At 69.8% G+C, this 104,893-nt stretch carries 63 protein-coding genes, 2 tRNA genes, 3 pseudogenes and 1 riboswitch (1 of these 69 running past the window's edge); of the genes and pseudogenes, 25 read left to right on the top strand and 43 right to left on the bottom strand.

Annotated features, from left to right (window positions below):
* Nucleotides 1-577 precede the first annotated feature (577 nt).
* A tRNA-Ile gene (locus K8625_RS39730) sits at nucleotides 578-651 on the top strand.
* Between the two features lie 331 nt (nucleotides 652-982).
* Here K8625_RS39730 and K8625_RS39725 read toward each other — a convergent pair.
* Entirely contained in the window at nucleotides 983-2,305 is a 1,323-nt protein-coding gene (locus K8625_RS39725) for a hypothetical protein (RefSeq protein ID WP_223785642.1), read from the bottom strand.
* Between the two features lie 231 nt (nucleotides 2,306-2,536).
* Complete coding sequence (locus K8625_RS39720; RefSeq protein WP_223785641.1) at nucleotides 2,537-3,094, bottom strand: hypothetical protein; 558 nt, start codon at nucleotides 3,092-3,094, stop codon at nucleotides 2,537-2,539.
* Between the two features lie 179 nt (nucleotides 3,095-3,273).
* Here K8625_RS39720 and K8625_RS39715 point away from each other — a divergent pair, with 179 nt between their 5' ends.
* From K8625_RS39715 to K8625_RS39705, 3 genes are read left to right on the top strand one after another with little or no spacing between them, the layout of a single operon-like run.
* Nucleotides 3,274-3,531 carry a ribbon-helix-helix domain-containing protein gene (locus tag K8625_RS39715; protein ID WP_223785640.1) on the top strand — a complete coding sequence of 86 codons (258 nt, stop codon included), beginning with the start codon at nucleotides 3,274-3,276 and terminating at the stop codon, nucleotides 3,529-3,531.
* A complete protein-coding gene (locus K8625_RS39710) occupies nucleotides 3,528-3,698 on the top strand; it encodes a hypothetical protein (RefSeq protein ID WP_223752028.1) in 171 nt (56 codons plus the stop codon). Before K8625_RS39715 ends, K8625_RS39710 begins: the two co-directional genes overlap by 4 nt.
* Before the next feature lie 58 nt (nucleotides 3,699-3,756).
* Nucleotides 3,757-4,218, top strand: a complete 462-nt coding sequence (locus K8625_RS39705) for a hypothetical protein (RefSeq protein ID WP_223785639.1) — start codon at nucleotides 3,757-3,759, stop codon at nucleotides 4,216-4,218.
* 7 nt (nucleotides 4,219-4,225) lie between these two features.
* On the opposite strand, the gene K8625_RS39700 is transcribed toward K8625_RS39705, so the two are convergent.
* From K8625_RS39700 to K8625_RS39690, 3 genes are read right to left on the bottom strand one after another with little or no spacing between them, the layout of a single operon-like run.
* Nucleotides 4,226-5,290, bottom strand: a complete 1,065-nt coding sequence (locus K8625_RS39700; protein WP_223751995.1) for a lysylphosphatidylglycerol synthase transmembrane domain-containing protein — start codon at nucleotides 5,288-5,290, stop codon at nucleotides 4,226-4,228.
* A gap of 17 nt (nucleotides 5,291-5,307) precedes the next feature.
* Nucleotides 5,308-6,039 carry a tyrosine-protein phosphatase gene (locus tag K8625_RS39695; RefSeq protein ID WP_223785638.1) on the bottom strand — a complete coding sequence of 244 codons (732 nt, stop codon included), beginning with the start codon at nucleotides 6,037-6,039 and terminating at the stop codon, nucleotides 5,308-5,310.
* The gene (locus tag K8625_RS39690) at nucleotides 6,036-6,245 is read right to left on the bottom strand and encodes a DNA gyrase inhibitor YacG (RefSeq protein WP_141333120.1); all 210 of its coding nucleotides are present in this window, start codon (nucleotides 6,243-6,245) and stop codon (nucleotides 6,036-6,038) included. The genes K8625_RS39695 and K8625_RS39690 overlap by 4 nt, the downstream gene beginning before the upstream one ends.
* A gap of 85 nt (nucleotides 6,246-6,330) precedes the next feature.
* Between K8625_RS39690 and K8625_RS39685 the strand changes: the two genes are divergently transcribed.
* Complete coding sequence (locus tag K8625_RS39685) at nucleotides 6,331-7,320, top strand: NAD(P)H-quinone oxidoreductase (protein WP_223785637.1); 990 nt, start codon at nucleotides 6,331-6,333, stop codon at nucleotides 7,318-7,320.
* Here K8625_RS39685 and K8625_RS39680 read toward each other — a convergent pair.
* Nucleotides 7,317-7,850, bottom strand: a complete 534-nt coding sequence (locus tag K8625_RS39680; protein WP_223785636.1) for a hypothetical protein — start codon at nucleotides 7,848-7,850, stop codon at nucleotides 7,317-7,319. The two genes, K8625_RS39685 and K8625_RS39680, sit on opposite strands and share 4 nt — an antisense overlap.
* 452 nt (nucleotides 7,851-8,302) lie before the next feature.
* Here K8625_RS39680 and K8625_RS39675 point away from each other — a divergent pair, with 452 nt between their 5' ends.
* The 5 genes and pseudogenes from K8625_RS39675 to speB all read left to right on the top strand — a co-directional run bounded on the left by K8625_RS39675 (nucleotide 8,303) and on the right by speB (nucleotide 14,763).
* A complete protein-coding gene (locus K8625_RS39675; RefSeq protein WP_223751998.1) occupies nucleotides 8,303-11,134 on the top strand; it encodes a serine/threonine protein kinase in 2,832 nt (943 codons plus the stop codon).
* A 13-nt stretch (nucleotides 11,135-11,147) separates the two neighbouring features.
* Complete coding sequence (locus K8625_RS39670) at nucleotides 11,148-12,170, top strand: hypothetical protein (RefSeq protein WP_223785635.1); 1,023 nt, start codon at nucleotides 11,148-11,150, stop codon at nucleotides 12,168-12,170.
* A 141-nt stretch (nucleotides 12,171-12,311) separates the two neighbouring features.
* Nucleotides 12,312-13,112: pseudogene (locus tag K8625_RS44715) on the top strand (DUF4215 domain-containing protein); the annotation flags it as partial.
* 45 nt (nucleotides 13,113-13,157) lie between these two features.
* A complete protein-coding gene (locus K8625_RS39660) occupies nucleotides 13,158-13,682 on the top strand; it encodes a hypothetical protein (RefSeq protein ID WP_223752029.1) in 525 nt (174 codons plus the stop codon).
* 43 nt (nucleotides 13,683-13,725) lie between these two features.
* Nucleotides 13,726-14,763 (top strand): agmatinase, encoded by a 1,038-nt coding sequence (speB, locus tag K8625_RS39655; RefSeq protein ID WP_223752000.1) that lies wholly within the window; start codon nucleotides 13,726-13,728, stop codon nucleotides 14,761-14,763.
* Between the two features lie 3 nt (nucleotides 14,764-14,766).
* On the opposite strand, the gene K8625_RS39650 is transcribed toward speB, so the two are convergent.
* Nucleotides 14,767-15,381, bottom strand: a complete 615-nt coding sequence (locus K8625_RS39650; RefSeq protein ID WP_223752001.1) for a response regulator — start codon at nucleotides 15,379-15,381, stop codon at nucleotides 14,767-14,769.
* A 243-nt stretch (nucleotides 15,382-15,624) separates the two neighbouring features.
* Between K8625_RS39650 and K8625_RS39645 the strand changes: the two genes are divergently transcribed.
* Together K8625_RS39645 and K8625_RS39640 are read left to right on the top strand one after the other, a co-directional pair.
* Nucleotides 15,625-16,977 carry a trypsin-like peptidase domain-containing protein gene (locus tag K8625_RS39645; RefSeq protein WP_223752002.1) on the top strand — a complete coding sequence of 451 codons (1,353 nt, stop codon included), beginning with the start codon at nucleotides 15,625-15,627 and terminating at the stop codon, nucleotides 16,975-16,977.
* 78 nt (nucleotides 16,978-17,055) lie between these two features.
* On the top strand, nucleotides 17,056-19,164 hold the full coding sequence (locus K8625_RS39640; protein WP_223785634.1) for a protein kinase: 2,109 nt from the start codon (nucleotides 17,056-17,058) through the stop codon (nucleotides 19,162-19,164).
* 87 nt (nucleotides 19,165-19,251) lie between these two features.
* On the opposite strand, the gene K8625_RS39635 is transcribed toward K8625_RS39640, so the two are convergent.
* The 3 genes from K8625_RS39635 to K8625_RS39625 all read right to left on the bottom strand — a co-directional run bounded on the left by K8625_RS39635 (nucleotide 19,252) and on the right by K8625_RS39625 (nucleotide 23,078).
* A complete protein-coding gene (locus K8625_RS39635; protein ID WP_223785633.1) occupies nucleotides 19,252-21,144 on the bottom strand; it encodes a hybrid sensor histidine kinase/response regulator in 1,893 nt (630 codons plus the stop codon).
* Nucleotides 21,145-21,257: 113 nt separating this feature from the next.
* Nucleotides 21,258-22,637 (bottom strand): general secretion pathway protein GspE, encoded by a 1,380-nt coding sequence (locus K8625_RS39630; protein WP_223785632.1) that lies wholly within the window; start codon nucleotides 22,635-22,637, stop codon nucleotides 21,258-21,260.
* Between the two features lie 54 nt (nucleotides 22,638-22,691).
* Nucleotides 22,692-23,078: a VOC family protein gene (locus K8625_RS39625; RefSeq protein ID WP_141323825.1), complete on the bottom strand. Its 387-nt coding sequence runs from the start codon at nucleotides 23,076-23,078 to the stop codon at nucleotides 22,692-22,694.
* A gap of 13 nt (nucleotides 23,079-23,091) precedes the next feature.
* On the opposite strand from K8625_RS39625, the gene K8625_RS39620 reads away from it, so the two are divergent.
* Nucleotides 23,092-24,495, top strand: coding sequence for a response regulator (locus K8625_RS39620; protein WP_223752025.1), 1,404 nt, complete (start codon nucleotides 23,092-23,094; stop codon nucleotides 24,493-24,495).
* A 9-nt stretch (nucleotides 24,496-24,504) separates the two neighbouring features.
* On the opposite strand, the gene K8625_RS39615 is transcribed toward K8625_RS39620, so the two are convergent.
* The 7 genes from K8625_RS39615 to K8625_RS39585 all read right to left on the bottom strand — a co-directional run bounded on the left by K8625_RS39615 (nucleotide 24,505) and on the right by K8625_RS39585 (nucleotide 41,234).
* Complete coding sequence (locus tag K8625_RS39615) at nucleotides 24,505-27,567, bottom strand: hypothetical protein (RefSeq protein WP_223785631.1); 3,063 nt, start codon at nucleotides 27,565-27,567, stop codon at nucleotides 24,505-24,507.
* Nucleotides 27,568-27,576: 9 nt separating this feature from the next.
* Entirely contained in the window at nucleotides 27,577-31,116 is a 3,540-nt protein-coding gene (locus tag K8625_RS39610) for a flagellar motor protein (protein ID WP_223785646.1), read from the bottom strand.
* A gap of 68 nt (nucleotides 31,117-31,184) precedes the next feature.
* Nucleotides 31,185-33,083, bottom strand: coding sequence for a hypothetical protein (locus K8625_RS39605; protein ID WP_223785630.1), 1,899 nt, complete (start codon nucleotides 33,081-33,083; stop codon nucleotides 31,185-31,187).
* A 52-nt stretch (nucleotides 33,084-33,135) separates the two neighbouring features.
* A complete protein-coding gene (locus K8625_RS39600; RefSeq protein WP_223785629.1) occupies nucleotides 33,136-34,809 on the bottom strand; it encodes a hypothetical protein in 1,674 nt (557 codons plus the stop codon).
* Nucleotides 34,810-34,902: 93 nt separating this feature from the next.
* Nucleotides 34,903-34,983, bottom strand: a riboswitch (cyclic di-GMP riboswitch).
* A gap of 75 nt (nucleotides 34,984-35,058) precedes the next feature.
* Entirely contained in the window at nucleotides 35,059-36,027 is a 969-nt protein-coding gene (locus K8625_RS39595; RefSeq protein WP_223785628.1) for a FecR domain-containing protein, read from the bottom strand.
* A gap of 36 nt (nucleotides 36,028-36,063) precedes the next feature.
* Entirely contained in the window at nucleotides 36,064-37,911 is a 1,848-nt protein-coding gene (locus K8625_RS39590) for an ATP-binding protein (protein WP_223752010.1), read from the bottom strand.
* Nucleotides 37,908-41,234, bottom strand: coding sequence for a response regulator (locus K8625_RS39585; protein ID WP_223785627.1), 3,327 nt, complete (start codon nucleotides 41,232-41,234; stop codon nucleotides 37,908-37,910). The genes K8625_RS39590 and K8625_RS39585 overlap by 4 nt, the downstream gene beginning before the upstream one ends.
* Nucleotides 41,235-41,432: 198 nt before the next feature.
* Here K8625_RS39585 and lexA point away from each other — a divergent pair, with 198 nt between their 5' ends.
* On the top strand, nucleotides 41,433-42,098 hold the full coding sequence (lexA, locus tag K8625_RS39580; protein WP_046714584.1) for a transcriptional repressor LexA: 666 nt from the start codon (nucleotides 41,433-41,435) through the stop codon (nucleotides 42,096-42,098).
* Between the two features lie 33 nt (nucleotides 42,099-42,131).
* Here the strand turns inward: lexA and K8625_RS39575 are convergent, their stop codons facing one another.
* From K8625_RS39575 to surE, 4 genes are all read right to left on the bottom strand, one after another.
* Nucleotides 42,132-43,271, bottom strand: a complete 1,140-nt coding sequence (locus tag K8625_RS39575) for a lipopolysaccharide assembly protein LapB (protein WP_223785626.1) — start codon at nucleotides 43,269-43,271, stop codon at nucleotides 42,132-42,134.
* Between the two features lie 15 nt (nucleotides 43,272-43,286).
* Nucleotides 43,287-44,411 carry a hypothetical protein gene (locus tag K8625_RS39570; protein ID WP_223785625.1) on the bottom strand — a complete coding sequence of 375 codons (1,125 nt, stop codon included), beginning with the start codon at nucleotides 44,409-44,411 and terminating at the stop codon, nucleotides 43,287-43,289.
* Between the two features lie 124 nt (nucleotides 44,412-44,535).
* A complete protein-coding gene (locus K8625_RS39565) occupies nucleotides 44,536-45,492 on the bottom strand; it encodes a peptidoglycan DD-metalloendopeptidase family protein (protein WP_223752014.1) in 957 nt (318 codons plus the stop codon).
* 2 nt (nucleotides 45,493-45,494) lie between these two features.
* Nucleotides 45,495-46,277: a 5'/3'-nucleotidase SurE gene (surE, locus tag K8625_RS39560; protein WP_223752015.1), complete on the bottom strand. Its 783-nt coding sequence runs from the start codon at nucleotides 46,275-46,277 to the stop codon at nucleotides 45,495-45,497.
* A 79-nt stretch (nucleotides 46,278-46,356) separates the two neighbouring features.
* Here surE and K8625_RS39555 point away from each other — a divergent pair, with 79 nt between their 5' ends.
* On the top strand, nucleotides 46,357-47,424 hold the full coding sequence (locus tag K8625_RS39555; RefSeq protein WP_223752016.1) for an ADP-ribosylglycohydrolase family protein: 1,068 nt from the start codon (nucleotides 46,357-46,359) through the stop codon (nucleotides 47,422-47,424).
* 119 nt (nucleotides 47,425-47,543) lie between these two features.
* Here K8625_RS39555 and K8625_RS39550 read toward each other — a convergent pair whose 3' ends face one another.
* The 4 genes from K8625_RS39550 to K8625_RS39535 form a co-directional block, all read right to left on the bottom strand.
* The gene (locus tag K8625_RS39550; RefSeq protein ID WP_194869062.1) at nucleotides 47,544-47,720 is read right to left on the bottom strand and encodes a hypothetical protein; all 177 of its coding nucleotides are present in this window, start codon (nucleotides 47,718-47,720) and stop codon (nucleotides 47,544-47,546) included.
* Nucleotides 47,721-48,104: 384 nt separating this feature from the next.
* Nucleotides 48,105-48,530, bottom strand: a complete 426-nt coding sequence (locus tag K8625_RS39545; RefSeq protein ID WP_223752017.1) for a type II toxin-antitoxin system RatA family toxin — start codon at nucleotides 48,528-48,530, stop codon at nucleotides 48,105-48,107.
* A 33-nt stretch (nucleotides 48,531-48,563) separates the two neighbouring features.
* The gene (gene glpX, locus K8625_RS39540; RefSeq protein WP_223785624.1) at nucleotides 48,564-49,532 is read right to left on the bottom strand and encodes a class II fructose-bisphosphatase; all 969 of its coding nucleotides are present in this window, start codon (nucleotides 49,530-49,532) and stop codon (nucleotides 48,564-48,566) included.
* Between the two features lie 13 nt (nucleotides 49,533-49,545).
* Nucleotides 49,546-49,956 carry a thioesterase family protein gene (locus K8625_RS39535; protein WP_223752019.1) on the bottom strand — a complete coding sequence of 137 codons (411 nt, stop codon included), beginning with the start codon at nucleotides 49,954-49,956 and terminating at the stop codon, nucleotides 49,546-49,548.
* Nucleotides 49,957-50,056: 100 nt separating this feature from the next.
* Between K8625_RS39535 and K8625_RS39530 the strand changes: the two genes are divergently transcribed.
* Complete coding sequence (locus K8625_RS39530) at nucleotides 50,057-51,673, top strand: alkaline phosphatase family protein (RefSeq protein WP_223785623.1); 1,617 nt, start codon at nucleotides 50,057-50,059, stop codon at nucleotides 51,671-51,673.
* Between the two features lie 15 nt (nucleotides 51,674-51,688).
* Here the strand turns inward: K8625_RS39530 and K8625_RS39525 are convergent, their stop codons facing one another.
* On the bottom strand, nucleotides 51,689-52,159 hold the full coding sequence (locus K8625_RS39525; RefSeq protein WP_223785622.1) for a hypothetical protein: 471 nt from the start codon (nucleotides 52,157-52,159) through the stop codon (nucleotides 51,689-51,691).
* 151 nt (nucleotides 52,160-52,310) lie between these two features.
* The gene (locus K8625_RS39520) at nucleotides 52,311-53,072 is read right to left on the bottom strand and encodes an alpha/beta fold hydrolase (protein ID WP_223785621.1); all 762 of its coding nucleotides are present in this window, start codon (nucleotides 53,070-53,072) and stop codon (nucleotides 52,311-52,313) included.
* 104 nt (nucleotides 53,073-53,176) lie between these two features.
* Between K8625_RS39520 and K8625_RS39515 the strand changes: the two genes are divergently transcribed.
* Nucleotides 53,177-53,881 (top strand): YafY family protein, encoded by a 705-nt coding sequence (locus K8625_RS39515; protein ID WP_223785645.1) that lies wholly within the window; start codon nucleotides 53,177-53,179, stop codon nucleotides 53,879-53,881.
* A gap of 3 nt (nucleotides 53,882-53,884) precedes the next feature.
* Here the strand turns inward: K8625_RS39515 and nadC are convergent, their stop codons facing one another.
* The 4 genes from nadC to K8625_RS39495 all read right to left on the bottom strand — a co-directional run bounded on the left by nadC (nucleotide 53,885) and on the right by K8625_RS39495 (nucleotide 60,873).
* Nucleotides 53,885-54,766, bottom strand: coding sequence for a carboxylating nicotinate-nucleotide diphosphorylase (gene nadC / locus K8625_RS39510; protein WP_174816738.1), 882 nt, complete (start codon nucleotides 54,764-54,766; stop codon nucleotides 53,885-53,887).
* Nucleotides 54,767-54,777: 11 nt separating this feature from the next.
* Nucleotides 54,778-58,593: a valine--tRNA ligase gene (locus K8625_RS39505; protein WP_223785620.1), complete on the bottom strand. Its 3,816-nt coding sequence runs from the start codon at nucleotides 58,591-58,593 to the stop codon at nucleotides 54,778-54,780.
* Between the two features lie 63 nt (nucleotides 58,594-58,656).
* Nucleotides 58,657-59,940, bottom strand: a complete 1,284-nt coding sequence (locus tag K8625_RS39500; RefSeq protein ID WP_223785619.1) for a PleD family two-component system response regulator — start codon at nucleotides 59,938-59,940, stop codon at nucleotides 58,657-58,659.
* Between the two features lie 117 nt (nucleotides 59,941-60,057).
* Nucleotides 60,058-60,873: a chemotaxis protein CheW gene (locus tag K8625_RS39495; protein WP_141323844.1), complete on the bottom strand. Its 816-nt coding sequence runs from the start codon at nucleotides 60,871-60,873 to the stop codon at nucleotides 60,058-60,060.
* A gap of 50 nt (nucleotides 60,874-60,923) precedes the next feature.
* On the opposite strand from K8625_RS39495, the gene K8625_RS39490 reads away from it, so the two are divergent.
* Nucleotides 60,924-62,300, top strand: coding sequence for a diguanylate cyclase (locus tag K8625_RS39490; protein ID WP_223752112.1), 1,377 nt, complete (start codon nucleotides 60,924-60,926; stop codon nucleotides 62,298-62,300).
* A 14-nt stretch (nucleotides 62,301-62,314) separates the two neighbouring features.
* On the opposite strand, the gene K8625_RS39485 is transcribed toward K8625_RS39490, so the two are convergent.
* Nucleotides 62,315-62,710, bottom strand: a complete 396-nt coding sequence (locus K8625_RS39485) for a demethoxyubiquinone hydroxylase family protein (protein ID WP_046714599.1) — start codon at nucleotides 62,708-62,710, stop codon at nucleotides 62,315-62,317.
* Between the two features lie 153 nt (nucleotides 62,711-62,863).
* Between K8625_RS39485 and sinK the strand changes: the two genes are divergently transcribed.
* Both sinK and sinM read left to right on the top strand, forming a co-directional pair.
* A complete protein-coding gene (sinK, locus tag K8625_RS39480) occupies nucleotides 62,864-64,375 on the top strand; it encodes a hybrid histidine protein kinase/response regulator SinK (protein ID WP_170300461.1) in 1,512 nt (503 codons plus the stop codon).
* The gene (sinM, locus tag K8625_RS39475) at nucleotides 64,372-65,550 is read left to right on the top strand and encodes a signal integration modulator SinM (RefSeq protein WP_223785618.1); all 1,179 of its coding nucleotides are present in this window, start codon (nucleotides 64,372-64,374) and stop codon (nucleotides 65,548-65,550) included. Before sinK ends, sinM begins: the two co-directional genes overlap by 4 nt.
* Before the next feature lie 224 nt (nucleotides 65,551-65,774).
* On the opposite strand, the gene groL is transcribed toward sinM, so the two are convergent.
* Nucleotides 65,775-67,418 (bottom strand): chaperonin GroEL, encoded by a 1,644-nt coding sequence (gene groL, locus K8625_RS39470; protein ID WP_223785617.1) that lies wholly within the window; start codon nucleotides 67,416-67,418, stop codon nucleotides 65,775-65,777.
* A gap of 168 nt (nucleotides 67,419-67,586) precedes the next feature.
* Nucleotides 67,587-67,943, bottom strand: coding sequence for a response regulator (locus tag K8625_RS39465; RefSeq protein WP_074955215.1), 357 nt, complete (start codon nucleotides 67,941-67,943; stop codon nucleotides 67,587-67,589).
* Nucleotides 67,944-68,033: 90 nt separating this feature from the next.
* Between K8625_RS39465 and K8625_RS39460 the strand changes: the two genes are divergently transcribed.
* Complete coding sequence (locus K8625_RS39460) at nucleotides 68,034-69,107, top strand: metallopeptidase family protein (protein WP_223785616.1); 1,074 nt, start codon at nucleotides 68,034-68,036, stop codon at nucleotides 69,105-69,107.
* On the opposite strand, the gene K8625_RS39455 is transcribed toward K8625_RS39460, so the two are convergent.
* Nucleotides 69,061-70,065, bottom strand: coding sequence for an SDR family oxidoreductase (locus K8625_RS39455; protein ID WP_223785615.1), 1,005 nt, complete (start codon nucleotides 70,063-70,065; stop codon nucleotides 69,061-69,063). The two genes, K8625_RS39460 and K8625_RS39455, sit on opposite strands and share 47 nt — an antisense overlap.
* 99 nt (nucleotides 70,066-70,164) lie before the next feature.
* On the opposite strand from K8625_RS39455, the gene K8625_RS39450 reads away from it, so the two are divergent.
* From K8625_RS39450 to K8625_RS39440, 3 genes are all read left to right on the top strand, one after another.
* Entirely contained in the window at nucleotides 70,165-70,809 is a 645-nt protein-coding gene (locus tag K8625_RS39450; protein WP_223785614.1) for a TetR/AcrR family transcriptional regulator, read from the top strand.
* 33 nt (nucleotides 70,810-70,842) lie between these two features.
* Nucleotides 70,843-70,941: transfer RNA gene (locus K8625_RS39445), tRNA-Sec, on the top strand.
* 591 nt (nucleotides 70,942-71,532) lie between these two features.
* Entirely contained in the window at nucleotides 71,533-73,017 is a 1,485-nt protein-coding gene (locus tag K8625_RS39440) for a kelch repeat-containing protein (protein ID WP_223785613.1), read from the top strand.
* A 110-nt stretch (nucleotides 73,018-73,127) separates the two neighbouring features.
* Here the strand turns inward: K8625_RS39440 and K8625_RS44710 are convergent.
* From K8625_RS44710 to K8625_RS39425, 3 genes and pseudogenes are all read right to left on the bottom strand, one after another.
* Nucleotides 73,128-73,289: pseudogene (locus tag K8625_RS44710) on the bottom strand (nucleic acid/nucleotide deaminase domain-containing protein); the annotation flags it as partial.
* A 101-nt stretch (nucleotides 73,290-73,390) separates the two neighbouring features.
* Nucleotides 73,391-73,999 (bottom strand): SUKH-3 domain-containing protein, encoded by a 609-nt coding sequence (locus tag K8625_RS39430; protein WP_223785612.1) that lies wholly within the window; start codon nucleotides 73,997-73,999, stop codon nucleotides 73,391-73,393.
* A 149-nt stretch (nucleotides 74,000-74,148) separates the two neighbouring features.
* Nucleotides 74,149-74,649 (bottom strand): SUKH-3 domain-containing protein, encoded by a 501-nt coding sequence (locus K8625_RS39425; RefSeq protein WP_223785611.1) that lies wholly within the window; start codon nucleotides 74,647-74,649, stop codon nucleotides 74,149-74,151.
* Nucleotides 74,650-75,842: 1,193 nt separating this feature from the next.
* On the opposite strand from K8625_RS39425, the pseudogene K8625_RS39420 reads away from it, so the two are divergent.
* Nucleotides 75,843-75,995: pseudogene (locus tag K8625_RS39420) on the top strand (IS256 family transposase); the annotation flags it as partial.
* An 83-nt stretch (nucleotides 75,996-76,078) separates the two neighbouring features.
* Here K8625_RS39420 and K8625_RS39415 read toward each other — a convergent pair.
* From K8625_RS39415 to K8625_RS39390, 5 genes are all read right to left on the bottom strand, one after another.
* A complete protein-coding gene (locus tag K8625_RS39415) occupies nucleotides 76,079-76,576 on the bottom strand; it encodes an SUKH-3 domain-containing protein (protein ID WP_223785610.1) in 498 nt (165 codons plus the stop codon).
* Between the two features lie 93 nt (nucleotides 76,577-76,669).
* Entirely contained in the window at nucleotides 76,670-77,230 is a 561-nt protein-coding gene (locus tag K8625_RS39410) for a pentapeptide repeat-containing protein (RefSeq protein ID WP_223785609.1), read from the bottom strand.
* Nucleotides 77,203-92,028: an RHS repeat-associated core domain-containing protein gene (locus K8625_RS44330; protein WP_305070938.1), complete on the bottom strand. Its 14,826-nt coding sequence runs from the start codon at nucleotides 92,026-92,028 to the stop codon at nucleotides 77,203-77,205. Before K8625_RS44330 ends, K8625_RS39410 begins: the two co-directional genes overlap by 28 nt.
* A complete protein-coding gene (locus tag K8625_RS39395; protein ID WP_223785608.1) occupies nucleotides 92,025-92,969 on the bottom strand; it encodes a peptidylprolyl isomerase in 945 nt (314 codons plus the stop codon). The genes K8625_RS44330 and K8625_RS39395 overlap by 4 nt, the downstream gene beginning before the upstream one ends.
* Nucleotides 92,966-104,893: the end of an IPT/TIG domain-containing protein gene (locus K8625_RS39390; RefSeq protein ID WP_370642030.1), read on the bottom strand. It continues 20,151 nt past the right edge of the window; 11,928 of the gene's 32,079 nt are visible here — the last part of the coding sequence; the start codon falls outside the window, past its right edge; it ends in the stop codon at nucleotides 92,966-92,968. The genes K8625_RS39395 and K8625_RS39390 overlap by 4 nt, the downstream gene beginning before the upstream one ends.

Here is a 104,893-nt window from a genome sequence, read left to right as displayed (position 1 = left end):
ACCGCTGCGCTTCCTGGCGGAACTGCTCCAACTCCTTCTCCAACTCCACGGACCACCTCCTGGCGTGTGGCCAACGGAGGTCTCATGAGCGGCTCGGTCCGTCACGACGGGGCACGGCGAGGTCTTACGACATCCCGGGCTCCGTCCATCACATCTCGGGTGTCTACGGAACTGGGCTACCCCCAACGCTGCCGTCGCGCGGAAGCGCTTGAGAAGGTTGTGGGTGGCGCAGATGAGGCCCCACTCCTCCCGGGCGTCTACGTCTCGGCCCTCCCCTTTGGCCGCTTCTCAGGGGAACTTCATTGGCCGGTTCTGGGTGACCACTGAGAGTTGCCTCCCCCCAGGATGCGGCGCTCCACCTTGGAGAGTCGATTGGCGGGCGGTCCAGAGAACCGGTCTCACGCTCTCGCAGAGCCCAGGAGTCACGACCTGAAGCCCGGAGCGCGGGAGGCCCTGCTGCCAGCGCCATCCGCCATGAGCCAGGACCGACAGTCCGCCTCGGGCGCTCCTCCCGAGCCTCCCTGCGTCGAAGTCCTTGCGGCGGCGTCCTTGTCCCGCTATACGGGCGTCACTTTGTGGCCAGGTAGCTCACCTGGTTAGAGCGGCGGTCTCATAATCCGCAGGTAGTCGGTTCAAGTCCGACCCTGGCCACTGCCCCGGAATCACTTTCCCAAGTGATTCCGGGGCTTTTCTTTTCGTGGCACCGGGACTTCAGCGGACCTGGCATCCCCGCGCGGGCCAGCCTGCAAGGGCAGGACCCGGGTGGAGATTGGCCCCCCCTGCTCCCCCGGGAAGGCCACCACGAGCCTCCAACACTTCGGGGCCCTCCATCCCCCAGGACACGTCGCCGCGCAGGAGGGCCAGCGAGCCGCCGGGCCACTCGCCACGGCGGACCGAGCACTCGTGGAGGAACTCAACCAGGCGCCCCACCGCGCCAGCATGCGCGGCCAGGGGCACCGGCCCGAGTCACGACCTCAGCAACTCACGAGTCGTAACCGGTGTACCCGCGCAGCACCACGACCTTGCGGCTGGCCGGGTAGTACAGCACCGCGAACTGGTTGAACTCGTGGCAGTTCTGGCACGACACCTCCTGGGTGCCCAGCCACGCCTGCACCTCACCGCCTCCGGTGAACGCGTCGATGGCGGCCAGCAGCGCCGCGCCGTCCCCGTAGTAGTTCGTGCTCAAGAGGATGCTGTTCGCCAGGCCCGCGCGGTTGGTCACCGTGCCGGCCTCGAACGTCGGGATGTCCCGGTACCCCGGCCACTGGAGCGCGTCGTACGCGGCGCGCAGGCTCGCGGCCGGCTGCGAGCAGCGGGGCGTGGTGTACGCGGAGATGGAGTCCAGCCCGTGCCACGCGCCGTTGTTCGAGCCGTCGTTCCATGCATCCCGCGCCGCCTCCAGCGCCGAGGCGTCGATCTCCGTCAGCGCGAACGGCACGTTCGGCGTCTGGTCGCAGATGTTCGTCACGTACTGGCACCGCGACACCTGGCGGTACGAGCCGCACAGCCCGAAGTCCAGCGTCCCCGCCGGCTGCGCGTGGATGCAGTCATACACCGACAGCTCACAGGCGGGCGTCGGCCAGACCTCGTACGGGTCGCCCGTCGTCACCGCCAGGCTCGTCACCCTCGGCACCAGCCGCGCCGTCTTCTGCGACACCGCCTGCCCGCCCTGAATCACGTTGAAGGCGAGCGGAATCGTCGTCGGGTCCATCGCCTGCTCCACCGCGGAGTAGGACCAGTCCAGCTTGAAGGTGTCCGCGTCCACGCGTGACACCTGCGGAATCCCATCCGGCCCCGTCACCAGGAGCCCGTCCGCCAGCACGTCCGCGCGGCCCCGGTACACCAGGCTGCTGATGGGGTCCTTCACATAGACGGGGTCCACCTTCTCGTCGATCCACACCGGCGACGTGCCCCGGAAGTCGAAGAAGCGCGGGTACACCTCGATGCGCGCCGTGTACTGCGTGGGCGTGCCCGTGAAGGTGTTCACCGTGATGAACAGCGGCAGCCCGGAGAGGATGGAGTTCAGCTCGTGCCCCACCGGCAGCACCACCTCGAAGCGGCGCTCGCTGATGATGTTCGCCGTGCCGAAGGCGTCATCCGGCACGAAGCTGAACACGTACTGCAGATACCGGTTCGCCGTCGCCTTCAACACCAGCGAGCGCACCCCGTTGCGCGTCTCGAACGTGCCCATCGTCTCGAAGCTCAGCTCCAGCGACGCTTCGGACGCGTAGATGCGCGTCGCCGTCGCCTCCGCCTCGGAGACCGCCAGCGCCTGCTCGGGCGCCGGCTCCCCACCCGAATCCATACAGCCCGTCGCTCCAGACAACGCCAGACATGCAATCAATACCTTGCGAAGACGCATCATTCCGCTCCAGGTGGGCTACTCGGGGAAAATCAAAATAACGTGAACACCCGGCCGCACGACGTGTCAATCCCGTCACAGCGCCGCGGGCCCCGAGGAGACCTGGGTTGATACATGAAACGAAAAAGGCGCCGGCCCCAGCACAGGGGACCGGCGCCCGGGGACGACGAGACGTCAGGAGTCGTAGCCGGTGTAGCCCTGCAGCACGACGACCTTGCGGCTGGCCGGGTAGTACAGCACCGCGAACTGGTTGAACTCATGGCAGTTGTGGCACGGCACCTCCTGCGTCGACAGCCACGCCTGCACCTCGCCACCGCCCGCGAAGGCGTCGATGGCGGCCAGCAGCGCCAGCCCGTTGCCGTAGTAGTTCGACGTCAACAGGATGCTCTGCGACAGACCGGCCCGGTTGGTGAACGTCCCATCCTCGGCGGAGGGGAAGCCCTGGTTCTCCCACGCCAGCTCCTGCATCACCGCCTGGATGGTGGTGGGCGTGGTGGGACACTGGGGCGTGATGTACGCGGTAATCGGATGCAGGTAGTGCCACGCACCACCGTTGGAGCCCAGGTTCCACGTCGCGCGAGCGGGCTCCAGTGATGAGGCATTGATGGACGTCAGCGAGAACGGCACCGGCGTACACGCCTTGGCCGCCGTCGCGACTTCCCGACTCCCCTCCGCGAAGGCGGAGAAGGAAAACACAGCGACCACCGCAACCATCAGACGACGGAAGTTCATCAGTGTGCTCCAGGTGAGGAAGGCGCGGATTAGCACACCAATTTGAGAAACCGGCTAACAAAGGTGTCACTTCCACCCCTCGGGGGCCGGGCCGTTTTGTTGACGAGTCCCTGGACCACCCTCCTAATGCCCGGACACGTCAGTAGCGGCCTGTAGCAGTCCCCCCGGGAGGAACCCCCATGCAGGATGGAAGCGCCAGCCCCCTGAGCCCCGAGCTCGCCCCGTCATCGGGCGCCACGGAGACGCCCGTCGACGCGCGGGGCCCCGAGGCCGACATCGTCTCCACCCACGTCCTGGTCCCCGAGGAGCAGGTGCAGAAGCTGCGCGAGCTGGCGCGGCGCACCCGCATCCACCAGAGCGAGTACCTGCGCGAGGCGGTGGAGGACCTGCTCGGCAAGTACGGCCGCGGCGCCGCCAAGCCCGAGGGCCAGTCGTGAGCATGCTCGCCCAGCGAGGCGCCTCCCCGCGTCTGGGCGAGCCCCAGCCCGTCCTGCGACGCCGCGAGTGGGACGGCGCCTTCCGCCTGCCCCGCCCGCGCCCCTCCTCCGAGCGCCCCTCCTCCATCCGGGATGCCATCATCCGCTGGCTGGACCAGGAGCTGTAGGCGCGCCTCCCACGCGGCACCTGGAGGCGACCGACACGCGCGGGCTAGGCTTGCCGCCATGCGCACTGTCCTGCTCGTCGCCGCCCTCGCCGCCTCCGGCTGTGCCGGCCCCGGTGGCTTCCAGAAGCTCTACCCCGGCATGACGTCCCGGGAGGTCGTCGAGGCCATGGGCCAGGGCCCCACCCGCGCCCACGAGTTCCCCGACCGGTCCTCCGCCTGGTACTACGGCGACGACCAGTGCGTGCTGATGCGCGAGGACAAGCTCGTCGCCAAGTCGACCACGCGCGAGCGCACTGCCGTCGACACGCCCATCGTCTCCATCCGTGACACCGCGAAGGCCGTGTGCGCGCCGGAGGGCTACGCCATCGAGACGCGCGGCGAGCAGCGCATCGACACTCCCTTCGGCAGCTTCAAGGGCTCGCTCGGCTCGACGAAGGCGCCGAGGAAGTCGGCGCCTCCGGCCGAGAGCAGCGACAGCGCGCCGGGCGCCGACACGCAGCCCGACGACGCCCCGTACTGAGCCCGCGTCACGCGCTGGGGGCCGTAGCCTCGCCCTCCTTCTCCAGCTTGCCCGCGATGTCCTTGAAGGACATGTGGCCCAGCGACATGAGGATGAGGCCCAGGCCCACCGTCTGCGCCGTCTGCGCCATCCACAGCACGTTGGCGTACGCGAGCCCGCCGGCGTTCACCACGGTGGCCGGCAGGAAGAGGCTCAGGCCCACCTTGCACGCCGCCTGGAAGGTGCCGACCATGCCCGGCGCCGCCGGAATCATCACGCCCACCACGAGCACGCACAGCACCACGTACGCCTGGAAGAGCGACAGCTCCATGGGCTGGCACGCGGCGCCGGCCGCCACGCCCGAGCAGTCGAAGGCGTTGGCGAGCAGCATCATCCCGAAGCCGTTGAGGCCCCAGTAGCCCACGGTGAAGAGGAAGAAGAGCACCACCTGCCTGGCGTCCGGCAGCTGCCGCATGGCGCCCACGAAGGTGTCGACGATGTCGGCCACCTTGTCGGCGAGCCCCGGCGCGAAGCGGCCCACCGTCGCGCGCACCAGGCGCACGGTGCGCTCCTGCTGCCACAGGCCGAAGAGCAGGAAGAGCAGCCCGCCGCCGAACACCGCGAACATCAGCCACGAGCCCAGCTTGACGTAGCGCACCTCGGGCGTCTCGGTGGGCACGAAGAAGAGCAGCACCCGCATGGACGCGGCGACGAAGAGGCCGTCGACGATGCGCTCGAGCACCACGGACGTCATGGCGGCGCTGCGGCGGATGGAGCTGCGCTGGGCGATGAGGAAGGGCCGGGCGAACTCGCCCAGGCGGAAGGGCAGCACCAGCAGCATCATGAAGCCGATGGCGGAGGCCTCGTTGAGCTTGCGGAAGGGCACCCGCTCCAGGCCCGACAACAGGCTGCCCCAGCGCAGCGTGCGGAAGACGTGGATGCCCAGCAGGCAACCGAAGTACGGCAGCAACCAGATGTAGTTGGCCGACTTGAGGCTGTTGAGCTGCGTCCCCCAGTCCGTGTCCCGGAAGGCCCACCAGAGGAAGACGAGGGTAACGAGCAGGCTGGCTGCGAGCTTGACGGCGCGTTTCACGGCGGCCGGGTATACCGTCAGTCCTGGTCGGACTCCAGCGACTCTCCGGCCAGCAGTCGGGAGGGGTTGTCCCGCAGGAGCCGGACGGCCGTCTGTTCCCCCACCCGGCCGACGAGCTCCGCCAGGGAGCGCCCCAGCCAGTCCCGCGCCCCCACCGGCCCATGCAGGTCCGTGGCGGCGACGGCGTAGAGGCCCTCTTCCAGGAAGGCGCGCGCGAGCTTCTTCGGCGTGGGGCCGTAGCGGCCGATGAGCGCCCCCACGTCGAGCTGGAGCCGGGCGCCGGTGCGCACCGCCTCCGCGGCGCGCCCCTTGCGCTCGAACTCCACGCAGCGCTCCGGATGGGCGATGAGCGGCACCACGCCCTTAGTGCGGATGCGGAACAGGATGTCCGGCAGCGCGGGCACGGGCGCGGTGTAGGGCAGCTCCACCAGCGTCACCTTCCCCGCCCCCAGCATGCGCGCGGCGGGCGTGCCCAGGGCGCGCAGGAAGGCGTCGTCCAGCACGTTCTCCGCGTTGCGGCCGAGCGTCAGCGGGATGCGCTCGCGCGCCAGGGCGGCCGTCAGCTCGGCGAGGCGGGCCTCCACCACGTCCACGGGGGCGTACTCGGGCCGGGCGTGGGGGCTGGGGGCGACGGTGGAGAAGCCCAGGTCGACCAGCGCCCGCGCCATCTCCAGCGCGTCCTCCAGCGAGCGCGCGCCGTCATCCACTCCGGGCAGCAGGTGGCAGTGCAGGTCGACGTAGCCCTTCACGCATCCTCGCGCTGGCGGTCGGGATGGCTTCCGGGCGGCAGCTCGTCCTCCGTCTCATCGGACTGGCGGTCGGGCATGCGGTACTCCTCCCCCAACCACTTGCCCAGGTCCACCGCGCGGCAGCGGCGCGAGCAGAACGGGAACGAGGTGTTCTCGGGACGGGGAGGAACGGGCTTCTTGCAGATGGGACAGGAGGGCGTGCTCATGTGGGACCTGCCTTCCTAGATAAGCCTTGACGCTCTCGTGGGCCAGGACGTTTCGTGCCCGCCCGCCAGCAGGAGGAGGCCCGCCATGAAGGTCATCCGCATCACCACGCCCGGAGGCCCCGAGGTCCTCGCCGAGGACGAGCGCCCCGAGCCCATCCCCGGCCCTGGAGAGCTGCGCGTGCGCGTGCGCGCCACCGCCCTCAATCGCGCGGACCTGCTCCAGATTCGCGGGCTCTACCCCGCCCCGCCGGACGTGGCGCCGGACGTCCCCGGCCTGGAGTACGCGGGCGAGGTGGTGGCGGTGGGCCCGCGCACGCGCCGCTTCAAGGTGGGCGACCGCGTGATGGGGCTGGTGGGCGGCGGCGCGTGGTCCGACCAGCTGCTGGCCCACGAGCGGGAGACGCTGCCGATGCCGGAGGGCCTGGACTTCACGGACGCCGCGGCGCTGCCGGAGGCGTACCTCACCGCGTACGACGCGCTGGTGCTCCAGGGAGGCCTGAAGCCGGGCGAGACGGTGCTCGTGCACGCGGTGGCCAGCGGCGTGGGCTCGGCGGCGGCGCTCTTGTGTCAGGCCACGGGCGCGCGCGTGGTGGGCACCGGGCGCAGCGCGGCGAAGCTGTCCCGCGCCTCCGAGTGGGGCGTGAAGCACACGCTCGTGTGCGAGTCCTCGCCGCCGCGCTTCGCGGACCCGGTCCGTGAGCTCACACAAGGTCGGGGCGCGGACCTGTGCCTGGACCTGGTGGGCGGGGACTACGTGCCCGAGTCCATGCAGGCCCTGGCGCCCAAGGGCCGGATGCTGCTCGTGGGCCTGGTGGCCGGCGCGAGCACGGAGGTCAACCTGGGGCTGTGGCTCACCCGGCGCCTGAGCATCACCGGCACCGTGCTGCGCAGCCGGCCGCTCGAGGAGAAGATGGCCCTGGTCCAGAGCGCGGAGCGACACCTGCTGCCGCTGTTCCGCTCGGGCGCGCTGCGCCCCGTGGTGGACGCGGTGCTGCCCCGGGCCGAACTCGCCCAGGGCCTGGAGCGCATGGCGCGCAACGACTCGGTGGGCAAGCTGGTGGTGCGCTGGGACTAATCCCAGCCATACCAGAGCTTCTGGCGTGAGTCGTACGAGTACTTCCAGAAGACGATGGTGTAGCAGGTGATGCCGAACGAGCCGTCCTCCCGACGCTGATAGCCGATGTCCATGGCGAGCGTGGCGGCCGGGCCCTCGGGCTCGACCCCATCACACGTGGGCACCTGGGCGATCCACTCGGGCACCAGCTCCTTCGCGGACTCGGGATAGGCGCCCTTGCTCGAGTGATAGGACTCCAGCGCCGCGATGAGCGGAGCGAAGCGGACCTCCAGTTGGTCGAAGCGCCAGGAGGTGCCGCGCGTCAGCCCCAGGTAGGACAGCACGAGGCCCGCGAGCATCCAGGCCAGGGACAGGAAGTTCACCTTCCTGCGCACCGGGAGCACCGCCAGCACCAGCGCGACGAGCACCAACCCGGCCCCCGCCAGCATCAGGAGCGGCACCGCCAGCGCCGCCGTGAACGACAGATATCCCAATCCTGTCATCAACGCCGCCCCCAGCAGCGTCAGCAGGGGCACGAGCCATTTCGCCATGTCGTGACGATAGCAGACGGATGGCCCCCGAGCGTCCTCGAACCGACAGAGCCCCTGGACTCCTGACGCGGGGCGCGCTGACGAATTGCCGACTTCGCACGCGCTGAGCAGCGCCGGGGTGGTCCAGGACCGCACGCGCAAGTGTCTGCGTGGTTCCGGCCCGGCGCCCATCAAATGACAGACGCCTGCCCTCGCGTTCACATAGGCAAGCAGACGCGTCCGCTCAAGATTGGCAACGAGAGCTTTCTCCGGAAAGTCCGACTCCCGAGTCCCCCCACGCTCTCGCCCAGGCTGGCGTCAGTCACCCCCGCGACCAGGGACGGGCCCGAGGCCCCATCCCTGGCGCGCCAGCGCTCATTTCCGCGTCCCCGATGAACGGCCCGCACCCTTCGCGGTGGCGCGGGCCGCGCGTGCTTTCCAGAGGTGTCCCCTCGCCTCGTCGAGTGCAGACCATGAAGCCAGAACCCTCGCTGTCCGCCCGCAGTGCGCCCCACCCCAGCGCTCCGCTTCCGATGGGTCTTGGAGCCTTCGGCCCCGGAGCCCGCATCCAGCATTACGAGCTCATCCGGCAGCTCGGCAGCGGAGGCATGGGCACCGTCTTCCTGGCGCGGGACACGCGCCTGGGCCGCCGGGTGGCCATCAAGCTGCTGCACTCGAAGGACGCGCAGTTCAGCCAGCGCTTCATCCTGGAGGCCCGCACCACCGCGCGGTGCAGCCACGAGAACATCGTCATCATCTACGAGGTGGGCGAGGCCCATGGCAGCCCATACATGGTGCTGGAGTACCTGCAGGGGCAGCCGATGGACCGGCTGCTCAAGAGCAGTCCGCGCCTGCCGCCGTCGCGCGCCGTGGAGCTGATGTCCCCGGTGCTGCGGGCGCTGTCGTGCGCGCACGCGCACAAAATCGTCCACCGCGACTTGAAGCCGGAGAACATCATCGTGACGGACGCGGGCACCATCAAGGTGCTCGACTTCGGCATCGCGAAGGTGCTGCAGGGGGACGAGCACGGCGCGGAGACGGACCCGCGCGTCCTGCTGGAGGGCCTGCGGCTGCTCCCCCCGCCGGGCCGGATGGACCAGTCGGTCCACCTGACGCGCCAGGGGGCGCTCTTGGGGACGCTGGCGTACATGTCCCCGGAGCAGTGGGGCAACGGCGTGGGCGTGGACCACCGCACGGACATCTGGGCGGTGGGCATCATGTTGTTCCGGATGCTCTCGGGCAGACATCCGCTGGAGCCGCTGCGGGGTCCGCAGTTGATGGTGACGGCGATGATGGACGAGCCGATGCCGCAGCTGCGCGCGGTGCTGCCGGACATCCCGGGGGAGCTGGCCTCGGTGGTGGACCGCTGCCTGCTCAAGCCCAAGGAGCAGCGCTTCCCGGATGCGCTCGCGGTGCTGCGCGCGCTGGAGCCGTTCCTGCCCGGCCGGTTCATCCCCGACGTCGGCGTGGACGAGAGCCCCTATGCGGGGCTCGGCTCGTTCCAGGAGGAGGACTCGCCGCGGTTCTTCGGGCGGGCGCGGGAGACGGCGGCGCTGGTCAACCGGCTGCAGGACCGGCCGCTGCTCGCCGTCGTCGGGCCCTCGGGCGCGGGCAAGTCGTCCTTCGTGCGCGCCGGACTGGTGCCGGTGCTCAAGCGCTCGGGCATCCCCTGGGAGTCGCTCATCATCCGCCCGGGGAGGGACCCGCTGGCCGCGCTGGCCAGCATGGTGGCGCCGCTCGTCACGTCGTCCCCCACGCTGGAGGAGGACCTGCGCAAGCAGCAGCAGATCTCCGCCCATCTGCGCCGGGAGCCCGGCTACGTGGGCGCCGTGCTGCGGGCCCGCGCGCGGCGGGAGCGCCGGCGCATCGTGCTCTTCATCGACCAGTTCGAGGAGCTGTACACGCTGGTGCCGGACGCGGCCGAGCGCCGCGCCTTCACCGCCTGCCTGTCGGGCATCGCGGACGACGCGACGTCGCCCATCCGGGTGGTGCTCTCCTTGCGCTCGGACTTCCTGGACCGGGTGTCGGAGGACGAGCGGTTCATGGCGGAGCTGTCGCCGGGGCTGTTCTTCCTCACGGCGCCGCAGCAGGACGGGCTGAGGGATGCGCTCGTGCAGCCCGCGGAGCTGGCGGGCTATCGGTTCGAGTCCCCGGAGATGGTGGACCAGATGCTCCAGCACCTGGAGACGACGCCGGGCGCGCTGCCGTTGCTCCAGTTCGCGGCCACGCGGCTGTGGGAGGCGAGAGACCCGGGCCGGCGGCTGCTGACGGAGGGCGCGTACCAGCGGATGGGGGGAATCTCGGGTGCGCTGGCGACGCATGCGGACAGCGTGCTGGCGGGGTTGTCGTCCCAGGAGCGGGCGCTAGCGCGCGCGGTGTGCCTGAGGCTGGTCACCGCGGAGCGCACGCGGGCGATCGTGTCGATGGAGGAGCTGCGGGAGCTGACGCGGGACACCGACGCGCTCCAGCGGCTCATCGATGGGTGGGTGCAGGCGCGGCTGCTGGTCATCCAGACGGGCGGGAGCTCGGGCTCGTCGGTGGAGCTGGTGCACGAGTCGCTCATCGGGAGCTGGCCCACGCTGAAGCGGTGGTTGGACGAGGGGCAGGAGGATGCGGCGTTCCTGGAGCAGTTGCGCGCGGCGGCTCGGCAGTGGCAGGCGAAGGGGCGGGACGGCGGGTTGTTGTGGCGGGGGGAGATGGCGGACGAGGCGCGGCGCTTCCAGCGTCGTTACCGGGGGGAGCTGCCGCAGTCGCAGCGGGCGTTCCTGGACGCGGTGGGGGCGCAGGCGAAGCGGCTGGCGCGGGTGAAGCGGGCGTTCATCGTGGGGGCGGTGGCGCTGGTGTCGATGCTGTTCGCGGCGGCTGCGGTGGCGCTGGTGTTCATCCGGGAGGCGCAGCAGGAGGCCGAGCACCAGGCCATCATCGCGCTGCGCGCGGAGGCGACGGCGCGCAACGCGGAGTTCCTGGCGAAGCGCTCGGAGGCGGAGGCGCAGGAGCGGCTCGCGGAGGTGCGCGCCAAGGAGGAGGACCGACGGGCGGCGCAGTCTCGCGCGGAGGAGGCCAATGAGCGGGTCGAGGCGACCAACCAGACGCTGGTGCTGCGCAACGCCGAGCTCGTCACCGCGCTGAAGCGGGCGAAGTGGGCGCGCTTCCATGCGAACGTGGCGATGCGGCGGGCCGAGCAGAGCGCGTTGAGTGCGCGGCAGGCGCGCGCCGAGGCGGAGCGGCTGTTGCAGCGCGAGCAGGAGCGGACGCTGCGGATCCAGTCGACGCTCGGAAGTCCTTTCATCGAAACGTTGAAGTGACGTGAGGCACGCCATGTCGGTGATGCGAAGCTGGGGCTCGCGTGGGCGCGGGCTGGCCGTGGTGGTGGTGTCGTTGTGGGGGATGCTGGCGCAGGCGCAGCGGCTGGATTCGCCGCTGGAGGTCGGCGGGAATCGCCCGTGGGCGCAGGGGGTGCCTCGGGACGAGCAGCAGGCGGCACAGGCGCTCTTCCTGGAGGGGAACGAGCGGCTGCGGGAGTCGGTCTTCGTGGAGGCCAGCCGGAGCTATCGGCGGGCGCTGCGGCACTGGAACCATCCGGCGATTCATTACAACCTGGCGCTGGCGTTGATGAACCTGGACCAGCCCATCGAGGTGCACAAGCACCTGGAATCGGCGCTGAGTCATGGGGCGGACCCGCTGGATTCGAACCGGTACGAGCATGCGCGCTCGTACAAGGCGTTGCTCGAGAAGCAGTTGGCGTGGGTGGACGTCCGGTGTGACGAGCGGGGGGCCATCGTCACGCTGAATGGACAGCCGCTGTTCACGGGGCCGGGGAGATACCAGGGGCTCATCCGGCCCGGGATGCACAGCGTGATTGCCTTCAAGGACGGATATCTGCCGACGGAGAAGCGTCAGGCCTTGATGCCCGGGGAGCGGACGAAGCTCGCGCTGGATTTGTATACGGAGGAGGAGGTCATCCGGTACCGACGACGGTGGTCCGCGTGGGTGCCGTGGACCGTGCTGGGCGCGGGACTGGCGGCGGCGGGCGGAGGTGGCTGGATGCACTGGAAGGCGAATGAGTCCTTCGGGAAGTTCGATGCACGCATCGAGCGTCCCCAGGGAAGCACGCTCACGCCCGAGTTGAAGAGCCTTCACAAGAAGGGCGCGAGCTTCAGGGCGGCTGCCTACAGCGGCTATGCACTGGGAGGAGCCACCGCCATCACGGGAACCGTGCTGCTCTACCTGAACCGGCAGCGGTCCTATCGGCTGACGGCGGAGGACCTCGCGCCACCCGTGGTCATCGTCCCCGTCGTCGAATCCGAATCACAGAGCGTCGTGGCAACCATTCGCTTCTGAAGGAGGCGCTTCGTGTTCCCCAATGCTTCCCCGAGCTCAATCCCAAGCATCGTCGTGACATGCCTCGCAGTCCTCACGACCGCCGCATGCATCGAGTCCAAGAGCGTGACCTGCAAGAACGGGCTCGTATGTCCTGCTGGGATGGTCTGCGCCGCCGAGGAAGACCGCTGCATCCAGGGTCTTTGTGGCGATGCAACCACCCAGAAAGACGAAGGAGAACAATGCGACGACGGCAACTCCGTGGCTGGAGATGGATGCAGCCCCGACTGCATGTTCGAACGCTGTGGAAACGGGCTGGTGGACCTGCATGAAGAATGTGATTACAACGCCGACGGCGGCGTCGGATGCAATCAATACTGCGCAAAGAGGCGCTGCGGCGATGGAGTCCTCGACCCCGGAGAGGCTTGCGACGATGGCAACGAAGCCTCGAGTGATGGATGCAATGCGACCTGCACCTCCACCGAGAGCTGCGGGAACCGATTCCTCGACCCTGGCGAACTCTGTGATGACGGGAACAGGGCGAACGGAGACAAGTGCAGCAGTGACTGCAGGTCCATGGAGGCGTGCGGGAACGGGATTCGAGACATCGACGAGGAATGTGACGACGGAAACGAGTCCAACAGCGATGACTGCCTCACCACGTGCGTGAGCGCCCGCTGCGGTGACGGCTTCACCAACACCCAGGGAGCTGACCACGAAGCCTGTGATGACGGTCCCCTTCTCGACGGTCCCTGTCGCTCCGATTGCCGCTCGCTCAAGAAGTGTGGAAATGCCCTGGTGGACCCAGGCGAGGAATGCGACGACGGCAATGACGTCGACACCGATGCGTGCCCTCGCACCTGCAAGAACGCAACTTGCGGAGACGGCTTCGTCCTCGACACGAATGAACTTCGCGAGGAATGCGATGACGGCAATACAAGCGCATGTGGCTCATGCAGTGCGACCTGCACCCATCAGCAGGAGCCTGCCCACGCCCGAGGCGTCATCATGCTCGACCTGGTGGACGGGGGCGTCCGGGATGGCGAAATCCTCATCGTCAGCGACGGTGTCGGCCGCTGCATCTTCGAGTTCGACACCGATGGCGAGGTCCTCGACACGCATGCCCAGGTGAGACCCTCTGCCCCGGGCAGCGGGATGGACGTGGCCGACCACCTCTTCTCCGCGCTCGGTGACGCTACGACCCACGAGACCAAGCAGGGCTGCGACACTCCGGACGCAGGCAGCTTCGCGCCTCCTCCTGCCCTCCGACTGAACGTCCGCCGACCCGATGGAGGGACACGTCTGGAGTTGGAGCATCGTCATCCAGGGCCCCAGGGCAATCAGCCCATCATCGAGTCGGTGGTGAACCCCGGCTTCACCGTGACGTCCCTGGGCGGAGGAACTGGCATGGACTGCCCGGCCGGCACGGGGTGCACCGATGACCGCGACTGTGACCCGGTCGATGGCCGCCATGAGTGCCTGAAGGACGACGACCAACCCGTCGGCCGGTGTGGCGTCCGACGCAGTCCGTAACGGACAGTTGCGCCCCGTCCCGGGGTCCGTATCCTCCGCCGCCATGGCCACCCACTTCGACCCCAGCGCCGCGGCGCAGCCGGGCTCCGGCGTCTTCGGACTCCCCCACTCTCCCGACGAGGCGCACGTCGTCCTCATCCCCGTGCCCTTCGAGGCCACCACCAGCTACGGCGGCGGCACCTCCGAGGGCCCCGCCGCCGTCCTCGACGCCAGCCGCCAGGTGGACCTCTTCGACGTGGAGACCGGCCGCCCCTACGAGCGCGGCATCGCCATGCTCCCCGAGCCCCAGCAGCTGCGCGACTGGAACACCCGCGCCAAGGAGCGCGCCCAGGTCGTCATCGAGGCCGGCGGCATCCACTCCGGTGAAGCCGAGCTCCTCGCCGCCGCCAAGGACGTCAACGCCCTCTGCGACCAGATGAACGAGTGGGTCTACCGCACCACCCAGCACTGGCTCGACCAGGGCAAGCGCGTCGCCGCCGTCGGCGGAGACCACTCCATCTCCTACGGCATCATCCGCGCCCACGCCGAGAAGTACCCCGGCCTCGGCGTGCTCCACCTGGACGCCCACGCCGACCTGCGCGTCGCCTACGAGGGCTTCACCTGGTCCCACGCCTCCATCATGTACAACGTCGCCGAGCGCATCCCCGGCGTGAAGACGCTCGTCCAGGTCGGCCTGCGCGACATGAGCCAGGAGGAGCACCGCTACATCGAGGACTCCAACGGCCGCGTCCACGGCTTCTTCGACGCCGCCCTCCAGAACAAGCGCTTCGACGGCGTGCCCTGGAACCGCCAGGTCGATGAGATGGTCGCCCTGCTCCCCCAGCAGGTCTACCTGTCCTTCGACATCGACGGCCTGGACCCCGTCCTCTGCCCCCACACCGGCACCCCCGTCCCCGGCGGCCTGTCCTTCCCGGAGGCCGTGGCCCTCATCGCCGGCGTCGTCCGCTCCGGACGCACCATCGTCGGCTTCGACCTGACCGAGGTGGCCCCCGACCCCGAGGGCAGCGAGTGGGACGGCAACGTCGGCGCCCGCCTGCTCTACAAGATGATTGGCTGGATGCTGAAGTCCCAGAAGGCCTGAGCGTCAGCTCACCCCGCCCTTCGGCAATCGCACGCCGAAGGGCACGCTCCGCACCACCGAGGGCTCCACACCCTGCTGGCGCGCCAGCTCCGTCGCCACCGAGGCCATCGACTCGAGCTGCGCGTGCAGCACCTCCAGCGCCGCGGCGTCCACCGACGCCCCCGCCTCCAGCCGCCGCAGCTGCCGCCGCGCCTCGTCCAGCGGCCCCTGCAGCGCCCGGGCCGCCCACGCCCCCAACGGCAGCCCCCCGCCCACCGCCGCCCCCTTCGGCGCGTCCACCAGCGACTTGTGGATGAGCGCCTCGAAGTCGGTGATTTCGAACGGCTTGTGGAGGAACGCGTCCGCCTCCGGCGCCCCCTGCGGCAACACCGCGCTCAGCAGGATGACGGGCACACCGTGCAGGTCCGGGTCGCGCTTGAGCCGGCGGCAGAGCTCCACCCCGCTCAGGCGCGGCATCATGTGGTCCGTCACCACCAGATGTGGGCGACGCGTCCGGGCCAGGGCCAGGGCCTCCTCGCCATCGCGAGCCTTCACCACATCGTGACCCAGGTCCTCGACCACCTGACTGAGGACCTCCAGCACCGCGGGCTCATCATCCGCGACCAGGACCAGACTCATGCTTCCGCTCCTCCGCACCAGCGTGGCCCCCAAGCCACGCCGCCAGGACTCGGCCTGCCCCTTGGATGAAGCGAGAATCCTCGGGGAACGGCCACCACCCGGAGATGCAATCGTTCACGGACGTGCGGAGTGGTTTATGAAAGGCGCAGCACCGCCTCCAGCGAATCGTGGGAATGACGCCGGCTTCCCGACAGTCCACCTGTCCTTCGCCGGACAATCCGCTGGAGGCCCACGGAGGGTGACATGAAGGGTGGAGTCATGAGGTGGGCAACCCTGCTGGCGGCGCTCATCGCCACGGGGAGCGCGAGCGCGGACCTGGCCCGGCGGCGTGACGCCGTCGTGGAGGTCGTCCAGAAGGTCTCACCGGCCGTCGTCTACATCGGCACCGAGCAGGAGGTGGAGGCGCGCTTCCGCCGCCGCTCCCCGCTGGAGGAGTTCTTCGGCGGCTTCGGGGGTGAGCGCGGCGAGCGCGGGCGACAGAAGATTCAAGGCCTGGGCAGCGGCGTCATCATCGACCCGACGGGCATCATCGTCACCAACGACCACGTCATCCGGGGCGCGTCCACCATCCACGTGGTGCTCGCGGATGGGCGCTCGCTCGACGCGGAGGTCATCGGCAGCGACGCCAACAACGACCTGGCCGTGCTCAAGGTGACGACGAAGGAGCCGCTGCCCATCGCGAAGCTGGGCATCAGCTCCGACCTCATGATTGGCGAGACGGTGGTCGCCATCGGCAGCCCGTTCGGCCTGAGCAAGACGGTGACGGCGGGCGTGGTGTCCGCGACGGGGCGCACCTTCCGCGCCGACAACCGCGTGTACAACGACTTCGTCCAGACGGACGCGGCCATCAACCCCGGCAACTCGGGCGGACCGCTGCTCAACGTGGACGGCGAAATCATCGGCATCAACACCGCCATCTTCGGCGGCGGCGCGCAGGGCATCGGCTTCGCCATCCCCGCCGACAAGGTCCGCCGCATCGTCGATGAGCTCACCCGCTTCGGGAAGCTGCGCCCGGCGTGGGTGGGAATGGATGCCGTGGACCTGACGCCGCGCGCGGCCCGACAGCTCGGGTGGGACCGCTCCTACGGCGCGCTGGTGACGGCCGTGGAGGACGGCAGCCCCGCGGCCCAGGCCGGCGTGCGGCGCGGGGACATCGTCGCGGAGCTGGGCGGCTCGCGCATCCAGGACGCCGAGGACTTCGACACCCGCGTGCGCGGCTACCCCGCCCGCTCCGCCTTCGCGCTGGTGCTGTTCCGTGAAGGCGCCTCGCGCACCGTCCAGGTCACCCCCTCCGAGTTCCCCGCGCGCATGGTGGAGGCGCTCGCCTGGGACAGGCTGGGACTGCGGGTGAAGGAGAACCGGGGCGTGCTGACGTTGTCGGGCGTGAGAGGGGGTTCGGCGGCCGCGGAGGTGGGGCTGGAGCCCGGGGACACCATCCTCCGGGTGAACAACCAGCCGGTGACGACGGCGGACGCATTCAAGGAGGCCCTGCTCACCGCGCGTCGCGGACGTAGCGTCCTGTTGCTCGTGAGACGGGGCCGCTACGGCTATCACATCACCCTGCCCTTCGAGCAGGACACGGGGCAGAGCCTGTAGGGCTGCCCTCCGACCAAGCTGGGGTTCGGGTTCCTCGGATTTCGAAGGGCGCGCATCTCGCACTAGCATGCGTGCCCCATGAGCACCGTGCGCTACCTGTCCCTTGGACCCTTGCTCGCCGGGGCGGGCTCCCGAGCCTTCCTGGGGCTCGCCCTGGAAGATGGATTGCCTCCTCGTCCTGTCGTCCTCATCTGGGCGCCCCAGGAGGTGGTCCAGAGCCCCGAGCTGACGGCGAAGCTGACGCGAGAGACGAGCCGCGCGCTCGTCTTCGAGCACCCGAACATCCTCCGCGTCCACAGCCTCGCGGCCCAGGACGGGGGACTTGCCCGCGTCACCGAGTTCGCCGACGGCGAGCCCCTGCGTCGCGTGCTGGAGGCGAGCCCGCGCCTGCCTCCGCCCCTGGCCGCGCTGGTGGCGGCCGACGCGGCCACGGGCCTGCACTACGCGCACATGGCCGGCAACGACGACGGCACGCCGCTGGTGCACGGCGACGTGCGGCCGGAGACGCTGATGGTCTCCTTCAGCGGCCTGACGAAGGTGACGGGCTACGGCGCGCTGAGCGTGGCCCCGCGCGAGCGCGACGGAAAGCGCGTGAAGAACCGCCGCGCGTACAGCGCTCCCGAGCAGCTGCTCGGCGGACGCGAGGCGGTGAACGTCCAGTCGGACGTGTTCCTGTTGGGGCTCGTGCTGCACGAGTGCCTCTCCGGGAAGATGCCCTTCAAGGACAACGCGGACCCGGACAAGGCCACCCTCACGCGCACGCTGCCGACGATGTCGCAGGACGTGCCGCTGAAGCTGGACGCGGTGGTGCGCAAGGCGACGGCGAAGCGCGCGTATGACCGGTACGCCTCCGCGCACGCCTTCCGCGAGGCCATCGTCGAGGCCGTGGGCACGCTGCCCGCGCACACGCTGCTCGCCGACTACCTGGCCAAGCTCTTCCCGCCGGAGAACGAGGCCCGCGCGGCGCGGCGCCGGGTCATCGACGCGGGCATCGCGGACGTGCTGCAGAAGACGGGCGTACCGCCCCCGGCCGTGGCGGAGTTCCTCGCCACCGGCGCCCTGCCCGCCTCCATCATCCCGAAGGTCTGGCCGGCGATGCAGGGCCAGCTGTCCATCCTGGCCGCCGTGTCGGGGGGAAGCAGCGACGTGCAGATCGCCGAGCCCTCCTCCGCGCAGGGGGCGAAGGAGCCCGCGAGCACGGCTGCGACGAGCGCGGCCCAGGCCGTGAGCACGGAGGGCCCGGCCTCGGCTCCCGCGAGCAGTGCTTCATCGACCGCCGTCGAATCGACGGGAAGCTCGCCCACGGTCAGCGCGGCCGCTGAAGTCACGGGCAGCACGGCCGTGGCCGCGAAGGCGGGCGAGCCCACGGACAGCACGGTCGTGGCCGCGAAGTCCCCCGAGCCCACGGCCGTGGTGACGAAGTCCTCCGAGGGCACGGGCAGCGCACCCGTCGTCGGCGCACCTTCGCGGCAGCCGGTGGCGACGAGCGCGCAGGGTTCGTCGACCCAGCCCGCGACCGCCACCGCGGCGGGCCCCGTGCCTCCTCCGACGAGCGCGGCGGCGCCGAGGAAGTCCTCGCGCGGCTGGCTCGCCATCGTGGGTGTCGGCTCCGCGCTGGCGCTCGCGGGCGCGGCGGTCATCGTCCAGCGGCTGCCCACGCAGGTGGAGGCCTCGCTGGAGGACGCCGGCCCCGCCACCGTGGCGCAGGCGGCAGGGGACGGCGACGCGGGGACGGATGCGGGAACGGACGCGGGAGCCCAGGCCATCGCGATGGGCTACCTGGACCTCACCGTCGACCCGCGCGTGGACGTGTCCTATCCGGGCGGCTTCCTCGGGCGCACGCCGCTGAGCGTGTCGCTTCCGGCGGGACGGCACGTGTTCACGCTGACCAACGCGGTGCTCGGCATCCAGCTGTCTCGCACGTTCACCATCCCCGCGAACGGGCGCAACGCGCAGCAGCTCTACCTGAACAAGGCCTTCCTCAACGTGCGCGCGCCGAAGGACGCCATCGTCACCCTCGATGGACGGCTCATCGGCGCCGCGCCGGTCGAGGAGCAGGACGTCTACGAGGGCACCCACCAGCTCCTCGTCATCGCGAACGGCGCGCGCTGGCAGAAGACCTTCAAGGTCGAGCCCGGCCAGCGCATCTCGTTCGACGTCGACTTCGAGGCGCCGCCCGAGGAGTGATTCACCCGAGGTCCCCACCGAAGCCGCGCGCCGACAGCGCGGGCGCGCGGCGAACCGGTGGGGGCATCGCGACGCAGGCCACGCCGCTCACGACCTGCCGAGACGCGGCTCCAGCCTCAGCAACTCCATGATGCGGTGGGCATCCACGGGGCGGGCCACGTAGTCGCTCGCGCCGGCGGCGAGGCACCGTCCCCGCTCCTCGTCGGTCAGCTGCGACGCGACGACGACGATGGGCAGCGCTCCGAAGCGCGCGTCCTTCCGCATCGTCCGCAGGACGTCGTAGCCCGCGTCCGTCATGGGCACGAGCAGCACCACCCCATCCACCTCGGGCGAGTCCCACAGGACGCGCAGGGCCTCCCCCATGCTCTCGGCGTGGAAGCTCTCCAGCCCTCGCGACTCGAGGACGCTGATGAGCGAGAACACCTCGCGGATGTTGTCGTCCACGACGAGGACCCGGTGCCGCGTGGGCCGCTCGAGCAAGGCCTCCTGACGCATCAGCGCCTCACGCGAGTCCACCGGCTCCCACCCAGCCACCTCCGACTCCGCATCCTCCCGGGAGCCCCCGGCGAAGTCGGTCGCCGACAACTCCATCGCCTCCAGATGAAGCGGCGAGCCGACGCCCGCCTCGACCACCGCGTCGCGCCCCCCGACCTCCGCGCCCACGTAGACGTCCGGCAGATAGAGCGTGAACGTGCTGCCGCGCCCCAACTCACTCGCGACCTGCAGCTCTCCGCCCAACAGGCGCGCCAGCTCCCGGCTGATGGACAGGCCCAGCCCCGTGCCGCCGTACTTGCGGCTCGTGTCCGCCTCCGCCTGCTGGAAGGCCTCGAAGATGCGCTGCAGCTTGTCCTGCGGGATGCCGATTCCCGTGTCCGCCACGCTGAACGCCAGCACCGCCTCGGCGCGGTTGAGCACGTCGCTCTCGAAGTGGAACAGCCCCTTCGCCACGGGCGCGACGCGAAGCTCCACCCGCCCCACGTCCGTGAACTTGAACGCGTTCGACAGCAGATTCCTCAGCACCTGCCGCAGCCGCATCGAGTCGGTCCGCAGGGAGCGCGGCAGCCCACCCGACAACACCACGCCGAACCCCAACCGCTTCTGGTCCGCGACGTGCTCGAAGTCCCGCTCGACGAGCGACTTCACCTCCGCCAGCGAGACCTCCTCCGCGACGACCTCCAGCTTCCCCGCCTCCACCTTCGACAGGTCCAGCAGGTCGTTGATGAGGTCCAGCAGGTCCACGCCCGAGGCGTGAATGGTCCGGGCGTACTCCGCCTCGCGAGGCCCCAGCCGATGGTCCGAGTCCTCCGAGAGGACCTTCGCCAGGATGAGCAGGCTGTTGAGCGGCGTGCGCAGCTCGTGGCTGATGTTCGCCAGGAACTCGCTCTTGTGCCGTGACGCCACCGCGAGCTTCTCCGTGAAGCTCATGTTGTCCGTCAGGTCCTTCCACACGCCGGAGGCCCCCGTGTCCGTGCTCGCCCCCTCCACGCCCACCTGCCGGGCCACCCGGTTCACCTCCCGCGCGAAGTCCGTGAGCCGCTCCACCATCGTGTTGACGAGGGTCTTCAGCTCCAGCGACTCACCCCGGACATCCACCTCCAGCGTCTGCGTCAAATCGCCCCGCGCCACGGCGCCGCTGACGCGGATGAGGTCGCGCACCTGCACGGTGAAGCTGCTGGCGAGCACATTCACGCCGTCCACCAGCTGCCGCCACGCCCCCGACGCATCCGGCACGTCGACCAGGCTCCCCAGCCGACCCTCCACGCCCACCTCTCGGGAGACGCGGGTCACCTCGCGCGTGAGCAGGACGAAGCGCTCGGCCCCGGCGTTGAACGTCTCCGCGATGCGGTCCAGCAACGGATGCGTCCCCGACACGGGCACGCGCCGCGAGAAGTCACCCTGGTGGGCGGCCTCCATCGCGGCCAGGAGCGCGCGCAGCTGCGCCTGGTCGCTCCCCGTCTTGTGGTTGCCATCGTCTTCCAAGCCTTGCTCCCGAGACGCCGCACCCGTCATGCCGACGCGGCGCGCGCCCTCTCACGACGCCATCTCGCGGCCACCACGAACACGCGTCGCGGTCTCGCTCATCCCGAGCGACGCTACGCGCTCTTGCGACGACGCATCATCGCCTCGTACGAGCGGCCCACGCTCTGCGAGAGGATCATCAACTCGCCCACGTCCGGCGGCGTGAGCTGGTCCGGGCCGTTGTCCACGTAGAGCAGGTGCACGACCTTGCCCCGCACCAGCAGCGGGAGGATGACCGCCGTCGTCGGGAAGCCCCCGCCCAGCAGCTTGTAGAACACGGCCATCGCCGCGTCCCGGCGCACCGGGCCCACGTAGTGCGAGCGCGTGTCGCGCACCAGCCGGAACGTGCTCTGCTCCCGCAGCGCCACGCCGATGCGCCGCACCGCCGACTCGCGCACGCCGGAGCCCATCCCGTGCCAGCCCGTCACCAGGCTGCCCTGCACCGACAGCAGCAGGTTGCGCCGCCACTTGCCCATCGCGAAGCGCAGCACCGTGCGCGCCACGTCCTCGCGGTCCAGGCTGCGCGACAGCTCCGCCTGCGCCTCCGCGAAGGACAGCGGCGTCGGCGGCGGCGCGGGAGGGGGCGGCGTCGGCGGCGCCGCGGCCACGGGCGGCTGCGCCACCGGCGGCCTGGGAGACATCTGAGCCACCTGCATCGGAGGCTGCGCCACCGGCACGCCCACCTGAATCGGAGGCTGCGCTACCGGCACGCCCACCTGCGCCGGAGGCTGCGCCACGGGAGGCTGCACCATCTGCACGGGAGGCTGCGCCACGGGGCGCTGCGGCTGAGGCGGCGCCACGGGCATCGGCGGCGCCTCGAGCACCTCGACGCCGGTGATGACCTCCTCCTCGCCCACCTCGATGTCGACGTCGCCGTCCGCGCCGCCGCGCAGGGCCTGGGCGTAGAGGGACTGGAACTCCTCCTCGCTCATCAGGTCGGGCGGCTTCTCACGCGACTTCGCGAGCTCGACCTCCTCCCGCGAGCCGGGCTTGGGGCGCGGCCGCACCGCGTTCATGTCGATGGCCCGGAGGGGCCGGAACGCCTTGCTGTAGCGGCGCAGCAGCTGGTTCATCCGGAACTCGGGGATGACCACCGGCACCACGCGCTTGCCCGTCTTGAACGCAATCGCGTCCAGCGTCGTGAAGTCGTGCGGGTTGACGACCGCGACGCTCAGCCGCGTCGCGTCCACCCGCATGGGCAGCAGCTCCTTGTCGTCCGCCTGGTTGGGCGGCACCAGCTCCAGCGCCTTCGGGTCCGGCACCATCTCCCCGGAGGCGAACGCGGCGTTGTGCAGCGCGCCCAGCGTCTTCGCCAGGTCCTGCTCGGACAACAGGCCCAGCTCCACCAGGTTCGTCCCGAGCCGGCCGCCGTGCACCACCTGGGCCTCGAGCGCCTCCTCCAGTCCCTCGGCGGTGACGAGGCCTTCCTTCAGGAGCTGTTCACCCAGGCGCATGCCGGGCTTGTAGCCGTGCCCCATCCCCCTCCGCAAGCACGCCGCCGCCCTCGCCTAGTCCTCTGGATGATGACTGAGCGCGACGCGATTGCCCTCCGGGTCTCGCACGTACACCGTCCACTTCGTCTGGTGCTCCAGCGTCACGCCCGCCTGAGTAAGCTCGGACACCACACCCTCCCGCTCCGAGCGGGCGATGCGGAACGCCAGCAGGAGCAGGCCCGGGTGCTCGTGGCGGAAGGGGCGACCCTCGGGCTCGCCGCTCGACGCCTCGATGGCCAGGAAGCCGCCCCCGGGCACGCCCACCCAGATGCTCCTCAAGGTGCCGTCCGGCCTCGGATGCCGGGCGAGCTCGGGAAAGCCCAGCAAGTCTCTGTAAAACGCCGTCACCCGCTCGACGTCCCTCGCCTGGATTGCCACGTGGTGGAAGCCCTGAACGTTCATGGGGCCGGATGGTATGGTCCGCCCGCCCATGGCGCGACTGCTCATCGTCGAGGACAACCACGAGCTGGCCTCCCTCATCGTCTCCTCGGCCCAGGGCCGGGGCCATGACGCGCGCGCCGTGCACACGGGCGAGGCCGCCCTGGAGGCGCTCAGCCCGGGCACGCGCTGGGACGCGGCGCTGGTGGACCTGCTCTTGCCCGACATCCGGGGCAGCGAGGTGCTCGGCGCCCTGCGCGCCCATGGCATCCCCGCCATCGCGGTGAGCGGCGTCTACAAGGGGGACCGGTTCGCGCAGGAGGCCGTGCAGATTCACGGCGCCCGCGGCTTCTTCGAGAAGCCCTTCGAGCTCATCCAGGTCCTGGAGGCGCTGGAGAAGGCCGGCGGCTTCGAGCCCGTGCCGCGCGCCCCGCCCCCCGTGGACGAGGCGGCCGCGCAGGACGTGCTGCTCGACGACGCGGACCTCATCGTGCTGGAGGAGCTGATGCCCACCCCGGAGGACGCGGGGGAGGCGGGCTCGCCCATGCAGGCCATCCCCGACTCCGCGCCGCTGCCCGGCCTGGAGAGCGAGGAGCCCGCGCTCCCCCTGCCCTTCGCCCACCGGGGCAAGGTGTGGTCCGGCGAGCAGGCGTCCCCCACGCCCGCGCCCGCGAAGGCCCGGCGCGCCCTGCCCGAGTGGTCGCTGGCGGGGGACCTGAAGGACACGTCCGTCGCGCGGCTGCTCAACGCCTATTACGAGTCGCGCCACCACGGCGAGCTGAAGCTGCGCCAGGGCTCCGTGCTCAAGGTCGTCTACTTCGAGTCCGGCCGCATCGTGTACGCCGCCTCCAACCTGGCCCATGAGCGCTTCGGCCGCTTCTGCGTGCGCCGGGGTGTGCTCGACGAGGCGAGGCTCGCGGAGGTCGCCACCGTCGCGAAGGAGCAGGGGCTGCGCACGGGCGAGGCGATGATTCGCCTGGGCCTGTTGGACGCGGGCCGGCGCAAGCAGCTGCTCGAGGAGCAGGTGCGCGAGCTGCTCTGGTCCACCTTCCCCTGGACGGAGGGCGCGTACGGGTTCAGCGCGATGCGCCCCCAGCGCGCCGACCTGGTGAAGCTGTCCGTCTTCCCGGGGGACTTGATCCTGGAGGGCGTGGAGAAGACGGAGACGCTGGTCGCGCTGCGCCAGCGCATGTCCGCCGGACGTCGCCTCTTCCCCACCGCCGACCCGCCGTACGGCCTGCACGAGCTGAAGCTGCAGGGTCCACAGGCCCTGCTGCTCGCGTACGCCGACGGGAGCAAGACGGTGGAGGATCTGCTCGCGCTGGTGGACGTGTCGGAGCGACAGGCCCTCGCCACGCTGCGGGGCCTGGAGCTGCTCGGGGTGCTGGAGGAGCGGCCGGAGACGCCCAGCCGCCGTCACCGCATCTCCTTCGGGCTCTGAGCCGCCCCGTCAGCCCTCGCGGCGACGGCGCAGCAGCCGAGCCACCGCGAGCAGGCCGAACAGCGCCGCGCCCGAGCCGCCCTGCGAGCAACCACAGGACGACGGCGGCTCACGGTCCAGGGTCCCCGACACCGGGACGCCCTTGAGGAACACCTCGCCGCTGAAGCGCGACGAGCCCAACAGCCGGGGCCGGGCCACGTACGTCAGCGTGCGCTGCGCGTGGGCCGGGAGCGACACGCCCTCCACCGAGAAGCCGCCCTCCGTCGCCTGCTCCGCGAGCGACTGTCCCTCCACGCGCACGCTGCCGGGCACCACGTCCATGCCCTCGACGTGCTCGACGTAGCGCAGGCCCGTCACGTCACACGCGGTGGTGTTGCGCAGCGCCACCACCACGCCCACCAGGCCCGTCTCCTGTCCCGCGGCGGCCTCCGTCTCATGGCGCACGTCGACGAAGGGGTCCGCGACAATCGGCACCGAGTGCACCCGGTCCGCCTGACCGCCGCCGCTCGCGCTGGCGGTGACGCGCAGGGTGAGGGACTCGCCCACCAGGTCCTGCAGCCCCGTCTCCCGCGTGCTCAGCGTGACGCTCGGGCCCGACAGGGACTCCTGCGTGAGGGCCGGGCCGGACTCGCGCGACCACGACAGGCTGACCTCGCTGCAGGCGTCGGCGGGAATCTCCTGGGTGAGCCGCGCCGTCGCGCCCTCGCCACATCGGGCCACCAGCGCCTCACCGTCCAGCTCCCCCAGCGCGACCGGGCGCGCCTGCGCCGTGAAGGTCTCTCTCGCGCGCCCCGCCTCGACGGGCGTGGGCCCGTCCGAGAACAGCTCACCGCGCACCGTGAAGGGCGTCTGCGAGCAGACCGCCGGGAGCGTGAAGCGCCACACCCCGGGCACGGGGACGACGTCCGAGGCGATGGGCTCACCGGACGCGGACTCCAGGAACATGCGCGCCTTGAGCGCGTGGACGCCCGGGCAGCGCAGCGACGTGCCCAGCCGCGCCTCCGCGTCCTGGCCACCCGACAGCTGCATCGACAGGTCCAGGCTCGCGGCGGAGACGTCCTCGGGGGCAGGTGCCGCCTCCACCTTCACCCACGCCTCCGGCCCCTCCAGCACCGTCCCGTCCTGCAGCGACAGGCGGTTGCGCACCGAGAACGTCAGCGAGGCGCTCGCGCAGCCCTCGGCCGACACCTGGAGCGCGCGCGCCGTCACGGGCGCGGACAGGTCGACGGCGGCGCCAGCGTCATCCCGCACCGTCAGCCCCGCAGGCACGGTGGTGCTCCCGTCCGCCAGCCGCCACACCGTCTGGACCCCGGGCAGCGCCTGCGTGCCGGCGCACGGATGCAGGAAATCCGGACGCACCTCCACGCTCTCGCCCGAGGTGAACCGGCGGACCGCGTCCGGCGCGAAGGGCGCCAAAGGACGGCCCCAGGGCTGCACGTCCACGCTGAACGTCGTGGGCGGCGAAGGCGTCTGGCCCCGGTCCCTCGCGCGGACCTCGTACGTGTAGCGCGCGCCGGAGGCCGCGCACAAAAACTCCGGCGGCACGAAGGTGGCGCTGCCACCGTTGCCCTCGGTCACCAGGACGGGCTGTCCCGGAGGCGAGCTCCACACGTAGTCCACCGACTCGCACAAGCCCGCGCCGGGGGACGCGGTGAAGACGCGCGAGGGGCCTCCCGCGCTCGTCGAGGCCTGGGCGGGCTGCACGCGCGGCGTGGCGGGCCCCGCCGTGTTCTCGACACGCACGTTCACCGTGGTCTGCCGGTCATGCGTGCCCAGGCCGTCGGCGGCGAAGACGATGAGCTGCGTGGTGGTCGGCTCGCAGACCTCGGGCGCGGTGAGCGTCAGCGTCACCGCGTCCGGACGAGGCGTGGCGCTGACGTTCAGCGTCGACTGCGCCGCGTCCACGGAGACGCGCACCGCGTCGCCGTCGGGGTCCGTGGCGGTGATGTCCAGCGTCCGCGTGGTGCGCTCGTCGATGAGGACCGGGTCCGGGAAGGAGCCGAACACCGGCGCCGCGGCGTTGGAGTAGTAGATGACGTTCGGCTCGATGTTGCTCAGCGTGAGCACGCAGAAGGTCGGGTCCACGCAGGACACCTGGTTGAACGGGGCCGACACGGGCAGCGACGCGCCCGCGAAGGCGGGATGGATGCGCCACGTCGTGCCCGAGTCCGCCGCGCTCGCGGTGGGCACCGCGCCCAGGACCACCGGCTCCCCATTGCTGTCGACGCCCACCGCCAGACCGAAGCCCGTCCCCCGGGCGCTGCCCTGCTCGGTGGTGAGGTCCACGGACGTGATGCTCACCGGCCCCGAGCCATGCAGGGTGACGCGCTGGAACGTGTCGTTCGGTGGCACGCCCGACGTGAGCTGCCCCCGGAAGAGCCCGTCCTGGTTGCCCAGCAGCGCGACGGGATGGGGACCGCTCGTGGCGAAGAGGTCCAGCGTCAGGAACGGGAGCGTCGTCAGCGCGGTGGGCACGCTGAACTCCGCCAGGCGCTGGTCGCCGCGCACGTAGATGAGGTTGGGCGGCCCGACGACCTGGAGGAGCGCGTGCGGCACCGCGCCCGCCGTGTCCGTCACCCCCATCACCGAGGTCGCCCTGAACTGGCTCGTCTGCAGGATGCGCGTGTTCCAGGGAAGCACACCGGTGCCGGACGGCGTCGCGCCCAGCACCAGGATTTCGTTCGTGTCCACGGTGATGGCCGCGTAGCTGCTCCCCGACTGCGTCTGCATCACCCGGCGCACATCGAACACGGTGGAGGTGGGAATCTCGGGGATGAACTTGGAGTCGGGCAGGCAGCTGTCGTACGCGTAGAGGGTTCCATTCGCGTGCACGCCGGCGAAGCAGCCCGTGGACGTCAGCAAGGTGCCCACCGCGGGAGACAGGAAGCGGAAGGCCACCTGCTCCTCGTTCTCGAAGAGCTCGGCGCCCGTGGAGTGCGCCAGGGCCACACGCTCATGGCCCCAGGCCCGCACGTCCCGGGGCTCTCCCGGCACGCCGGGCCCCACCTTCCATTCCGCGGAGGCGACCGCGGACACTCCCACGCAGAGACAGATGAGGATGCCGGCGCGCACGCGAGACTCCTAGTAGGCGAGCTCCGCCCGCAGGTAGAGCCGGTCCTGATTCTCCGACGACTCGGTGGCCAGACCCAAGCCGCTGAAGCCCAGCAGTGTGTACCCCACGGCCATCCGGAGTCGCTCATCCATCCGATAGGCCACTTCCGCCCGCACCGCCGTCAGCCGCTCTCCGTCCAGGGAGGCCGTCCTGCGCGCCGCCTCCGCCGCCACCTCCACGGCCCCCACCACCCGGACCGCCGGACGCACCGTGCCGGTCCACACCCACCGCGACGAGCCCCGCAGCTCACTGCGCCCCGCGTGCAGCCCGGCCGCGACGGAGAACCGGTCGCCCAGGCGCACCGCGGGCATCAGCGAGAGGATCTGCAGCGCCCTGTCTCCGAACGCGGCCCGAGTCCCCGGCAACAGCTCTCGGGTGACACCGTAGCGCGCCACCACCAGCCACGGACCGGGCCTCCAGGCCAGCGCCGCGTAGCCCTCCAGCAGCCGGGCCTCCAGCGCGTCGTCGTTGACGGTGCGCGCGAAGTCCACACGGCCGGAGGCCGTCACGTCGCGCGGCAGCTCCGCCTCCGCCGCCAGCGCCACCACCGTCTGCAGCCGGTCCACGGCCTCGGTCGCGCCCCGCTCCGGCGTGCCCTTCTCGCGACGCAGCTCGAAGCGGCCCTCCAGTCGCAGCCGGCTCAGGAGCAGCTGGCCGAAGACGCCTCCCGCGTCGCGCCGCAGCGGCGGGTCCAGGTCCAGCAGGCTGCGCACGCCGCGCTCATAGCGCGCGCCCACGCTCAAGCCGTCGAGCACCGTCTTCTGGAAGCCCACCGCGCGAGACATGCGGAGGGTGGAGGCATCATGCAGGCCCACCTCCTCGACGAAGAGCGCCGTGCCGCTGTCGGGCAGCTCCGTGCGCGCGCCCGTGAGCGTCCGGCCCGCGCCGAAGTCCGGCCCGTCGACGTCCACCGAGTAGCCGCCGTAGTACACGTCCGCGCCACGACGCGACTCCACGTTGGCCCAGGCCCGGGGCCCCAGGTCCGGCCCCCAGCCGCCGCGCACGTCCACGCGCGTGTCGCGGCCCAGCGCCACGTCCACGCCCGCCGCGCTGAACGTGTCATCCACCCGACCGGGCCCCGCGCCATGCAGCGCCAGCTTCTGCCGGTGCGACGCCTGGAGCCACAGTCCCTCGAGCAGCCGGTAGCGGCCCGCGACACCCACGGAGGTGCGGCCTCCCGTCAGCGCCTCGCCCTGCCCCACGACCTCGGCCGCCTTCAAGCGCGCGTCGCGCGCCTCCACGCTCACGCCCCAGGCGGACTCCTCCCACCCCACGCTCGCGCCGACGGTGCTCGCGGAGAAGGGATGGTCGACGAAGGGCTCGCGCGGGTCCGCCGACTGACGTCCATCCGCGAGCAGCGACAGGCGCAGTCGGCCCAGGGGCTGACGCACCCGCAGCGCCAGTTGCTGGAAGCGCGCCGCGTCCAGGTGCGCGCCATCCGAGAAGCCCCGCGCGCGCCAGCGGTAGGACGCATCCACGGAGCCATCGCCGGAGAACCCCGGACCGCGCAGCCGCAGGCCCAGCGCCTCGCCGCCCGTCGCGACGGCGCCCGTCGGACGCAGATAGCTCAGACCTCCGTCATCCGAGACGCCGAAGAGCCCCGCGTCCACCGCGGAGCCGCGACTGGAAGCCCCCTCCGCCTCCAGCGCGTAGCCACCGACACGCGCCGAGGCCCGGCCGGAGTAGAGCGTGTAGGGACGGCCCTCGCCGCGCCCCTCCCGCACCGCGGCGAGCCCCACGCGGGCACCCTTCCACTCGGCCCACAGCTCACCGCCGCCGGAGTCCTCGGTGTCCATGGAGCGCAGCGCCGCGTAGTCCGCGACGAGCACCGGCTCCGGCGCCTGCGTCACCATGTCCGTCCGGAAGAAGGTGTCGCTCGCGAGGAACGACAGCGGCCGGGACAGCAGGATGCGGCCCGCGAAGTAGTCGATGTCGTAGTCGCGACCTCGCACCAGGTGCCGCTCCGCCAGCGGCAGGCCCGTGACACCGTCGCGCACCTCCACGCGCAGCAGCTCCGAGCCCTCCGCCACCGACACCGCGCCCAGGTAGTAGAGGCTGCCGCCCGTGGCGCGGAGCTCCTCGTGCGCGGGGACCGCGGCGAGCCCTCGCGTCGGGTCGGTGAGGCTTCCGCCGAACGCGTCCACGCCGGCCCGGAGCGCTCCGTCGCGCGCGTCGGCCGACGTCGCCAGCTCCGCGTAGGGACCGAAGAGCGGACGGTGATAGCGGCCCACCTCGCGGTCCTGCACCAGCGCGCGATAGGTGCCCAGGCCCGCGCGGCCATGCTCCGCGTGCCGGGCCTCGACGCGCAGGCGCGCCTCGGAGGCGTTCGGCGTCAGCGACACCGAGTCATCGCCCCACTCCGCCGGAGAGAAGTCCGGGTCCGCCACGCGCTCGAAGCGCTCGGGCACCCGGGGACGCAGCCAGTCCGGGAGCTCCTTGCCGCGCAGCGTGCGCGCGTCCGTGTCGCGCAGGTCCACCTCGCCCACCACGTCCACGGGCCCCAGGCGCAGCTCGGCGTGCGCGGAGCCTCGCCCTCGCAGCTGCCAGTCGCTGTCTCCCGGCGCGAACGACACCTCGACATCGAGCAGGGCCACCGCGAAGGGCCGCGCCTCCGCCTGGATGTCCAGCAGCAGCTCGCGCTCGCTCGCGCCCGGCGGGGCCAGTACCAGGGGCACGCGGTTGAGGCCCGGGGACAGCGTCACGGGGACCTCCACCCAGCCCTCCGGCCCCACGAACAGGGGCTCTCGCCCCACGCCGCGAACCAGCGTGCCCTCACGGGCCTCGACCTTCATTCGCGCGACGCCGGTGGCCGCGCGCTCGTCACGCGCCGCGGGGAGGCGCACCGAGCCCAGGAGCTCCAGGGGCCTGGGCACCACCAGCCAGCCCTCGGCGCGCTGCACGACGTCGATGCGCTGGCGATACAGGCGCACCGAGCCATCCGGCGCCGTCGCGGTGATGGCCAGCTCGTTGGCGCCCGCGATGAGCGGCACCCGCGCGCTCCAACCGCCGCGCGCATCCACCTCCGCCTCCGCGGCCCCCACACGCACGTGGTCCCCCACGGACGCCTGCCCCGCCACCCGGAACAGCACCGCGCCCTCGCCCGACGCGACGCTCGCCACCGGCGGCGCGCGCTCGAAGGACAGCCCCAGCGACGACGCCGACGCGGGCCTCGTGCGCACCGCGAAGTCCTGGAGGACGACGGCGCCCCAGGGCACCTCCACCGTGGCGGCCTCCGGCGTCACCTGACTCGTCGCGGGCAATGAGCGCGCATCCACCTTGAGCCGATGACGCCCCGGCCGCAGGTGCAGCCCTCGGGTGACCTCCGGCACGCGCGCGTCCACGCCGGTGAGGTGGAAGCGCCCGTGCGAATCGGTGAGCACCTCGCGTCCCGTCGCCAGCACCAGGCGCACCTGCGCGATGCCAGGCTCGTCCGCGCCACAGCGTCCGTCACCATCCGTGTCCTGGCACACGCGCCCGGCGATGGTCGACGCCAGCGACGGCACGTCCATCGACGCGCCCTGCGCCCGGGCAAGGCCCGCCCAGAACACCACCAGCAGGAGGCCCAGGCCCGAGCGTCTCACGGTCGTACCTCGGCCAGCGCCGTGACGCCGGTCTCCACGTCCGCCACGGAGACACTCACCGGCGTGGCCGCGCGAACCGTGAAGGACGTGCGGCCCTCGCGGACCTGCTCGGCTTCCCGCGCGCCCTCCGACAGCGAGACGTGCACCCGCCGACCCTCGAGCGTGTGTCCCTTCGCGTCCTCCAGCCAGTACGTCACGCGCGTGCCCTCCACGCGGAGCCGCACGTTGACGGGGACCTCGGGCGCCACGCGCACCGTCTGCGTCAGCGGCTCGGGCACCAGCGGCGGATCCAACGGATACGCCTGTCCGTCCTTCGTCAGGACATGGAGCGTGCGCACCAGCCCCGTCCACACGCCGTGCGCCACCACGTGCGCGCCCGGCGCCAACACGCCCAGGGACACGGTGCCATCCGGGCCTGTCGTCAGCGGATGCCCGTCCACGCGCAGCGGCTGTGAGGGCACCGGCTGGTCCGCCAGGTCGGACACGCCCGCGAACAGCTCGCCGCCGCGAGACCACACCGCGATGCGCGCGGGCTCACTGCCCAACGGCCCCCAGGCCCGCGCACGCAGCGCCACCGACTCCTCGCCACCCGAGGCCGGCGGAGACCATGTGCTCAAGAACTGCCCCGGCGAGGTCTCCTGCGCCACGGAGAACTCCCCCTCGGGCGCCTCCAGCGCCAGCATCACCCCGGGACGCGGCCTGCCGAGCGCATCCCGCGCTCCCACCGACACGTCCACGCGGGAGCCGCGGTGCACGAGCGGGTCGGCCACGGACATCGTCAGCTCCGACGCGGGCCCCTGCGCGAGCTGGAGCGCGAGGCTCTCCTTCGAGCCCGCGCCACGCTGAGGCCACGCCGCCTCGATGCGCTCGTCATCCGCCAGCGTCTTGGGCGCGGTGTAGAGCCACTCCAGCATGCCGCCCGCCGCGCGCGTGCCATTCGACAGCGTTCCCCGCCGCGCCTGCGCCGTCACCTTCGCGTCCTCCACCGGCTTGCCCAAGGGGTCGCTCGTCGCGCACACCAGACGCGCTCGCGACACCCCATCCGCCGGCAGCCGCTGCGGCTGGAGCACACACGCCAGACCATCCGTGGGCGGCAGGTTCAGGTCGATGCTCTCCCGACGCACGTTGCCCGCCCGGTCCACCACGCTCCCCTTGCCGAAGCGATGTCCCGGCGGCACGACGATGGGCAGACGGAAGCGCCCGTCCGGCCCCGCCGTCACCGGGCCGAAGCTCTCACCGGCGATCTCGATGGAGATGCGCGCGTCCTTCTCCGTCGTGCCCGGCAGGTTCACCGACGCGGCCAGCGGCACCAGCACGCGCCCATAGGCACCGTGCACGGACTGCGGACTGGGCCACGCGGAGAACGCGACGAGGATGGCCACCTCCGGGTAGCGCGTGTCCGGCAGGATGTAGCGCGCGCGATACGTGCCCGGCTCCACCCGCTCCAGGTCCGCCACCCGTCCGGTGCTCACGCGCACCACGGGCGGCGCGCCGCTGTCATCGGCCGTGCCGTCCGGCCGCAGCAGCTTCACCGTGAGCCGAGCCTCCTTGTCGCGCCCCTTCACCGGCGCGGCGGGCTCCAGCGCCAGTTGCACCTCGGTGGCCGGAGGCCCCAACACGAAGCGCGCCTGCGCCTCCAACCCATCCACCTTCGCGCGCACCACCACGTCCCGAGCCCCCGGCCGCGGCACGACGACGTACGTGCCCAGCGGCGGCCGAGCCCCGCCCGGCCGGAGCTCCGCGCCCTCCACCGTCACCACCGGCTTGCCCACCCACGGCACGGGCGTACCCGAGGCATCCCTGCGCACCAGCGCCAGCGGGAAACCATCGGGCGTCACCGCCGATGACGGTCCAAGCAGCTCGAGCGTGTCGGCCCAGGCCGAGGCAGCGCACACGCATAGCAGCAGGAGAACTGGGGGATGAAAACGGTTCAGGACGCACGGAAGTCTACAGGCTGCTTCCCCTTCTCCGAAGTTCCTTCCGCGAAACCAACACCGGCTCGCGCCGAGGCCGCGCCAGCCACAACGCCAACATCACCAGCCCCACCGCCCCGGACGTGGTTCCGCTCGTACTGCACCCGAGGCCCCGCCCATCTTCACCCGGCTCGAAGGTCAGGGATGACACCCCACTCGTCCCGAGGGAAATCGGTGTGATGGCCTGCCCGAGCACCTGCTGCGAGCCCGCGGGCGACACCGTCGCGCCACACTCGGACGCGGTGCCGTACACGCGGATGCGGAACGAGCTTCCTGGATTTCCGGAGATCAGCGCGGCGAGCCACGTGTTACCGCCCAGCGTGACGTCACGCGCCACGAGCGACACGGTGGGCTTGAAACGGGACGGGTCGACGATTTCACGCCCGTCCAGCCACACCCACCCGGACGTGGCGCGCTCGCCGCTGTAGCCGTTGTCGACACACATCACCCCGGCGCCCTTGCCGTGGAAGCCCAGCGAGACGGCGTTGGGCTGTCCCGTGGTGCGCGCGACTTCCAGCGCGGCGAGCAGCGGCGTCTTCCCCGGCTGCTTGCACACCTCCTCCGCCGTCCGAGTCGGCGCGGGCGAGGCCGTGGGCGAGACGTCGCACGGTCCATCCCGGGGGAGCTGGAAGGTGAAGCTGTGCACGTCGAAGTCACCGTTCTTCGACACCGTCCACACCACGCGCACGGTGCCGTCGTCGGACACGCTCAGGTCGTTGAGGTTCTCGTTGTCCGGCGAGTCGGTGAGCAGATACAGCGTCTGCGTGTCGAGGTTGTACAGCGCGATGTCGAAGTCGCCCTTGGCCGGGTCCCTCCGCTCGAAGGCGATCAACGAGCCGCTGATGCTGGGGTTCGCATCCAGTCCCGGCAGCGCGAGCCGCTGCTCGGTGCCACCGTTCACCGGCTTCCAGTAGATGTCCCGGTCCGAGGCCCCGTCGACGGTGCGCGTGCTCGCGTAGACGACGAGCTCTCCGTTGGTGTCCGGCTGGGACTCCTCGCCCTCGCTGCCGGTGAGCGCCTGCGAGTAGAACGCGGCGCCCTCCCGCCGCGCGCGCCAGATGTCGCACTGCAGGCCCTCCGCGTTGCACTTGGCCCAGACCACCGTCCGGCCGTCCGGCGCCACCGCCGGCGTTCGGTCCAACATCCGGTCCTCGGTGAGCCGGGTGAGCGTGCCCTGGTCCAGGTCGTAGAGGGCGATCTCCGGCTCGAGCGTGCTGCCCGTGAAGCCGAAGTCCTGCCACGCCACGGTGCGCCCGCCGATGACCGCCGCCCTGCGGCTGCTGCCCGGCTGGGGCGCCAGCTCCCGCGCCGGCAGCCCCGCGCCCACCTGGTACGTGTAGATGGCGCTGGAGGCGCTGACGCGGGTGAAGACCACCGTGTCCCCGCTGATGTCCGAGACGAAGTCGAACGCGCCCTCGTTGGGGATGGCCGCGTCCTCGCCGGACACCAGGTCGTGGTAGCGAATCTCGCTGCGGCCTCCGGACTCGTTCGTGTACGCGACCAGCGCGCCGCTCACGTGCGGGTCCGTCTGGTCTCCGGGGCTGTCGTTCACCACCTTGGCGAAGCCGGACAGCGTTCCCACTTCGGGGGTGTCCGCGGAGGCCAAGGCAGGGAGCAGGCACGTCACGAGGGACAGAGCGCGCAGCATCGGAAACCACCTTCCCGGAAGGACGCTGGAACCACAGACCCATGCCCGCACAAGGCAGCAGTGGGCCCGGAGTCCTCCCCGGAGCTGGTTCCCCACGGCAACCACGGCCGGCCTTGCTTCGGGCCCCGCGGCTTTGCGCACCAAGGCTTTCGCCCTGGATTGCCCTTGAACAGGAATGACTTCGCGACGAAGTCTAGGGAGACCCCCTGCCAGGGGTCAAGCCGACCGCCTGCCAGGACGCTCGGGGTTTCAGGGGCTTGAATCGTTCGCCTGATTCCAGATGTCCGAGTCCGTCTTCAACGGCGGCGGGCGCGTGTCGACGATGACCTCGGCCTGCTCGCGTTGTTCGACACGACCGACGCCCACGGCCCGCACGTCCACGGTGTTGGCGCCCTCGCGCAGCTTCACCTTGCGCTCGAAGCGGCCCTCCGCGTCGGCGAGCACGCGCACGTCGTTGACCTGCACACGGCTGCCCGGCGTCGTCTGGCCCCGCACGACCAGGTCCTTCTCGCGGCGCGTGCGCTCGGAGGGCCAGTCCACCTTGAGCAGCAGGCTGGTGGGGACGGCCGCGGGCTCGGACGGCGCCTGGCCGGGGCGCACCACGGACTGCTGGCCCGCACGGACGATGACGACCTTGCCCTGCCCCAGCAGCGTCACCTCGCCCTCGCGCGTGCCCACGGCCACGGTGCCCTGGCCGTTGTTGCTCATCGTGAAGGCACCGGACTCGTGCAGGGTGGCCACCGCGTCGCTCTGCGCGGCCTTCACCTCGAAGGTGTGGCGCTTGCCGGGGCGCACCACGGCGGTGGCCATGCCGCTGGCGAGCAACAGGCGCGACGCGGACTTCGTCAGGTCCTCCACGGACACCTCGGTGCCCGGGTCCATGCGGAACTCCACCGCCTCGCCGCCGATGAGCACGGCGTACGAGCCGTCCTCCGTGCGCACCTTGTCGTGGCGCCTCAGCGCCATGCCCACGGACGCCTTGCGCCACGCGCCGCTGCCCTCCTTCACCTCCACCGTGCCGGTGACCTCGGTGAGCTCCAGCTCCATCGCCTTCTCCACCACCGGCGCCACCACGGGGACGACGGGCGGGGGCGGCGGCGTCGGCGGCGCGGGAGGCTGGCGCAGGAAGAGGAACCAGCCCAGGGGCAGGGCCGCGAGGATCAGCACGAGGCCGACGTAGAAGGGCGTCTGGCGCCGATGAGTGCGGGGCTCGGCCATGGAGTCCTCCTAGCTATCACAGGCCGCGTGGGATGCTCAGGCCCTCGGCAGCTCCACGGTGAAGCAGGCCCCCTGCCCCACTTCCGAGCGGACGCTGAGTGTTCCTCCCGCCTCCGTCACGACGCGCCACGACACGCTCAGGCCCAACCCCACGTTGGACCACACATCCTTCGTGGTGAAGAAGGGCTCGAAGATGCGCGGGCGGATGTCCGCGGGGATGCCCTTCCCCGTGTCCTCCACCTCCAGGAACGTGCGCCCGTCGCGCTCACCGGTGCGCAGCGTGAGCCTGCGCGTGGGGGACTTCATCATCGCGGTGCGCGCGTTGGACAACAGGGCCAGCACCACCTGCGACAGGTGGCCGGGGTCCGCGCGCACGCGGCCCATCCCGGGCGCGAGCTTCGTCTCGAGCGTCACGCCGTCGCTGAGGATCTGGTGCTCGGTGAGGCTGAGCGCATCGCGCACCACGGCATTGAGGTCCACGGGGCGCAGGTCCGGACGCTCGCGCTGCTGGGAGAAGCGCAGCAGGTTCTGGGTGATCTCCTTGCAGCGCTTGGCGCTCTGCTCGATTTTGCGCAGCGTATCCAGGTCGGGGTCCGCGGAGCCGCGGTCCAGCATGAGCAGTTGCACGTTGCCGAGGATGCCGGCCAGCGGGTTGTTGATTTCGTGCGCCACGCCCGCGCCCAGCTGTCCCACCGCCGCCAGCTTCTGCGCCTCGAGCAGCTGGGCCTGGGCGCTCTTGAGCTCACCCGTGGCCTCCTCCACGCGCACGCGCAGCTCGTCGTTCCATCGCAGCATCCGCGCGCGCGCCGCCTCCAGCTCCGCGCCCATGCGGTTGAAGGTGTTGGCCAGCTCGCTCAGCTCGTCCTGCCCCTCCACCTTCACGCGCTTGTCCAGCTCCCCCCGGCCGAAGGCCTCCGCGCCCTGGACCACGTCCTCCAGCCGCCGGTTGAGCCGCCGCGTGAAGAGCGCACCCAGGCCCAACAGGACGAAGAGCGCGCCGCCGATGGAGAAGAGCACCGTGCGCCGCATGGCCCGCACGGGCGCCAGCGCCGCGGCCTCGTCCACCTCCACCACCACGTCGAAGCGCAGGCCTCGCGACACGCGCGCCACGCTCACCCGGCGCGGCGGGTCTTCCAGCCGGAAGCTGCGCACCACGTCCGGCTCCGGCGCCGTGGGCGCGAGCAGGTGCGCGGCGACCTCCGGCGAGAGCGTCACCATCCGCCGCTCGGGCTCGGAGCTGGCGAGCACCCGGCGCTCCTCGTCCACCAGGTCCACCCGACCCAGCGCGCCCGGAGGACGGCGGCGCAGCGCGGCCTCCAGCGGACCGAAGACCACCTCCGCCAGCGCGAACGGCGCGTCCTCGCCCTCGGCCAGCTTCACGGCGACGGCCACCGCCGCCCGGCCGCTCTCCGCGTGCACGTACGCGCCGCCGAGCGCCGCCTGCCCCTTGCCGCCGCCCCGCAGCTGCTGCACGGGCACCGAGCCCACCATCCGCTCGAGCCCCGTTTCACGGAAACCGGGGTGCCCCTCCGTATCCCGGGGGCGGAACACGGGCGCGCCCACCGGCTGGCCCCGCGCGTCCAGCTTGAGCACGGCGCTCACGGCCTGGGACTGGCCGTAGAGCAGCCGCAGGCCGCCCACCGTCTCCGCCTCCGTGGCGGCCTGCCAGTCGATGAGCTCCGCGGAGCGCGCCAGCGCGTCCACCACCTCCATGAGGGTGGAGCCCACGGCCTCCGCCGCCGCGGCGGCCTGCGTGCGCTGCTCCGCGTCGATGCGGGCGACGAGCTCCGCCTCCGCGCGCGACAGCAACAGGAAGCCGACGGCGGCCAGCGGCAGCACCGTCGCCGCGAGCATGAACAGGACCAGTTGCTGGTAGAGCCTCACCCGGCGACGGAGCGTACCACCTGCTCGCGGTCACTGCGCAGGTAGACGGAGCCCTGGATGGCCTTGGCGCGCTTCTTCATGTCGGCCGCCCGCCGGGCCAGCTCCGCGTGGTCCTGGGTGCCGTCGGTCATCACCGCGACGATGGACACGCTCATGATGGGGAAGCGCCGGCGCTCCCCGAAGCGGTCCTCCGCCTCGATGTGCCCCCGCTCCCGGTCCTGCCGGTCGTAGTAGAGCGGGATGATGCGGTCGAAGGTCTCGATGGCCGTCTGGCACACCCGGTCCACCGACTCCGGCGAGGCGATGAAGACGAAGTCGTCCCCGGCCACATGGCCCAGGAAGTCCCCGGCCACGCCCTCCTGCGCGAAGATCTCACGCATCAGGTCGCCCGTCTGACGCACGACGCCGTCCGCCTTCGCGAAGCCGTAGTAGTCGTTGTAGGCCTTGAGGTTGTCCAGGTCCAGGTAGCAGAAGGCGAAGGGGCGCCGGGCGATGAGCCGCCGCTGCACCTCGCGTTCAATCGCGGTGGAGCCCGGCAGCTGCGTCGTCGGCGAGGCCGACAGCTCCTGCTCCTTGCGGCGCAGCACGCTCTCCACCCGCGCGCCCAGCTCCAGCGCGTCGAAGGGCTTGGTGAGGTAGTCGTCGCCGCCCAGCTTCAGCGCGCGCACCTTCGAGGACGTCTCCGCGCGCGCGGAGATGAAGATGACGGAGATGTGACCGCTGGCGCGCTCGGCTTTTATCTCCTCGAGGAAGAGGAACCCGTCGCCATCCGGCAGCGTGACGTCCAGCAGGATGACGTCCGGCCTGCGCTCGCGCAGGGCGCGCCGGCCCTCCTCCAGCGAGCCCGCGACCGCCACGTCGAAGCCGATGTTCTCCAGCACCTCGCGACAGATGGCGGAGATCTTCGAGTCGTCGTCCACCACCAGCACGCGCCCGTGCGCCGGGCCCGCGCGGCCGCGCACCAGCGAGTCCACCGTGGCCAGCAGCTTGTCCGGCGTCAGCGGGCGCACCAGGAACGCGTCGGCGCCGGCGCGGAAGGCGCGCTGGCGCTCGTCGAACGCGGACGTGAGCAGCAAGGGCGCGCGCCGCGTCTCCGGGTCGTGCCGGAGGATCTCCGCCAGCCGCAGGCCGTCCACGTCCGGCAGGCGCACGGACACCAGCACCATGTCCGGGTGGTGCTTGCGCGCGCTGGACAGGCCCTCCTCGGCGTTGAACGCGAGCCGCACCTCGTAGCCGCGCGCGGACATCAGCGCCTTGGCGATGTAGCCCACCTCGTGCTCGCCCTCGATGACCAGCACCCGCCCCCGGCTCTCGCGCCGCTTGGGGGACTGGGCCTCGGCGGCGTCGTCCGACTGCCGCAGCTCCGCGGGAGGCTCGGTGGGCAGCACCGCCATGAAGCGCACGCCGTCCACGCACGGCTCGCACCAGATGCGCCCGCCGTGGGCCTCCACGATGTTGCGGCAGATGGCCAGGCCCAGGCCCGTGCCGCGCACGGTGCGGTTGGCCTTGGTGCGCGCCTGCTCGAAGCGGTCGAAGATGCGCTCCAGGCTGTCCTCGGCGATGGGGTCTCCGCTGTTCCAGCAGGAGAGCACCACGTAGCCGGGCAGGCTGGACGTGGCGTGCAGCTCCACGCGCACCTCGCCGCCCTCGGGCGTGAACTTCACCGCGTTGTTGAGCAGGTTGTTGAGGACCTGGTTGAGCCGGTTCGGGTCCGCGATGACGCGCAGCGGGTGGCGCGGAAGCCCCGGCGTCACCTTCACCCGCTTCTCGTCGAAGGCCGGGACGTACTTCTCCACCACGCGCTGGACCAGCTCATCCAGGTACGCGACCTCGAAGTTCATCCGCAGGCGGCCCTTGGCGAACTTCGACAGGTCCAACAGGTCGTCGACGATGGTGTTGAGCTTCTCGGTGGAGTCGCGCGCCAGCGACAGGTAGCGGCGCTGCCGCTCGTTGATGTCGCCGGCCATGAAGTTGAGCACCAGGTCCAGCGCGCCGGAGATGGACGTGAGCGGCGTGCGCAGCTCGTGGCTCACCATGGAGACGAACTCGTCCTTGCGCTCCTCCAGGCGCTTCTGGTCGGTGATGTCGCGCAGCACCACGCACACCCCGCGCAGCGTGCCGCGCGCGTCGCCCACCGGCGTGGTGGTGGTCTGCACGTGCCGGTCGAAGAGCTTCACCTCCTCGCGCAGCACCTGCGTGCCGCTGTACTCCCAGCCGCGCACCAGGTGGAACGGCTGGAAGCCCAGGCGCTCCTCCATCATCCGGCTGGTGTGCTCCGCGGGGTCGTCCCCCACGTGCAACAGCCTTCGCGCCGCCGGGTTCATCACCACGATGTCGTTCTTCTCGTCGGTGAGCACCACGCCGTCGGCCATGGACTCCACCATCCGCTCCATGCGGTGGCGGGCCTCCTCCTCGGCCGAGCGCAAGGACTGGATGGCGTCCGCCGTCTGGTTGGCGAGCACGTCCAGCAGCACGCCGTCGTCCTCGGTGAACGCGTCCGAGCGCTGGCTGAACAGCGACAGCATGCCCACCGGACGCCCGCCGGCCACCAGGTTCACCGTGAGCTGGCTGGGGTAGACCGCCGGCGCCGCCGCGTCCTGCGTCGTCGTGCCCGCCACGCGGGTGATGACGCGGTCCTCCGGAAGCAGCAGGCCGGAGCTCTTGCGGTACGCGCCGAGCATCGACTCCTTCACGCCCAGCAGCGCCTGCTCCCCCACCGTGCCGTGACAGCGCAGCCGCAAGGTCGCGCTGCGCGACTCGTCCGGGGCGATGAGCGCCGCGCCGCAGTCGTACGGCAGCACCCTGGCCACGGCGATGAGCACGCGGTCGATGATGTTGTCGTAGCTGGCCGGATCATTCGCGCTCGCGCGGCTGACCTCGTAGAGGACGAACAGGGCCTCCACGCGCTGGTGGAGCTGGCGGATGAGCCGCTCCTTGTCGCGCCGCAGCTGCGTGTACTCCACCGCGTTCTTCACGGTGATGAGCAGGTCGTTCACGTCCCAGGGCTTGGTGATGTAGCGGTACACCTGCCCCTGGTTGATGGCCGCGATGAGGTCATCGGGGTCCGTGAAGCCCGTGAGCAGGAGCGTGGTGACGTCGAAGCCCTCGGCGCGTGCCGTCGCCGCCAGCTCGATGCCCGTCATCTCCGGCATCCGCTGGTCCGTGACGAGCACGTCCACCGTCTCCCGGCGAAGCACTTCCAGCGCGGCCTGCCCGCTCAGGGCCGTGAGCACGCGATACCGGCGCTGGAACATCCGGGTGAGGATGTCCAGGACGTCGGCCTCATCGTCGACGAAGAGCAGCGTGTGGCGGAGTTCGGACAAAGCGGGCGGAATTGTACGTCGAGTTCGTCCACTACCCTCAAGAACTGAGAATGCCGAAAAGATGGGCACGCACTCCAGGTGCGCGGTGGGACACTGAACGAATTGACTCTACACGTCTGTTCAGGGAGAGTGGACACTGAAAGCCTGTTGCCTGGGCAACCGCCCTGTAGCAATCAGGCCCGCCGAGCGAGGGAGCGCATGGAAGAGCTGACGGACCGCCAGCGCGAGATTCTCAGCTTCATCGTGAAGGAGACGGAGACTCGCGGATTCCCGCCCACCATCCGGGAGATTGGCGAGCACATGGACATCCGCTCCACCAACGGGGTGAACGACCACCTCAAGGCGCTGGAGCGAAAGGGCTACCTGAACCGGGGCGAGCAGCAGAGCCGCTCGCTGGTGCCCACCAAGCGGGCCCGGCTGCTCTTGGGCCTGGGCGCCAAGCGCGATGCGGGCATGGTGGAGGTCCCCCTGCTGGGCAAGGTGGCCGCCGGCGCGCCGCTGCTCGCGCAGGAGCACATGGAGGACTCGGTCAAGATCGACAGCTTCCTTTTGGGAGGCGTCAACGGCCGGGAGGTCTTCGCCCTGCGGGTGAAGGGCCAGTCCATGATTGACGACGGCATCCACGACGGCGACTACCTCTTCGTGAAGAAGACGCCGGCCGCCCAGCCGGGCGACATCGTGGTGGCGCTCATCGAGGACGAGGCCACGGTGAAGCGCTACTACCCGGAGGGCGACCGCATCCGCTTCCAGCCGGCGAACGCGACCATGCAGCCCATCTACGTGAGCCGCACGGAGTTCCGCTCGACGATGATCCTGGGCCTGGTCGTCGGCGTGTACCGGAAGATGCAGGGCGGACGCGCGTAGCGGCCTTGCGTGCTCCTGGGCTCCCCGTGGAGCTCAGGGGCACTTCTTCTGGGCGGGGTCCGCGGCCAGCGCGCGGGCACACGCGGTCTGCTGGAGCGCGACGTCCTTCAAGTCTCGCGCGAGGCGCGCCGTGGTGAGGTGGAGCTCCGCGTCCTTCGCCATGTCCTTCTCGGCGCTCAGGTTGCCGAGGATGCGCAGCGCATCCGACTTGCGCTCCATGGTGACGAGCAGGTCCGCCAGCTCCCGCAGCTCACGCACGTCGTTGCCCTGCACGGACTCGAGCGCGGCGGCGAGCTCCTGCTCCGCGCCCTCCTTGCTCTTCATCGCGAGCTGGATGCGCGCCAGCGCCACGTGGACGATGGCGCGGTCCTTCACGCGCAGGGACTCCTTGTACGCGGCGATGGCGTCGCCCGGCTTGTCGAGCTGCAGGTGGATGGTGCCGACCAGCTCCCACAGCGTCGGGTCTCTCGGGGACTTGCTGGCGGCCTCCTGGTAGGCGGCGGCGGCCTCGGGCAGCTTCTTGGCGCGCACGAGTGAGTCCCCCAGGGTGGTGAGCACGCCCACGGTGCGCACCCCCTCGTTGGCGGACTTCTGCGCCAGCGCCAGGATTTCCGGCTCGCGCCCCTGCTTCGTCAGCACGTCGACGGCGCGAAGGATGAGCTCGGACTTCGCCTCCAGATGGGAGGCGACGTTGGCGGCGAGGATGAAGTGGCGGACGGCCTCCTCGTGCTCGCCCTTCTTGAAGTGGATTTCGCCCAGCTGCTCCAGCGCGTTGGCGTCGTTGGGGTACAGGCCGATGGCCTTGCGCAGCGAGCTCATGGCCTCGTCGGTGCGGCCCAGCTGGGCCTGGACGAAGCCCAGGCGGCTCCAGTTGGTGGAGCGCTTGGGCTCCAGCTTGAGGGCGGCCTCGAACTCGGTGGCGGCCTCGGAGATCTTCCCCATGGAGAGGTAGACCTCGCCTCGGGCGGCGGGCAGCCGGGGGTCATTGGGGGCCAGCTTCTGCATCTCGTCGAAGGACGCGAGCGCGGCGGTGAACTGGCCCTGGAGGTACTCGGCGGTGCCCTTGATGTAGAGGCCCTCCGCGTGGTCCTTGGGCGTCACCGTGGGGCGCTCGTCGCACGCGGCGGCGGCGAGCAGGGCAATCAGCGGGAAGGCGCGCAGGCGCTGGAACATGAGGGGCTCCGAATCCTAGAAGTGGTACGCGATGCCCAGGTTGAGGTCCAGATTGAGGCCATCGCCGAGCTGGGATTCCGCCAGGCCGAGCACCGCCTGGGCGACGTTGGTGCCCGCCTCCAGTTGGACGCCGACGTGGCCGGCGATGAGGTACTCCAGCCCGATGAAGCCCACGACGGTGGGCAGGGGGCCGGTGGACTGGAAGATGCCGAAGTCGCCGAAGGACAGCTGCACGCCCAGGCCGAAGCCCCAGTACGGGCGCAGGGACTTCTCCACGTTGTGGTAGTGGCGCGCGCCCACGACGCTGGGCAGGACGTTGAGGCCGCCCTTGGCGCCCTCGGTGGTGGACTGCACGTAGGAGAAGCCCACCTGGATGAAGCCGAGCCACTCGGGGTGGAACCAGTAGCCCACCTCCACGTCGGCGCCCGGGTTCAGGGTGGCGAGCTTGTCGACGAAGTTGTTGTTGATGCGCAGGCCCAGGGACAGGCCGCCGCCGCCCGTGCGAGGCGCGCCGCCAATCAGCGGTCGGGCACCGTGGTTCTCGCCGGGGTTGACGAGCTCGGCGACCAGCGCGTCGGCGATGGCGTAGACGGTGGGGAACAGCGTGTCGGCCTCGGGGGACTCGGCGCGCGGCTTCGCGAGCGTCAGCCCCGCCTCCGTGTCCACCAGTCGGGCGGTGAGCAGGTACGAGTCGCCGAAGCGGTCCACGCGGCCGGACACGACGTAGCGCGCGCCGGTGAGGGTGGCGAGCTGCTGGAGGCACGGGCCGACGTCGCATGTCTCGAGCTCGGCGAGCTGGCGGCGGCGCTCGGCGTCGAGGGACGCCTCGAGGTCGCGCTGGGAGATGACCCAGAGGCGGGGTGACTCGGCGAGGCGCGCGGTGATGAGCGAGGTGACGCCCGTCACCGAGTCCCGCGCGGAAGGATTGGAGTCGAACGCGAGCACCGCGACGCTCATCGGCGCTTCGTCTGGAGCGGGAGCGGACGGCGCGGTGACGGCGGGAGCTTCGGAGGCCGGAGGCGTTGGGGCCGAGCCCACCTGCGGAGCCTCGGGGGGCGGCACCGACGCCACGGGGGACTGTGCCCACGCGGAGGGAGCAAGGACGAGGAGGACCACGAGCTGGGCGAAGACGCGCGACACGGCGCGGGACTCTACCCTTCCCCGGCCCCCACCCGGAGGGCCTGCCCGGTCTCGATGGAACATTCTCACGGGAACCCGCCCCCAGCAGGCGACGAGGCGAGCCCCGCCCTCCCCGGCCAGGCGCTCACAGGCTGGGCATCGGCCCCAGGTAGTCGAGCGGGTCCACGGGCTTCCCATCCAGCCGCAGTTCGAAGTGCAGGTGCGGACCGGACGTCTTGCCGGACTCCCCCACCGTCGCGATGACCTGCGAGCGGCGGACCTTCTGCCCCGTGCGCACGCGCAAGTCGCGGTTGTGCGCGTACAGCGTGATGAGCCGGTTCTCGTGCTCGACGATGACGATGTTGCCGTAGCCGCGCTGCTCGCCGGCGTAGAGCACCGTGCCCTCCTGCGCCGTCTTCACCGGCGTCCCCGAGGGCGCCGCTAGGTCGATGCCGTCGTGCGGCTCGCGCCCCTTCTTCCCGAATCTCCCGTACAGGACGCCCTTGAGGGGCCAGTCGATCATCCCCTGCGTGGCCAGCCGGGGCCGCGCGCCCGGACGCGACACGGGTCGACGCGGCGGCTCCTCGCGCCGCGCCACCACCGGCCCACCGCGACGGGGCGGGGTCTCCACCGAGGTGCGCACCGGCTCCGGGTCCGCCTCCGCCGCGATCGTTTCCGGCGCATCCACCGGCACGCGCCGCTCCACGCCCGGAATCGTCAGCTCCTGGCCCACCGCCAGCGAGCGCACGTCCTTGATGCCGTTGGCGGACTTGAGCTCGTCCACCGTGAGCCCGTACGTCTTGGCGATGCGGTACACCGTCTCGCCCGCGGCCACGCGGTGGCGCACGGCCACCAGCTCCGGCTCGTCGTGCGAGGAGCGCAGCGCGAACGGGAACGCCCCCGACTTCGGCGGTGGCGCTTCGCCCGACGCGGCGGACGCACCGGCTCCGTCACCCGAGACGGCCTGCGACCTGGTCTCCTGCACCAGCGAGAGCTCCGTCCCGGAGGAAGACGCCCGGGGGCCCACGCAGCCCGTCACGACGACGGTCGACAGGAGGAACAGGAGCGCCCTGGCCGCTCGGATGCAGATGCCGGGCCTCAACGCTAGGCACCATCCGGCTCGTGTCGGGCGAAGCCCTGGAGGTTCCACCCTCCCAGGTCCTCGAGGCGACCATGGTCCGTCAGGTCCAGGTGCAGCGGCGTCACCGACACCCGCTTCGCCAGGTGCACGGCGTTGCAGTCGCTGCCCGGGATGTCCTCGTGCTGATAGTCGCTGCCGCCAATCCAGTAGTACTTCCGGCCGCGAGGGTCCTCCTTCTCCACCACGCCGTAGCCGTACGAGTGGCGCCCCAGCCGCGTGACGCTGTAGCCCTCCGGCTCCACCCCACCCGGGATGTTCACGTTGAGCAGCATCCGCTTGGGCAACGGACGCGACAGCGCCTCCGTCACCAGCGCGCGGGCGAACCGGGCCGCGGGCGCGAAGTCGAACGTGCCCCGCGCCACGAGGCTGAACGCGATGGCGGGCACCCCCAGGAGGGCCCCTTCCATCGCCGCCGCGACCGTCCCCGAGTAGGTGACGTCTTCGGCCAGATTCGAACCGTGGTTGATGCCGGACACCATGAGCGTGGGGCGATCATCCTTCAGGAGATGGACGATGGCCAGATAAGCGCAGTCGGTCGGCGTCCCGTCGATGGCGAACCACCGCTCGCGGACCTCCTTGATGCGCAGGGGCCGGTGCAGGGAGATGGCGTGGGACGCGGCGCTCTGCTCGCGGTCCGGCGCCACCACCCAGACCTCTCCCAGCGGCGTCACCGCCTCCACCAGCGCCTGGAGTCCCTCGGAGAAATAGCCGTCGTCGTTGGATACGAGAATCCGCGGTTTCCGCATGGCCGCGCGGTTGTAGAGGAGCCCTCCGGAGTGGGCAAGCACACTCGGGGACCGCGCTGCTACAGTGTCCACCCGCCGAATGCCGCCGCCCCGTCGCCGCAATGCCCCTCAGGGGCCTGATCCGCTCCTCGCCCAGCGACGCAGGGGCGCCCTGCTGGGGCTCGCCGTGGGCAACGCCCTCGCGGTGCCCACCGCGCACCGGCCCCTCCACGCGCCCGCCTTCCCCACCCTGGCGGACGGCATCTACACCGCGATGTCCGGTGGAGGACCCCAGCAGCTGCGCAAGGGCCAGGTGACGGAGGAGGTCCACCTGGCCTGCGCCCTGGGCCACAGCCTGCGGGACTTCAAGCGCTACGACGCCGCGGATGCCCTGCGCCGCTACCGCGCCTGGCAGCCCCACGCCTTCGACGTCAGCGAACCCCTCAAGGAAGTGTTCGAGGAGTGCCAGTCCGGCCTGCCACCGCTCGGCGCGGGCCGCCGCGTATGGCTCCGGGGCCACCGCAAGGCCGTGGGCGCCGGCAGCCTCGCGCGCGTCGCCCCCCTGGGCGTCTACCTGGCGAGCGACCCGAAGGCCCGCACCCAGGCCTCGCTCGAGGACTCCGCCCTCACCCACTACGACCCACGCTGCCAGCTTGCCTGCGCGAGCCTCACCGCCGCCATCGCCAAGGCCGTCACCAGCGGCGCGGAGCTCAAGCTCGAGGACGTGCTCACCGCGGCGGAGTCCGGCCTGCTGCTCGCCGGCGCGGCGCTCGGCCGCTCCGCGCCCGACTACGTCCAGGAGGTGGCCTTCGCCCAGCAGCTGCTGCGCGAGGACCTGGCGCGCGCCCGGGACGACGACCCGCGCCTGTACGGCCCGGAGCTGCACGTGCACCGCGCCCAGCACGCCATCCACGTCGCCTTCCGGCTGGCCTTCTGGGAGCTCCTGCACGCGCCCACCGCCCAGGCCGCCCTCATCGACGTCATCCACCGGGGCGGAGACACCGAGGTCCACGGCGCCGTCACCGGCGCGCTGGTGGGCGCCTTCCACGGCGAGGAGGCCCTGCCCGCCGAGTGGAGGAAGCACGTGCTGGAGGCCCTCTCCACCCAGAAGGGCCCCCTGTGGGACGTCTACCACCCCCGCCACCTGCTGGGGCTCGCGGCCACCTGAGGGCCGTCCCCGCCCGGGCCCAGGATGCACGAAGCCCGCGGTGGACCGTCCTCATCGGGACGTCCGCCGCGGGCTCCTGGCCACACGACGCGGCCATGGGGCCGCGTGAGGTTGTCTCTTCACGAGAGCATGTCGATGACCACCACGCCCCGCTGGGGCTTCTCTTCCTCGGTCTCCGTCCGTCGCCGAGGGCGGTCGTCCGGCATGGGCAGCGGCAGCTCCACCACGGGCCTGTCGTGGTCCTCGCGGCGGCGCTCGCGGCGCTTGATTTCCTCGATGATGAAGGCGTCGAGCATGGGTCTTCCGTCTCCCCTCAGCCTACGTACCCCGATGTACGCCCGCCGTCCCGCCCGAAAAGCGCTTCGACTTCCACGACACTCAGATGCAAATTAAGAACCCCGGTTCCGCACTGGGTACGCTGCCGCCATCTCGCACGGTTGCTCGTCCGCCATCCGACATCAGGGCCAGGGGAACCGTGGCATAGATGTCATGGACATCCGAAACTTCCGGTCGGGATGGTGTTGATTCTAATGCCCTCACGACGGCCCGCAAGCAGACCCTTCTCGGGCACACGTCGCCCTTCAGGGAGGTCAGCCTCCCTGCTGGAAGGGCTCGCCCGCCTGCCTGCCGCGTGACAGGCGGGGTCAACGTCCGGCAAGGGGTCCGGGTGGACCCCTGACTCAGGGCGACTCCGCGCGCTTCTTGAAGGCGTCCAGCATCTTGGGCAGCGAGGTGTCCACCAGGGCGTTGACGACGGCCTTGGGCACGAGCAGCCCCAGGGCCATCTCCACGTTGTAGGTCGCGCGCGTCTTGCCCTCGCCCTCGGCCTCCAGCAGCCAGCTGCCCTTGTTGTCCTTCATGACCTCGCCCTCGATGAAGGTCCAGGCCATGCGGCGCGGGCGCTCCTCCACCACGCGGATGGAGTAGCGGACGGTCTTCATCACGTCGACCTTGTAGTGGACGTCGACGGTGTCGCCCTTGCGGTTGGCGGTGCGGATCTCCTTCACCTCCGGGAGGAACTCCGGGTAGCGCTCGTACTGCGTGATGACATCGAACACCTTCTCGATGGGGGCGTTGATGACGATGGTCCGCGTGGCGCCAGGCATGGTGTCGGTCTCCGAAAGCGTCGAGGGGTCGGCCTAGATGGAAGCGTATCCCGGCTTCTTGTCGAACTTGTGCAGGGACTGGATGAAGCGCACGGTGCTCGTCTTGCTGCGCATCACCACCGAGTGCGTCTCGCAGCCGCCGCCGAAGAAGCGCACGCCCTTGAGGAAGTCGCCGCTGGTGACACCCGTGGCCGCGAACATCACCTCGCCCCGGGCCAGCTCCTCCGCCGCGTAGATCTTCGCCATGTCGGTGATGCCCATCTTCTTCGCGCGCTCGACTTCGCCCGCGTTGCGGGGCACCAGCCGGCCCTGCATGTCGCCGCCGGTGGCGCGGATGGCCGCCGCCGCGATGACGCCCTCGGGGGCGCCGCCGGTGCCCATCAGCACGTCCACGCCCGTGCCCTCGAAGCACGTGGCGATGGCGCCCGCCACGTCACCGTCCTCGATGAGCCGGATGCGCGCGCCCGCGGCGCGGATCTCCTTGATGAGGTCCTGGTGCCGCTCACGGTCCAGCACCACCACGGTGAGGTCCGACACGTAGACCTTCATCTTCTCCGCGATGGTGCGCAGGTTCTCCGTGGCGCTCTTGCGCAGGTCGATGGCGCCCCGGGCCCTGGGGCCCACGGCCAGCTTCTCCATGTACGTGTCCGGCGCGTTGAGCAGCCCGCCCTTGCTGGCCATGGCCACCACGGTGATGGAGCCTGGACGGCCGTAGGCGCACAGGTTGGTGCCCTCGAGCGGGTCCAACGCGATGTCCACCGCGGGGTCACCGTCGGCGCGGCGGCCCACCTTCTCGCCGATGTAGAGCATGGGCGCCTCGTCGCGCTCGCCCTCGCCGATGACGATGGTGCCGTCGATGTGCAGCGCGTCGAAGGCGCGGCGCATCGCGTCCACGGCGGCCTGGTCCGACTCGTTCTTGTCCCCACGGCCCATCAGGCGGGCGGAGGCGATGGCCGCCATCTCGGTGACGCGCACCACCTCCATTGCCAGGTTGCGATCCATCTTCTGTGCTCCTTCAAGGTCCTGCGTTCGGATTTTCCAGCAGCCGGGCCACGGACTCCGGCAACCGCGTGGGCTTGCCGTCGCGCCCCACGCACGCGTGGAGGGTACGACCGGTGCACAGCAACGTGCGCGGCTCGCCCTCGCGAAAAAGCTCGTAGGTGAACACGACCGAGGCCCGCCGCAACTCGCTCACGCTCGCGCGGATGACGAGCATGTCGTCATAGCGCGCGGGCGCCTTGTACGCGCAGCTCGCCTCCGCCACGGGCAGCATCAACCCGGAGCCCTCCAGCTCCCGGTAGCTGCCACCGCGCGCGCGGAAGAACTCGCTCCGGGCGAACTCGAAGTAGCGGAAGTAGTTCGCGTAGTACACGACACCCATCTGATCGGTGTCGCCGTAGATGACGCGAAGTCGGGCCTCGACCATGAGGGCGCGGACCGTAGCAGGGGGTGGGCGCCTGCGTCCAAGCCGCGACGTACCTTCTGGATTGCATCCACGCGGCCGGGCAGTGCAGCTTCTCGGACGTATGATTCGCGCCCTCGTCCTGACCGCGGTGCTGGCGTCGCTCCCCGCCGCCGCGCGTCCTCCCCGACTCACCCTGCTCATCACCGTGGACGCGCTCGGCAGCGACGTCCTCTTGCGCAACCGGCCCCGGCTCCAGGGCGGCTTGGGTCAACTGCTCGACAGTGGCGCCTACTTCCCGTACGCGCGCTATGGCTACGCGAAGTGCCGCACGGCGCCGGGCCACACCACGCTGGCCACCGGCGCCAACCCGTGGCGCCACGGCATCGTCGACAACCGCTGGTGGGACCGGGCCTCGGGCAAGCGGGTCTATTCGTTCGTGGACCCGGCGCACCCGGTGCTGGAGGCCGCGTCCAAGCCGGGCCAGGACGCGAGCCCCGTCAACCTGATGGCGGAGACGCTGGCGGACCGGCTGCGCATGGCCACGCAGCAGCGCGGCAAGGCGGTGTCGATGTCGCTCAAGTCCCGCTCGGCCATCGCCATGGCGGGCCGGCTGGGTCAGGCGTGGTGGTTCGACGAGGACAGCGGCAAGTTCGTCACCGGCACCTGGTACGCGAAGGAGTTCCCCCAGTGGCTCCAGCAGTTCAACGCGCGCAAGCTTCCGGACCGGTCCTTCGGCAAGACATGGGAGCTGTCGCGTCCGCGCGCCGAGTACGTGGGCGAGGATGACCTGCCCCACGAGGCGGACTCGTACGGCCTGGGCCGCGTGTTCCCCCACCCGCTCACGGGAGGGTTGAAGGCGCCGGGGACGGACTTCTACAAGGCGTTCGGCGTATCCCCGGACTCGCACGAGTTCCTCGTGGAGGCGGCCAAGGCGGCCATCGCCGGCGAGGGACTGGGCAAGGACGCGGTGCCGGACCTGCTCATGGTGAGCTTCAGCGGCACGGACAACGTGTTCCATGAGTACGGCCCGTACTCGTGGGAGATGCAGGACACGGTGCTGCGGTTGGACAAGGCCCTGGGGGAGCTCATCTCCGCGGCCGAGCGCGCGGCGGGCGGTCGCGCCAACCTGAGCATCGCGCTGGTGGCGGACCACGGCGGAGCGGCGGCGCCCGAGGAGTGGGCCGCGGCGGGACTGCCCGCTCAGCGGATGCACCCGAAGGCCATCAGCGAGGGAATCACGGCGATGGTGAAGGAGCGCTTCGGGCCGGACGTCACCGTGGCGATGGAGGAGCTGGACGTGTACCTGGGGGGCCCCGCGCTGACGTCGGGCAAGGTGGATGGGGCCCAGGTGCGGCGCGCGGTGGTGGACTGGCTGAAGAAGCAGCCCATCGTGGTGGCGGCGGTGACGCGCGAGGAGCTGTTCTCCGCGCCGGACCCGGCGGGCCACCTGGCCACGCTGCGCAAGGGCTACTACCCGGAGCGCAGCGGCGACGTGCTCTACATGCTGGCCCCCTTCCAGGTCGTCTATTACGACGCGCAGGGCAGCACGCACGGCTCGCCGTACTCGTACGACTCGCAGGTGCCCGTGGTGTTCGCGGGCAAGGGCGTCAAGCCGGGCACGTACATGACGGAGCTGGACCCGGTGGACGTGGCGCCCACGCTCGCGGCGCTGATGGAGATGGGTATGCCCGCGTCGACAGAGGGCAAGCCCCGAGCGGAGATCCTCACCGGCAAGTGACGCGAGTCCCCGGTCCTAGGGGGTCTTCGCGATGAGCTTCTGGACGGCGTCGAGCTCCGCCTCCACCGACTGACGCTGGGTGGAGAGCTGCTGCAACTGGAGCTCGAACGCCTTGTCCACCTGCTGGATGTTCGCGATGCGCGACTCCAGCGTCCGTCCCTCGCGCGAGCCAGGTGGGTGCTTCGCCGCCAGGTTGGACAAAACGCCAATCAGGTGGCTGAGCTGGTTGCGCGACTGGAGGATGTGCTGGGCCTGGAGATCCAGCTCGGACTTCTTCGTGGTCAGCACCGACAGTCGCGCCTGCGAAGCCGCGAAGCCGGTGCGGGGCACGCTGGCCGTGGGCTGGAACGCGTCCTTGGGAGACGCGCTGGCCCGCGCCGGTGTCGGCGCCAGGGGCTTCGGGTCAGGCGGACGTGCGGGGACGGACGCCTTCGGCGGAATGTCCGGCAGCCCTCGGGCCCCGGGCTTCTTGGGAAACTTGATCATGGTCGGCTGGGGGATGACGGCGCGACGCTGGCCCTACGCTTCGAATCTTCACATCACGACATTTCCCGGCAACGCCCGCACACCACGAATGCCCACCACGCGACACCCTCGCCGCCCTTCGGAACGAGGATGAGGCCGACGCGTCCGTGGATCAACTTGTGGTCGCGAGGAACCGATCCAGGACGCCATTCACCCACACAGGCGCATCGAGCTGGAGCCAGTGTCCGGTGACGGGTTCCACCTTCAGGCACGGCAGCTCGGACACCACGTGCTGGTACGCGTCCGGCCCCTGGTTGTGCGCCGTCACCACGGACAGCTTGGGCCCGGGGTAGGCCCGCAGCGCCGTCACCGGGTCGAACGTCAGCAGCGCGCCCAGCCCGGAGCGCACCGCGCGCCGCGGGGTTGCGCGCAGGCCCGCGAGCACCTGCGCCCGGACCTCCTCGCTGGACGGCGCGAGCATCGGCGCCCAGTACTCCTCCACGACGGCCAGCCACGCGTCCGAGCCCAGCACCGCCATCAGCCCCTGGGCCTGCTCGGCGGGAATCTGGCGACCGTCGGAGGCGGGGTCCAACAGCAGCAAGCCCGCCACGCGCGAGGGGTTCGCCGCCGCGTACGCCGCGCACACCGCGCCGCCCAGGCTGTGTCCCACGAGCACGAACCGCTCCAGCTTCAACCCCTCCACCACCGCGGCCACATCCGAGGCGAAGTCCTCGACGGTGGCATCCGCGGCCTGCGTGAGCTCGGACTGGCCGTGGCCGCGCAGGTCCAACGCGAGCGCGCGACGCGACGTGCGCAGGTGCTCCAGCTGCGCGCGCCAGTGCTTCGTGCTCCCGGCGCTCGAGTGGACGAACACCACCGGAAGCCCACCCACGCCACCATCATCCACGTACAGCTCACCCGCCGTGCCCTTCATGACGACCTCCAGGAATCGAGAGCGCGTCCAGCCGCGCCATGAATCCTTGAGTACGCCCCATCCCTGTCAGAATCTGTCACCAAATGACACGAGTCAGCCGAGTGATGCGTCTGGTGGACTTCCTGCGGGGGCGCGAGGCCACCACCGTGGGGGAGATTGCCTCCGCGCTGGAGGTGAGCGAGCGCACCGTCCACCGGGACCTCGCGACGCTGCGCGGGCAGGGCCTGCCCATCGCCAGCGACACGGGCCCGGGAGGTGGCGTGCGCCTGGAAAGAGACAGGGGCGTCACCGCCGTCCACCTGTCCGTGGAGGAGGTCGTCTCGCTGTGGCTGATGGCGAGCCTGTCCTCGACGGGGAGCGCGCTGCCGTGGGGGGACGCGGCGCGCTCGGGGCTCGACAAGCTCTTCGCCAGCGTGCCGAAGGAGCGCGCACGCGGCATGCGAGAGCTCTGCCGGCGCGTGGTGGTGGGGAAGCCCGCGACGGAGCGGGTGCTGGCGGAGCTGGGGACTCCGCCCCGGGAGCTGCTCGCCGTGTTCGAGCAGGCCTTCCGTGAGCAGGTGTGCCTGTCCTTCGACTACGTGGACCGGCATGGGAAGAAGAGCCGCCGGTGCGTCGAGCCGCACGGGCTGCTCGTCGAGGCGCCCGTCTGGTACGTGCTCGCGCGCGACGTGGAGAAGTCCGCGGCGCGGATGTTCCGGATGGACCGCATCCAGCGGCCCCGCCGCGTGCCCGGGCGCCACTTCACACCCGACATGGAGGGGTTGCGGGCCCAGGCCCTCGCCCAGAAAGGCAAGGGCCCGGAGCAGTGACGCTCAGCCCTGAGTGGGCGTCGCGCGCGGACGACGCGGCTTCTTGGTGCTGGTGATCTCCAGCGACAGGTCCATGGCCCGCGCCGAGTGCGTCAGCGCGCCCATGGAGACGAAGTCCACGCCCATCTTCGCCAGCCGGGGCAGCCGGTCCAGCGTGACGCCGCCGGAGACCTCGAGAGGCACGCGGCCCCCCGCGAGCTTCACGGCCTCGCGAATCTGCGCGTCGTCCATGTTGTCGAGCATCACCACGTCCGCCCCACCCTCCAGGGCCTCCGCGAGCTGCTTGAGGTTGGTGACCTCGATTTCAATCTTGCACAGGCGCGGGCCATTGGCCTTGGCGCGCTTGAGCGCCTCGGAGATGGAGCCGCCCACCGCCGCGATGTGGTTGTCCTTGATGAGGACGCCATCGAAGAGGCCGAAGCGGTGGTTGGTGGCACCGCCCATGCGGACGGCGTCCTTGGCCAGCACGCGCATGCCCGGCGGCGTCTTGCGCGTGTCCAGCACCTGCATCTTCGAGCCACGCACCGACGTCATCGCCTGCTGAGCCAGGGTGGCGATGCCGGCGGCGCGCTGCACGAGGTTGAGCGCGGTGCGCTCGGCGGCGAGCAGGGAGCGCAGCCGCCCGTGACACCGGGCGGCCACGACCTTGGGTTTGATCTCCTGGCCGTCCTGGCGGACCAGCTCCACCTCGACGTCCGGGTCGACCTTGTGAAAGACGCGCGTGAAGGCCTCCAGCCCCGCGAGGACCAACTGCTCCTTGGCGACCAGCTCAGCGCTTCCCTCCGCGTCGGGAGGGATGAGCGCTTGCGAGGTGACGTCTCCCGCCGCCCCCAGGTCTTCGTCGAGGGCGAGGTCGATGAGCCGATCCAGGTAATCCTGCTGCACGTCTCCTCCTGCTACCGCCGGGCCTTCGCCCGTGCCGAGGGCTTCGCCCGGGTGACCTTCTTGGCCGCCGCCTTCCGGGCGGAGGCCTTCTTCGCGGTGGCCTTGCCACCCGTCTTCTTGCCCGCCGACTTCGCGGGGGCCTTCTTCGCCGGGGCGCCCTTCTTCGCGGCCGTTCCCGCGGACTTCTTCAAGGCGCCCTTCTTCGCGGCGGCCTTGCCCGTGGCCTTCTTCGCCGTGGCGCCTTTCTTCGCGGCGGCCTTGCCCGCGGACTTCGCGCCAGCCTTCTTGGCCGGAGCCTTGCCCGCCGACTTCGCGCCGGCCTTCTTCGCAGCGGCCTTGCCCGTGGACTTCGCGCCAGCCTTCTTGGCCGGTGCCTTGCCCGCCGACTTCGCGCCGGCCTTCTTCGCCGGAGCCGTGTCCGCGGGAGCCTTCTTCGTCGGGGCCGTCACCACGGACTCCGCGCCCGGAGGCGCCACGTCCGCGCCGGCCTTCTTCGCGGCCACCCCACCCGGAGGCGTGGGCTTGGGCGCGGCGGGCTTCTTCGCCGGAGCCGCCTTGGCGACAGGGGCCGGAGCCTCCGTCGGGGGCGGGAACGTCGTCGCGCTGGGAGCCCCGTCGTCGGCCTGCGCCTTGGCCTTCTTGGGCTTCTTCTCGGCCTTGGGAGCATCGGCGGGAGCCTCGCGGCCATCGCCGCCCTCCTTCGCCTTGCCGAACTCGCGCATCGCGTCGTCCACGAGCCCCATGCTCATGTACGCGACGCCCAGATCGTGGTGGTCGGAGGGAGACAGCCCCTCCTTCGTCCCCTCGCGCAGCTTCGCGAGCGCGTCCTGGACCTGGGGGTCCGTCTGGGGCACCTGGCCCTCGTCCCCTCCCATCTCACCCTTCAGCTCCTGGCCCAGGTCGACGCCGCCCGTCTCTTCCTTCGACGGGGCGACCTTCACCTGGGCCGGCTCGGAGGGGGAGGCACTCTCCTCGTCAGGACGCGTGGTGCTCTCGGACGGCAGGTTCTCGGGCATGGAGGGCTCCGGGGCAATCCGCTGCAGGTGATCTTCGAGCTTGGCCTTGCGCTCCTTCAACTCCTCCACGCGGGCGCGATCCTTCTCCACCACGTCCGGAGGCGCCTTGGCCACGAAGTTGGGGTTGTCGAGCTTGCGCAGGACGCTGGCCGCTTCCTGCTCGGCGCGGGCGATCTCCTTGCGCAGCCGGTCCCGCTCCGCGTCCAGGTCGATGAGCCCGGCCAGCGGAACGTAGATCTCCAGGTTCGTCGCCACGAAGGCCGCCGCCTGGGGAGGCTTGGCGCCCGGCGGGCCCACCTGGACGTCGGACAGGCCGGCCAGGGGCAGCAGGTAGCCCCGCCACCGCTCGAGCAGCTCGCGCGTGCGCGCATCCGGGCTCTGCACCACGGCCTTCAGCTTGGTGGCCGGCGACAGGTTGCTCTCACCGCGGATGGTGCGCAGCCCCTCGATGGCCGCGATGACCGGCGCCATCTCCGACTCGGCCGCCTCGTCCACCAGCGCCGCGTCCGGCTCCGGGTAGGAGGCGATCATGATGCTCTCCGTCGGCCGGGACATCGGCAGCTTCTGCCAGATCTCCTCGGTGATGAAGGGCATGAACGGGTGCATCAGCCGCAGCACGCGGTCCAACGCGTACACCAGCACCGCGCGCGTGGTGTCCTTCGCCGTCGCGTCGTCGCCGTAGAGCGAGGGCTTCGACAGCTCGATGTACCAGTCGCACAGCTCCGCCCAGAGGAACTGGTAGAGCGTGGAGGCGGCCTCCGCGAAGCCGTAGACCTCCAGCGACGCGCGAGCCTCCGTGGTCGCGCGCTGCAGGCGCGAGAGGATCCACCGGTCCGCCAGCGTCAGCGGCAGCTCCTTCGGCGAGCGGCCGTCGTACTGGTACCCGCCGCCCATGTTCATGAGGGCGAAGCGGCTGGCGTTCCAGAGCTTGTTGCAGAACGCCTTGTAGCCAGCGAGCCGGTCCATCGACAGCTTGATGTCGCGGCCCTGCTGGGTGAGCGAGGCGAGCGTGAAGCGCAGCGCGTCCGCGCCGAACGCGGGCATGCCCTGCGGGAACTTGTTCTTCAGCGTCGCGTTGAGCTGCTCGGGCTTCGCGCCGAGGATGACGTCCAGGGGATCGATGACGTTCCCCTTCGTCTTGGACATCTTCTCGCCCTTCTCGTCGCGCACCATCGCGTGCAGGTACACGGTGCGGAAGGGCACATCGCCCATGAAGTGCAGGCCCATCATCATCATCCGGGCGACCCAGAAGAAGATGATGTCGTGGCCCGTCTCCATGACGGACGTCGGGTAGAAGGTCTTCAGCTCCGCCGTGTCACGCGGCCAGCCCAGCGTGGAGAAGGGCCAGAGCGCGGACGAGAACCAGGTGTCCAGCACGTCCGGGTCCTGGATGAAGCTCTTGCCGCCGCACTTGGGGCAAGCCTCGGGCGCGGTGCGCGCGACGATGGGCTCCGCGCGAGCGAAGTCCACGCCGCCCACCTTCACCGTCGGGGCATCCAGCGGGAGGTCGGTGTCGTCACCCTGACGGGGGCTGCACGACGTGCAGTAGTACGCGGGAATCTGGTGGCCCCACCACAGCTGGCGGCTGACGCACCAGTCGTGGATGTTGCGCATCCAGTGGAAGTAGGTGTTCGTCCACGACTCGGGGACGAACTTGGTGCGGCCCTGCTCCACCGCCTCGATGGCCGGGCGCGCCAGCGGCTCGATCTTCACGAACCACTGCGGCGACAGGCGCGGCTCCACCACGGTGGTGCAGCGCTGGCAGGTGCCGACGTTCAGCTTGTGCGGCTCCTCCTTCTCCAGGAGCCCCTGCTCCTGCAGGTCCGCGAGCACCGCCTTGCGCGCCTCGAAGCGGTCCATGCCGGCGTACTTGCCGGTGTCCTTCGTCATCCTCGCCGACTCGTCCAGGATGGACAGCATCGGCAGCTTGTGACGCAGGCCCGTCTGGTAGTCGTTGAAGTCGTGCGCGGGCGTGACCTTCACCACGCCGGTGCCGAACTTCGGGTCCACCAGCTCCGCGTCCGCGATGATGGGAATCTCGCGGCCCGTCAGCGGCAGCACCACCTGCTGGCCGGCGAGCCCCAGGTAGCGCTCGTCCTCCGGGTGGATGGCCACGGCGGTGTCGCCCAGCATCGTCTCCGGGCGCGTCGTCGCCACGGTGAGCGTGCGCTCGCTGTCCTTGATGGGATAGCGGATGTGCCAGATGGAGCCGTTCTTCTCCTCGTGCTCGACCTCCAGGTCGCTCAGCGCCGTGCGGCACGAGGGACACCAGTTGATGAGCTTCTGGGCCCGGTACATCAGCCCCTCTTCGTACAGGCGGACGAAGACCTCGCGCACCGCGGCCGACGACTGGTCGTCCATGGTGAAGCGCTCGCGGCTCCAGTCCAGCGACGCGCCCAGGAAGCGGTGCTGCTCGCCGATGCGGGCGCCGTACTTGCCCTTCCACGTCCAGACGCGCTCCAGGAACTTCTCGCGGCCCAGGTCGTGGCGGCTCTTGCCCTCGGTCTTCTTGAGCTCCTTCTCCACCACCATCTGCGTGGCGATGCCGGCGTGGTCCGTGCCCGGCAGCCAGAGCGCGTTGAAGCCGCTCATCCGCTTCCAGCGCGTGAGGATGTCCTGGATGGTCGCGGTGAGCGCGTGGCCGATGTGCAGGCTGCCCGTGACGTTGGGCGGCGGCAGGACGATGGAGAAGGCGGGCTTGTCGGAGGTCGCCGCGGCGCGGAAGTAGTCGCGCTCGAGCCAGAAGGCATAGAGGCGAGCCTCGACCTCGGTGGGCTCGTAGGCCTTGGACAGTTCGGTCGTGTCGGTCATTGAAGACGGCCAGCCCCCCTGAGGAGGGCCGGCAAAGGTCAAGGGGTTACGGCGCGGGGCGCCTCAGTGCTGGGTCTCTCGGTCCTTGATGAGCCGCTCGAGCTCCTCACGGATGATGGTCTCCGCCAGCTGCGGTACGACCTCCCAGGCAATCTTCTCGATGACCTCGCGCGACGCCTTGGACAGCGCCTCGCGAAGCAGGGCCTCGCCCCCATCCGACGACGTCGGGCGCGCCGTGGCGGCCGGACGGGCCGCCGGAGCGGGCGCCGTCGGCGGGCCACCGATGTCGAGGGAGATCTCCTCGGCGCCGCTGGTGTCCGGCAGCGAGTCCTCGATGCTGATGGCCGGCTGGGCGGCCACCGGCGCCGCCGGAGCCCCCAGGCCGAATGGATCCCGGTTGCGAGCCGCCGGCTGCGTCGCCCCACCACCCGCGATGGGAGGCAGCGGCGTAGCACCCGGCGGACGGGGCAGCCCACCCGGCATGCCCGGCCCGGGAGCGCCCGGACGACCGGCCATGCCCGGAGCACCAGGCCCCGGAGGCATCCCCGGACGCGGCGGCATGCCCGGCGCGGGAGCCCCCGGCGGAGGCGGGACACCCGGACGACCCACGGCGCCCGGCGGCATTCCCGGACCCGGAGGACGCGGAGCGCCAGGGCCCGGCGGCATCCCGGGGCCAGGAGGGCGCGCCATGCCCGGACCCGGCGGCATCCCTGGACCCGGAGGACGCGGAGCGCCAGGGCCCGGCGGCATGCCAGGGCCAGGAGGACGCGCCATGCCCGGCGGCATGCCTGGACCCGGAGGACGAGGAGCGCCAGGGCCCGGCGGCATCCCGGGGCCAGGAGGACGCACGCCCGGCGCCGGCGGCACGCCCGGACGGGCGGCCGCGGGAGGCGCGGCGGCGGGGGCCGGCTGCGGCGCGACGGGCGTGGCGGAGGGACGAATCACCTGCGTGGCGACGGAGGCCGGCAGGGTGTTGGACTTCTGGCCGACCAGCGCCTTCACCTTGTCGAGCAGCACCTGGCTCTCGAAGGGCTTGGTGATGTGGTCGTCGGCGCGGGCGGCGCGGGCGCGGTTCTCGTCGAAGGCCTCGAAGGTGCCCGCCAGCAGCATCACCGGGATGCCCTGCGTGGCCGGGTCGTTCTTCAGCGCCTCGCAGACCTCGTAGCCGCTCTTGCCCGGCATCATCACGTCGGCCAGGACGACGTCCGGACGCAGCTCGCGGCTGCGCGAGATGGCGTCCAGCCCGTTGTCGACCGCGGTCACCTGAAAGTCCTCGGTCGCGAAGATCATGCCGATCACCTTGCGGATGGTGAGCGAGTCATCGGCGACCAGCAGATTCTTGGGCATCGGTATCGGGCCTCGGGGGCGTCGGACCCCCTGAATTCGTTGAGGAATCCGGCCGTGAAAACCTGCTTCACGGCACGGTATCAAGCCTGGCAGCTTACGGTTCGCGCTCCGGGACGATCAAGAAAACATGCGCTGCAGGTCGAGGAACAGCACCGGCTCCGCCAACCCGGGCACCCGGAAGGTCCCCGCCGTCTCGTCCGGCTCGAAGCGCTGCAGCACTCCGAGCACCCGCGTGGCCGTCAGCCCCACGTGACGTCCCGCCAGCTCCGCCAGGAGGAAGAACGGCTCCGGCGCGGGGGGCGTGCCGAGCAGTGCCGGAACCGAACAGATGGGCCACAGGACCTGGGCATGCGGGAAGATACCGGCGACCGGCCCGCTCTGCACGGGCAGGACGCTGAAAGCCTCGCCCCGCTCCACCACCTGGGACACGAAGGCCAGGGGGACGCCGAACAGCCGCCCCTGTGACTCGAAGACCAGCGCCCGCTCGGGCACGGACTCGGCCCAGTGCACGGGGCGCGGGGGAGCAGGCGTCGCGCGGGGGCCCACCCGGTGCGGCAGCGCCTCCGCGATGAGCTCCAGGTACAGCCGGTCCTTGTGCAGCACCGCCCCCCGGCTCAACGGCGCCAGTGAGTCCGCCAGCCCCGGCGGCAACAGGAAGAACGGCGCGCGCGCCACGTCCGCCACCTCCACCACGGAGCGCACTCGCACCGCGAGCGTGGGGCTCACATCCAGCACCACCACCATGCCCGCGTCCGGCTCCGGCGCGCCGCCGAGCAGCGCCGCCAGGTCCTTCACTTCCAGCACGCCTCGCAGGTTGCTGCCATTGCCACCGGGCATCGCCACTTCCATGACGGATGTGGCTTCCACGGCATAGCGGGTCTCCCCGGCTTCGACGAGCAAGCAGAGACGGCGACCGCTTTCGAAGGGCGACACGGGGCGCGACCCTAGCAGCGTTCCATGGGGGGTGCTAAGCCATGCGGGAGATGGCGCGCATTCTCCTCGTCGACGACGAAAAGATCGCCCGCACCCTCTACGGCGACTACCTCACGGCCGTGGGCCACACCGTCACGGCGGTGGCCACGTTCCTGGAGGCCCGACAGGCGCTCGCCGCGGACCGGTTCGACGCGGTGGTGACGGACCTCATCCTCCCCGGTGGCGACGGCATGGAGGTGCTCCGGCACGTGCGGGAGCGGCATCCGGGCGTGGAGGTGGTGGTCATCACCGGTCTGGACAAGGTGGACCCCGCCGTGCGCGCCATCAAGAGCGGCGCGGCGGAGTACCTGGTCAAGCCCGTCGCGCCCGAAGCCCTCCAGCACGCGGTGCGCCGCGCGCTCACCACCCGCGAGCTGATGCAGGAGAACGCCTCGCTGCGCCGGCACGTCGCGCTGCTCGAGGCCGGACAGCGCCTGGCCACCACGCTGGACCGCGAGAAGCTCGCTGTCGCCACCACCAGCGCGCTGGAGACCATGGCGCACGCCAACGGCATCGTCCTCTTGGAGCGCGACGCGAACCTGGGCCTGCGCGCGCAGGGCACGCGGGGGCTCCCCGAGGGCACCGAGGAGGCGCTGGTGGCGTGGCTGCGCGAGCAGCTCCTCCACGGCAAGGCGCCCAGCGACTCGGAGATGTTGGATGTCCCCTTCCAGCGCGTGAGCTCCTTCCCGGCCATCGAGTCGAACACGGTGCTGGGGCACGCGGTGCTCTTCTACTCGGACGCGCGCGCCACGGACGGCGGCGCCGAGGCCGCCGGCTACCTGGTGCGCAACTGGGCGCTGGCCCTGCGCAACCTGGACCGCTTCGCGGCGGTGGAGGACCTGGCGTACGTCGACGACCTGACGCGCCTGTTCAACACGCGCTACCTGCACCTGGTGCTGGACCGCGAGGTCCAGGCGTCCATCCAGACGCAGCGCCCCTTCAGCCTGCTGTTCCTGGACCTGGACCACTTCAAGTCCATCAACGACAACCACGGCCACCTGGTCGGCTCCAAGCTCCTGGTGGAGACCGCGCGCGTGGTGAAGGGCTGCGTGAGAGACCACGACGTGGTGGCGCGCTACGGCGGCGACGAGTACGTGGTGCTCCTGCGCAACACCGACTCGGGCGGCGCGCTCAAGGTGGCCGAGCGCATCCGGCGCACCATGGAGACGCACCAGTTCCTCGCGCGCGAGGGGCTGTCGCTCAAGCTGTCCACGTGTATCGGTGTCGCGAGCTTCCCGGAGCACGCACGGGACAAGGCCACGCTGCTGGATTTGTCGGACCGGGCGATGTACCGCGGCAAGCGCGGCACCCGGAACGTGGTCTACATGGCCGCGCAGGACCTGGAGGCCCCCCCGGCCGAGCGGCGCCAGGGGAGCAACGGCACCTGAGCGGCACCTGAGCTTCAGGGCCGCATGTTCCCCACGGTGAGGCGCTTGACGATGCTGGGCTCGGGGGCCTCGGCGCCGCCCTTGCCTTCCTTGCCCACCGCCTCCACGGACTCATGCGGGGCACCGGAGATGATGAGCTTGAACTTCTCCACGGCCTCCTGGGCGTGCTGAGCCTGCTCCGGATCCAACCGGGCGATGAGCTGCCAGAAGAGGGCGGCGTGCTCGCGCTCCTCGTCCATGACGTGACGGAGGACGGCCTTGGCCTCCTCGTTGTCGGTGGCGTCGATGTGGGCGGCGTAGAGGTTGATGGCGTCCAGCTCCGCCTCGATGTTGAGCCGGATGGAGCGCGCCAGCTCGGAGTCGGTCATCTTCCGGGGCACGAGCGAATGGAACGGGTCGGTCTGCGGCATTGAGGCCCTCCGAGGCCTGGCGGCGGCGTCCAGTCCAGGGGAGGCTGGGGCCGCGAGGCGAACGCTCGGAGCATCCGCGTCCCCGGGGAGTCGGTCAACGGAATCCCTCCTGGTGCGTTGCGTGGAGCCGCCCGCCTCCGTCATGCTCCTCACATGGAGATACCCGCGCCGCTCGCCCAACTGCTCCAGGCCCTGGATGCGGGGGACCTGCCAGCCGCGCGCGCGGCCGCGGCGGCCTTCCAGCGCTCGGGACTCCACTCCACCCAGCTCGCCGCCGAGGTGCTGCACGAGCTGCGGCAGCCGCTGCTCGGCGTGAAGGCGTATGCCCAGCTGCTCGCCGAGGACCGTGGCCCCACGGGCCCCTTGCGGCTGCTCATGTCGCAGGTGGAGCGGATGGAGCAGATCGTCTCCGACTACATCCGCCTGGCGAGCGAGCGACCGGCGCCGCAGCAGCGTCTGTCGCTGGCCGCGCCCATCTGGGCCGCCGCGAGGCTCTTCAGCGTCAACCCGGACTCGGCGCGAATCTCGCTGGAGGTCGAGGCGCCCGAGGACATCTTCGCGCAGGGCAACGCGCGGCTCATCGAGCAGCTCACGCTGAACCTGCTCAACAACGCGCGCGACGCAATGTCGGGGCGCGGGCGGGTGAAGGTGGTGCTCACGCGCGAGGGCTCGGCGCCGGTGCTGTACGTGGCGGACTGGGGTCCGGGCATCCCCGACGAGCTCAAGGAGCGCATCTTCGAGCCGTACGTCACCGCCAGCAAGCGGGGCACGGGGCTGGGGTTGTCGGTGTGTCGGCGCATCGCGCAGGAGCACCACGCGCGCATCGACCTGGCGCCGCAGGGCGCGATTCGGGACGTGCCGCCGCCAGCGACGGTGTTCCGGGTGCTCTTCCCCGCGACCGAGGCGGCGCCCGGGCGGCGCAAGCGGCTGTTGGTGGTGGATGACGAGACCATCATCCGCATGGTGTTCCGCGACCTGATGAGCAAGGAGTGCGAGGTCATCGAGGCCGCGAGCGGAGAGGAGGCGCTGGACCTGCTGCGCGAGGCGCCGGTGGACCTCATCGTCACGGACAAGAACCTGCCGGGCCTGTCGGGGCTGGAGCTGGCGCAGCAGGCGCGGCGGCTGTCCGCGACGTCGCGGGTGATTTTGATGACGGGCTATCCGTCGCTGGTGACGACGCAACAGGCGCTGGAGCTGGGCGTGGTGGACTACCTGCTCAAGCCCTTCGACGACATCCGCGAGGTGCGCAACCTGCTGCGCGCGACGCTCGCGGCGCCGCCGGCCCAGCCTGGCGCGGCGACGCAGGTGAAGCGGGTGGACGTGCTCGAGGACAACCCCACCACGGCGGCGCAGATCGCCGAGGCGCTGGAGCTGGTGGGGCTGGAGGCGCGCATCCTCCCGACGTCGGAGCTCATCGCGTTGGAGCAGCCCGCGGGCGTGGTGGTGAGCTGGGACTTCTCGCCGGCGTATGGGCGCAAGGCGCTGGAGCTGGGCAAGGCGCTGGCGCAGGGCGCGCCCTTCGTGGTCCTCGCCGAGCACCTGACGATGGAGACGGCGCTGGAGTCGCTGCGCGCGGGGGCGGCGGCGTGCCTGCCGAAGTTGTTGTCCGACACCACGGCGCTCAGCCGTGAGCTGAGCCGCGCGTTCAAGAAAGGCGTCCCATGAGACTCGCGCTCCTGTCCGTCCTGTTGCTGGGTGTGGCGTGTTCCTCGGACAAGCCCCCGGTGCAGGGCGAACCGGACGCGAGCGGGCCCGTGGACTCGGGCTCGGATGCGGGAAGCGATGCGGGTTCCGACGACGATGGTGGAACGGGCGCCGATGACGGCGGCTCGACGGGAGACGGCGGCACCGGCTCGCCGGATGCGGGCTCTGGCGAGGAGGACGCGGGGAGCTGCGAGCCCCCTGCCTCGGTGCGCGAATCCCTGCTCGTCCCCGGGCTGAACAATCCGCGCAGGCTCGCGGTGGACGCGACCGACATCTACATCTCCGAGTCGCACTCGCTGCGTCCGAGCCAGACCGAGGGCAACGGGCAGATCCTCCGGGTCCCCAGGTCGGGAGGCGATGTGGCGACGGTGGCGAAGGGCTTCATTGCCCCCAACGCCATCGCCGTCAACGCGCAGTTCCTCTTCGTGTTGGACCAGACGGGACTGTGGCGCGTGGACAAGGCCACGGGCGCGCGCGGCACGGTGCCCATCGATGCCTCGGTGCCGGATGTCATCTCCAGCGGGACGGACGTCCTCCTCGGACGGTTGGCCGGGCGTGACTACGTCGTGGTGGCGACGGGAGCACGGCGGCTCGTGCGGGTGGACGCGACGGGGAGCGCCTCCTCGTCACTGGTGCTCTACGAGGGCCCCGCCGGCACCCAGGTCCGTGGTGCGCGCATCGACGGCACGGACGTGTGGTTCCTCGTGACGGGGAACACGGAGCCGGGTCTCTACCGCGTCCCGTTGGACCTGGAGACTCCAGCAGAGCGCGTGAATGCGAGCATCTCCTCGGGCACTTCGCTGGAGCTGACGCCCTCGCGCTTCCTCATCACCGAGGGAGGCGGCGGCACGGGCCGTGTCCTCGCGCTGCCGAGAGCCGGTGGCGAGGCACGCGTGCTCGCGGACGGGCTGCAGGGTCCCCTCTTCCCCGTCGAGCTGCACGGCGCCGTGTACTTCAAGGAGTCCGTGGCCGGTGACGCGGACTTCCTGCGCCGGGTGCGCGGATGCCCGGCGAACACCACGGATTCCGTGGGCCCCGTGGGCACGGGCCCCGGTGGACTCATCGTGGACGGAGACACGCTGCTCTTCACCTCACAGGAGAGCGGCACCGGGGGCGCGGTCGGCCGGGTGCCCTGACACGTCCAGGCCTCGCGTCGCTCCCAGCCGCCGCCGAGGCCCGGCGGACCACGAGCCCTGACGCGCGTCGGCCCCGCCCTCATCGTGAGCCCGTGGGCACCTGGACGCACGTCCCCTGCCCCACCAAAAGACAACGGCCCCGGTGCCTCACACGAGGCAACCGGGGCCGAGGCCGGCTCACCCACCGCCCCCCCGAGCGTGGAGCCCGGGGCGCGGAGCGTGGCTCAGTACTCCATGTCGTCGCCGCCGTAGTCCGGCATGCCGCCGCCGGCGCCGCCGGCCTTGGACTTGCCCTTCGGACGCTCGGCCACCATGGCCTCGGTGGTCAAGAGCAGCGAGGCGACGGAGGCGGCGTTCTGCAGCGCGGTGCGCTCCACCTTCGTCGGGTCGATGACGCCGGCCTTCTCCAGGTCCTCGTAGGTGTCCGTGCGGGCGTTGTAGCCGAACGCGCCCTTGCCCTCGCGCACCTTGTTGATGACCACGGCGCCCTCGACGCCCGCGTTGCTGGCGATCTTCCGCAGCGGCTCCTGGAGCGCGCGGCGGATGATCTCCACGCCGAAGTTCTGCTCACCGCCCGGCTTGAGCGCCTCCAGCGCCGCCAGCGTGCGCAGGTACGCCACGCCGCCGCCCGGGACGATGCCCTCCTCGACGGCCGCGCGGGTCGCGTGCAGCGCGTCCTCGACGCGGGCCTTCTTCTCCTTCATCTCCACTTCGGTCGCCGCGCCGACGTTGATGACGGCCACGCCGCCCACCAGCTTCGCCAGGCGCTCCTGGAGCTTCTCGCGGTCGTAGTCGCTCGTCACGGCCTCGATCTGCCCGCGGATGAGCTTGATGCGACCCTCGATCTCCTCCTTCTTGCCGTTGCCGTCGACGATGGTGGTGTTGTCCTTGTCCACCGTGATGCGCTTGGCGCGGCCCAGGTCCTTGAGCTCCAGGTTCTCGTACTTGTGACCCAGCTCCTCGCTCACCACCATGCCGCCCGTCAGCGTGGCGATGTCCTTGAGCATCTCCTTGCGACGGTCACCGAAGCCCGGCGCCTTCACCGCCGCCACGTTCAGCACGCCGCGGATCTTGTTCACCACGAGCGTGGCCAGCGCCTCGCCCTCGATGTCGTCCGCGATGATGAGCAGGGGCTTGCCGGAGCGCGCGACCTGCTCGAGGATGGGAATCATGTCCTGCATCGAGGAGATCTTCTTCTCGCTGATGAGGATGTAGGGGTCGTCGACCACGACCTCCATGCGCTCGCGGTTCGTCACGAAGTACGGCGAGACGTAGCCGCGGTCGAACTGCATGCCCTCCACGACGTCGAGCGTCGTCTCGAGGCCCTTGGCCTCCTCGACGGTGATGACGCCCTCCTTGCCCACCTTCTCCATCGCGTCCGCGATGATGGTGCCGATGGTCTCATCCCCGTTCGCGGAGATGGTGCCCACCTGGGCAATGGCCTTCTTGTCGGACGTGGGCTTGGAGATCTTCTTGAGCTCCTCCACCACCACCTCGACGGCCTTGTCGATGCCGCGCTTGAGGTCCATCGGGCTGTGGCCCGCGGCCACCAGCTTCAGGCCCTCCTCGTAGATGGCGCGCGCGAGCACCGTCGCCGTCGTCGTGCCGTCGCCCGCCTTGTCGGAGGTCTTCGACGCGACCTCCTTCACCATCTGCGCGCCCATGTTCTCGAACTTGTTCTCGAGATCGATCTCCTTGGCGACGGTGACGCCATCCTTGGTGACCGTGGGCGAGCCGAAGCTCTTCTCGATGACCACGTTGCGGCCCTTGGGACCCAGCGTCACCGCGACCGCATCCGCCAGCGTACGAACGCCGCGCAGGATGGCCTCACGGGCGGACTGGTGGAAGAAAATCTCCTTCGCTGCCATCGCAACCTCCTGAAGTTACTTGGAATTTTTGTGGGTACAACGCAGGCCGTTAGCACTCGGCCCTGGCGAGCGCCAACATAAGGGGCGGGGCAACGATGTCAACCGAGAAGGGCGGACGTGTGGGCGAGCGGACGGCCCGCCGCGTCCTGGGGACAGGGGCGGCCGGGACTACTCGGCGAAGCGCACCAGGGTCAAAAGCTGACCCATGTCCAGGGGCTTGTTGAGGGTGAGGGCCACGCCCTTGCGCAGGCCCTTCTCGGTGACGTTGCCGTCGGTGCTGGCCGTCATGAGGAGCACCGGGATGGCCTGGAACCGGGGGTCGGCCTTGAGCATCTCCGTGAAGGCGATGCCGTCCAGGTGGGGCATGATGTAGTCCGTGATGACCATGCCCACCTCGTTGCGCTCCATGATGTCGAGCGCCTGGAGGGCGTCGGACGCCGAGTACACGGTGTACCCATGCATCTCCAGGAAGCGAGAGAGCAAGGTGCACAGCTCGAGATCGTCGTCGACGACAAGGATGTTCACAGGACGGAATGCCGCACCAACAGGGCGCTGAACCGTAACAGCCGCCCCTGTCGTTGACAACGCACAGCGGGCCTTCTTATGAGCCGGGCCATGGAGAAGCGGACCGGGAAGGCATCGGGGTCGGGGGACCCGAGGGTGCGGTTGGAGGCGGTGGCGGACGCCTTCGAGGCGGGCGATTTCGAGGGCGCCCTGGGACAGGTGGAGGGTCTGCTTTCGGACGCGCCGGAGCTGCCGGAGGCCCTGCACTACCGGGCCGCGGCCCTCGCGGAGCTGGGGCGCCTGGAGGAAGCCGGTCGCGCCTTCGGCCTGGCGCTGAAGGCCGCCCCCGAGGACCTGGAAATCCTGCTGGGCGCCGCGGACTGCCTGGTGTGCCGGGCGGGCGAGGACCGCGAGGCGGTGGAGGAGGGCCTGGAGCTGTGCGCGCGGGGCAAGCGCCTGGCGCAGCGCGAGCAGGACGTGGAGATGCTCTACGAGTTCCTGCTGCTGGAGGGCATGGGGCTCAACCAGATGGGCGAGTGCGAGCAGGCCCTGGTGAGCCTGGACGCGGCGCTCGGGCACATGCCGCGCTCGGTGGACGCGAGGCTGGAGCGGGGCATCGCCCTGTTCGAGCTGTGCCGCTTCGACGACGCGCGCGTCGCCTTCGAGGCGGTGCTCAAGGACATGCCGGACGAGCCGTGGGCGCACCACTACCTGGGGCTGATGGCGGAGCGGCGCGGGGACGAGAAGGAGGCGAAGAAGCGCTTCGCGCGGGCGCAGGCGCTGGTGCCCGAGGAGTTCCCTCCCCCGGTGGCGCTGGGCGAGGCGGAGTTCGACCGCGCGGTGGAGGACGCGGTGAAGGCGCTGCCCCAGCACGCCAAGCAGTACCTGGACAACGTCACCATCGCGGTGGAGGACATCCCGTCGGACGAGGACCTGTTGGGGCAGGACCCTCCCCTGTCACCGAGCATCCTCGGCGTGTTCCGTGGGACGCCCGTGGGCGAGCGCAGCGTGACGAGCGCGTATGACCACCTCACCGCGTCCATCGTGCTCTACCAGAAGAACCTGGAGCGCTTCGCGAAGACGCGCGAGGAGCTCATCGAGCAGATTGGAATCACGGTGATGCACGAGGTCGGTCACCTCATGGGGTTGGACGAGGACGACCTGTGGCAGCGGGGGCTGGACTGACGGTGGCCGAGCGCGGCTGCTTCATGGCGGCGAGCGTCTGGCGGATTCCCTCGGCGTAGGGCGTCTTGGGGAGGTCCCCGAGCAGGTGGCGCAGCTCCGAGTCGTCCATGAGCACGGGGGTGGTGAGCAGGTAGTGCATCTCCACCAGCTCGCGCATGAACGGGTCGAACAGGCCGATGAAGCGCAGCATCCCCTTCCCCATCGTGAGGACCTTGGCGGGGCGGCCGAGCTGTCGGTACGTCTCTTCGATCATCTGTCGCTGGGTGGTGGCGCCGGCGCCGGCGAGGTTCCAGGAGCGGCCGTAGGCGCGGGGCTCGTCCATGAGTTTGAGGACGATGGGGCCCACGTCGGGGACGAAGATGAACTCGTGGGGCCGGTCGATGGGGCCGATGAGCTGGGCGCGCTTGCCGGCGAGGGCGGCGACGAAGGCGCGGTGGAGGAAGCTACGCTCGACGTGGGGGCCGTAGAAGTCGGGCAGGCGGAGGATGGTGGCCTGGATGCGGCCGGCGGAGTGCTCGGCGAGGAGGAGGTCCTCCTGTTCCTTGCGCATGCGGCCCTTGAAGGAGTTTGGCTCGCGCGGGTGGTCGTCGCGCACGGGCGTGGTGCGAGGCAGGCCGTAGGGATAGACGGTGCCGATGAGGACCACGTGCTTGACGCCCTCGGCGATGGCGCCGTCGAGCGTCTTTCGCATGACCTGCGGATGCAGGTGGAACTGCCAGTAATTGACGCCCACCATGTAGATGAGGGTGTCCACGCCCCGGGCGGCGTCCCTGACGGAGGCCGGGTCATCCGGGTTCCAAGTGACGACTTCGGCGAGCGGGTCCGCGCCGAACTCGGACTCGAGTGAGCTCCTGGAGCGGCCGACCACCCGGTAGGCCCGTCCCTCGGCCTTCAACGCGTTGGCCACGCTCTGGCCGATGACTCCGGACGCTCCGAACAACGCCACCTTGCCTGCCATGTCGGACTCCCTTGCGCGAACAGCGAAGATTTTGTGAACACCGTTCACTGAACGCCGTTCATTTAATGGTGGTCGTTCGGGAGGTCAAGTCCTAGGGTGATGGGTATGGGGATTTCGGAGCGGAAGGAGCGCCAGCGGGCGGAGTTGCGGGAGCACATCCTGCGGGTGGCGCGAGAGATGGTGGTGAAGGAGGGGTTCGCGGCGCTGTCGATGCGCAAGCTGGCGGACGCCGTGGAGTACGCGCCGGCGACGCTGTACCTGCACTTCGAGAACCGGGAGGCGATTGCCCGGGAACTGTGCATCCGGGGGTTCGAGGAGTTCCTGGCTAGGTTGGAGCCCGCGGCGGTGGAGCCCGAGCCGTTGGCGCGGCTGAAGGTGATGGCGGCGGCCTATGTGGCGTTCGGATTGGAGCATCCGGAGACCTACCGGCTCATCTTCATGGAAGACCCCAAGCTGTCGGCGGAGCTCTTCCAGGGCACGCAGGATGGAGCGGGGCCGCGCTCATTCGGGTTGTTGGCGAGCGTGTTCGTGGATCTACAGACCGCGGGGAGGCTGGCGCCGGAGGCCCAGCCCGCGAGGCTCGCGGAGATGCTGTGGGCCGGGCTGCACGGGATTGTGAGCCTCAAGCTCACGTGCGCCGCGTTCAAGGAGACGACGGCGGAGATGCTGCGGGACACGCTGCTGGAGACACTGGTGCACGGGCTGCCGGGGCTGAAGCCGGCGCGAGGTGCACGGGCGCGTTGACGGGTGAGGGGGTGGCCGGCACTAATCGGAGGCGGTAGGGCCTCCGGACCTGGTGGCCGGCCCGGTCTTCAAAACCGGTGAGGGGCATGGAGACATGTCCCTGGGAGGTTCGATTCCTCTGTCCTACCGCCACCACCCGGAAGACTTGGAACCCCACCGCACGAGCAGGAGCCCGCCCTTTCGCCGGGCTCGATTGGGGCCAAAGGAAGCCGCCCGCGTTCCTGTGCTCGCACGTGCACCGCGCCCATCATCTCCCGCGCAGCCGCGCTCTTAAAAACCTTCAAGCCGGCCAGCGTCGCGCCACGCTCTGCATTCAACGACGTTGGCACTGAGGAGCAGAAGCACGAGTTGCTCCATCCAGCGCTCGCCGGAGAGAGGAGCGCTTCGCTTGAGCTGAGCGATCCGTGCGCGGGCTCGGACCTCGCGCACCTGCGCACCACCACGAGCCGAGACGGGGACAACTCCGTCATCCGTCCTCTCCTAAGTAGGTCGCCACAAGTTCCGAGACAAATGCAGGGACCTTGCCCGTTCCCGCTCCGCCGCGGATTCGCTCAGGAACATTTGGCGACCTACTTAGTGCGAGCGACCCAAGCACAGGCGGAAAGTGGGCCCGCGCAGGTCCCGGAACAATGACGCTCGCCCATCGGATGTTCTGCTAGGCTTCAACCACCTGTGCGATGCCACCCGGGGGCAGTAGCGCTCGCCAGGGCATGGGGAGGTTGCGTGCTTCAGCAGAGTTTTAGGGGGACCGTGGTCGCGACGTTGCTCGCGGCCGTGGCGGTGGCGTGTACCCAGGGGCCGAAGGAGGGAGTTCCCAAGGCCGCCCCTACCCCGCCTCCGGACGAGCGTGCGGTGGCAACACAGCAGGCCTCGCTCAGCACGCCGCAGACTCCTGTGCTGGTGCGGACGAGCGCAACCCAGACGGCGCTCACGGATGGCCGAGTCCTGCTCGCGGGCGGCACCACGAATGGCAGTACGGGCGGCACCCGACACGCGGAGGTGTTCACCTATGCGTCGCCGAACACGACATGGCAGGCCACGGGCCAGCTGAATGTGGGCCGCTACGACCACGCCGCCACGCGCCTGCAGGATGGGCGCGTACTGGTATCGGGCGGCATCACCACGAATGGCGACTGGACGAGCGCGGAACTCTACAACCCCACCTCCGGGCAGTGGACCACCGTCGCGGCGATGAGCACGGCCCGGGCGCGGCATACGCAGACACTGCTGGGCAATGGAAAGGTACTGGTCGTCGGAGGAGTCAACCCCACCACGACACAGGGGCTCGCTTCTGCCGAGATCTTCGACCCAGCGACCGGGACGTGGACGACCACCACTCAGCCTTCCTTCACCTACTCCAGCCACTCGGCCACGCTGCTGCCGGACGGTCGGGTGCTGTTGCTAGGCAACCGCAAGGAGCATGAGCTGTACAACCCCAGCACCAACACCTGGGCGCGCACGGCCAACAGCCTCGTGACGATCTCTGCCGGCCACACCGCCACCTTGCGTACCAGTCCCAACGTCGACGTGCTGGTGGTGGGCGCCACCTGGAACAACGGGGTAGTGGCCCCTTTTGGCCACCTGTATCAGCCGGCAACCAACGTGTGGCTCCAAACGTACCCCCCGAACGTGCCTCGCAAGGGGCACCAGGCCGTGAAGCTGGGCAATGGCGCTGTGCGAATCGTGGGCGGAGTGCATCCCACCCTGGGCACGCCGATTGCCCTGGTGGAGCGGTACAGCATCTCGAATGGCACCTATTACACGGAGCCGCTGCTCGGCCAAGCGCGCCGGGATGTCCAGGCGACCCTCGTGGGCACCTCGGACCCCATGCTCGTCGGCGGCGGATGGACGACGCCGACCGATGGGGGAACGCCGGCACGACTCGCGCCCGAACTCTACTCGGGCTGCGCGGCCAAGACAGCATGCGCCGCCGGCCAGTGCGGAAACATTTCCGACACGTGTGGCGGCAGAATCGACTGCGGGACGAACTGTCCCTCTGGGCAAATCTGCAACGGGGGGACGAATCAGTGCCAGCAGCAATGCGCCCCGACCGATCCATGCGGGCAAGGCCGCTGTGGCATCCAGCCCGCGGATACATGCGGCACGACGACGGTCGACTGTGGCCCTTGCACCCTGAACTGCCCGCCGGGCAAGGTCGAGTGCTGTGGCGCGTGCTTCTTCGATTGGAACTGCGATTCGATTTGCTGAAGGCCGGGTGAGCGGCCTCGCCGCGTCAACCTTCGCCGCAGCGGGCCTGCGCAGCTCTCTCTGACAGCAGGGCTTGGTTGAGTCCATCCTCCGGCGTGATCTGCTCGGGGGATGACCTCACGGGTCACGGGAACTTGCTTGAAGCGCTCATCCAACATTCGCTTGCAATTGGCAAACCCCAATGTGCAAGGCTCTCTCCCGGTGTAGATGCGCGTTACCTCTTTACCCCAGCGGCTGTCTGCACCGCCTATGTTGCCCGAGGGACTCCACACAGTGTGCGGGAGATCCACGAACCCGACGCAACTCCACCCGGCAGTCCTCCTGCCTGTCTGCGCACTCGCGCTCAGTGCCAGATCCCCCCGTACGGACTGTCTCACTCATCTCGACGGAGAGGTCCGTACCCAGGTGGGACCATGTCGCCCTCGATGTCGGTCATCTGCCCCAGCTCATACTCGCCGAACAAAGAGAACCTCAGCACCGAGTCCAACCCAGGGAGAATGTAATACACAAGCCACTGGTTGCTCAGTGCCATCCACCTACCATCCTCTGACACGAAGTAAATCGCGTCATCTCCAAACGAAACCGGACAGGCAGACTCCGTGAAGTACCGCCTGACGTACGGCAGAAGGTCCACCTCCATTTGGTCAAGGGCGTACTCCGCATTAAACCGAAGCGTCCTTTCATCCTTGGAGCGCAGGGTCAACCCGCCGAGGGACCTGAGAACGCGTTCGGCGACAGGATGGATGGTGACACCCTCGCGCAACAGAGCCGCTCGTGCATCCCCCACCGGGACGTTGCGTTCTGGTGTCCAGCCCGCAGCTCGCAAGATCACCATGACATCCTCACCAGGGTTTTCGACCACCCCTGTCATTGCTTCACCTGTCCAGTCTCTTTCATTGTCTCCTTCAAACCACGACCGCTCAATCGCGCTTCCGGTAAACACAGCATAGCGGAGCACCGGCACGACGCGCACCGGAACCACGGCCCCTCTTTTTTGGCGACGCGTCGCTTGGCGAATCCTTCGCATTTGCCTTCTCAAAACCTCCCGACAAACACCGCCCATCGAAATCCTCGGACATGCCTCCTTACGTGTGGCGACAACCATTTCCCAGAAGGCCCCACCCTGCAACCTCAATCGATGATTCGTGGATCAGATCCGTATCCGGGCGGAACCATGTCACCTTCGAGGCTGGTCATCCGTCCTAGTTCATTCTCGACGAACAAAGCGAACCTCAGCACCGCGTCCAGCCCAGGAAGAATGTAGTACACAGTCCACTGATCGTGCAGCGCCATCCACCTCCCACTCTCTGACACAAAGAAAATCATGTCGTTTCCAAACATAACCGGACAGGCGGACTCCGCGAAGTACCGCCTGACGTACGACAGAAGCTCCATTTCCATTTGATTGATGGCGTTCATCGCATCAAACTCGAGCGACCTATGATCGCTTGAGCATAGGGTCAACCCTCCAAGGGACCTGAGAACACGTTCGGCTGCAGGGTGGATGGCAATACCCAAGCGCAACAGAACCGTTCGTGCCTCCCCGACCTGAACGTCGCGTTCCGGCGTCCAACCTGCCGCTCGCAGGATCACCATCACCTCCTCGCCAGGGCTCCCGATCACTCCTGGCATCGCTTCACCTCTTCAGCCCCTTGCTTTGTTTTAAAGAGTTGTTTCCGGCCTGAATCCGCAATTGCCTGGGGCACTATGGGCTCGTTCAGCTTGAGTGTATCGGGAATTCCAGGAGGAAGTGTCGTGGTGGGGCACCATGTCGAATTCAGACCATATACCGCAGTGAAATTCTCGCACATGGACTTAAAGAAGAGGCCAGTTCTCGCCGAATTTTTTGCGGTCAGCACAACAGCCAAAGCAGTTCCGCGTCGTGTGGTTCGTATCGAGGACGCCCCATCAACGACTATCGACAGGGCGAATCACGCCAAATGTCCCCAACCACAGCCTCCATGTGGTTACAGAATGTAAAAAAAGCAACGTCAAACTCCCTCTGCCGCCCCTTGGCCTCACCAGCAATCTCCCTCAGGGCAATCTTATCAACCGGCTCTACACGAAGAGCCTGCTCCCAGCGCAGCGCAATCTGTACAGGGAAACACACATCACCGAGCTGGCGATACCGCGCGCGATACAACTCCACCCTCTCAGAAGCAAGCCTGCGCTCATCCTCAATATCCATGGCTCATCTACTTCGGCACCAATCCCATTGTTGCTGCATCAGAAATACTAAATACAACGTTGCCACCCCAATAGAAGGTCGTCTTTTCAAACAACCCTCGATTGTCATGCACCTGTCGCAACTCCCACTCGGCTATCAGGGTCTCACCCTCGAGCCCTGCCGGGCTCGGGTGCATCGCGCGGCGTGTTCAGGAGCGCGGCCACACCCGGTTGAGCCCGTCATATGACGAAAGCCGGCCTCATTACGCACCAATCCCATCGAGCAACCGCCGCGTAGCGCTAAGATTGAACAACACTCCAACATGCTTTCGGTCGGTTGGACAATGTATCCCGGGATGCACAGACGCTGCATTCGCAACCTCAAGACTATCTGCGACAATCAAAATCGCCCCACACTTTGGGCACAGCAGGCGTTCACCAGCGCCAACGCAGGCTAGGGCACGACGGATATCACCATCGTAAACTTGGCCACTCATTCCGATCTCCCGTAAGCAAACTAGGTGCATTCCCCCTGTGGAAGGTGAAAGTAGCTCTCAGTAACCCTCTGCCAGATTCTGATGCGTCCCTCGAGCGAGGAGCCGGCCCCCGGAGCAAAAACCGGCCAATGAGGGGACCACCGACGCCGCGCCGCGCAGCCGCGCCGCATCCGTTCCGTGGGCGCCTTCCCGGACCGCGCCAGTGCCCGGCGCCTCATCACCGCCGTCGACCTCGAAGTCACAGGCGTCTGGGATGACCGGCGCTACCTCGACATGTCTCTGCTGAAATCAACCCCTGACACTGCCGCTGCTTGATGCCGCCAAGGAGCCTCCCTCCCCCGCCCCCTCCGAACCAACTACACACGATTCGGGACTTGCCCCCCCCCGCCCGGACTGTCTCATTTATCTCGGAGGAGAGGTCCAAACCCCGGCGGAACCATGTCGCCCTCAATCCCGGTCATCTGTCCCGGCTCATACTGGAGAAACAATGCGAACCTCAGAACCGCGTCCAAGCCAGGAAGCAAGTAATACACAGTCCACTGGTCGTGCAGTGCCATCCACCTACCATCCTCTGACACGAAGTAAATCGCGTCATTTCCAAGAGCAACCGGACAGGCAGCCTCCGTGAAGCACCGCCTGACGTACGGCAGAAGGTCCGCCTCCATTTGATCAAGGGCGTACTCCGCATCAAACCGGAGCTGCCTCTTATCCTTGGAGTACAGGGTCAACCCGCTGAAGGACCTGAGAACGCGTTCGGCTGCAGGGTGGATGGTGATACCCACACGCGACAGAGCCGTTCGTGCGTCATCAACCGGGACGTCGCGTTCCGGTGTCCAGCCCGCCGCTCGCAGGATCACCATCACCTCCTCGCCAGGGCTTCCGATCACTCCTGGCATCGCTTCACCTCTTCAGCCCCTTGCTTTGTTTTAAAGAGTTGTTTCCGGCCTGAATCCCCAATGCCTGGGGCACTATGAGCTCGCTTAGAGACTCTATCGGAATAAGACTGCTCCCTCCAAATCCGTATACCGCAGAGAAGCACCCGTCAAATCAGCACCAGTAAGATCCGCCCTAAACAACTTAGCATACCCCAACTCTGCATTAACCAACCTAGCATTGCGGAACGATGTCTCAACAAGAAGGGCTGCCGTAAAATCCGCACCATTCAGAATCGCAGCATCAAATCGTGCTCCAGAAGCGATTGCATCCGTAAACATGGCCCTGGGGGCATTGACGCCGACGAGAGATGCGGACACCAAATTCGACGACTGAAAGAGCGTGCCCTCCAATGTAGCCGCGTCTAGCCGCGCGTAATCCAGACGAACCCCTACAAGGTCGATCCCGGAAAGGTTCAGTCCCGACATATCGATTCCCCGCAGGTCGGCATGGGCATCAATCTCAGATGCGCCGGGAAAATCATGCATGAGGCTCAACCACAGACCCGATTTCAATCTCTCGAGCACCAGGCACCTGAGATGCTGCCCACTTTCAGTCGTCCATCTTGTAATTAGCTCTTGAGGGGTCATCAGTTCTTCCCTGGATTCTTCTTCCATTCACGAACAAAGAGCTTGCCGCTTACAGATTTCTCTACCTGTCCATATCGGAGGATCTGGCTGGGCTCAATTCGCGATGGTATCGCAAATTCTCCCTCTCCTCGGACTGGATTACCCCCAAAGCCCCCAGGATTCTTCACTCGTCCATCCAGGAGAGCATTGACATCCCACGTCAGAACTCCCTCAAGTTCGTAGACCCAACCTCCCTCTCCAGCCCAATAAGCTGCTCCATTACCATCTGGAGTTGCAACCATCTTTGTGGTTCCTCGGAATGCAGAGTTCCCGCCCTCCGTTACATGATTCCAGAGGTCCCAATTAGTGCCGCCCGCAGGTATTCCTTCTTTCAAGGCTACCTCCGGCGGAAATTGGCTCGTACCGTGGAATCCACCCGAATAGGTCCCTTCCACCTGCTGCCCATTCGGCAGGATCGCCTTCCGCTCAGTCACCGGCCGTCGGTCTACAACAGCCTCTTCAGGTGCAAGATTCCACGCTTCAGCGAGAGCGTCATTGATTTCGGCATCCGAAATATAGCTCTTTGGTGTCGGTTTCCCACCCTTGCCAAAGAGAATGGGCCCCTTTCTGCCCGCGGCCTCAAATCCTCCAAGCACCACGATGCCCATTTCACCGATGGCGCCCGCACATTCCGCTCCTCCGAGTAGTCGTGCATCGGAATTCAGGGAGCTGTCTAGCGCTTGGCCGCATCCCTCAATAGCGCGACCAGGCGCCATTAAAAGGCTCGCGAGCATCTGCTCTCCATTGAAGACCATGTTGGGAATGCCTAGGGCGACACCACCAGCAAACTGCGCCCCCGTGGTGGTGGCTGTTCCTGCAATTACGTGCCCCTGGTCAGCAAGCTTCGCGCCTTCATTCACCGCCCGCTTATTGAAGTCCTCCTGATAGACACGGACCTCCTCACCCGCCCACTTCTTGAATCCACTGTAAGCGAAAGCCAACGACATGGACGGCAGTGGCACTGGCAACCCATTCTCGCCAGTTGGATCCACATACCTAAGCGGGTTGTTTCGAGCATACCCCCAGGGATGCAACTCATTCGGCGTCCCCAGGAAAGCCCCCGCCCCCACCGGGTCCTCGGACAAGAACCGCCCCGTGGCCGCGTCATACCAACGCTGCTGGGCGTAGGTGAGCCCACTCTCCGCATCCCAGGCGTGGCCCGTGTACCCGATGCTGGCTTCACCGGCGACAGGGCCCGTTCCGCCACGGTACCCGCCCCAGGCGTCGAATTGGTACTGAGCCGAGAGGCTTCCGTCTGTCTTGACTCGCCCCACCGCACTGCCGAGCCCGTCATGTAGCACGCGCTCACCACCGGCGGACACGACGTGGCTCCCCAGGTTCTCGTAGAGCAGCCGGCTGGCCCCCGTGCGTTCCTCCACCAGCCCCGAGCTGTCCCACAGATACTCCGTGGCGGGACTGCTTCCGACCTGCTTGGAGCGGCGCAATCCATCGAAGCCGTACCGGTACTTCACCTGGGTAACGCCCGTTCCACCTCCGGCCCCCTCCGTCGGATGGTCCACCTGTGTCAGCCGCCCCGCCGCGTCCCAGCCATACTTCGTCTCAGGCCCGTTCGCGACCACCTTCCCCCTCGTGCGCCCCGAACCATCCGTGGTGAACGACGTGACCAGAGCGCCGTGCTGCTCGATGCGCTGGAGCACTCCGACTGCGTTGTAGCCGTAGGCCCAGTCCACCTCCGGCATCACCACTTCGGAGAAGCCGCGCTCGTCCAGGTTAACCGTCGACGGCAGGTTCGCCGCGCGCTTTTCACCCAGGCGCAGCCCCTCGGCAGAGAGCTGGTACAGCACGCCTTCCCGCTGACTCTGGCTGTCCGCCGGGTAGCGCACGCCCGTGAGTCGATCCGCTGCGTCGTAGCCGTACTCGGTCAGCTGCTCCGCCATCGCAGTAGCGGTGCCACGGAAGCGCTCACTCTTGCGGTTACCCCGCCCATCGTACTCGTACTGGAACCATGTCAGCGCCGTGGAAGGCGACTGCGCGCAGCCCACCTCGTTCGTCAACGTCGTGGCACGAACCGACGTCAGCCGCCCCCGGCCGTCGTAGCAGTGGTTCTCCACCACCTGCCCCTGCGGCCCCTCGTCCGCAATCCGGGCCAGTCGCTCGCCACCCGCCTCGAAAGCGACGCTCCGAGAGGACTGGAGCAGCGAGCCGTCGAACGTCTTCAGCGAGTTCACGCGAGACAGCGTGTCGTAGCCGTACTCCACGACCCGCCCCGTCTCCGTTCCGCGCCGCGACATCCGTCGGTGGAGTCGGTCACTCCCCGACACGTACTCGTACTTCACGAGGTCGCCTGCGCGGTCGACCTCCTCCAGACGGTGGCGCCCGTCATAGGCATAGGTGTTGAGGACGTCAGCCTGGCCATCCCGGCCCTCTCGCGCGCGCAGCAGGCCATCCTGGCCATCGTACGCGTAGGCCACCTCGGACAAATCCTTGTAGGCCTGCGTCGAGGCCCCTGGCTGGAACTTCTCCAACGCGACTCGACCACGGCCATCCGGGAGCGCCACGACGATGTCATCGTCCGGATTGGTGCGCTCCGAAGCCCCCTGGATCCACTTCGTCATCCATACCGACTCGCCACGCTTCCGATAGCTCTGGCGCCCCAGGTAGTCGTACTTGAACTCCTCCAGCGCCCCCACGCTTCCAGGCGGCCGGATGCTCACCAATTGTCGAAGCGCGTCGTACCCATATGCAAAGGTGCCCTGCCCCGGCGCCGTCGTGCCGCGCAGCTCGCCCAGCGGCCCGTAGTCGAAGGTCCAGTCCTTCCTGTCGGCAGTCCCATACCCCTTCGCCACCGACTTCAGGAACCCGCCACTGTCGTAGGTGTACTTCGTCGCCACCTTCTCGCCGCCCAGTCCATACGTCTCGCGCTCCACCAACCCACGGGGCGCGTAGAACAGCTCACGCTCGCGACCCGAGGGCTCCGTCACCTTCCGAAGCTCGCCGTCCAGCCGGTACTCGAACGCCGTGGGCTCCGTGCCGAAGACCTGGCGGACGAGCAATCCTTCGTCATAGGTGAAGGTTGTCTCGGTCGTGCCCGCGGGCGCGGCCATCACGAGCCGGCCATCGGAGTCATAGCTCCATTCATCCGTCAGACCGCCCTGCGTCCGGCGAATCAGATTGCCGAGACTGTCCACCTCGAGCGTGAAGTCCTGCTGCCGCACGGACACGGAGGTCGTGCCCCGCTGGACCACGTTGACGGTCCGTCCGTTCCAGGGGCTCTCGGTCACGTACTCGTAGGCATGCGCCGAGGACTCGACGCTCCCCGTCCAGTGCTCACGTACCTTGCGCGAGCGGCCCCGGTCGTCGATGTCCTCCCGCTCCAGGGTGGACACCCACGCGCTCCCCGGAGCGCCCGCCGTCGACTCCGTCACCACGCGCTTGCGCAGCCACGGCCCGTCGTACGCAAGCACCGTGGTGAGCGTGTTCTGGCTCTCGGGAGCCACACCCTTGTCCTCACGCACCTCCTTGAGGAGCTGGTGACGCGCGTTGAAGAAGCGGATGGTCTTGCGGCTGAGTGGATCCGTCTCGACCTCGGCGCTGTCCGGGACCGTCCCGTCGGCCCCCTTCGCGCCCTTGACGCCATACGCATACGTCCAGGTCGCCCCCAGGGTGTTCGTGCTGGTGGTCAGCAACTTCCGGGAAGTCAGCCGCCCGAAGGCGTCGTACTGGAACTCCCACACGTCATCCGTACGAGGCCCCTGCGTGTGGCTCACCCGCCAGCCGGGGTCCACGACGAACTCCGTGATGGCTGCCGGCGCGTCGGCGTTGCCCGGCTCCTCCCTCTTCAGGAGATTGCCCACAGGGTCGTAGTGCAAGAGCGTCGTTTCGTCCGTCGGCGTGGTGATCGACGTCACATTGCCGCGCGCATCGTAGGTGTACCGGGTGCTGGCCTGGGCCCCATGCACCCGGGTGACCTCCTTCATGATGCGGTCCGCCGCATCGATCTCCTGCTCGATTCGCTCGAAACGAACCGAGGCACCCGCGGCTGGAATCCTACGGACGATGATGACCTTCCGGCGGCCATTCGTGTCACGAGCATCCTGGTACTCGCGTGTCTCCTCCAGCCTGAGGGGCGTGGCGCCTGACTGCGTCGTGCGCGAGTAGGAGGTCAGTCGTCCAAGCGCGTCCTTGTACTCGAACGTCTCGGAGCTCCCCATGACGGTGTCGCTCCGGCTCGTGACGCGCCCCATCGCGTCGTATGTGACGGAAGTGGAGACGCCCCCCGGCAAGCCCACGCTCTGGGTCGAGGTGGTGCGACCGAGTGGGTCTGGCTGCATCGCCAACACATGCTTCAGCGCCAGCCCACCAAAGGCATGGGAGATCGGCCTGCCACTGAAGTCGCGGCGGATCTCCTCGGACTCCCGGGCGGTCATCGCATCCGCACCCGTGTAATCCCAGTGCACGGGCCGCCCGAAGACGTCGTACCCCACCTTCGTGACCAGTCCATTCTGGTCGATGACACGGCGCGGGTTGCCGTCCGCATCCAGGTCCTCGTACTTGACCTCGTAGGTGCCAGCGACCGGGCCCGTGGTGTCCCCCGCGTGGGTGAGCTTCACACCCGTCAGCCGACCGCTGTCGTCGTACTCGTACTCGCGCCTCACATCGAGCGCATCGACGGAGCTCACCGGACGCCCGTTCCGCAGGTAGGTCACGCGAAGGGACTCGGGCCAGGACGCATCCGACTGCATCTTCCCGTAGCGAACCTTCTCCAGCACGGTGACACCCGCGTGCTCCCCAGCAAGTTCCTCCTTCGTCTCGATGGTCCGGGAGTGCTGCACGGCGGGCATCGTCTCCGTGAGCGTCACGGCCCGATTCGCCGGCTCGTAGCGATAGAACCACTCCTGGTCCGGCTCACCCTTGACCTTGTGGCGCAAGAGGCGCCCCACACTGTCGTAGCTCCACTCCTGGGCTGCGCCAGTCTCCTCGACCGTGGAGCGGGTGACGCGGCCATACCGGTCGTAGACGAGCCTGTGGGTCAGCGTCCGCAGCGCTGTACTGGTTGCCATCGGATGGGTGATCTTCACCACCTGCGGCAGGCCGAGCGCACTCGGCTCCAGGTACTCCACGGTCTGCTGGATCGCATCCACCGCGTTCAGGAGGATGCCCTTGCCCCCCGTATCGTAGTTGCGAGTACCGGAGTCGTAGACCTGCGTGTTGGTCGCGTCTCGCACCGTGACCTTCGCCAGCGTCCCCTGGAGATTGAGCTGGGTCGTGACGGTATTGACGCCCGACTGCTCCGGGAAGGTGCTGATGTTCGCGACACCGAACCGCTGGCTGACGTCGTCCGTGTAGCGCCGGTCGACCAGCGCCGTATCCACCGCGACGCCCGAGACCCCACCATCCGGCAGGTTTGCCGGGATGGACTTCACCGTCACCTTCTCCAGGCGGTGCGAGGCATTGATGGCGTACTCGAGCTTGAGCTCGTTCGGCAGGGTGATGGTCTCCGGGGAGATCTGCGCGTCCTTCCAGACCGTTGTCTGGGCAGGCGCCGAGCCCACCTTCCGGCTCGTCACGCTGCCGTAGTGATTCAGCTCGTACACGACGGCCACAGCATCCGGCCGCGTCACCGTGCGCTTGCTGGCCGAGGCGTCGTAGGCCACCCGCAGCGGGTCCGGCCCCTGGCCCGACAGCACCGCCGAGTCGATGACCTCTTCTTTCGGCACATGGTCATACGTCTCCGACGTGCCGGAGCTGGCGTAGGTCGTCACCGACTGGTCGAAGAAGTCCAGCGCATCATCCGGGTCGGGCTCCGAATCCGGATGCGCGGTCAGCTTGAACCGCGCGGTCCTCAGCTCGTTGGCGAGCCGCCACCGCGCATATCCTGACGTCCCCTCGGGCAGCGGCGCGTACTCGTACACCCACGCCTGTCGCGGCAGGCCCGTGGGACGCTCCGCGCGCACCAGGTTGCCATGACGATCATGGCTGAGCCGCACCCGATGAAGGGCGACGTCGGTGTCGAGGTCCTCCAGGTCCGCCGGCACATCCTGCCGGTAGTAGATGCCGACTTCCGACAACAGCTCCAGCCCCTCGATGCGGGCCCGCACCTTGAGCCGCTCCACGTACTTGTCAGGCAGCGAGCCCCCGAAGATGTCCCGCTCCGGGAGGATGGGCTCATAGGTGAAGACCAGACTGAGCTGCCCCGGCTCCCGCGTGACGCGCTCGACCCGGTCCGTGTCCCCGACATAGGTGATGAGCGTCCACCCCTTGTCCGGCTGCTGCGGCTCCTCCGGCACCTCCTGGCCACTCGCGAACCGCGTCAGCACCCAGCGCCGGCTCCCCTGGTCCGTGGTGAGCTTCGAGCGGCGGTTGAACTGGTAGCGCACCCCATCCTGGGACATGAACTCGACGTCCGGCGTCCCCTGCGCCGTCACGCCGACCCGCAGCCTTCCTCCGTGCGCCGTGTCCGTGCGGCACCCCTCCGCCGTCCTCTCGACGGGGTCGATGGTCTCGCAGTCCGGGAAGTCATAGGACTGCCCACCCATCACGACGGTGTAGCGGCCGAGCGACTCCTCGAAGACGAAGCCCTCGTGGTTGTGCATCCAGCCCGTGCCGGTGGGCCCGGTGACATTGTTCTGGTTGTTGTAGGTACGAACGAACCGGACCGACTCTCCGAACTGGGGAATGGAGAAGTCCTCGTACGACAGCGCGAGGTTTCCACCGGCCAGGTTGATGCCCTCGACCTTGCTCTGGCCCGGCGCGCGGGCATTGACGAACGTGTAGCGGCCCACGGGCTCGCCGAGCTCGGTCCGTTGGACCGGCGGCGGAGTCATCCATGCGAACAGCGGGTCCTGTTGGGTCTTCAGCACGAGCACGTTGCCGCGCCGCTGAGCCCCCATCATCGTGCCCACGTCGGTCGGGACGCTCATCGAGAAGCGTCGGGCGTTGTTCGCACCGGACTTCTCGAGTTGGACCAGCGGCCCGCCTCGACCTGTCTCATCGAGAATCTTGTAGGAGGGACGCTTGGCCCCTTCCGGCTTCGCCGGATCCACGGGGACCCTCTCCACCTCGAGCCGCGCGTGCTTCAGCAGCGCGTCCCCGGTGCAGGGCTCGGCCTCGCAGATATCAATCGTGCCCCGGGAGAACTGCTCCGGCTCGAGCGCGAAGTAGACGACCGCCCTGTCGGAGATCGGCTTCCCATCCGCGGTGGTGACTGGGGAGGCCCGGGACGTTCCCGAGGGCTCCGGCAGGGGAGACAGGGACTTCTCGACGGTGTCCTCGCCTCCGGCCGTGACGTAGTCCGTGCGCGGAGAGATTCCGTGGAAGTTGAAGCGATAGAGGACGTTGTCCGCGTTCCCGCTCAGGAACAGCTCGAAGTACACGATGTCCGTGGCGGACAGGACCTCGGGCAGGTATTCGCCCACACAGGAGCCGCTGAGCTTCTGGTTCTCCTTGTCAACCTTCACAGGGCAGTCGATGCCGAAGTCGTCCGAGCCCAGCCGCAGCGTGTACTCGCCGCTCAGGGTTCCCGCGCGGCCCGGCTGATCCGGCTCCTGGAACTGCTCCAGGAGGAAGTCGTACGCGAGGTCATCCTCGGACGCGCTCGGCCGGTCCTCGTTCGTCAACACGCGCCCCGGCGTGCCCGCGTCCGCGAGGTCCACGCCCGTGTTCGCGGTGATGACCGCAGAGCCCCCCATCTGCAGCACGCGGAACTCGTGCTCTCGCGCCAGGTCGTAACGCTCCAGCGCCGTGCCGTCCGCCTCGCGGTGCCGGTAGACGTTCTTCAGCCCCACCGCGAACTTCGGCAGGCCGAGCACCGGGGGGTCTTCTGGGCGCAGCACGCCGTCCGCGAAGTCCGGCGGCTTCGAGCTCTGCTCGCTCGGCTGCAGGAAGCCGTCGTCATTCTCGTCACGGTCCAGCACCGGGTGCCCCACGACGTGCAGGTAGTAGTTGGCCCGAGGCAGCGCCCCCACCACCACCGGCTGGCCCGCATCGTTCTCGTAGGTCAGCGACGCCTGCACCATGGACGTGTGGCGGCCCGGCCTCACCGGGAACGCCACCACCGCCGGCTCTTCCACCGACGTCTGGGTCACCCGCACGATGCGGCCCGCCAGGGGTGGCACGCCCGCCGGCACGTCCACCACCCTCGCCGACCCCGCCGCGCACTGGCCCAGCACCCGCTGCGCCGAGCCCTCCGGCAGCTCCGAGCAGAAGACCTCCAGCGCATGGCCTGGCGTCCCCCAGTCGCGAATCACGCCCGGCTCGCACACCCCGCCGTCGGGCAGGCGCCCTGCGTCCTGGCACCAGGAGTCCGCGTCGAAGCCACCATCCGGCAGGCCCGCGTCCAGCGGCGGCGGACCGGCGTCATGGCCCCCGTCCACGCCGCCATCCAGGTCGGACTCCAACGTCTGGCGCACGCGCCAGTGCGTGGACACCTGCAGGAAGTCGTCGCGCGTCGTGGCCGCTCCGCCGTGGCGGATGAGGCTCGGCCTGGGCGCCACCTGCACACCCTCCGGCGTCGTACGCCGCGCGACGCGGACCTCCAGCTCCGGCGGGTACAACCGCAGGTCCGCCGGAATCCCCAGCTCGGCCTGCGTGCACCGCGACAACGTCAGCGTCTCACCGTACTCGTCCACCTCCAGTGGGCCCGACGACTCGTCCAGCGGGCACGTCCCGTCCTCCCGGCGCAGCACCCGGTTGATGCTCGGCACGATGATGGTCCGCATGCCCGCGTAACCCGTGGCATGGTTCACCGCGAAGACCACCAGGCGCTCACCGGGGTTGAGGCGGAGGTAGTTCGTCCGGTTGTCCTGGCAGTTGGCCTGGTAATAGGCCCAGTCCGGGTCGTCCGAGCCGCCGTCCCCCAGGCCCGCGTCCGTGGCCAGCGTCCGCTCCAGCTCACGGCAGCGCTCGCGAGCCATGCGCCGGATGTTCGCGGCCGGCCCCGTCCGCACGCGGGCGTAGTACCCGTGCGGCTGCCCCTTCTCGAACGCCCCTTCCTGCGCGCACGCCGGCTCGTTGGGTTTGCCGGTGGTGAACGTGGCGATGGGGTTCGCCAGGTCGTCCTCGCGGAAGAAGTGCACCTCCGTCTTCTTCACGTCCTCCGCGGCGATACGGACGTAGTCGCCTGTCTCCGGGTCCACCTCGGCCGTCTCTGCCGAGCCGACACAGGTGCCCTCGAGCGCCATGCCGTCACGGCCCATGAACGTCAGCGAGCCGTGCAGCATCCGCACGTCCACCAGGATGTCCGCGCGCGTGGAGCGGCCCGGGGACACCCAGAACGTCTGCGAGCACACCGGGAACTGGTAGAGGACGGGCTCGTAATGCACCACCCCGTCGGCGCCCACGCGCTCCACCATGCGCGGGCCGGTGGGCACCTCCGTGCAGGCAATGCCCATGGACTCGCCACCCAGCGACACGATGGGCGTCCCGTACCCGCCCTTGTCCCCAGTCACCGAGACGTAGCCAGTGCCCGGTCCCGTCACCGAGACCCGCAGGCCCCGGAAGCGAACGGGGCTGTGCACCGCCTCGTCATCCGCTTCGTTGAAGGTGTCTATCGTCTTGCGCAGCGTCAGCCGCACAGCAGGACCGGCATCCGGGTTGGACGTGCCGTCGTGCTTCAGCTCCGCCTCCAGCTTGAGCACGCGGTGGCTGGAGCGCGAGTAGGCCGTCAGGGTGATCTCCGACGTGCCCAGCGGCAGTTGCACGTTCGGCGCAAGCGCGGCCTCTCCCTCGTACTCCTCCGTCGTCCAGGACTCGCCCTCGGGCGGAGTGAGAACCTCGCCGCCCGGCCCCTTCGCCTCCATCACCAGCCGCACCGTCTCCGGGTTCTGCGAGTCGTACGGGTCCGAGGACTCGAAGCGGGCGGAGAAGTCGAGCGCCAACGTGTATGGCATCGACACGAGCTTCGACGCCGCCGCGCCGAAGTCCGCTTCGGTCGGCTGGCGCAGTTGGAGCGCCAGCTGCCGCTCCAGCGGAGCGCGCACGAAGCCCGTCAACGCGGCCGGCACGGAGTTGTTGAGGATCGTGTCCAGCGCCGAGTACCCGCCGTAGAACACCCCGCCGAGCTGCGCGTGCGCCTCGCCGATGGTGAAGGCCGACAGCAGGTGCTTCCAGGCCGGCATGGCCGGGCCCCGGCTACCCGAGGGCAGGCGCAGGCCCAGCCCACCGTCCGCGGGCGAGCTTCCACCCGCCCCGAGCGCCGCCGCGACCGCTGCGCTCTGCGCGTCCGTCAGCGGCATGTAGCCCAGGAACTCCACCGAGGGCATCAGCAACGGTTGGGTCGAGACGACGAGCGTCTGGCCCGGTCCGCCGGGGACCACCCGCCCGAAGCCCACGCGCTCCAGGACATGGTCCTGGGGGTCATATGCGAGCAGCAGTGCATACCGCCCCTCCGGCAGTCCCGTGAGGTTGGGCATCCGCAGCGTGGCGGGCTTGTCCAGCCGCAGGCCCGAGGGGCCGACCTGCCACAGCGACGCGAGCGCCGCCCGGCCCTCCATGGGGACGGGCAGCGCATAGGAGGGGACCTCCGTGGCCGTGATCACCCCGTGCGTCCGGCCATCCGGGAAGGACAGCCCCCCCGCCTCCGTCATCTCCACCGAGAGGCCCGGGTGCCGCCCCGCGAAGTCGAGCGTCAGGGTGCTCGGTGCGTCCACCATCTGCGCGGACGTCAGGTCCACGGGGGTGAGCGGCAGCGGCAGGTCCTGGGTGTCGCCTCCCTCGGTGACGACGAGCCGGCGGCGCACCATGGGCAGGGTGCGCCCGTCCGACGTGACGCCGCCCTCATAGCGCACCACCATCGCCCCCCCACGGGGAGCGAACAGCGCCCAGTTGCCGTCCGGGCCGGTGACCGTGGACAACCCCAGTGCCTCCAGCGTCACGGACACGCCGGCCAGCGGGCGGAAGTCCGTGTCCGTCACGATGCCGCGCACGCGCGTGAGAGGCCTGCGCACGGCGAAGTCGCTGGTGAAGGACGCTGTCATACCCACGCTTCCGGCATCCGGCGGCCTCTCTGCCTCCAGCCCGGAAGCCTCCACGCGCAGCCGCGCCCCCTCGGGCAGCGGGGCTCTGGCGATGAAAGTGACTGTCTGCGCCCCCGGGGCCACGGAGAAGCCGCCGGCGAGTCGCTCGGACTGCCCCTCCACCTTCACGGTGATGCGCTCGTCCAGACCCTCGACGCTGATGGGCTTGTTGAACGCGAGGCTGATGAGCGAGTCCGGCTCCACGTCCTGCGCCCCCGGACGGGGCACCACGCCCGTCACCGCGAGCGGCTCCTTCAGCGCGTCGCGGTAGCGCACCCGCACGCTCGCCGAGCGGCTCATGCCCGCGTCATCCGTCGCGACCACGGTGATGGTGTTCTCTCCGAGGTCGAGGGCGTAGTGGGGGACCTCGTACCGGTTCGTCTCCCCGATGCGAATGGCCTGTCCGGTGCCGACACGGACCGTCACCGGCCGCAGGCTGTCGACTTCCACGACGACAGGAATATCCCCGCCCGGAGCCTCGCTGCCCTCCACCGGCGACAGGATGCGGACGACCGGCCACGAGGCCTGCGCCTGGAGGACCAGGTTCCGCTCCGTGACATGGCCCACGACGTCCCGGGCGACGATGCGGACGGAGGTCTGCGCCCCCTCCCCCATCGCCAGCTCGACGGCGTGGCTGAACTGGCCCGCCAGAAGCTGCACCGGCGCGCCGTTGATGGTCAGCGAGACCAGGTGCGGCTCACCCACGGTGCCCCGGACCCGATAGGGCGACGCGAAGACGATCGCGGGGCTGATGCTGGGGTCGGTGATGGTGAGGGCGGGCGCCGTGCGGTCCATCACCACCGTGCGCCGCGCGGTGGCCGTGCGGCCCAGCGCGTCCGTCACCTGGAGGTGGAGCCGGTGCTCGCCATCCCCGTTCAAGACCAGCGAGCTGGTGAAGTCACGACCGATGATGGGCACGTTCACGCCCGCGACGGTGACGCGAAGCGGGAGCTTGCCTCCCTCCACCCGGCCGGACACCACGACGTGGTTCCCACCGAAGACGCCCTGCTCCTCCGGCGACTCGACCACCAGCACGGGCGACGGCTCGGGCGTGCCCGGGCCCGCGTCCACGCTGGCCACGGGGCCTGCGTCGGACGTGCCGCTCCCCGTACCCGCATCGCGAGCAGCGCCGGCATCCGAAGTACCCGCGTCCCGGGTCCCCGCGTCCGGAGTGCCCGCGTCCCAAGTCCCTCCATCCGAAGGCGGCTCGGCGCGGGTGACGGTCCGCACCTCCGTGCGGACCAGGCCATAGCGGTCCGTCGCGGTGATGGTCAGGGTGTTCGAGCCCAGCCCGAGCGGAATGTTCGCCGTGAAGGCTCCCTGGCCATCCAGGGGCACCTCCGTCTCGCCGATGGACACGATGACGGCGTTCGCTGGGTCGCCGCTCCCACCGGGCGCCGCGGTACCGCTGACCGTCACCTCTTCGGTGGTGAGCGTGGCGCCATCGCTCGGCGTGGTCACGACCAGCGTCGGGAGGATGACGTTGGAGCGCACCACGCGGCTCATCGATACCGAGTTCCCCAGGTCATCCCGGGCCGTCACGGTGAGGGTGTTGGAACCGGGCACGAGCGGGACGGTGAGCGAGAAGTTGCCCAGGCTGTCCGCCTGGACGGAGGAGGTCCCCACCGTCACCGTCACGGGCGGAGACAGGTCCGTCGCCGTGCCAGACACCGTGACCTGCGCCTCGCGGATGCGCCCGCCCTCCTCGGGCTCCGTCAGGACGAGCTCCGGAGCCGTCATGTCTCGGAAGACGGTCACGCGGTGGTTCGTGACGTTGTCGCCCTGGTCCAACACCTCCACGTCGATGACGTTCGCCCCCTCGACCAGGGCGAACGTGGCGCGGTGGTTCCCATCCGCCCCGCGCGCGAAGGTCGTGGCGCCCGAGCGCACGGTGACCTGGCTCAGGTTGTCGGTCGCCTTCAGCACCACCTCGACCGACTCGGCCTTGACGTGGAGGTCGTCCTCCGGACTCACTCGCTCCACGACGGGGTCCGTGAGGTCCACCGTGAACGACAGGGAGGCCTGCGCCTCGTTGCCCGCGCCATCCTTCGCAGTGACCACGAGCGTGTAAGCGCCCTCGTCCGAGACGGTGGACCCGTTCACGAAGTCCTGCGTCCCCAGCTTCGCAATGGCCGGGGGCCCAGGGTGGTCGTCCTGCACGGTGTAGGTGAGGGTGAAGGGGCCTCCTCGGACCTGGCCCGGCGAAGCCCCCGAAATGGAGATCTCCGGGGGCCTGCGGTCGACCGTGAACGCAAGGGTCCTGCGCTCCTCGTTCCCGACGTCGTCCGTCGCGGTGACGACGAGCTCGTGGTTGCCCACGCCCACCGCCATCGGCTCGCCGCTGCGAACCTCCGTGCTGCCATCCAGACGTCCGACGTAGGTGATGGGCCCCGGCCCGTCATCCGTGGCGCTGAACACCGGAGTGAGGGTCTCCGCCCTGGTGAGGGCGGGGATGCCCGTCACCACCAGCGACGGAGCCGTCTGGTCGATGGTGAAGGTACGCTCGAAGACCGCGACGTGGCCCGCGTCGTCCCGGGCCTGAAGGGAGAACAGGTGTGTTCCCGGAGCGGTCACCGCCGTGCCGCTCACGTAGTCCACGCCATCCACCTTGGCCGTCCAGGTGTCCAGGTGGGGTTCCACGATGGAGTACACGATGGTGACGGGCGTACGGCTCCGGAGCACCTCCAAGCCCGTCACCTCCAACCGCGGCGCGGTCCGGTCGATGGCGAAGCGCACATCCGGATGCGTCGCGACGTTGCCAGCGCGGTCCCTCGCGGTGACGCGGAGCACGTAGTCCTGCTCGTCCACCAGCGCCGTGCCACCCGCGAAGGTGTCGCCATCGAGCGTCGCGGTCACCACGGGCGGATAGCTGGACAGGTCGTTGTCCGTGGCGGTGAAGGCCGGCGTCACGCTCGCCACGTCGAGGATGTCGCCGTCCTGGACGCCCGACACTGTGATGTCCGGCGGCTGGGTGTCGATGAAGATGCGCCATACCCGCGTGGTGGTGAGGCCAACGGCATCCGTCGCCTGGAGCGTCAACGTGTGCCAGCCCTCGTCCTGTATGAAGGGGCCCGACCCCACCGGCACGCCATCCAGCCAGGCCTCCGTATGGGTCGAGGTCAGGTCCACGGTGGACCAGCTCGCGAAGAACGGGACATTCGTCGCGTGGTCCCAGGGCTTGCCGTAGAGGTTGAAGTCCGGCGGAGACCGGTCGATGGCGAAGCTCACCGTCCGGGTGGTCATCCGGCCCGCGCCGTCCGTGGCCTGGATGAACAAGGAATGCCAGCCCTCCTCCGTCACCTGCGTGCCACTGGTGTAGGGCTGCCCGTTCAGCGTCAGGGCCAGGATGACGCCGTTGGAATCCGACGCGGTGACGACGGGGGTGAACGAGGCGGCGTTCGCCACCTGGCCATCGCTCACGCCGCTCACCTGGATGGAGGGGGGCGCCGCATCGACGAAGAAGCGCAGCACCGCCGTGGAGGTCAGACCGACGGCATCCGTCGCCTCGACGACGAGGACGTGCCGGCCTTCCTGCGAGACCTGAACCCCGCTCCGCGCGGGTACGCCGTCCAGCCACGCATCATAGGTGGTGGCGTTCTCGTCCGAGATGGACCAGGTGAGGACGGCGGGCGGCGTCACGGCCGCGTCCTGGGCCGTGCCGAAGGTGATGGCCGGCGGCGTCACGTCCGTCGTCACCACGGCGGCGCGCGACTGGCCAGTCGCCGAGCCCCCGGCGCTTTCAGGCTCCGGCGAGCGCCCGCACCCGGCGAGCGCCATGAACAGCATCCCCACGACCACGACATGGCGAATCATCGACGAACGCCCCCGTCCGTCTGGCTGGCGACCGGAGAGGTCCCCAACCGCTCCGGGTAGGTCTTCACGTCGATGCGCTCCCGGAGCTCGACCAGCAGCCTCGCCTGGACCTCGCGGCGCGCCTCCGCCTCCAGCTTCCCCCGGCTCTCCTCGAAGGAAGGCACCACCGTCTTCACATCCTCCACCGCTTCCACGAGGTGGAGCCCGTAGATGGAGGCGAACGGCTTGGAGCGCTCCCCTCGCCCAAGCTTCGTGGCCTCGTCGAAGAAGCTGCCGTCCACCTGCCCCTCCATCACCGGCCCCAGGTCACCGCCCCGCGCGGCGCTCACCGGATCTTCGGAGGCCTCGCGCGCCACCTTCTCGAAGTCCTCGCCGCCCACCAATCGCGCGTAGATGGCGTTCATCCGCGACTGCGCCCGGGCCTTCGCCTCCAAATCACCAGACGGGACGTTCACGAAGATCTGCCGCACCCACACCTGACGTCGGGCCAGCGAGTTCCTTGTGTCCTCGTAGCGCTTGCGCAGCGCCGCTTCCGTGGTGACGACCGCCTGACGGCGTTCCATCAGTTCCTGCGCCAGCACCTCACGCTCGGCGGCCGCCAGGCGGGCCTTCACCGCGTCGTCCTCCAGCAGTCCCGAGCGGCGCGCCTCCTCCGCGAGCAGCGAGCGCGTCACCAGCGCGTCCAGCGCATCGGAGGGCGAGGCCTGCTCACGCACGCTCACGGAGCCGAGCCACGCGGCCACATCCGCCTTCGTCACCTTGCGCTTGCCGACCTCAGCAACGACCTTCGGGTCGTTGCAGCCGACCAGCATCAGCACGGCCAGCGTGAGCACGAGCCGGGGCACGGCAATCACCAGGGCGGAGGGCGAGGACATGGGGCGCGGGCTGTGACTCATGGGGGTGAAGGACTCGGGAAGCAGCGGTGGGACCAGCGGGCTCATGGGGCGGGCACCTCGCGGATGCCGAGCGAGAACGGTCCCTGGTCCTGCGAGGTCTGGCCGTCGACGACGATGAGGATGGGCTGGCGCTCCTCGAGGTCGAGCACCAAGCGGCTGGCGCCCGGAGTGACGCCGCCCTCGACAGTACATTCCAGCAGCTCCGCTGGCCGGCAGGAAGGCGGGTAGACCGCCAGGAGCGTGTTGAAGCTGGAGTTGTTGGTGTTGAGCTCGTAGCGGCCCGCGGCGGGCGCCACCCAGAGGAACACCTTCTCCGGCGCGGAGTCCTCGGGGGAACTGCACTGCGAGGAGATTGCCCCCGAGCCCGAGGTGACGTCGTCGACGAAGAGCGGCAGGGGCCCGGAGGGCAGCTCCGTGGCCTCCACTCCCTGACACAGGGCTGTCTCGCTCTGAACCCCGGGCCCGAAGCAGGCCGGGTCGTCGCTGTCGATCTTCCCGTCGCCGTCGTCATCCCTGTCGTTGCGACACGGCAGGCTGGGAGGCTCCGTCTCGTCGTTGTCCAGCGGCGACTCGCACCCCGGGTCCGCGGGGTAGTCGACGAGGCCATCGTCATCATCGCTGATGCCGTTGCTGCACTGCGTGGGTGCCTGGATGGTGAGGGTGAACGGCCCCACCCTTCGGTCGGTCTCGACCACGAAGACGATGTGCTGCCCCTGCTCCAGTTGCAGCTCCCGGGTCAGCAGTCCCGCCCCATCGGTCAAACCACACGCGTCGCCGATGACGTCGCCGCTGCAGCCGCCACTCCTGATGCTGAGGAAGGCCTCTGAGTCGGTCTGCAGCGTCACCTGGTAGTGCCCTCGCATGGGCGCGACAAAGTCGTAGACCTTGTTGGGACTGCTCGATTCCGTGCAGCTCCACCTGAGATCCCTCGAGCCCCCAAGCGACCCGCTGACCACGATGGGGAAGGCCCCGGTCGCGATGTTCTCGCCGCAGTAGCGCTCGCTGTCGTCCGAAGCACTCCGGCACTCGGGGTCATCGCGGTAGTCGTTGAACCCGTCGCCATCGTTGTCCGTTGCATCGGCGCACTCCGGGACAGGCACCGGGTCTGACTCGCTGTTGTCGAACGGGTCCGTGCAGCCCGGATCGTTCGGGTAGTCCCGGAGGGCGTCCTCGTCCCCGTCGTTGTTCTCGCCGTCGTTGCACTGCGGTGTGCCGCAGGAGTACCCGGGCGCATCCGCGTTGGGTAGACACCGCTCGGAGGAGTGACAGATTGCCCAGGGGTGCGAGGGGTCGCACGGGGCACCCGACGCCAGCTCGTGAGCGATCTCGAGTGTCGCGACCCCCGCGCCCTCGGCCACCACATAGACCGTCTCCGCCGAGTCCAGGTACACGTCGGCCTCGATGGGCGCCGAGCCGGTGCCGGCGTCCCAGGAGGAGCCATCGTCTGGCAGCTCGCACCCCATGTCCCGGAGGTCGCGGCCGCAGGCCGTCCGCAGCGAGAGCGCGGTGATGTGGTTGTCTCCACGGACGTTCAGATGGCCTCCCTCAGGCACCCGGATGCCAACCACCCGGTCGACGGCACCGGGAGTCCCACAGCGGAGCTGCTCGTCATCCGCCGCGGTGGTGAAATCGAGCTGAACGCGGGTCGCGCCATTCGCTGAGAGCTCATTGAAATCGATGGGCGCCGCGCAGCTCTCGCCGTTGCCAGACTCCGAATTCCCGCTCGCGCTTCCACAGCCGGGATCCGCCGGCCAGGTTCCGTGGCCGTCCCCGTCCGGATCACCCGTGCTGCTCGGAGCGCACTCGGGCGTCGGAGTTGGATCATCCTCGCTGTCGTCATCGGCCGACGCGCAGCCCGGGTCATGCGGATAGTCCACCAGGCCGTCGACGGCCGCGCCCGTCTCGTTGTCCACGCCGTCGTCACACTGAGGCACGTGGCAGCGGTGCTCCGGTATTCCGTCGGGCAGTGACGCGCCCGTCGGCAGGCAGCGCCCGCGCGCACAGGTGAAGCTGGACACGCCAGGCACGCACCGCGCGTCCTTCCCCAGCGCCGCGGAGCCGATGGACACGCCCCGGAAGTCGGGCAGCGCCCCCAGGAAGACGCGGGCATTCTTCGACACGTTGGTGACGGTGTACGAGTAGGTCTCGGGGGTGGTGCCCTGCCAGTTGAGCGAGCACTTCGGCGCCCCCACCGCGTTGCAGGTCCCCGCCTCCATCTCCTGGACGACCACGAACGGCAGTTTGTAGGGCTCGTGCCAGGGGCCCGTGGTGGAGGCATAGAAGGTGGCCCGCTCCACGGGCCCATCGAACGGAAGCTCGAACCATGCGCCCTCTGTGAGCGTCAGGCCACAAGCCTCGAACGCCGGACTCAGGGATTGCATCATGGGCTTGAAGTGCTGACCGGCGAAGATGGGCACCGCGGTCTCACACGTCCTCCCGGCTTCCTCGGGGAACACCTGGAGGCGGAGCTCCGTTCCACCGACCAGCCCCGGGTAATCCGTTGCGCTCGCGACGAAGCGGAGCGTCCCGGGCGCGGTGGCCGTATGGGGTTGCGTGAACTCGACGAACTTCGTCTCGGTCCCATTCTCGGACCACGAGGCCAGGGTGACGACGCCACCGTCGGACTGCTCCACGGCCAGCTCCGCCGCCGACAGCCGGAGTTCGTCGTAAGCGCTGGCCTGCACGTTCACGGTCGAGCCCACCAGGGCGTAGCTCGCCGACGCGGACAGCTCGAGCTCGGGGGGCTCGTTGGGGCTGGCCATGACGATTTGATCGGAGGCCGTCACAGCATCCTGATCGTCGCGCGCCGTGACCACCAAGCGCAGCGACTCGCCCTCCATCAGGATGACGTCTTCCACGCGGCTGGTGCACTCCTCGCGGCTGGGGAAGCACGACATCGCGGAGCCAGGGAACGAGCCCCGTGGGCTGATGACGTTCACCTGCAGATCGGCCACCAGATGCACACCATCGGTCGCCGTCACGCGGATGTTCACCGGGTAGCCCGCGGGAATCCCCTCCAGGACCGAACCTCGGTTCTCGACCTCCGCATAAATGGCGGGGCCAGGGTTCGCGTGCACGAACTGACAGAAGGACCGTTCGCTCTTGTGGCCCGCCCGGTCGGTCGCGACGACGAGCAGGCACACGAAGTTCCGGCCTCCCATCGATGAAAGCCGGGGAACCGTGTACGAGCCAGTCAGAGGGGAGCCCCCGGACTTGAGGAACTGGCGGGTGCCTCCCTCGACCTGACCCTCCTCGATCCACCGGCCCCCCACGACGGAGAAGACCTCCAGCTTGTCGAGGTCGTTCTCCACGTCTGACGCGCGGAAGTCGTACGCGTAGGTGCCGCCCTCCTGGGCGTCGTACGGGAGACTCGAGTACGCGTAGATCTCTGGCGCATAGCCATCCGGCTCCACGACATAGTCCCGGGTCCTCTCGGTCGGCGCATTGCCGGCGAAGTCCTCGACCACGGCCTTGAGGCGCACGGTCTTCCCCAACAGGTCCGGAGAGAGCCGGAGGGTGACGGGGAGCCAGTACTGATTCCCGTTCGCCACCAGGTTGGATGCGGACGCCACGAGCGTCCCATCCACGTACAGGCGCAGCGTCGAAGGGCCATCGTCCCTCGCGTAGAGGTTGAACGTGTTGACGAAGGGCAGGATGCGCAGAGGCTGCGTCGGCAGCTCGCTCAGCGTGGTGGGCGCCCCCAGGTCCACGCTCAGATACAGGGCGTGGGTGATGGTCGCCTGCCTCCCCGTGCTGTCGACGGCGGTGACACTGAGCACGCCGTCAGGCAGCGGTGAGCCGAAGGCTGGCAGGCGCAGCGTCCCCGCGAACTGCTGCGAGTGCGGCAACGAAGGCCACAGTGAACCGAGGACCGTTCCATCCAGGTGGGCCGTCACCGTGTACGGAGGCAGTCCGCCCGTCACGCTCACGCTCAGGTTCAGCGGCTGCCCTGGCTTGTAAGGCACGTCTGGGGGAAGGCCGTTGAAGCTCACGACCGGAGCCCCGGTCGAGGTCGACCCGAGCACCCGGAGGCTGAGCGCCGGCGACAGCGACTCGACGCCGCCCGCGCCCCGCGCACGCACCTGAAGCATGAACCGGGTCGCGGGGGTGGCCGATGCCGGCACCTGCCAGTACGCCCGAGGCTCCTCGGTGTCCAGTCGCAGCCAGGGCTGTCCGTTCACGAGCAGCTCCGCGTCGTCGACGCGCAGGCCCGACACGAGCGCCTCGAGCGTGATGAGTTGACCCGGATTGACGTCGAGCACCGGCGTCGCGGGCACCAGCCGCGCGGAGGGCGCGACCCGTTCGTCCGGCGCGGGGAAGATCTTCACGCCGCCCGCACCGGCCGCCACGACCACGAGTCCGCCCACGAGGCGCGCGTCCCTGGCGTCGTCCACCGCCAGCCACGCCACCCGTGCCGGAGTCGTCTCGCTCGTCAGGTCCCAGGCCTCCACTCCGGCTCCGGTGACGACCAGGGCCAGCCGTCCGGCCAGCCGGATGCGGAGCACCGGGGCGTCCGTCCTGCCCACGCCACGGAGCACGGGCACGGCACCGCTCAGGTCATGGACCTGGAAGCCCGTCACGTCTCCCGTCACGGCGAGGTCCCCATCCAGGGCGACCGCGTCCACGGCCGCGCCCGGCACCATCGTGCGCAGCGCCAGGCCTCCCGTCGGGTCCAGCTCGACCAGCGCGAAGCCCACCGAACCCAGCGCCACCACCGCGCGGCGCTCGTCACCCGACACGTCCACCGGCGCCGCCGGCAGCTCCAGCTGCCGTGCATCCTGCGCCTGCGGAAGCGTCATCGAGGACAGCCGGCTCGCGCCGATGGCCCACAGCCGCCGCTGGGCCGCATGGAACCGCCCCACGGGGCCCAGGTCGTCCAGGCGTGTGCGCCGATCGACATCGCTCGTGGGCTGGAGGAAGGAGCCATCACCCTGCTCGACCCAGACCGCGAGCCGGTCCTGGCCGAGCACGAAGACGTCGTGCCCCACCTGCTCCACCTGGCGCGCGGACGCGCCCTCGTGGAACGTCTGCGCCACCACGGGCGCCGCGGGGTCCACCAGGTCCAGCAGGCGCACGCCATTGCCCGAGGCCACCAGCGCGCCGCGCCGGGAGGCCACCAGCGCCGTGGCGTTGGTGTCGAAGGAGCCCAGGGCCTCAGGCGACAGGGCCACCTGGGGCACGTGCAGCGCCCGCAGGTCGAGCCCCGACGCGGTGGTCGCCACCAACAGGCCCCCGGACACCGTGAGCGACGTGGCCACCAGCGGCTCCACGGCGACCACCCGGAGAGCCCGGGGCTCACGCACGTCCACGATGCGCAGCAGCCCGTCCTCGCAGGACAGGTAGGCCATTCCGCCCGCCACGGCCAGGGCCCGGACGCCGGTGCCCAGGCCCAGCTTCTGCCGGGGCAGCCACATGTCCAGCGGCAACAACTCCAGCGCCTCGCTGGTCCCCACCATCAAGACGTCGCCGGTGAGGCGCGCCGCGCGTGGAGTCCCCTGCACCGCCCAGGTGTTCCCCATCACCTCCCCGTTCAGGGGCAGGACGCGGACCGAGCCGGTGCGGCCGGTGACGAGTGCATCCGGGTTCAGCGCCAGGAGCACTCCGTCGTCCAGGAAGCTGCTCCCAATCCCGGGACGCCGCGGGTCCGACAGGTCGACGCCCTTGACGGAGTTCTGCTCGGACATGACGACGACGCCAGCGCTCGCCACCGCCAGGGCCGGCGACGACACCGCCGCGTTGCCCTGGAAGCGGGGCTGCTCCGGCGTGGTGATGTCCATGACATCCACGCCCGCCGCTCCGCGTGAGACGACGAGGAGGTTGTCGGAGAAGGCGACGCCCGTGGGCTCGCTGGCATAGGGCAGCGTGGCCAGCGGCGTGACGGACGGAACGGGCCGGTGCGACAGTCGTCCGAGCACCACGCCCGTGGGGGTCGTGACGGCGACGAGGTCTCCACGCAGCGTCAGCTTCCCGGCGCGCGCGAACGCCCCACCGGAGACGCTTCCCGCATCAGGCAGCACGGGCGCCACCACCCGGAGCGTGCGGATCTGGGTTGCCTCGATGCCGTTGCGGTCCTTCGCCTTCGCCACCACCTGGAAGGAGGTGTCCACCCGCGTGTTCCCGGGCACCTTGAAGGACAGGGTCGTTCCACCCGAGGCCACCAGGTCGCCTGCCAGGAACGCCTGAAGCGACAGCGACTCCACGCCGACCTCGTCACTGGCCGACAGACGCGCCAGCACGGTGGTTCCGGCGACGACCGTCTCCCCAGCGGGCTCGACGACGAACTGCGACGCGCCGATGACTGGCGGCACGTCGTCCTCCACCACCTGCACGCACAGTGGCGCGCCGCTGCTCGAGACACGCCCGTCCTTCGTGACGGCAACCGCTGTCAGCTTGACGGCCCCAGGGCACGGGCCCTCGTTCAGCTCGTTCGGCCGCGGCATGCGCAGCAGCACGACAAAGGGCGCGCTGCTGACGAGCTGCTGCTCCTTGCCATCAACGGAGAAGCGCACCTGCGCCACATCCGACTCGCCCTCGAGGAAGACCGCCTTCACCAACAGGGAGGTGCCCTCCGGCACCAGGGGCCCCTCGTTCTCGAACCGGGCCAGGGAGAAGGAGGGGCCGGCCTGCGCCCCGAGAATCTGGATGGGCTGCTCCCAGACCGCTCCCTGCATGCTCCGGTCGTAGGCGATGGCCCTCAGGACGTAGTCCCCTGCCGGGCGGCGCTCGGCCCCCAGCAGCGGCACAGCCAGGTCCACGGCGAACGTCGGCGCGATACCCTCGGCGCTCGCGACGACGGCTCCGCCAGCCCCCGGCGTCGCCAGCTCGACGACCACCCGGTCCACGCGGGCCGGCTCGGCCGGGACGGGCACCACCGACAGGTGGGTGTCCTCGTAGCCCGAGGCGGGCGCCCGGAGGGCCACCAGCGCGGGCCCGCCATCCGGCGACCCCAGCGCCACCGTGGCCGAGGCACTCACCCGGTTGCCAGCGTGGTCGCGCACGTGCAGCGTCAGGGCCGCCGACCCGCCATCGCGCGGCATGTCCACCGCGCCCGGCAGCCGGCTGTCGAGCACCTCGACGCTCCGCCCGTCCAGCCGCAGCTCCGCGGTGTAGGCGTTGAGCGCAAGGCCCTCGTCGTCCTGCATCGTCGGCGACAGCAGGAGCCGCGTGCCGGCCACGCCGCCATCCGGCGCCCCGAGCGTCACCATGGGCTGGGCCGGGCCACGCGCCAGCGCCAGGCGGGAGATCGCCCGCGCATCCGCCGCGAAGAGGTCCCCTCCCGCGATGGCCACATGGCCCACGACCGCTGGGAAATCACCCGAGCCCAGGGGGTAACCCGCATCCGGAACCGGCGTCGAGGCCGCGTCGAAGATGCGTGCACCCCGAGCTGTTCCCACCACCAGCCATGGCCCGAAGGCCGTGGCCGACACCGCGGACGAGTCCAGCGGCAGCGTGCCCAGGGAGCCCGCCGCGCTGAAGCACTGCACCGAGGTGCCCACCGCGCAAGGCATCTGCCCGACGAGCGCCACCGCCGTGGCCCCCGTCGCGTCCGAGTGTGTCCGCACGACCCGCGGCGCATGAAGCGCCGTCATGTCCAGCAGGCCCACATGGCCACCCTCGCGCAGCGCCACCGCGTCCGTTCCGTTCGCCGCGAGCGCGACGACACGGTCCAGTGGCACGAGCGAGAGGAGCTCGCCGCGCGCGTTCCGAGCCTCCACACCCTCGTTCGTGCCGACGAGCAGGCCGCCACGCACCGAGGCGACCGCCGAGGGCGGCCCACGCAGCTCCACCGTCGCCGACATGGACAAGTCCGGCAGCGACAGCAACTCGATGGCGCCCGTCCCCAGGCGGCTCACGGCCACCGCGAGACGGTCCTCCACGAAGGCCAGTCCCACCGCGCGGCCCACGAGCGTCCGCGAGCCGATGACGTCCAGCGTGGCGCGCGCGCGCAGCTCCACGAGGCTCTGGCCGGCCCCGTCGTCGCGCAGCACCGCCCACGTGTCGCCGCGCACCACCACTGCCTTCACGTCGGCGCCCGACACCGGGCGCACCGTGGCGCCCTCTCGGGCGAACACCGCCAGGCGGCCTTCGCGCGTCCGCACGAGGTTGCCCGTACCGAACTCATCCGCCTGCACCGAGGCGACGACAGCGTCGTGCTCGCGGGCCACGGGCAGCTCGAAGGCAGCCCCCCCCACGGAGGGCACGGAGGCATCAGCCGCCTGGACGAAGGCCGACAGCGCCACGCCTCCGTCGGTCCCCTCGCCATTCACCTGCAGCGTGGAGCCACCGAGCCACACCGGCCCCGACGGGCGCGTGGCCACGGTGAAGGACGGCGTCGAGCCGAGGGTCTCCTGGATGACGACGTCCTGGAGCGCGGGCTCGCTCTCCTGGCCGTTGACGTCGACCGCCACCGCGCGCAGCTCGGCGCGGCGTGCAGCTCCGTGGGTCATCGGCACCGGGAACACGTGCGTCCAGGGCGGCCGCGTGAGCGTGACCTCCTGGCCGTCGAACGACAGGCGCACGGAGGCGATGCCCGCGGGCGAGGTCGCATCCACCTGCGTGTTCAGGTTGGAGGATTCGGAGACCGCCTGCCCCGCCGCCGGTGAGCGGATGGCCACGATGGGCCGCCCGGACGCGAGCGGCGGCGTCACGGTGACCACGGTGTCCTTCGTCGCCTCGTTGCCACGGACATCCTTCGCGGTCACCCGCAGGCGAACCAGCGTCCGCTCCGTCACGGAAGGCGCCACCCAGCGAATCCCTGCGGGGGGACGCTGGAAGGACGCCAGCGGCACGGCGCTCTCGACACCCATCGCCTGGGTGACGGAGACGGAGGTGACGGGGTTGTTGTCCGTGACGGTCAGCCGCAGCTCCAGCGCCGTACCAGAAGCCACCTCGCTACCGTCGGTCGGCGCCACCCACGCCAGGGTGGGCGGAGTGACATCCGGATTCACCGTCACCTGGATGACCTGGGGCTCGGAGTAGCGGCCATTGGCATCCACGGAGCGCCCGACGATGTCGCGAACCTCGGGCCCGCTGGCCACCGACTCCATGCGGAGCGTGGCCACCGACACCACGGGCTGCGACTGTGACGACGTGAAGGTGTCACGCTTGAAGCGCAGACCGTTCAGGCTCAGCTCGATGGCGCTCACCCAGCTGTTGTCCCGGGCTTCCGCCGACAGGCTGATGGACTCGCCCTCCTCCTTCGTGAGGACCCGCTCCACGGGCGTCTTGAAGACGAGCGTCGGCGGCGGGTCATCCGTCAGCGTGAGGGTCACCGTCTTCGTCCCCTCGTTGCCCGCCGCGTCCACCAGGGTGGCGACGAGCTGGGGCTGCGTGTGCGCCGCCTCCAACGGCCAGCGATAGCGGAAGTTGCCGCCACTCGCCGTGAGGGCCTGGCCTCCGATGGTGAGACGCGGGTTCACCGGCTGCACACCACTGTTGTCGCTGCCCGTCACGGAGAAGACGTGCTCCACCCCCACCGGCAGCGGCAGGGTGCCGAGCGGCTGGGAGCTGCCCACCAGGGAAATGAACACGTCCGGCGGGACGTCATCCTTCACCACGAAGGTCTCTGAAGCCGGGGCGGACTCGTTCCCCTCCACGTCCGCGACCTTGTCCACGCGGACCGTGTACCGGGCCATGCCCGTCAGCGGCTCCGCGTTCTGCGGCAGCACGTACGACACCGTCCTCGCGACGCGGTCCACCACCACGGAGCCTCCGAGCACCGGCGCCCCACTGGAGTCATACAAGCCGATGGTCCTGCGAGGACCGCCGTCTGCGTACAGGGGCTCGTCGAACGTGGCGGTGAAGACCTTCTGCAGGCGCTCCACCTGGACCCTGTTGCTCACGTTCCAGCGGAGCACCTTCGGCGCGCGCCGGTCTCCCCGCGTGACGGCCCCGGGGACGGAGAGCGCCTCACCCTGCTGCTTGATGAGCAGCGTCACCGGCCCGGCCGGCCCCGCGGGGACGAGCACGTCCACACTCGTCGGCGTCAGGTTCGAGGTCTGGGCCAGAACCCCGTCGAGGAACACCTGCAGGCCGCGCGTGAAGCCGCTGCCCATGACGGTCACCTTCTCGCCCCCCACGTCCGCGCGGTCGGGCGAGACTCCCGTGAACCGGAGCTGCGACAGGTAGACGAACCCGCCCGGCACGTCGAACGGCGTGCCGACCTCGGGCTGGACGCGGACACGGACCGGGCCCGCGGAGGCCATCTTGGGCGCCAGGACCTGGAGCGCCGTGGACGTCGCGGTATGAGCCGGATCATCACTCGCCTGCAGGCCGCCGAAGAACACCTTCGCGCCCGCGGGCAGGCCGGTGCCAAGAATGGCGACGGGGTAGCCCCCCTCCATCGGGCCAAAGCCCGGAACGATGGCGCTGACGCTGAAGGCCGGAGCCTCGGCGCCTGCCTTCAGCCAGAAGGACCACGGGCGGAGGACGGTTCCACCCTGGACCCCGGTGGAAGCGAAGGTCACCCGGGCCGTGTACGGACGGCCCACCGTGAGCGGCGAGGCCGGCGTGTACTGCACGGTGCCCGCGACGGGCGAGGCCGGAGCTGGCGGGACGACCACGCCCTGGTCGTCCATCAGGCCGAACGAGGTCTGCGCCGCCACGGACAGCGACAGCTCGCTGGCCAGCGACAGGAACACCGACTGCCCCGGCGAGAGCGAGCCTCCCGGCGACGGCATGGCTCGGGCCACCGTCGGGTAGGACAGTGTGTCGAAGAGGTACGTCTTCGGCGTGCCGCCAATCATCGCCATCCCGTTGCCCAGCAACGCCTTCGGGGTCGAGATGTTCGGGTAGGTGATGAAGGTGCGCTCCACGAGCCCCGAGCTGCCCGTGATGTCCACCCACGCAGCGCGATTCAGGCCGGCGGCCAGCACCCAGGGCCCGGAGAGGGCCACCGACAGCGGCGCGTGCGCGGCGTCGGCCGGCGTCCATGTGCCCAGGAGCTGCGGGGCTCCCGGCTGGAAGGCCTCGTAGACCGAGACCGATGTGCCAACGGCCACGGCCACCCGGCTCCCATCCACCGCCAGGGCGCGAGCCCCGGCCGGCAGTCCGGTGATGACGCTGAGCGTCCGGAGCGCACCATCCTCGGTGCCACGCAGCTCCAGCCGCGACACCCCACCCTCCTCGATCAACACGGCGAGCGTGCCGCCCTCCACCATGCCCAGCCCGCGGATGTTGCCCGGCGCCACGGAGAGCTGCGCCACGACCTCGAGCTCCCCGGCCGTGCCGCCAGCTCCGCGCAGCTCGCTCAACAGCACCAGGTCACCGCCGCCGCCCAGCGCGATGGTGGTGGCATCCGCGTTCGCAGCGGCGGCCGTCATCAGCGTTCCCGGCGCCAGGAGCACGCGGTCCCGCTCCTGCGGGATGCACGGGGCGCCCGGACCGCTTCCACAGGTCCCCAGGTCGTAGCGAGCCACCACGCCGGTGCCCACGAGCACCGCGCGGCTGCCCGCCACGGTGAGGGCGCTCGGCCCCACCACGCCGGCCACCTGCGCCGACGTCAACGTGCTGCCCGGCACGGACAGGTCCAGCGCCAGCAGCTTGTCACCCTTCGCCGTGAGCAGCGCATACCCCACAGTGGCCGCCACATGGCCATCGGCGGCGAGTTCGTCACGCAACGGCAGGGTGAAGGTGAAGGCCCTGGGCAGGGTATGCGAAACGGGCCTCACTGCCCCCGGCGTCTCCAGGGTGATGGCCACCGGCCCGACGATGCCATCCGGCACCGTCACCTCGAGCGCGCCGGAGGAGTTCACGACCACGCTGCGCGCCGGCACACGCTCGATCGCGCCTTCCGTAGCGAAGAGGACGCGAGAGCCCCCGAAGAGCCCCTCGCCGGAGAGGGTGATGACCGCCCGGCTGTTCACCGGAGCGGAGGCCGGCTCCACCTTCGTGATACGTGGCGGCAACAGGTACCGGTACGCCCCCAGTCGCATGGCGGACAGGCCGTCCGGGTTGGTGACCTGCACCGC

This window comes from Myxococcus sp. AS-1-15 (genome assembly GCF_020037055.1).
Classification (GTDB): Bacteria; Myxococcota; Myxococcia; order Myxococcales; family Myxococcaceae; genus Myxococcus; species Myxococcus fulvus.
This window is presented reverse-complemented; position numbering and strand designations above follow the sequence as displayed.

Bases quoted from the DNA above. Each gene is read 5' to 3' on its own strand.
- groL (WP_223785617.1), bottom strand. From the start codon at position 67,418: ATGGCAGCGAAGGAGATTTTCTTCCACCAGTCCGCCCGTGAGGCCATC.
- K8625_RS39610 (WP_223785646.1), bottom strand. From the start codon at position 31,116: ATGGACGTGCCGTCGCTGGCGTCGACCATCGCCGGGCGCGTGTGCCAG.
- K8625_RS39690 (WP_141333120.1), bottom strand. From the start codon at position 6,245: ATGAGCACGCCCTCCTGTCCCATCTGCAAGAAGCCCGTTCCTCCCCGT.
- K8625_RS39680 (WP_223785636.1), bottom strand. From the start codon at position 7,850: ATGGCGAAATGGCTCGTGCCCCTGCTGACGCTGCTGGGGGCGGCGTTG.
- K8625_RS39455 (WP_223785615.1), bottom strand. From the start codon at position 70,065: ATGGCAGGCAAGGTGGCGTTGTTCGGAGCGTCCGGAGTCATCGGCCAG.
- K8625_RS39600 (WP_223785629.1), bottom strand. From the start codon at position 34,809: ATGCTGCGCGCTCTGTCCCTCGTGACGTGCCTGCTCCCTGCCTTGGCC.
- sinK (WP_170300461.1), top strand. From the start codon at position 62,864: ATGGAGATACCCGCGCCGCTCGCCCAACTGCTCCAGGCCCTGGATGCG.
- K8625_RS39395 (WP_223785608.1), bottom strand. From the start codon at position 92,969: ATGAGCCCGCTGGTCCCACCGCTGCTTCCCGAGTCCTTCACCCCCATG.
- K8625_RS44330 (WP_305070938.1), bottom strand. From the start codon at position 92,028: ATGATTCGCCATGTCGTGGTCGTGGGGATGCTGTTCATGGCGCTCGCC.
- K8625_RS39675 (WP_223751998.1), top strand. From the start codon at position 8,303: ATGAAGCCAGAACCCTCGCTGTCCGCCCGCAGTGCGCCCCACCCCAGC.
- K8625_RS39520 (WP_223785621.1), bottom strand. From the start codon at position 53,072: ATGAAGGGCACGGCGGGTGAGCTGTACGTGGATGATGGTGGCGTGGGT.
- K8625_RS39620 (WP_223752025.1), top strand. From the start codon at position 23,092: ATGGTCCGCCCGCCCATGGCGCGACTGCTCATCGTCGAGGACAACCAC.
- K8625_RS39515 (WP_223785645.1), top strand. From the start codon at position 53,177: ATGCGTCTGGTGGACTTCCTGCGGGGGCGCGAGGCCACCACCGTGGGG.
- K8625_RS39425 (WP_223785611.1), bottom strand. From the start codon at position 74,649: ATGCCAGGAGTGATCGGGAGCCCTGGCGAGGAGGTGATGGTGATCCTG.
- K8625_RS39525 (WP_223785622.1), bottom strand. From the start codon at position 52,159: ATGATCAAGTTTCCCAAGAAGCCCGGGGCCCGAGGGCTGCCGGACATT.
- K8625_RS39415 (WP_223785610.1), bottom strand. From the start codon at position 76,576: ATGCCAGGAGTGATCGGAAGCCCTGGCGAGGAGGTGATGGTGATCCTG.
- K8625_RS39500 (WP_223785619.1), bottom strand. From the start codon at position 59,940: ATGCCCAAGAATCTGCTGGTCGCCGATGACTCGCTCACCATCCGCAAG.
- K8625_RS39705 (WP_223785639.1), top strand. From the start codon at position 3,757: ATGCGCACTGTCCTGCTCGTCGCCGCCCTCGCCGCCTCCGGCTGTGCC.
- K8625_RS39625 (WP_141323825.1), bottom strand. From the start codon at position 23,078: ATGAACGTTCAGGGCTTCCACCACGTGGCAATCCAGGCGAGGGACGTC.
- K8625_RS39725 (WP_223785642.1), bottom strand. From the start codon at position 2,305: ATGGATTCGGGTGGGGAGCCGGCGCCCGAGCAGGCGCTGGCGGTCTCC.
- K8625_RS39530 (WP_223785623.1), top strand. From the start codon at position 50,057: ATGATTCGCGCCCTCGTCCTGACCGCGGTGCTGGCGTCGCTCCCCGCC.
- K8625_RS39715 (WP_223785640.1), top strand. From the start codon at position 3,274: ATGCAGGATGGAAGCGCCAGCCCCCTGAGCCCCGAGCTCGCCCCGTCA.
- K8625_RS39685 (WP_223785637.1), top strand. From the start codon at position 6,331: ATGAAGGTCATCCGCATCACCACGCCCGGAGGCCCCGAGGTCCTCGCC.
- speB (WP_223752000.1), top strand. From the start codon at position 13,726: ATGGCCACCCACTTCGACCCCAGCGCCGCGGCGCAGCCGGGCTCCGGC.
- K8625_RS39490 (WP_223752112.1), top strand. From the start codon at position 60,924: ATGGCGCGCATTCTCCTCGTCGACGACGAAAAGATCGCCCGCACCCTC.
- K8625_RS39660 (WP_223752029.1), top strand. From the start codon at position 13,158: ATGCTCGACCTGGTGGACGGGGGCGTCCGGGATGGCGAAATCCTCATC.
- surE (WP_223752015.1), bottom strand. From the start codon at position 46,277: ATGCGGAAACCGCGGATTCTCGTATCCAACGACGACGGCTATTTCTCC.
- K8625_RS39650 (WP_223752001.1), bottom strand. From the start codon at position 15,381: ATGAGTCTGGTCCTGGTCGCGGATGATGAGCCCGCGGTGCTGGAGGTC.
- K8625_RS39555 (WP_223752016.1), top strand. From the start codon at position 46,357: ATGCCGCCGCCCCGTCGCCGCAATGCCCCTCAGGGGCCTGATCCGCTC.
- K8625_RS39550 (WP_194869062.1), bottom strand. From the start codon at position 47,720: ATGCTCGACGCCTTCATCATCGAGGAAATCAAGCGCCGCGAGCGCCGC.
- K8625_RS39485 (WP_046714599.1), bottom strand. From the start codon at position 62,710: ATGCCGCAGACCGACCCGTTCCATTCGCTCGTGCCCCGGAAGATGACC.
- K8625_RS39645 (WP_223752002.1), top strand. From the start codon at position 15,625: ATGAAGGGTGGAGTCATGAGGTGGGCAACCCTGCTGGCGGCGCTCATC.
- glpX (WP_223785624.1), bottom strand. From the start codon at position 49,532: ATGGATCGCAACCTGGCAATGGAGGTGGTGCGCGTCACCGAGATGGCG.
- K8625_RS39450 (WP_223785614.1), top strand. From the start codon at position 70,165: ATGGGTATGGGGATTTCGGAGCGGAAGGAGCGCCAGCGGGCGGAGTTG.
- K8625_RS39545 (WP_223752017.1), bottom strand. From the start codon at position 48,530: ATGCCTGGCGCCACGCGGACCATCGTCATCAACGCCCCCATCGAGAAG.
- K8625_RS39535 (WP_223752019.1), bottom strand. From the start codon at position 49,956: ATGGTCGAGGCCCGACTTCGCGTCATCTACGGCGACACCGATCAGATG.
- K8625_RS39410 (WP_223785609.1), bottom strand. From the start codon at position 77,230: ATGGAAGAAGAATCCAGGGAAGAACTGATGACCCCTCAAGAGCTAATT.
- K8625_RS39505 (WP_223785620.1), bottom strand. From the start codon at position 58,593: ATGACCGACACGACCGAACTGTCCAAGGCCTACGAGCCCACCGAGGTC.
- K8625_RS39575 (WP_223785626.1), bottom strand. From the start codon at position 43,271: ATGTTCCAGCGCCTGCGCGCCTTCCCGCTGATTGCCCTGCTCGCCGCC.
- K8625_RS39640 (WP_223785634.1), top strand. From the start codon at position 17,056: ATGAGCACCGTGCGCTACCTGTCCCTTGGACCCTTGCTCGCCGGGGCG.
- K8625_RS39630 (WP_223785632.1), bottom strand. From the start codon at position 22,637: ATGCGCCTGGGTGAACAGCTCCTGAAGGAAGGCCTCGTCACCGCCGAG.
- lexA (WP_046714584.1), top strand. From the start codon at position 41,433: ATGGAAGAGCTGACGGACCGCCAGCGCGAGATTCTCAGCTTCATCGTG.
- K8625_RS39720 (WP_223785641.1), bottom strand. From the start codon at position 3,094: ATGAACTTCCGTCGTCTGATGGTTGCGGTGGTCGCTGTGTTTTCCTTC.
- sinM (WP_223785618.1), top strand. From the start codon at position 64,372: ATGAGACTCGCGCTCCTGTCCGTCCTGTTGCTGGGTGTGGCGTGTTCC.
- K8625_RS39595 (WP_223785628.1), bottom strand. From the start codon at position 36,027: ATGGCCGAGCCCCGCACTCATCGGCGCCAGACGCCCTTCTACGTCGGC.
- K8625_RS39460 (WP_223785616.1), top strand. From the start codon at position 68,034: ATGGAGAAGCGGACCGGGAAGGCATCGGGGTCGGGGGACCCGAGGGTG.
- K8625_RS39670 (WP_223785635.1), top strand. From the start codon at position 11,148: ATGTCGGTGATGCGAAGCTGGGGCTCGCGTGGGCGCGGGCTGGCCGTG.